Below are 91,156 nucleotides of genomic sequence, written 5' to 3'. Positions count from 1 at the left end.
GACTCACATTGAGACTGCCGGAGTTGTAGTTGCCCGCGCCATTATCCGTTGCCACCACATTGAAGCTGTAGCTGTCTTTGGTTTCGTAATCCGCCGACGCTTTCAGCGTCACCACACCGGTGGTGTCATCAATGTCCAGCAACGCCGCATCATCGCCTGTTAGGCTGTAACGCAGGGTATTATTAGCTGCCGTACCGTCCGCATCGGTCGCGGTCGCAGTGTAGATCACCGTACTGGTATCAGCATTTTCCTCTACAGAGCCTGTCGCACTTGACGTGATCACTGGCGTGTTGTCGTTCAGGTCGTTGACGCTGACCGTCACGGCTTGCGTGCTACTCAAACTACCCGAGTTGAAGTTACCGGCACCGTTATCTGTCGCCACAACATTGAAGCTATAGCTGGACTTGGTTTCGTAATCAGCACTGGCTTTAAGCGTTACCACACCCGTCGTTGAGTTGATATCCAATAGTTCAGCATCCGTACCGGTTAGGCTGTACACCAAAGTATTGTTCGCAGCAGTGCCATCGGCATCGGTACCTATAGCTGTATAGATGACTGTTGATGTCGCAGCGTTTTCATCGACATTGCCCATCGCACCGGAGGTGATCACTGGTACATTGTCGTTGAGGTCTGAAATCGACAAGGCGACAGTTTTTTCGGCACTCCGCTGTCCATCCGAAGCAATCACTGTAAAGCTATAGGATGATTTGGTTTCGTAATCTGCATCTGCCTTAAGCGCAACTTCACCAGTAGTGGAGTTAATAGTAAATGCGCTGTAATCCCCTACCGCTTTTAGCGTATAGGTGACGGTATTAAATGCTGCACTGATATCAGCATCCGTCGCCGTGGCGGTATAAACTTTCGCATTAGTGCCGCTGTTTTCATCTAATGTAGCCGTCGCAGCTGAGGTGAACACAGGCGCATTGTCATTGACATCGTTAATAGAAATAGTGACTGCCGCTGCACTGGAAATTTGCCCTACTGCATCGGTCGCCACGATATTCAGTGTATAAGAGGTCGCAGTTTCATAATCAATCGCTGCAGCACCCGCGCTGGTAAACGTCACGACACCATTATGGTCAATCGCAAAGTAGCCATTATCATTACCCGATTGAATCGAGAACTGACTTACTCCATTCGTATCTGTGGCTTTAACTTGGCCGATAACGGTATCAGCCACCATGCCTTCATCAAGATTAAAAGCTTGAGAGGCCGTCACAACAGGGGCAGTATTATCAATCGTTACTGTATCACCAGAGGTAAATCCAGCCCCGATGGCGTTATTCACTGTATCAGTAATGCCCGTGCCAGAAGCGTTAAGGTCAAGACGAAGGCTACCATCACCACTGATGTTATTCACGGTGACCTGATAAGTACGACCTGAGCCTGTTATTGAAGCAACCGTACCCGTTGCACCACCAGACAAGCTAAAGTCGCTAACATCGACACCGGTTACGGCCTCATCAAAAGTCACTGTAAAGGTCGTACTGTCTGCGGTGGTTAACACAGCACCATCTCGGTTAATCGCAACAACACTTGGACCTGTATTATCTATAGTGATTTGTTGCCCAGTCACACCGGCACTTATCGCATTACCCGCCGTATCAGTGATCCCTGTTCCAGAATCTTTTAAATTCACCCCCAAAGTACCATCACCACTAACGCCATTCACTGTAATGGTATAAACCGAATCAGAGACTTGCGTCACACTCGTGATAGAGCCACCAGCGGCGGTGCCAGTCAATACAAAATCAGCGGCATCCACTCCACTCACGGCTTCATTGAATACCGCAGTAAAGGTGGCCGCACTGCCGTTTTGATTTTCGGCGCCCGTGCGAACAATCGCCACACCCGCTGGTGCAGTGGTATCAATAATAAAGGTTTCGCTGTCACCAGCGGACAAGGCATTACCAGAGGTGTCGGTAATATCCGATGTGTTTAATGTGAGAACATACATTCCTTCAGTCGAAGTGACCGATGACAAATCAAGTGTATAAGCACTGCCTGATCCAGACACCGTTAGCCCAGTTAGATCCACATTGGCTCCGCCACGGGTTAGGGTAAAGTCACTAATATCAATATTGGTCACTTGCTCACTGAAGTTGATCGAAACCGTACCCGCATTCGGCTGAGTTGGATCCGCTACATCCACAATGGCGACCGTTGGTGCAGTATTATCTACAGTACCGGTGGTAAAGTTGTAAGTAGTACCATCGCTCACCGCCGCAATGCTATTGCTGGCACTATCGACTAACGCGCCTGCGGATAACTGCACGGCATACTGATTGGTTGCGGTTAGATTCGCGGATGGATTAATGGTTAGCTTATTACCTGCAATCGAAAGTTGACTTGAATGATTGCTTACATCAATCGTTACTGAGTTCGCACCGTTGCCAGTAATGTCATACAGCGTAATGGTACCAGAGGTCCCCAGCGACACATTTTCATCAAAGGTTATCTCAACAGAATCCGCTACCGATACGCCAGTGCTGCCATCCGCTGGCACCACAGTAGAAATTGTCGGAGCTTGATCATCGGTTACTGTGATAGTGAAGGCTTTTTCATAGGTGGCATCGCCATCGTTCACCTGTACACGGATGCTATAAGTGCCAGCAGGCACATCCGCACGGTCCGTCACACGCAGATTGGCGCCATCAATATTGAACTTAGCGTTATCCGTATCGTTCACGCCAGACACTAACGAATAAGTGAAGCTTTCACCGGTATCCGCATCCGTCGCAGAGAAACTACCTACCACAACATTAGTCGAACCTTCTGAGTGGCTATAAGTCGCATCCGACAAAGCGATATCCGTCGGTGTATCGTTAACCGAGGTACTCACAACCGTGGTTGTATTGTTGCTGCTGTTCACCGTGCCATCGTTTACCGTGATGGTAAAGGTAGTCGTTTCGGTTGAGTTTACTGCCACTCGATTATCTGTCGCATCAAACACCAATGCGCGCAGCGCTGCCTGTGCTGACGCTAACGACGTAGACGACAGTGTATAAGAACCGCTACCCGCATTGGTAAAACCTGAGCTGGTCAAAGACGCCGCAGTGAATGCCCCTTTCGCAGCGGTATCCAGTGCCACGGTGACAGAGACATTGTCACCATCTGCGTCCGCTAATGTAATCGCATTAAACGGAGAAACTGTTGCGTTATCATTGACTGCTTGGTTGGCCGCAGCATCGGAAATGATTGGCGCTTGGTTTGCCGGAGCAATGGTTGTAACATCGACTTTGGTAACTGCGGATTGCAAGTTGGGCGTGCCTTCATCGTCTTCCGCAACCACGTAAATATCGTACGAGGTGCTAGCAGTTAAACCTGTGACATTAAAGGTATTAGAGAAATCGCCGCTAGAGACCGTGGCATTACCTGACGTAACCACCGCTGCCCCACGCCCATTGTTATCACCGTACGATACGCCCGCTTTGACTTGTGCTGCGGTCGGAGCCTGAGCCCCATCGGCAACCACAATATAGTAAACCTTACCGGCTTCATTGATGTCTGTAGTTAGATCCAGCGTCGTGCTCGCAATATTACTGGCCGCAGGAGTGGTATCAAACGTTGGGACAGTCGTGTCGGATGCGGACTCTTCAAACTGTATCGAGTCAATCACAAAGTCATGCCCAGTCGTTACACTTGATGTAATGGTTAACTGAGTGACTTCACCTAAGCTGCTAAGGTCAAAATCTGTAACTTGTAGAGAAGCTGTTACAGCTGCTTGGACATTTTGACTTCCGTTAGATATGGTCCAAGTAAATGGCCCAGATCCACCGCCTCCTTCAACACCACCAAAAGCTCCAGATAGAGACGTAACTGTCACAGCCTTACTAAATGTTAAAATGACTTCTTGAACATTTAGTGAGTATGTCCAATAAAAATCCCCGGATATCCCCCCACTGTTGAAACCGCTCTCTATAACATTATAAGTTGATCCATCACCGGCATTAGAAGATATCGTTAATGTAACATCATCGACTGTCTGTTGAACTTTGTATTGGCTACCATCTTGAATCTGCGTTGCACTACTCAAATCAAACACATTCGAAGGTATCAAAGCGCCATCGTAAGTTTCTAATTCAATGCTATCACCCTCTACAACCCCACTATTCACTTCCAAATCCCAATCCCCACCAAGCACCGCAGAACCAGTCAAATCATCAGAAGCCGCGATATCAGCCCCTGTTACTTGGGAAAATTGATTGATAAAAGCCATACCCGTGCCGCCTTGGGCGACGTTACAGCCGTAGAGCAAGATGTCGCCACTATCGCTTAGAGCCTTGCCCCAAGCGGCGTAAGTAGCCGAATTTTGTGTGATAGCATCCGCTGAAACCGTTTCTGCGCCGAGGTAGATTTCGCCTACACCGCCGTGAGACAGAATGTGTAACGCATCCAAGTCACTGTAGTTGGCAAGGATTTCGGTGATTTGCTCGGTGGCGGAACGTGAACCATCCAATAACCAAATATCCGCTTCTGGATTCGCTTGCTTGGTCAGCTCGACTAAACCCGGCACACGGGAGTCAATAATAATAACTTGCTTGGCATCGGCAACGGATTGCTCAAGCAAGGTGCCTTCGCGGTTCAGATCCACAATGGCATTAAGCTGTGCTTGGGTCAGCGCCCCTTCATTAAGCAATGTACCTGCAATAGTATAATTGTCGCCAGAGGTAAATTGGGCCGTGGACGCCTGACTAAGCGCATCATCAGCAGAACCCGTGAAGCTCAAGCCGACCGTTTGGCCTATCGTACCATTTACACCACTAACCGTGACCTTGAACACCTTACCATCGGAACTAGAAACATTGCTCACACCAGTATTACTTGCGTTACCTGTGACAGCAAAATCACTGGTTTCAATTCCAGTAACGGTTTCACTCATAACAACAGTGAAAACGACATCGGTGGCGGTATTTGCTTCAACCTGATTCACCATGCCACGACTTATAGACGTTACAGTCGGCAAGGTATTGTCGATAGTATAAGATTCGTCCGTTGCCAGTTCTGTCCCAGCCAAAGCATTACCAGCTATGTCTGTAATGTTTTGGCCAGAATTGAAGTTCAAGCCAAGGGCACCATCACCGACAATATTACTAACAGTAACGGTATAAGAAGAACCCGAACCCGATACGGCTGAAATAGCGCCGGTTACATCACCAGAAATTTCAAAATCATCCATGCTGACATTGGTAACGGCTTCACTAAAGGTCACATCAAAGGTCACCGAATCTGCCGTACTTAAAGCGGTATTCGTCGTGATAATCGCGGTAGCAGTCGGTGCGGTGTTTTCAATAGTGTAGGTTTCTAATAACGCACTAGGTGTCGTTGCAGTTAACGCATTGCCCGCAATATCATTTACTGTCGCCGCAGACTTAAGCTGTACGCCCAAAGTGCCATCACCATCGACGCCAGAAATAGTAATCACAAAGCCATTGCCGGTACCCGTTACGCTGCTAATATTTGCACCGTTGGTCGCCGTTCCGGTTAATTCGAAATCATCAATACCCAAACCTGTTACGGTTTCGCTAAACACCGCGATAAACTGTACAGAGTCGGCATTAGTCGTGGCACTGTCTACGCGGTTTATTGAGATTAACGTCGGTGCTACCGTATCAACGGTATATACCTCATCATCCGCTGGTTCTGCGGTAGCGAGGGCATTACCCGCCGCATCCGTCACAGCATGACCGGACTTCAAGTTAAGCCCTAGCGTGCCAACACCAGAAATGCCGGTGACATTGACGGTAATCGTATTAGTGCCTGAGCCAGTAATGCTGCCAATTGTGCCCGCTACTGAACCGCCGACATTCAGCTCAAAATCTCCAGCCACCGCAGTAACCGCTTCATTAAAGGTCAAGGTAAAGCTAGTTGTATCACTGTTGACCACATCGTCATCGGCGCGCTGAATCGATAAGAACGTCGGCGCAGTAGAGTCGGTAACACCTGTAGTAAAGTTCAACGTCGTGTTATCACTGATGCCTGCATAGGTATTCCCTGCCGTATCGCGTACGGCGTTACCATCTATACGAATCGCATAAGTAGTGGCTTCATCTAGGTCAGACACTGGATTCAAGGTAACTGTATTGCCAGAATACGTTAAATTACCGCCGTTCAATACATCAAAAGTCTCTACCGTAGTACCGGTCGTGACATTGATTAGGGTAATCTCATCATAACCTTTGGCAATGTCTTCACTAAACGTCAGAGTGATGTCGCCACTTGGGGCAACTGAAACAGCCCCATCAGCAGGGTTACTAGAAGACAAAGTCGGAGCGGTATCATCGACAGTAATGGTTAAGCCAGAGGATGCCACACTGACATTGCCGGCCGTATCGGTAGCTTTTGTCGTTAAGGTATGACTACCAGTAGAAAGCTCTGAGCTGGTAATGCTCCAATTACCTGAACCATCCGCCGTTGCTGAACCAAGTGATGTGGTTCCGTCGGTATCATAAAGAACCACGGTCGCGCCAGCTTCAGCGGTTCCTGTCACGGTTGGCGTTGTATCATTTGTTATGTCATCGGTGGAAGAAGTACCACTGTCCGTCCCCGCTGTCATATCTGGCGTAGTCGGAGAACTAGGCGCTGTGGTGTCAATCACGATCGCTTTATTAGCCCCAAGAGAGTCAGATGCGCCAGGAGTCGCTAAGGTTAAAGTAGCGTCATAACCACCCGCATCTTTAATACTACCTCCGTTTAAGGTTAATGCAGATGTACTGATGTAATCTAAATCAGCACTGGTATCACCTGCTTGTACCGTATAATTAAACGTCAGCGTATTGCTGCCAGAACCAAATACATAATCGACAACACGGTCTTCGGAGCCTGTTTCTAATATTAATTGTGGCGTGCCTGTCACAGTAACAGCATCATCAAAGGTCACTGTTATTGCAATAACATCGCCTTCATTATAACTACCATTACTTGTAGTCGCAGCCACACTGGCCACCACTGCAGGTACTTGAACCACAGCCACCGTTGACGCAATAGATAAGTCCGCTACATTATCATTAGCACCAGTATTACTTCCAGAATCAGTAATAGAGGTCAATGTGACTACTCGGTTTCCTTCTGTTGGTGCTTCAGACGTGTTTTTATATTTTAAAAATGGTACATAGTTCTGCCAAACCGCTGCAGTATCTGAGGCATTGATCGTCACAGTCGCTGTGGTGCCAGTCAAGCTCACCGTATAGCTAAACACTGCCGGGCTAGTATGTGAGGCACTTTGATTATCTTGCAAAGCAATATTAACACTACCAAAGGTTAAAAATTCATTGCCTAGATCACTGATGTTACTGACAGTAAGCGTCAGCTGTTCAATGGTTTGACCTGCTTCAACCGTGCTCGCATTGGGATTATTGAATAAGGTGACATCAGCACCTCCTTCAGTAAAGGTAGGATTCAAAGGAGTAGCGGTTAACGTCGGCTCATCGTTGACCTCAGTAATATTAATATTTACCGTTGAGATTGTAGAATCCGTGGTACTGTCATTAGCCTTGATACTAATCGTTGCGGCATTATCACCACTGGTGTTGCTAGCGCCTATGTATTGAATGTTGGTGGTAGTGTCCAAATAAGTATTAATATTCGCGGCAGTACCTGAAAGTGTCAACGTTCCCGTACCGGAGTTACTCACTGTCACATTGCCACCAGAAGAAGCGGCTAACGTGCCAGCCGATGTGGTCAGGGTGACCGTAAGATTATCGCCATCGCTGTCAACAAAAGTCACGCCAGACAGGTCAACATTGGAAGCGGTATCTTCAGTGACAGTAATATCAGTAGGTGCGCCAGTGATGGTGGGGGCGTTGTTTGCAGGAGCAGCCGTATCAGTAGCACTTACAACAGAGAAACCAAATATGCTAAATATATCTGGTTTATCCCCTACGGTTACATCATACGATACTCTGTATTCATCAATAGTTACGCCATTAAAAGGACTGAAATCAGGATTATTATAATCCGTGGTGTAAGTATTAGAGGTTGGAGTAAATGCCGTTGTTTGGGTAACCAATACATTGTTGAGATAACCTGATACTTGAATGTTCTCAAAGTTACTATTATTTTTAGCACTGTTTGACTCGTACTCACCTAACTCAATATCTGATAGCTCGAACGTGCCACTGTTTGCCTTAACGGAGATATAAGATGTATATGATGAAGTTGATATTGAATTATCTGATATATAGGCGCCGTATTGGTCTGCTTTGAGTTTTTTATCATTACCAGAACCATCTACTGCCGTTGTAGTAAAATAACCGTCAGCGGAGACTGCTACACCGTCGGTCACTAATGCCCCTGCGAACGTTTGATCGCCATCGGGTACGTCTGCTGCTGCGGTTGTTGTTAATTCCACTAGGACTGGAACGGTGTCATTAGAGCCGTTATTTGGATCATTTTCATCCCAACCAGTCACGTAAACATCGTAGCTTGTAGAAGGACTTAGACCACTTATATCTATAGTGATTTCAGTGCCAGCAGAAACAACCCCACTACTAACGCCGTTAAAAAGCGCATTATTACCATCACCATCCTTACCTGCCGCTACCTGAGTCTTTGTAGGCGCGGTAGCCCCATCTGCAAGTACCACATATGCTATCCCACCATTTTGATTGTGGGTAGCGGTTAGGGTCGCTTGAGTAGCCTGAATATTAGTAACAGCTGGTTGTTCGCTAAATGTTGGCGTTGTTAATGTATTGTCAAAATCGTCGCCAAAATCTAAAATATTACTGCCTTCTATACTTCCTTTTATTGTCTCCAACGTCCAGTCCCCACCAAGCATAGAGGAGCCCGTTAGGTCATCCGACGCCGCTACATCCGCTTGCGTGGCTTGGGCTAAGGCGCTAATAAAGTCTTGCCCTTCACCACTGGCAACATTACAGCCATACAGTAACAAGTCGCCCTGTTCCGTCATTGCTGCGCCCAGTTGTGCCAAATCGGCGGAACGAGTGTTAATGGTGGTGGTATCCAAACTCAAGCCACCTAGATTCAATTGCCCCTCAGAACCATGAGAGATCAAATGAATAGCATCGTAATCGCTATGGGTCTTTGCCCACAATGCCATTTGCGCTAAGCCGTCTTGGGTAGAATCCAACAAAACAACTTCTACGCCAGCCTTGACCCCGTCTATCAAGGTTTGATAATCAGCGACGTTGCCTTCAATAAACACCACTTCTTTTTTGCCATTGTTCAAGCTTGGGTCTACCGCTCGCACTTCGGTTGGCGCAACAACAAAAGAGGTATCTGAACCCTGATGGCTATTATCTGTTTGCGAAGCATCATGAAGCTGCGAATCTGTCAGCACATCTATCGCGGTGGCAACCGCAGCACCATCCAACAATAAACGCGGCTCTAAAGCAGTAATCAGCGGCTTACGCGCCTGTTTTTTATTGCCTAGAGAGTAATGACCTGACGCTTTTTTGCCTGATTTGTTGGAATATTGCTTTTTCATGATCACCACCTCTATGGGTATATTTTTAGCAACTCATGTATTGTTGCTAAAATTCATTCAATCTGTTGTAAACGCTGCTTTATTGTTTTTAGCAACATTTGTTACTGTTCTTTTAAAAATACTGCTCTTTAAAAAAGTACTAGTATTAAAATTCTATTTTTTTACTGAAACATCGCCACCACGCTCATACCAGGTAAAACCTTGACGGGTACTTTTTTAATCGTAGCTCGTATTTGAATAGTTTGGCTCGTTGGGTCGACACTTGGCCCAATATGGCTAACCACCGCCTGCAATGTTTGTTGTGTCTCTTCGACCTGTAATGTGATTGCTTTATTTATTGTCAGCCACGCCATCCATTGTGCTGGAACAATTATGTCGGCTTCTAATCGATTCAATCCGACGATTTTCATCAAGGCTTGTTGCTGTTGCACGACTTCAAATGTATGACTATCGAGTTGTTCAACCACACCATCAAAAGGCGCTTTAATATCACAACGCTCTACGTTTAGTTGTGCAATAGTGCGCTCTGCCTGAACCTTTTGTAGCTCAGCTTGTGCAATAGTGACTTCCAATGTTCCAATAGAATTCAGCCGATTAAGCTGCTGAGTGTTATCTAATCTTGCTTTCGCGACTTTCGTTTCGGCATCTACTTTTTCTAACTGAGCTTCAAACAACCGACAATCTAAGCGAATAAGAGAATCCCCTTGCTTAAAAGATTCCCCCATTCTTTTGGGCACTGCAATCACTCTGGCAGATAACTCAGTGGAGAGCGTCGCCTTATTGGTTGCGACCAATATACCTCGCGCTTTAAAGGTCTCTTGTGCGATAACTGGCATCGTTATTACACAAAAGAGCAGGCACACCACAACTTTCAGTTTGAACATCATCAAAACTTACTTCTCAGCCACACTTTTTGCCGCTAATGCAGATTGCATTTCTTCCGCTGAAATCACTTCAATGTCACCTTGCTCCCAACGAGCAAACATGTTGTTAAAAGCCGTAGATAGCTCTTCTAGACTCATATTGCCAAAACCTTCTGGCAATGGGTCCAGCCCCATAGAAACTAACACTCTACCGAAGTTATTTTGCAGATCAGCATAAGCCACATCACGACGTAACTCTGCCAACAAAGCATTTAGATCCTCTCGAATAACGGTTAAATCCCCAATACTTTGCGCTGTTCGGCTAGAATCTACTTGGGCTTTAATACGCTGTGCCACATCATAATATTGCGTAGCCAGTGCATAAGTATCATTCGATTCTTTGAATTGAATATCAGCAATGTGAACCTGAGAGATAACCGCCATAGAGGTTGCTAGAGATCGCTGTTTGCCCGCGGCAATTTTCAAGTCATTCAACCTATCTAACTTGCCATATCGAAACACGTTCATAAGGTTCCAATTCAAACCCACACCAGCGGACGTCCAGTCGTTATAACGAAGGTAATCAGAATCGTTGTAATTCAGGCCTGCACTAAGGCTTAAGCTTGGAAAAAGAGACAAAAAGGCAGAATGCACTTCTTCTTGAGTAATACGCTCTTGGTATTGCGCTTCTCGTAGTTCTGGTCGAAGCACTAAAGCAGTGCGCTCCATAGAGCTCATGTCGACATTAAGAACAGGGATATCGCTATTAGGATTATTAACATCAGCCAATTCAAAATTAACAGCAGGATTTAGGCCCATTAAAATTGCCAACTCAGTTTTGGCCGGCATCAAATCCTTACGAATGTCTTGAAGGGTACGCAAGGTTTCCAATAGAGACCGCTGATAGGTTAATGCTTCCATTGGGGACTGAGCACGAAGCTTTTCTATCTTAGCTGAGTCAACTAGTGCTGCACGAGCCTTAACGATTAAAGGGTTGATTTTAGATAACAAACGTTCCGCAGAAACCGCCCGATAATAAGCATTACGAGACTGCTCCATAATAGAATGAACCACTTTACGTTCGCGCTCTTTGGAAATCAGAAAACGATCTGCTTGCTGTTTTGCACGATAGTACGATAAGCCAAAATCGAGAATATCCCAAGTCGCGCCAATACTCGCATTTACCGTACTTTTATCAGATGAAACCGAGTAGCTCGGATTGCTACCTAAGCTCGATGGCTCATCACCGGAGAAAGTAACCGATGCAGAAGCCGCGTAATTATTACGATGATTATAACCTGCCTTGGCAGCTAATTCTGGCAACATATCAAACTTATCGACTGCCAATTGCCCCTGCGAAACTACAGCTTCAAAGGCTTTTAAACGCGCATCGCGGTTATACTTAATAGTACGAGCAAAAGCTTCGTTTAAATCGATTGGACCAGTAATAGGGGCAACATCTTTATTAATCTCATCGGCATTTTCAGCAGCCTGAGACAAGATTTCTTGATTGGTAAATTGTTTAGGGGTTACCGAACAACCAGCAACCGACAAAGACACAAAAACAGCCAAAGCAGTTCGACCAAATAGTAGACGAGAAGTCATAAAAACCCCTTATAAATAATAAAAAAGAAATTGTCGATAAGTAAATTGAATAGAAAGGAAAAATAATTAGCATGTCAGAAAAACAAGAAGACATTTAAAGCTATTTATGAAGTCACATTCCATGTAAGTGCAATTTACTGTCATCCATTTCAAAGGCTTTGATTGCGATCAAATAGGTTAATATCGTATAAAAATTACAAAAAAAGTGCAATAAAAACGCAAGAAAATTCTGACTAAACTACCAAAATTACAATACTTGTAGCTAGAATTTAGACCAAACCAACACTTAAAATACGACATTAAAAGCAACTTAATCCAAATCAATCACTTCCTTATTTTATACACATATTGGCAAACTGGATGTTATAAAGCCTGAGTATAATACTCGGCTATTATTAGGGATCGATCTATGTACTCCCTTCAAACCACCTTTTTCTTTGGATAAAAAATGGAAAATGCTCACAACGATACTTCTTCCTCCGGTATGGGAACGAAGGAATTCACACTTTTAGTGGCTTTATTAATGTCGATCACGGCGATTTCGATTGATGCCTTGCTTCCAGCGCTTGGCATTATCGGAAAGGAGCTGGGTGCGGTTACTGCAAACCAACCCCAACTGCTGATCAGTATGTTATTTCTTGGTCTGGCAATGGGTCAGTTAATTTGCGGCCCATTATCTGATTCCCTAGGCCGTCGCCCTATTTTGTTTTGTGGCTTCGCAATCTATTTGCTCGGCACCGTGGTGTGCTATAAGGCAGACAGTTTAGAAATGCTCATGCTAGGTCGCTTTATCCAAGGATTGGGCGTTGCTGGACCTTATATCTCAGCCATCTCGTTAGTACGTGATTTGTATCACGGTGCACAAATGGCTCGGGTTATGTCTTTGGTGATGATGATTTTTGTCCTAGTTCCTGCTATTGCACCAACACTCGGTCAGGCCATGATGTTCATTTCCGACTGGCGCGGTATATTTGAGCTATACCTAGTTTATGCGGTGATATTAATCGCTTGGATTGGCTTACGCCTGAAAGAAACCTTACCAAAATCCAATCGAATTGCGTTTTCCAAGAAAGGCTTTGCAGAAGGCTTTAAAGAAGTTGTCACAAACCGCATAACCGCGAGTTATACCATTTGTATGGGTCTGTTTTTCGGTAGCTTCATTGGCTACTTGAATTCTTCACAACAAATTTTCCAGGTGCAATTTAAGACGGGGAATTTATTCGCACTTTACTTTGGTTTGTTGGCTTTGGTACTTGGCTTTTCTTCACTAATTAATTCGCGCATCGTAGAAAAACACGGAGCCAAATATATTGCCTTCCGTGCTATTTGCGTCGTTGTTATCGCCTCCATTGCATTCTTTGCCCTGCATGCCTTTGTAACTATTAGCTTATGGATGTTCTTGGTATATGCGTCGATTTTGTTCTTCTGCTTTGGTTTATTGTTCGGTAACGTCAACTCCCTTGCGATGGAGCCTATGGGACATGTTGCAGGTATTGCCTCTGCGGTTATTGGCTCGGTATCGGCAATCATGTCAATGGGGATTGGTACCATCATAGGTCAAATGTACAACAATACTTTAATGCCTATTTCAGGCGGCTTCGTGATCATGGGATCACTAGCAATATGCATCATGTATTGGGCTGAAAAAGGCCGTGTTGAGGAAGCAACAGAAGAAAGCGCGGTTGCCTAACAACGAAACTCGACGTTAGTGAGTCCGAAACAAAAAAGCCAAATAGTTTTGCTATTTGGCTTTTTTTGTATTGCTAGAATCAACTAACAGATCATCAAGCTGACACTCAAGTTCAGATTTATCCATCATCGCTTGATTCATCAAAGCTGGCGTTAAAAGCGCCTCTTTGCTAACCGCTTTCAACGCAAAAAAATTCATTTGCGATACTGAAAACTCAGCAATCCACGCTAACAAAATAGATTCTAAAACCGCTTCAAACTCAGTAAACAACACAAATGTCGATGGCAACATTTTATGTTGTTCGCCAAGCAAAATACGGTATACAGCAAGGTGTTCCTCTTTATTAACCCAAGCTTCCCAAAGCAAGATCCAACCAGCAATCAGCGAGAGGTTTTTCTTACTTTGCAACCGCAGCAAAACCTTTTGCATTTCATCCTGTGCCTGTTCTGTTAACGAGGTTAACACCATTTCCCACAGCACAAGCTTGGTCGGAAAATTACTGTAAACAGTCGGCTTAGACACGCCTGCAGTCACCACGACTTGGTCAATACTAGTGCTTTGATAACCTTGCTTCGCGAATAAACCACCCGCAGCCTCTACTATGTGGGCTTTTTTACTGGGTCTTCCTCTTGCCATTACTACCTCTTAACAAGCATTATTTCATCTAATGGAATGTTAACCCATTGATGTGCCATTACTTTATACATCTGAAAAAGTAACATTGGTAGATAATAACAAATTAAGATTCTGAAAGGGACACTACCTTTTTTTCTTCTGCTGATACATGGCGGCATCGGCGCATTGAATCATTTCTTCTATCGACTTATCTGTATCATGCGAGAAACTTGTAACACCAACGCTATATTGGATCCTATACGGTTTATTCAAATTCTCATTCACTTCATCGACACACACCGCAAAGCGCTCTAAAAACACAGTGATTTCTTCAACTGTACGGCCACTCAACATAGCAACAAATTCATCACCTCCCAATCTACCAATAACATCGTATTCGCTAAATGACTCAAGCATTATCTGAGCAAATTTAGCTAATACAAAATCACCTTCATGATGGCCATGCTCATCATTAATCATCTTAAATTTATTGAGATCAAAGACGACAAAAGACATTGTTTTTTTATCGCGCTGACACACTTTGAGCATATGATTGACCATGGTCATAAAACCACGCCTATTAGATATCAGTGTCAGCTCATCTAAAGTCGCAAGTTGAATTGATTGAATCTCTTGCTCAATGATCGTACCTAAGTCTTTCAGTAATAACTGATCCTCTTCATCAAATGCTCTTGGCTGGCTATCGATAATACATAACGTACCTATATTAATTCCCTGCCGAAGCTTTAAAGGGCAACCCGCATAAAAGCGAATATTCGGGGCATCGGTAACAAGCGGGTTGTCAGAAAATCGTTCATCGGTTGATGCATCAGCGATGATAAATAAACCATCATGATTAATAGCATGGCCACAAAACGAAACATCTCGTGGTGTTTCACTCGCCTCAATCCCTTGTCGTGATTTAAACCATTGACGGCTTTCATCGATCAGACTAATAAGTGAAATTGACACATTAAACATTCGCTTTGCCACACGCGTTATACGATCAAATCGTTCTTCGTGAGATGTATCAAGAATTCGAAGCGCTCTTAATGCATGCAATCGCTCGGCTTCATTTTTTGGGATATCAGGTTTAATCATAGAGTCCTGCTACAAAGAAATTAGCTTACTCAAATTGTAGCAGTAAATTCAACATTAACCCGTTACTAGACGATGAGGTTATTAATTGATCTTGCGATCGCTCTTAATAGACTAAATAGACCAGTATCGAACAACACCCTATCAAAAAAATAAGGTGTTGTTCTGTAGGGAATGACATATTAACTCAGGGAATTAGCTCATCATCTTTTCAATTGGCATCACTAATATCGAGCTACAACCTAACGCCTTTAGCTTCTCCATGGTTTCCCAAAACAAGTTCTCAGGGCTCACCACATGAATAGCAATAATATTGTCATTACCAGCCAGTGGTAACATGGTTGGATTTTCTGCCCCTGGTAACAGTGCTTTAACTTTTTCTAGGCAAGCTTTTGGTGCGTGAAGCATAATGTATTTACTTTCTTTGGCTTGAACAACCCCATCAATTCGTGGCAACAACTTATTGATTAACGCTTTCTTCGCTTCTGATAACTCACCACAACGCTGAATAAAGATTGCCTTAGAACGAAATACCACATCCTCTTCATGCAAACCATTCGCTTCTAACGTCGCTCCTGTTGATACCAAATCACAAATAGCATCTGCTACTCCTGCCCTTGGTGCTACTTCCACTGAGCCAGTTAGCATTACCACTTGTGCTGCCACATTATTTTCTTTGAAGAAACGCTCCAAAAGATATGGATAAGTTGTGGCAACTTTTTTGCCTGATAAAGACTGTATTCCACGGTAATCCAGCTCATTTGGTACAGCAATGGATAAGCGGCAATCACCATAATCTAGACGTCGTAACTCTTGATACTCATAGGACTTATTTGACGCTTTACGTTCCAGCATTTTTTCTTCTAATTCGTTTTCGCCTATCAAGCCAAGATCAACCACACCGTCCATTACCAACCCAGGAATATCATCGTCGCGCACCAGCAAAAGATCGATTGGTTGATTGGTTGAATGTGCGATCAGCAGACGGTCTCGAATTTGCAATTTGATACCAATAGCTTTTAGTAAAGCAATACTGTCATCACTAAGACGGCCAGATTTCTGTACAGCTATACGAAGTCGATTATTGTCACTCATAGTTTCCCCATTTCATTTTCATATTGGTGTTAGCAAAGTTGCCTATAAATTTTTCATGGGGCTTTAAATGAAAAACCCCCGAAAGTTACCTTCCGGAGGTTGATAGAAAAATTCTGCACCACTGGAAGGTAAATAAAACCTTCCAGCCTAAACCTGAAAGGTTAAGCTTTATGGTGGTGATGGATAGATTGCAGAGAATTTTTCAAAATACTAAATCCTAATAACTAAATAATAAAAATTCAGCCGTTTTCAACGACTAAATGTAAAACTCGTTAAGTACCATAAGTAATTGATCTTAAAAATGCAAGTCAGTCGAAACAGGGGCCACTACAACACGGATAAATTCGCAAAATTCAAAATGCTTGACCTGCAATCGATATCGCATTAAATTAACTAAACGGTATAGTTAATTTAATCGAGAAAAAATAGCAATTTTAGGAGCAAGTCATGCAAAGCGAGAACGGTTTCTACGGGCAATACGGCGGTAGCTATATTCCTGAAATTCTTTATTCGAGCCAACAGCAAATTTTACATGCGTTCGAAGAAGCCAAAAACGATCCTGAGTTTCTCGCTGAGCTAAACCAACAATGGCAGCAGTTTTCTGGCCGCCCTACTCCTCTTACGTTTTGTGCGAACTTGACCGAACACTTTGGTGGCGCACAAATTTATCTGAAGCGCGAAGACTTAAATCACAGTGGCGCACACAAGATGAACAACGTAATTGGCCAAGGGTTATTGGTCAAACGTATGGGCAAAAAGCGCGTTATTGCCGAAACAGGTGCGGGTCAGCATGGTATTGCTACGGCGCTTGTTGCAGCGCGTTTAGGACTGGAATGTACCATTTACATGGGCGCGAAAGACATTGAACGCCAATACCCGAACGTATTCTGGATGAAACAGCTTGGCGCAACCGTTGTGCCTGTTACCACTGGCGCACAAACTTTACGTGATGCCTTAGACGAGGCCCTTCGTGACTGGTCTTCTAGCCACGAAGAAAGCCACTACCTAATTGGCACCTCTTGTGGTTGCGCGCCTTTTCCTGAAATGGTGGCCTACTTTCAATCTGTTATTGGCAATGAAGTACGAGAACAAAGCGTTGCACAATTCGGTCAATTTCCAGATCGCTTATACGCTTGTGTTGGTGGTGGTTCGAACGCTTGCGGTTTATTCCTACCTTTCCTTGATGACAAAGAAGTGGAAATGGTCGGCGTTGAAGCTGGCGGCAAAGGTTTAGAGCTTGGCGAGCACTCTATTCGCTTATCTCATAATCTTGGACAGCCAGGTATCGCCCAAGGCTTTGCAACTATGTTCCTGCAAGATGATGCAGGACAACTACAAGAAACTCACTCTATCGCAGCCGGTTTAGACTATGTTGGCGTTTCGCCTATCATTGCCCATTTGGCGGAAACGGGTCGCATCAAAATGACCTATGCCATGGACGATGATGTGATTGCCGCTTGTACGTTATTACTGAAAAAAGAAGGCATAATCCCTGCGCTAGAATCTTCCCATGCTTTAGCGGGTGCCTTTAAAGACGCGCCAAACTTGCCGAAAGATTCAAAGATCGTCATCAACCTTTCTGGTCGTGGCGACAAAGACATCTTTAACGTAGCGAAAGCCGTGCAGGACGAAACCTTCCCACAGTTTTTAACCGATTACCTTGCGGCTTATCCAACTAATCACGCCGACAATGAGGAGCAAAACGCATGAGCCAGTTAGCCACCTTTATTGCAGAAAAACGCCAGCAAAAGCCGATTTTGTCCATGACCCATGTAGTTTATGGCTACCCAAGTGTAGAAGAAAGCTTGAGCTGGATGGAAAGGTTAATGCAGGAAGGCGTCGATTTTATCGAGGTGCAATTTCCTTTTTCCGACCCTGTCGCCGATGGCCCAAGTATCGTTGCGGCTTGTCATAAAGCATTAGAGCAAGATTTAAATGTAGAAACCTGCTTATCTCAACTAGGCAAACTAGCGAAAGATTTCCCTGAAAGCCGCATCGTGTTAATGAGTTATCTCAACCCAATGTATCGCTTTGGTTTAGATAAGCTGGCTAAGCGCGCGGCAGAAGAGAACATTCTAGGATTAATCCTACCAGATCTGCCAATTGAGCAATCAGCAACTTACCAAGCGGCCTGCAAAGCCAACAACATTGATCCAGTGTGGCTGGTTACACCAGTAACTCCACCAGATCGTTTAGCCATGCTAGCAAACCAAGCCAGTGGTTTCTTATATTGTGTGGCGCGTTCTGGTGTTACAGGGCATTCTGTCCATGAGACAAAAAGCAACGCAGGCAAAGCCAAACAGAACTCTCTGGATGAGTATTTGGCACAAATAAAACAACACGCCAGCGCACCAATGGGCGTCGGTTTTGGTTTACGCGAACGCGCTCAGATAGAGCAACTGATTGGCAAAGCTGACATCGCTATTCTTGGTTCTGCATTATTGGATGCATACAACAAAGGTGGTCAAGAAGCTGGTATTAAGCTAATCCGAGACTTGTTTTAAAATTAGATAAAAAACTCAATTACCAAAAATTGCTCCCTCTTATCTTATAAAAAGGGGGGGCGCTTTTGTTGTCTCGAAGGCTTGGCTATCTAATCTCAGCAATCGTTTGTAATGCGCTGATAACCTCTCTTATTTCAGGTCGGTTCTCTACTGACTGATGATAAATAATGTACCAAGTACAAGGGGCTGAATAAGCTGCATTTTTTAAGGTTGTGATATTTTCGAAAGCTGAGTTTTTGGCTGCCCAAGCGGATAAAAACGTTACATATTGTTGATTCATAGATAGAATTTTTAATATTAATGAAACAGAGTCTGCTTCCCTGATAGTCTTAGGACTGCAATTATTTGGTCTGAAGATTATGTCAAACTCCATATCCGGCTGATGGGCTCGACTGTAGGTAAGGTATGGGTATTCTGCAATTTTTTCGATACTGAAATGTTTAGTAGTATTTAGAGGATGCTTATGATTAATCGTAAGCAACAGCTCATCATCAAAGATTTTTTCGCAATGAAAGTCTTTCGTATTGACTGGAGTCGTATCGATAATAAAATCCACTTCTCTTTCGAAAAGCGCATTCACAAGATTGGATGTGCTGTATCTGTTGATATCCAACTTATCAAAAGAGGTCTCAGGAAGGTATTGTAGAATGGTGTCAAAGGTGTCGTAGGCACTAACACCCCACCTAATATAGCTATCTGACCGTCCTAACATTACCGCTTCTGTTTCTACTTTACGGACAAAAGGTAACAACAACTTAGCGGCTTTCAACAGTCTCTCGCCTGATGGCAAAAGTACGAGTTTTCTCCCTCTTTTATCATAAATATTTACTGTTAATCGCTTTTCTATTTCCTGTAAACGATAAGTAGCTGCCGGTTGCGTCAACCCAAGCGCCGAGGCTGCATCTTTTAACGAACTGTGCTCATCAATCGCACATATCAGCTCATAGTGTTTTATATCTAGCATAAAAAATCTCAATAAAATGATGAAAATAAAACAGTGCACCATACTTTTTCATGATGTTTTCTTTAGCATCAAGACCGTTATGACACACTTATTCTCTCCATAAAAACCTTATTTTAAAATATATACAATCTAATCACGACATAAAAAAAGCAAAAAAAATCATTAAAAAAACTTCACCTCGAAAACAAAATTAAACATAAGCAATTGAAAATCAATAGATTTTATACCATTACAAAAAACACAGCCAATTTAAATATAAAAAAATGATGACTTATTCAATCACAACTTTATTTTTTTTTCCTCTAAATATTATTTAGGCTAATAGGACACACTAAATAGCAGAGACGATTGAGATGAACAGAAACTTACGAATTAGGCCTTATACATTTTACCCCTCACTTACTATTTTAGGAGTTCTAAGTTACTTAGCGCTTTTTGACAATGAAAACTTCCTAGCAATAACCTCAGTAATACATCATTGGTTGTTAGATAACTTTGGCTGGATGTACCTTCTTTCCGCTTTTTCATTGGTCATAACTTGCTTCGTGGTTTTCTTCTCTCCAATAGGCGATATGAGAATCGGAGGAAAAGAAGCAAAACCACTTTTGACAAAGTGGCAATGGGCTTCAATTACGTTATGTAGCTCTGTTGCTATAGGGTTACTCTTTTTTGCCTCATCCGAACCTATTATCGATATGACTTACCCCCCTAAATTTTTAGGGGCAGAACCACTTTCAAGAGAGTCTGCCGTCTTTGGTTTGGCCGCCGTATTTATGCATTGGTCGCTAACCACATACGCTCTCTATAGCATCCCTGCATTAGCATTCGCACTTGCTTATTATAATTTTAAACGCGATTTCAGCATTTCTTCAGCCATGTTTGTTGGCAGTAATGTTGAATTAAAAACAACAACAAAACAGTTGATTGACGCCTTTGCTCTCATTGCGTTAGTAGCAGGGATGATCACATCTTTAGGGTCTAGTATTTTAATGCTTGAAGGTGGGATCAACGCGCTTTTTGACACTAACATAGGTACCACAGCACTCGCTCTGATTGCCGCCTTAGTGATGGTGGCTTCCGCTTTGTCTGCTGCATCCGGCCTACACAAAGGAATTGCCTTCTTATCCAGCTGGAATGCGAAAGCATTTATCGTTTTCTCACTGCTCGTTTTAGTTTTTGGCCCTACTAGCTTCATCGCTCATGCAGGGCTCGACAGCCTTTCCATGTACCTTTCAAACTTTGTGAGCTGGAGCCTAGATACAGGTGTTGTTGTAGAAGATTCTTGGCCAAAAGATTGGACTGTCTTTTTCTGGGCAGCTTGGTATGCATGGGCACCAATAGTCGCAATTTTTCTTGGTAAAATCTCACGCGGCTACACTGTCAAAGAGTTCCTAATTTTCAATGTGGCAATGCCTTCCATTTTTGTACTGTTCTGGTGTTCTATTTTTGGAGGCTACTCTATTTACCTTGAGCTAACAGCCAATAATGTCTTATCTGATACGCTAAACCAAAAAGGTCCAGGTGCAATAATTTGGGAGCTAATGCAAGATCTCCCTGGTTCTATTTTCTTCATTGCATTTTTCCTAATTATGTCCTTCGTGTCTTATGTAACCGCATCAGATTCGGCTATTGATGCCATAGCTGGAACATGTGTTGAGTCCTCTAATGAACAGGGTGAGGAACCAAAATCACCACTATTTATTAAATTAGTATGGGGCGGAATCATTGCTCTATTGGCCTGCATTATGACAATCAATAGCGGTTTGGATGGTCTGAAATTGGTATCAACCATCGGTGGTTTCTTGGGAATGATTATTGCGGTATGTGCGCAAATTTTCTTATTACGTTTGTGTTTTTCTAAGACTGGGAAAAATAAAGCGAAGACTTGAAGGAAGGTACAAACAAGTTCTTTCCTTAATAAAATGGCAACTATTTAACTAAGGCCACGTAAAAAGATGCCATTTAAAAAAAATGACACCTATATGAAATTAAAGGATTTTTTTATTATGAACCCTACAAACAATCAAGATCAAAATACGCAACATGAATTAGACAGCCTTGTCCAGATGATAAATATGTCTGACTACCCGCTAAATGACAAAGAGTCGGCGGCCTATAGACAAGCTGTACTTGCTTGCCAGCAACAGCTTGAAAGTGATGGCTGTGCTCACTTACCCAACTTCATTCGTGAAGATAAAATCGAGTTAATTAGAAAGCAGAGTGAAGATGTCTCCCATTTAGCCCACTATCACGAAAATAAAGTGACGCCTTATGCCACTGAAGGCAATCCAGAATTAGGCGGAAGCCATCCGGTTAACCGATACCAACAGTTTAGCAATGGTTTTGTTGCAAAAGATCTTCTACCAGAAGAAATGATCATTAAACAACTTTATCAGAATACTATTTTCCAAGAGTTTATTGCTGAATGTTTGGGTAAAGACAAGATTTATGAATATGCAGATCCCATCGCGGGCCTAGTGATTAATGCAATGCCAGAAAATACATCATTGCCTTGGCATTATGATACGAATGAATTCATTGTCAGCTTGATGACTCGTCGCCCAGAAGAAGGCGGCGAATTTCAGTATTCTCCTGGGCTTCGTCAGCCAGGTAACGAAAACTACCCAGAAGTGCAAAACATTCTCGATGGTGATCTTACTAAAGTGAAATCACTAACACTGAACACAGGCGACCTACAAATGTTTAAAGGCCGCTTCTCTATGCACCGTGTTGCATCATGCAAAGGCACTAGATTATGCGCCCTGTTTGGCTATGCCGAGAAACCAGGCATGATCGGCAAAATCAAACGTACGAAAGACGTTTATGGGCGGGTAACTGAGGCTCACATCAAGGCAGAGCAAGAAACAAGGGAAGACGGTTTAGCTGGCTAAATTCAGTCAAGTGCAAAACTTTTAATACTTTAAAACCATTACAATTCAAAAGGCATATCTCAAAAATGAGCTACTCAACTTTCGATTTTTTCAATCAAGTAATCGATAAAGACTTAGAAGACCGTGTCGCTATGTACCGACTAAATCGACTAAGAGAACAAATAATTAACTTCAAACTTGATGCCGTGGTGCTATTTGAACCAATTAATATTCGCTACGCTTGTGGTGTTCGTAACATGCAGGTGTATTCTCAACGCAATCCTGCTCGTTACTTAATTGTGCCCGCAGAAGGCCCAGTGGCTTTGTTTGAGTATCGCTCATGTGCCCATTTAACAGAAGGTGTCGTGACACTGGATGAGGTGCATCCAGCCAGTCCTATCATGCCACTACACAGCGGAGATCATTCTCATCGCCATGTACAAAGCTTTATTACTTCTCTGAAAGATATTCTGAGCCGATCTACACAAAACTTCGGACGTATTGGTATTGAATCAGCACCAACAGAATTATTAGCTGATACGATTAAAGCGGGATTTGACGTAATAGATGCTTCTCGCCCTATTGAAGTAGCTAAGTCTATTAAAAGCCTGGATGAGCTTACACTTATCGCTCGTTCAGTGACTTTAACAGAGAGAGCCATGTCTGTTCTCGAGGGTTACCTTAAGCCTGGCATTACAGAAAACGAAGCATGGGCCGTATTTAACAAAGAAGTACTCGCTACAGGTGGCGAGTATGCAGAAACTCGATTATTTTCCTCTGGTGACCGCACTAATCCATGGTTCCAAGAGTGTTCAGATAAAATAATGAACGCGGGTGAACTGGTTGCTTTTGATACCGATACAGTTGGTATTTTTGGCTACTACACTGACTTTTCGCGGACATTCGTCATTCCTGGTAAAGAAGCCACGCCGACTCAAAAGGCACTGTATCAGTTATCTAGTGAAGAACTAGAAACTAATATTGCGCTAATGAAACCAGGAATGAGTTTTAAAGAATACTCACAAAAAGCATGGAAAATTCCAAAAGAATATCAAAAGAACCGATATCTGGCGGTGGTGCATGGCTGTGGAATGACAGGAGAATGGCCAATAATTTCCCACAATATGGACTGGGATGAAGTAGGTTATGACGGCATCATTCAACCCGGCATGACACTATGCGTTGAATCATACATTGGCCGTGAGTACGGTGAAGAAGGTGTGAAGCTAGAAGAGCAAGTTCTGGTTACAGAAACCGGAGTTAGAAGAATGTCATCCTATGGCTACTCAAATGAACTTTTGAACTAACCCTATACTGCCTTTTTTACTTATTCAGAAGACCTACTTTGCTATAGATCATTCTATAAATAGCACTTGAAAAGCTCAAACCATGAATATATGATCCGTATATAAATCATATATGGATCATATCTCATGGGTATTATTAAAATCTCCGACGAACTTCACGACGACATTCGCAAAAGCTGCCATGTCATGTCGCGCTCTATCAATGCACAAGCCGAATTCTGGATAAAAATGGGACGCTTAGCCGAGCTCAACCCCAGTCTCACCTTTTCCGAGTTGATTGCCATCGAACTGGCCAGTGCAAATGCTGAAACACCACTAAAAGCGGTGAAGTAGCATGCAAGTTCATATTAAGACACCAACAGAAATCGAACTCATGCGTGAGTCTGGCAAATTACTGGCCAGCGTATTTCATATGCTCGATGACTTCGTTAAAGAAGGCGTATCGACTTTAGAAATCAACGATAAAGTAGAAGACTTCATTCGCAATGAACTGAACGCCAGGCCGGCAAGCCTTGGGCAATACGATTATGGCTTTTCCTTAAACTCTTCAATAAATGAAGTCGTTTGTCATGGCGTGCCAAACGACAGCCATAAACTCAAAGCAAAAGACATCATCAATCTAGACATCACCTTAGAGAAAAACGGTTTTATCGCCGATTCCAGTAAAATGTATGTCATGAGTGACGCCAACCCTATTGCCAAACGTCTGGTCAAAACAACGTATGACGCCATGTGGGCTGGAATCAAAAAAGTAAAACCCGGAGCTACCCTAGGCGACATTGGCGCAGCCATCCAAACCCTAGCGGAAAGCAAAGGTTATTCTGTCGTAAAAGAATACTGCGGCCATGGTATTGGTCGAGAAATGCACGAAGAACCACAAGTACTGGATTACGGTAAAGCAGGAACAGGAATGGCATTGGAAGCAGGCATGACCTTCACTATCGAGCCAATGATCAACCAAGGAAAACCAAAAACTAAGACCAAAAAAGATGGCTGGACGGTTGTGACGTCAGACAAAAAATTATCGGCGCAATGGGAGCACACCATCTTGGTCACAGAAACGGGTTATGAAGTACTAACCTTAAGAAACGAAGAAGCCAGTATCTAAAGGGGTAAGATACTGGCTTCTTCGTTTAGCCTGCCAACCTTATTAGTTAAATACAGGTTTTTGGGCTAGATCTGTATTTTAGTACTCGCTTATTGCTTAGGCAAAAGCACAGTATCGATTACATGGATCACACCGTTAGATTGCTTAACATCAGCAATAGTTACGTGGGCAACACGACCGTTTTCATCTTCAAGCATGATTTTATCGCCCATATAAGTAGCCATTAATGTACAGCCGCCAATGGTAGGCACTGGGTGTTTGCCCATATCATCATCGATCATGGTTTTAATCGCGCCAGACAAGGCATCGGCTTTTACCACGTGACAAGCTAACACTTTAGTTAGAGCGGCTTTGTTTTCTGGTTTCAACAAACCGGCTACAGCACCCTCTGGTAATTTATCAAACGCCGCATTGGTTGGCGCAAAGACAGTAAAAGGACCTGGGCCTTGAAGAGTTTCAACCAAACCTGCAGCTTTAACGGCAGCCACTAATGTCGTGTGGTCTTTAGAGTTAACCGCATTTTCAATGATGTTTTTGCTCGCATACATTGGAGCGCCACCCACCATTGGATTAGCATTGTCATCAGTTGTTTTCATGCCGCTAGCAGAACAGCCAGCAAGCGTTACAATTGTCGCAGCAGAAACAAGACTTAGTAATTTCATTGTTATTCTCCAGTTTGTTTTTCCATAACAATTCGCCATGGTTATTAAGAGATACGCAGCGAATTTAAAAAGGTTTCAATTTTTAAAAAATAATTTAAAAATCGTAATTAAACAGGCTTAAATACTAAAGAAATACCATTTAAACAATGGCGCAATCCTGTTGGCTGCGGACCATCATCAAAAATATGCCCCAAGTGACTGCCACATCGACGACAATGAGCTTCTGTGCGTTTCATAAAGAAACCATTATCTTCTTTCGTACCAACAGCATTAGGTAAGCTGTCATAAAAACTTGGCCAACCTGTTCCACTTTCATATTTCGTATTACTAGGATACAGGGGAAGATCGCAACCTTTACAGAGATAAGTGCCCTCTCGCTTTTCATTAAGCAAAGGACTACTACCTGCACGCTCTGTTTTCTCCTCTCTCATTACTTGGTATTCAAAATCACTTAACTTTGCTTGCCATTGTTTCTTACTTCGAACCACCTCAAAATTTTCACCAGAAGTGGAAGAGGCAGCCATAACAGGTGTACTAAACGAATGAGCACCACCAATAACACACGCGCTTGTTACGAGAAAATTCCGACGATTCATAGTATTTCTCCTTATTAGAATTAGGCTTTTGCTTTATAGCTAAAACGCAATAGATACTAATAAGTACGCAAAAACCTAAAAGAAAGTTTCAATTTTCTAGGTTAAGAGCGTAATGAGAAGCCCAACTAGGCGGTACTGGCCCTTCTGTAAAAAGATATGCTTTTTTAAAACGCAAAAAAAAAGGGTAAGTTCCGAAGAACTTACCCTTTCTTAAATATTCTTAGTAGCTAATTAAAGTACTGTAATATTTTCTGCTTGAGGACCTTTTTGGCCAGCAGTCACAACGAACTCTACTTGTTGGCCTTCAGCCAATGTTTTGAATCCTGAGCTAGCGATAGCGCTGAAATGTGCGAACACATCTGGGCCAGACTCTTGCTCAATAAAACCAAAACCTTTAATTTCGTTGAACCACTTAACGGTTCCTTTCACTGTATTAGACATAAATAATCACCTGAGTTTTAAATAGCCCTTTAGGGGCCGGTTTTGCAAAAAAAATAGACTTGTACTTAGAAACTTTCAGGACGAGGATTTTATGAATAAAACAACGTATTGCAGAGTTAATAATTTTAGACTTCTTTCTAGCTTGTGCCGCCATACTATAGAGATTAACTTTGGATAGATAGCTTTTTACAACTTATTTTAAATTACCCCCACACCTTCTGCCCATCAATCCATGTTGATGTGACAAAATAATCTTCGCTTAAACCGACAATACTCGCTCGGTATCCCGCTTTAATACGGCCAAAAGATTGTTCTATTCCTAAAAATTCAGCAGGCCTTAAAGACGCCATTTGCAACGCCTCCGTAGGCGTTCGCCCGATTAAGTGAATAGTATTACGTACGGCCGTTGCCATGTCTAAATCAGAACCTGCAAGTGTGCCGTCTTCGGTGGTCACTTTACCTTCGCTACGCAGGACTTTTTTTCCTAAAAATGGCATTTCTTGCTCATCAGATCCTACACTCTGAATCGCGTCAGTCACCAAAAGCATGTGATCGCAACCTTTCGCGGCAATCGCGACTCTCATACTCGCAGGATGAACATGATGGCCATCGGCGATTAATCCGCACCAGGTAGGCTTATCCGTTTGCAATGCTGCACCAACTACACCCGGCTCACGGCTAATTAAAGGCGTCATAGCATTAAACAAATGGGTGAAACCACGAGCACCATCTATCACGGCTTGCCTTGCTTGATCATAATTCGCAGCAGAATGGCCAATACAAACAATAACACCTTCAGCAACAAGCCATTCAATAAAGCCTTCTGGAACCTGCTCTGGCGCTAATGTCAGCATAAGTTTTCCGCTGCGGCTCACTTCTAGCAGTGTCGCTAATTTGCCTTCTGTGGGTTTACGCAACTTAGATTCGTTATGAACGCCTTTACGAATGGGATTAAGATAAGGACCTTCATAATGCATGCCTAAAATCCCTGCCATGCTCTGTTTGAGTGCTTGGCAAACCGTTTGGTGAGCTTGCGACATAATTTCGTAATCATCCGATATTAATGTCGGCATCATCGCAACCGTGCCGAATTGAGCATGCACAGCCACCATACGCTCTAATGCCTCAAGAGTCGGCGTATGGTTAAACAAGGCGCCACCGCCACCATTGACATGCACATCAATAAACCCTGGCGCCAGAATATCAACCACGTCTGTATTTTCAGGGCATTCCTCTGCAGTAAAGTCACCAATAGAATCTATTAGGTGATCTTTGAAGGTGACTTTTTGATTCATGAGCCAGTTATCACCATCGAACAAACGCTTGGCAAACAAGGTTGTTAACTTATGTTCCATCATATTGCTTTCCTTCCTATTTGAGCTTTAGCCATCAAAATGGCACCCGCCATAGCGTCACCCTTTGGCTGACAAAAGTAAGGCGAGAAACGCTCTGGCAAATATTCTAAAATGGCCTCTGAGACGCCGCCAACTAAAACGACCTTCCGAGCACCTTTAGCTATCAAAGCGTCTAGGTATTGACTCACCCACTCCACTTGTTGCTGGATAATTTTCAGGGCAATTGGGTCTTTTTGCTGGGCAAACTGAAATACCTGAACTGCAAACGCACCGTACTCTTTTGGCAAGGGAGCTCTGTTTTGATACAAGACATATTCCTCTGCCGATAAAGAGAACTCAGCATTAATGCTGTCGGTAAAAGGTGTCGATGGAGAAATGCCATCCAAGGCTGCTAGTGAATACTCTAAAGCAGCAAGACCAATACGCGCCCCACTACCTTGGTCCGATAAGGGAAAACCCCAGCCACCAACAATATTGAATCGTTCATTTTGATAAACAACCCCACAGCTGCCTGTGCCCAATATCAATAACGCGCCATCTTCGCCATTAAAGGCCCCCAAACAAGCCGCATGCGCATCGGTCAATAAGTAACGCTGCCCAAACGGTGATTTTTGAGCAATCACCAACTCTTGCTCCAATGGCTGATTGGCACCCGCTAAGCCTAAACCTAAGGTAATTTTTGCATAAACTTCGGGAGAAATGTTGCCTTGATGGCACGCTTCAAGACAGGCGTTGATAATATTCTGCCAAGCCGCCTCAATACCGATTCTTGGATTACCAGAGCCACCGACGGCTTCACCTAATACATTACCATCGCCATCAACCAAGCGGGCGCGGCAAAAAGTACCGCCACCGTCCACACCAATATATAAACCGCTCATGCCAAACTTCCCTCGTGCAATTGTTGACGTTTTTGTTCACACCATTGGTAATATTCTTTTAACGTTAACAAGCTAGCGGCTTCTTCATCTAATACTATGGTTGCCGCTTCATGCAGTTGCAGTGCTGATGCTGGACACATGGCAGAAAGTGGGCCTTCAATCATGGCTTTAACCGCCTCTGCTTTCGCTTTACCAGTGGCCATTAACAGCACTGACTTGCTTTCTAAAATAGTACCAATTCCCATGGTTAGCGCTAAATGCGGCTGATACTCGTCTTCTTCAAAAAAACGTTTATTCGCAACAACGGTAGACTCTGACAAGGTTTTAATACGTGTTCGTGAAGCAAAACTGGAAGTAGGTTCATTAAAACCAATATGACCATTTAAACCAATGCCTAAAATCTGCAAATCAATACCACCCGCTTGCTGAATACTCACTTCATAATCTTGCGCACTTTTCTTTAAGGTGTCTGCATTTTGGCTCTCGGCCAATGGAACATATGTGTTCGTTGCGACAATATCAATCGATTCAAACAGGTGTTGATTCATAAAGGTGCGATAGCTCTGCTGATGAGAATCGGCAATACCAATATATTCATCCAAATTAAAGCTGATGGTTTGACGGAACGATACTTGCTTGGATTGATAACGTGCCACCAACTCTTTGTACAAAGCAATGGGCGTAGACCCAGTCGCCAACCCTAAAACAGGATTCGTTTTGGTATTAATCACATCAACGACACGATCAGCCGCGAACAAGGCCACATCATGAGCGGATGGGAGAATGATGACTTGCATAAGAACCCTCTTTTTCAGCCATGAAAACAAACCAATATAAGACCAATTAAAACGCAAGATCAAATTATTTTCCACAATTCTGTCATATTTATTTGCCTGAACGAATAATTGGTGCTAATTTTTAAAAAAATAAATACCTAAAAGATACCAATAAGACTTTAGAGACTAATAAAAAAGCAACCACATCACAATTGGAAAACACAATCGGAGAGTACTCATGTTAAATGTTCGTTCCGCTTTACTTCACAAAAAACCGGAAGCAAAAACGGTTACAAAGCTCACTTGCCTAGCGGCGATACTGCTTAGCAGTACTGGTATCGCGCAAGCGGCAGATGGTTTATCTATTGAAAGTTGGCGTAGTGACGATGCTAACATCTGGTCAGATGTTATTATTCCAGCCTTCAACAAAAGTCACCCAGACACAAAAGTAAACTTCGCACCAACCCCTCCAACTGAATACAACTCGGCACTGCAGGCAAAGTTAAAAGCGGGTTCCGCTGGTGATTTAATCACTTGCCGTCCATTCGATACCGCTCTCGACCTTTATAAAGATGGTTACCTAGCCAACTTAAATGATCTAAAAGGCCTCAAACAATTCTCCGATGTAGCGAAAAGTGCTTGGGTAACAGATGATGGTAAAGATCAATTCTGTATGCCTGTTGCGTCTGTTATTCACGGCTTTATTTATAATAAAGAAATATTTAAAGAGCTGAATTTATCTATTCCTAAAACACGCGATGAATTTTTTAATACTCTGGATACCATCAAATCAGAAAGCCGTTACATACCTCTAGCCATGGGGACTGCAGACCAATGGGAAGCCGCCACAATGGGATTCCAGAACATTGGCCCGAACTATTGGGAAGGCGAAAAAGGTCGTAAGGCACTATTAACTGGCGAAGAAAAGTTAACTGACAAAGCCTATGTGGACACTTGGAAAGAACTTGCCGAGTGGAAACCGTATCTGGGCAGAGGTTTTGAAGCACAAAAATATTCTGATTCACAAAACCTATTTACTTTAGGTCGGGCAGCCATTTACCCAGCGGGCTCTTGGGACATTCAGACATTTAACAATCAGGCGGATTTTGAATTTGGCGCCTTCCCACCACCTGTGGCGAAATCAGGAGACACTTGTTACATAAGTGATCATACCGATATGGGGATTGGCATTAATGCGAAATCGACTAATAAAGAAGCCGCTAAAGTCTTCTTAAATTGGATGGCTAGCAAAGAATTCGCCACGCTTTATGCCAATGCGGTTCCAGGCTTCTTCCCATTGTCTAATCACCAAATCGACATCAAAGATCCTGTTGCACAAGAGTTTATGAGCTGGCGTCAGCAGTGCAAATCGACCATTCGTAACTCTTATCAAATCCTATCTCGTGGTACGCCAAACTTAGAGAACCAACTATGGAACGTTAGTGCTCAGGTTATCAATGGCACCATGACACCAGAAGAAGCCGCCAAAGAAACACAGGACGGTTTGGAGCAATGGTACAAACCTCAGCAATAAGTTAAACCCAACCCTGATCCTCTCCCATTGAAAATAAGGGGAGAGGATCATAACTCGCCTGCTCCTCCCCCTGCTAAGGGGGAGGCTGGGAGGGGGTTAAGATTAATAACAATTTGAGATGAACTATGACGCCATCCAACCAACATGATGAAAAGAAGCCTTTCCCATGGCACTTGGTGTTTTTCCTTGGGCCAGGATTACTGATTTACGTTGTTTTCAGTGTTTACCCCTTACTCGATACACTCGTATTAAGCCTATACAACGAGCAACAAGGACAAAATAACTTTGTCGGCCTGCAAAACTTTATCACCTTGATAACGGACGACACTTGGTCACAAGCTTTCTGGAATGCACTCGGCAATAACTTTAAATTTTTTGCGATTCATATGCTTGTACAAAACCCGATCGGTCTGCTTCTGGCAGTGCTATTAAGCGCTCCAAAATTACGTCTCTCTGGCACTTATCGAACGCTCATTTTTATGCCAACTATGTTATCTGTGGTTATCATTGGGTTTGTTTGGCAGTTGTTATTAAGCCCTATCTGGGGAATTTCAGAAGACTTTCTTTATAACATTGGCCTTGGCCAATACTTCGATGCCTGGCTTGGCAAAGAAGGCAGTGCGCTAATTACTTTGGCCTTTATCTCCGTCTGGCAGTTTGTCGGTATTCCGATGATGTTGATCTACGCCACCTTGTTGAATATTCCTGACGATATTGTCGATGCCAGCGTGGTAGATGGTGCTAATTCATTCCAGACTTTTTGGCACATTAAATTGCCATTGATTTTACCGACCATCGCTATGGTGTCGATTTTGACGTTTGTGGCGAACTTTAATGCTTTTGAATTGATATACGCCGTGAAAGGCGCTCTTGCTGGCCCTAACTTCTCAACCGATTTAATGGGGACCTTCTTCTACCGAACCTTCTTTGGCTTCCAGCTACAACAAGGCAGCGCTTCCATGGGTGCCGCGGTGGCTACTCTGATGTTCTTAATCATTTTGGTGGGCGTTATGTTTTTCCTATTCTTTATTCAACGTCGCATTCAGCGATTCCAATTTTAAGGAGGCTATGATGAAACTATTAGATCGGCTTATGCCCTCCTCTGGAATAAGACAAGTCCCAAAAAGCGTCACGATACATGCCGTGTTATTGGCCTACACCGTAATTGCCCTTTTCCCAATTATTGTTGTTGTGATCAATGCCTTCAAAGAGCGTCGTACTATTTTCCGCGACCCACTCGGCTTGCCAGACAGTGACTCCTTTACCTTGGTGGGCTTCCAGCAAGTACTTCTGAGATCTGACTTCGGTTTGTATTCGTGGAACAGCTTAGTCGTCACAATTTTGGCGGTTGGCTTAGTACTTTTACTGGGTGCTATGGCGGCTTGGGCACTGACGGAATACAAATTCAAAGGCAACTTGCTGATTACCTTTTTGTTTGCCATGGGCATCATGATTCCCATTCGTTTGGGCACGGTAAGTATCTTAAGCCTGATGGTTAGCTTGGACCTTGTGAATACGCTTACTGCTCTGGTGTTGGTTTACATAGCCCAAGGCTTGCCGCTTGCTGTGTACATTTTGTCAGAGTTTGTACGCACTATTCCGAAGGAACTTACCGAAGCTGCCCGTTGCGATTCCGTTAGCGAATATAAGATTTTCTTTTGTGTCATTTTGCCGCTACTAAAGCCCGCGATGGCAACCGTGGCTGTATTTACCATGATTCCGATTTGGAACGATTTATGGTTCCCGCTGATACTCGCTCCAGGTGAAGAAACTCGCACTATTACACTTGGCGTACAGCAATTTGTGGGGCAATACGTCACGGACTGGAACTCCGTATTATCCGCCTTAACCTTGGCGATCGTTCCTGTACTGATTCTATACACCATTTTTTCAAGACAATTGATCCGCGGCTTAACCAGCGGAGCGGTCAAATAATAGTTTATATCTTTGACCGTTGGAGGTTTATTTCATGGCTAGTGTAAAACTGAACAATATTAAAAAACGCTTTGGGGATGTGGATGTACTGCATGGCATTGACCTCGATATCAAAGACGGTGAATTTGTCGTTTTGATCGGCGAGTCTGGTTGCGGAAAATCTACCTTATTACGTTTACTGTCTGGATTAGAAGACATCACCGAAGGCGACTTATATATCGATGAAGAACGCGTTAATGGGCGCTCGCCAGCCAAACGTGGTATTGCAATGGTGTTCCAATCTTATGCCTTGTATCCACATATGAATGTGTTCAAAAACATGGCGTTTGGCTTAAAAATCTCAGGGAAAGACAAACACTTTGTAAACAACAAGGTAATGGAAGCCGCAAAAAAGCTAAAGATTGATCATCTACTGGAACGATTACCTCGAGAGCTGTCAGGTGGCCAGCGCCAGCGTGTCGCCATAGGCCGCGCCATTGTACGAGACCCGAAAGTCTTCTTATTTGATGAACCTTTATCTAACTTAGACGCTTCCTTACGGGTTCAAACACGTGTCGAACTTGGCAAACTTCATCAGGAACTAAAAGCCACCGTAGTGTATGTGACTCATGACCAAGTAGAAGCCATGACATTAGGTGATAAAATCGTCGTCATGAACAAGGGTCGTGTAGAACAAGTCGGAGCACCTTTGGACTTATATCACCACCCAAAAACACAATTTGTTGCCGCTTTTATTGGTTCGCCAAAGATGAACTTTTTAACCGCAAAAATCAGTCAACCTGACCCAGAGAACACGCAACTTGTGCTAGAATCCGGCCGCGCCATTCAGGCTGGCATTGATACGTCATCGCTAAACAAAGGCGACATAGTGCAACTTGGATTACGACCAGAACATATTGCGCTCGAATGCGAACACAATACCGTTGAAGGCACAGTTACTTTGATAGAACACCTTGGCGAACTGTCCTATTTGTATGTCGATATCGGTCAGGAAGGCGAAATGGTGCTTAAAGTAGATGGCGATAATCAACACCAAGCAGGCGACAAAATCACCTTTGGCATTCAACCTAATCGACTGTATTTATTTGATCACCAAGGTAACGCCTTAACGAGGGTCAACGCCCATACGTCTGCGGCTATCCCCTTTTAACGCTGGAATACTTAGCCCTTAGCAATAACAAGTACGGGAACCCCTTCCCGTTCAGGACACTGACTATGAACCAAAATCGCGTTAATGAGTTATTTGGTGCTGCCGATGCATTGAGAGAAAAAGGCATTCCTCTCTATATGCAGGTAAAAAAAGCTATTTTAGCGTCTATTTCTGCAGGTCGAGTGCTTGGCGGTGATACCCTTCCGCCTGAGCGTGATCTGGCTAAGTATCTTGACGTTTCACGCGTCACAGTGCGCCGCGCTATCGACGAGCTGGTAAAGGAAGACGTATTGACGCAACGCCAAGGCGCAGGAACCTTTGTCAGCGAGCGGGTTGAACAACCACTCAACCACTTGCGTAGTTTTACCGAAGTCATGAAAGCTCGCGGCAAAGCCATTACATCAAAATGGCTGGATCGTTCTTTAGGAATGCCCCATGAAGATGAATGCAAAGCTCTAAAATTATCTGCAGAACAAGAGGTAGTGCGTTTTTATCGTTTGCGTTACGCCGACGGCAAGCCCATGGCACTTGAGCTAGCAACGATCCCAAGCAATTACATTCTTAACCCTTTTGCGATGGAAGGCTCTCTGTACGATTTATTAGAGCAACAAGGCTGCCGCCCAGTTCGCGCATTCCAGCGCCTTCGTGCCATTAGCATTGACGAACAGCGAGCCCAGTTGCTCGATATCCCAGAACTTAGCGCTGTGCTTTACATTGAACGTACCGCCGTCACACAAAATGGCACACCCATTGAGTTTACGCGCTCATGGTTCCCTGGGGATTCCTATGATTTCGTGGCAGAAATTCATAACACAATATAATCAATATTTATCCATTAGAACGCAGAAAGGCTTCCTACGCTAAAGTAGAAAGCCTTTTTCTAGGGTTTGGTTTATCAAAAAGCCTGCTATTTTTCTTCTTTTGCTTTAGCTAACAACAAAAACCGCTTATGGATTTTTCGTGTCGCAAACCACACACTGCCAACCACAAGAGGTACTGACAAACCTATCACTAGGCTTTTATCAAAATTCACACCTTTGTCGTATACCGCCTCGATCAAGAACTTCAGCAGACCCACACTGTAGTAACTTATTGCAGCGACTGACAGACCTTCAACCGTATGTTGCATAGCAAGCTGAATCTTTGAGCGACGATCCATAGAGGTAAGCAGTTGTTGATTCTGCGATTGAATCGACATTTCTACTTGGGTGCGCATCATATCTGACACTCGGTCGATACGAGTCGAAAGACTTTCCAAGTGATTACCAGCCGTATTACAAGTCCTCACGGCAGGTGTTAAACGACGAGTCATAAATTCGGTAATGGTTAAATGACCAGATACTTCGTCTTCTTTTAACTCATTCAAACGCTTTAGAACCAATTCGTGATATGCCCTTGTGGCACTGAATCGAAAAGACGTTTTAGAGCGAGTCGCTTCAACCCAAGCAGCCATATCGATGAGCTCACTCAACAGGGCTTGTTCATCAAGTGCTTCTGTGGCATCGGACAAACTAGCGGTGGTTTGTGCCAATTCTTCGTCCATCTCAACCAGTTCTGCGTTGTACTTACGTGCCATGGGCAATGCCAATAACGCCATTAAACGATAGGTTTCTATTTCGACTACGCGCTGAACCATGCGACCTAACTGACTATCACTCATGCGTTTGTTATAAATCAAAAACCGCCCACAACCATCGCTGTGTAGTTGAAAGCTAGTCCACACCTGAGCATCGCCATTATGAGGACGACTACCAACCAGACGCATGCCTTCAAAATGACTTTTAACGAGCGCCAAATCTGGTTCAGGAATGGTTCTAGCATCTTCAACAGCCACGTGAAAGGCAGCAATAGTCGTGCCTGGCATACTTGATAACCATTCAATGGGCAAATTAGCCAAGGCATTTTGGTCAAAAATGCCGAACCCTGAATCAACATTGGTACAAATAATCATGTAAGAAATAAACTCAAGGTGCTTATCACGGCGAACCGTGAAAGGACCAAAATCCACCTCAAAACACACACTGTCTTTTTCTGGTGGTGCACCATTAAAATGATTATACAGTGAACAAAAATGTTCGAACTCTGCTTGCTTTTGGTCTGGCCTAACGATAACCGCGAGGTAACTTATGCGGGCTGGGCTGGGCAAAACCTGAAATGGGCGCGAATGCAACTCCGCATACAAAACATCTCTCAACGGGTGCATTTCTAACCCATATGAGTTATTAACCTTGTTCATTACAAACCTTCTATAAGAGTGAATTAAACAACATCACTCAACAACTTCATTTAGGTTACTCGGTAAACTCCATAATATTTTATTTTTACCGCTTTTTTTAGCCAATCCAAGCATATCATCAGCCGCATTAAAAAAGTCTTCACTATGGCAGTTTTCACTGGGTAATTGAGTAGTGCCACCCACACTAACCGTTACTCTACCGTTAAAGTCTTCATGGCTGTAAGCTAAATTTAAAGCCTCGACGCCCTGCATACAACGCTTAGCAATCTCAAAAGACTCTTCTTTTGAATGGCCAGGTAGCAAGATAACAAATTCTTCACCGCCATATCTTGCCACCAGTCCTTGATCTAAAACTTGGTTAGCCAGCACTGAAGCGACTTGCTGAAGTACCTTGTCGCCTGTGGCATGTCCGTAACAATCATTATATTGTTTGAAATTATCGATATCGATGACTAATAAAGATATACATGATTGATTCTCAATAGCGTTTTGCCATTCTTGTTGAATGACTTCCTGGTATTTACGACGATTAGCCAGTGATGTTAATGGATCAATATTCGCGAGTTTTTCTAGCATCTTACGCTGTTTCACAAGCTGTAAATGAAGACGCACTCGAGCCAGTACAATATTGGTATGTAGTGGTTTCTGAATGTAGTCATTGGCCCCCATTAACAAGGCTTTTTCTTCATTGCTTGAGTCATTTAAAGCCGTAATGAAGATAACGGGGATAGCACTGGTTCGAACATCATGGCGAAGACGACTCATGGTTTCAAAGCCATCCATTTCAGGCATCATGACATCAAGTAAAATCAGATCTGGCTGGTACTCTATGGCTTTTCTAACACCCTGCTCACCGCTTTTCGCAAGCATGACGATGACATCATCACTCAGCATATCGCTGATTATTTTCAGGTTTATTTTTTCGTCATCAATGACTAAAACACGTTGTACTTCTGTCATAGTCTAATCGCCTTGAAGCTCTAAAATAAGCCGAGATGCTTTAGCAAAAGCAATCTCAAACTCAATGTTTTTCACATCATAAATTAAGTTTTCAATATCTAGAGCATACTTGGTTCCTCTAACCATTTTACGTAGCAAGCTGAAATGATTTTCTACAAAAAAATCTGATTTTTCTAACAAAGGGACAATCGTTTTTAATTTATCAACGAGAACTCCTTCTTCAAAATTAATTTCCACTTCACTTGCATTAATTAATGAGGAATAAGAGGTTAAAATTACTTCTAATTTTCTAACGAGAGTCTTCACTTCTTCTACTAGTGAACTAATATTTTCAATACTAGGAGAACTACAATTAATATTCTCTTCTAATTTTGAACAATAACTTGATAGCTCAAAAGCACCTATATAAGCAGAATTAGACTTTAATGAATGAATGGCTCCGACTAGATTGTCCGCCTCCAATTCGTAAAAAGAAAAGTCCCTATAGCGATTATAAAAAGACAATACCAAATCGAGATAAAGGCTCTTTTTAGCATCCAAGTTCGAGATCGCTTTACTCGTGTCTAACATATCTATTGAAGTCAGTTTAAACAACACCTCAGAAAGTAATGAGCCTTGCTCTTGAGCTAAGAAACCATTCATTTCTAAGGGATTATGATGATTATTTGGGCCTAGGTGTTTTTGTAAAATTTTGTATAAACCGGTTTTGTTTATTGGCTTATCTAAATGCGCATTCATTCCAGCTTTTGCAGACTGCTTTTTTGCCTCTTCAGAGACATGTGCCGTCATGGCAATAATTGGGACATCGCCATAAACAGAAGACTGCCTGATATTTCGTGAAGCCGTTAATCCATCCATTATTGGCATTTGAATATCCATCAAAACCAAGTCGTACTTTTTACTTTCTAATCGACTTATCGCTTCTTTACCGTTTTCAACAACATCAACATTGATCAAAGTATCCGCTAAATACCCTAAAACAACCTTTTGATTAATCAGATTATCTTCTGCCAACAGCACGTAATATTTTGATAAATCAGGAGTACGTTCAATCTTTTCATTTTTTTCTATTTGCTCTGTACTATATTGTAAGTTTTCATTTGAAATACTAGGTTCCAATGCAACATTAAGAGGAAGAGCAAAACTAAAAGTAGAACCCTGCCCTAGCTCACTATTCACCCAAATATCTCCGCCCATCAGTTCACATAACTGACGAGATATCGTTAGACCTAATCCCGTTCCTCCGAACTGGCGAGTAACACTGTCATCGGCTTGCTGAAAAGATTGAAATAGCTGGCCTAAATGCGCCTTTGATATACCTATTCCAGTATCAATAACATCACACCTAAGCACGACATCGCAGCCTGCCTTTTCTTCTGTATACAGACGAACACAAATCCCACCGCGCTCGGTAAATTTGACGGCATTGGTTACCAGATTAACCAATATTTGCTGTATACGCAGAGGGTCTCCTAAAAGTATATGTGGTAAAGAAGGAGAAATATCGACCGTCACCGTCAATTTTTTTTCTTCTGCTTTGATAGCATTCATATTAATGGCGTGCTGAACAACCACTTTTGGGGAAAAAGACACCTCTTCTATGCCCATTTTTCCTGCTTCAATCTTCGAAAAATCCAATACATCATTAACGAGGCTAAGTAGGCTTTCCGCAGACGTTAAAATAGTATTGATATAGTCTTTTTGCTCATGACTTAATGACGTTTTTAAACTTAGGTGGCTTAATCCAATGACAGCATTAATTGGGGTACGTATTTCATGACTCATACGAGCCACAAAAGAAGATTTAGCGTCCAGAGCATCTTCTACTGTTCGTTTCGCATCTTCTAGTTCTTTCGTTCGTTCTTGGACCTTACGATCTAGATCTTGATTGATAGATTCTAATGCGGCGCTGTATTCAAGAAGCTTTTCATTAGCTTGCAAGGCCATATTTTCAGCGTCTTTAATTTTAGTGATATCACGACTGACGCCACAAACAAAAATCGGCTCTCCAGCGGAGTTAAATATAGGCACAAACAATGTATCAAAATAGATACGACTGCCATCACCCCGAACACCAGACTGTTCAATAGAGATTGGCTTACGACCTTTTATAACGTTTTCATAAGTCTCGAAAACCTGCTCTGCCATCTCATCGCCAAACTGCACCCTCAAATTAAGACGGTGAATTTCAGCGCCCTTTTCAAGCCCCATAACAGTCTTAGATGCTGGATTATTATCATATAAGGAAAACTCACCGTCTTTTTCCACCGCCATAATAAACATTAAGTCAGCAGAGTAACGCCACATTTCGAGAAAACAATCAATGATGGTTTGGTCATGTTCTTGTTGATTAAAAGCGTTACTGATGTTCATTTGTTTTCCCTCACAATATGCCACACCCAACTAGGGCTGTTTGGATAGTCGCCAATTCATCGAGCTCGCCTGAAAAAAAGAATCATCTGTGGTGGTAGAATTAGCAAGCCACCTAGATAGCACTAGAGCACGAGTATCTTGACTAATACGGCCAACAAGTGAAATAGGTTGACCATGAACCATCATATATCCACTTAAACTGACACTTTGTAATGTATTGTTATGCTGCATAGGCAAAGTGTCAGTAAAGCCATAAATTTTAACTCGCTCATTGCTATAACTTAGCCAGCCTTCAACAAAGCCATATCGCTGATTCTGCAAGGACACAGTTAACTGGATTTTTTGTTCCGCATCCTGCCAAATCCCATTAATAGGATTCGCCACCTCGACTTTTTGCTGTGTAATGCTTTTCACCTTATCGACAGCAAATGTAGAGGAGGAAGAAGACCGCTTAGTGAAAATCAGCTTATCTATGTAATCACCAGGTTCAAAACCTTGGTATTGAGTTGTCGTAACCAAGGAATTCATCACGGTCATGTGACCGTTGAAGTCTAGCTGGCCACAGTAGGTCGATACCCAATGCGAACCATCATCGGGCTCTTCATCACCAGTTGAACGCCAATAAATAGACAGCACTAATGGTTGCGAAGCATCTTGAACTGGATTGATCGGTCGACAATAGCCAACAACGATATAGGTCCCAGTTGATCCAGTATGTGAACCATATTCCCCTAAAATAAAGCCATCGTTACTCACATCTAGTGTCATAGTAGATCCGTAACTATTTTCCCAAGTACCATTTAAAATTAAAGACATACTTTTACTTCCTAAGCGGTTAGAAAAATCAGTTTGCAGCAAAAATTCCTGCTGGCTGCTTTTGAAGGGTTGTGATGATCTTTGGGCCCGAGGTTTTATTAAAAATCCACATTCCCACAGGTAAAAGGTTTGGTTTTCCGTCAATATATTCGATCGAATATTCATACAGGGTATACAGATAATCCATCATAACAGCCCCCACTAGAGCGATATAATCTCCGCCTTCAAGCGGCTGAAACTGAGTAACAAGCTTACCTTTATCTTCTCCTTCTTCGATCAGCACATTGTACATATCTGAAGTGACGACCAATTTCCCCACGCCTCCAGAATCGGTACTGCCAATCTCAATCACAAGATCCTCTTCTGTTTGAGAGGCAATGCTATAAAGGGCATTCATCAAAGCAACATCCCCCTTAAATGCTGACGAGCCAGAATCTAAAGCAAAAAAATAAGTCGTTTCAGGAAGAATTTCTGAAGGAATCAACTGTTTCTGCCCAATAGAAAGGGAGCCAATCTTACTGGTCCACAGATACGGAGCAGCGTATTTATCCCAAGGCAAAAACAAATACTCTCTACTATTGCGATAATCCTCATTAAGCTGGCCAAATTGGACTTGACCTTTTTTGCTGTCGATATCCGTCAGAAATCCTACATAGGGGCACTGGGGACTGACAACACCTTGCTCAATCAAGCTTTGAAAAAAGTGAAAAGAGGCGGCTTCTTCTTGATTCGGAAAAGACTGATATCGATAAGGTGAATAGACCGCTGTCTCAGTTACGTCCGTCATACTTGGAACACCAATTCCACCGTCCCAATCCAATTCACTAAATTGTGGGCCTGCATAAGATCTCGCAAGATAAATATCCGATAATACAGGCACTGCCACATTGGCAGATTGGTTTAAATGAGGCGTTAAGGTAAATACATCACGACCCGTTTGAACTTCCATGCTTCCCCAAGGACCGAAGCTAACCGTCATTACCTGCTCATCAACCCAAGTAAAGCTTGACGATAGCTGATAGACGAACTGTTTATCACCGTAGTGTTCACAAGTATTTGGTTGGCATAAACTGGAAGTAACCCAAATAAAGTTACTGCCAGTATCAAACGAAAATTTTAGTGGCTGAGGTGAGGTTCCCAAACCAACGCAAGCATACCAAGGCGACGCGCCATTATTTTGATAAGGCCCTCTATCAAGAGAAACCCTAATACCTTTCCCTTTACTATTTACTGTTGACAATTTATCCATACATTCTCCAGAAAAACACAGTGTATACTTAGGCGTAATGACGATTAACATACACAACATATGTGACGAATAACAAACAGGATTAGCAATCTCATGTACATTTTGACCATTAGATACAGCGTGCTTTTATTACTATTCCCTTTTGTAAACCTAGCTCATGGCAATGACTTAATAGCCTTTGGTAAAGAGTGTTTGGTTAAAGAAGAGCGTTTAGGTAAAGCTCAAAATAGATTAGACGCGCTGTCTCTTCGATCAGAAAGAACGCAGAGAAAAAATAGCCAAGCGACACATTACCTAGACCGCTATCAAATGCAGAAGGAACAACTCGAAACATCAATGACAGAGTGCGCAGAAACCACGCCAAATAGCGCATACTGTCATCAAGTTAGGCAAAGATATAATGAATTAACTTACCTGATTCAGCGAGAGAAAGCAGACTCAATAGAGAATGATTTTGGTGGTAACGACGCAACCATTAACTACGAAATAACAAGAAACAATTTCAATCAACGCCATGATGATTTCCTAGCTTTATGTCGCGACTCGGATATGCACTATGCGCTTATTCAAAACCCTGCAGCTTACGCTGAAGTTTGCTCAACCCAACAAGCAAAAGAATCCATCACATGCTCTCTTTTCTAAAAAGAGAGCATGTGAGCAAAGGATTAGCTGGCTGGAATAGAGCCACCCTGCACCACATTGACTAACTTATCCATCGGGAAGCCCAAAGCTTCCGCTTTGGCTAGCAATCGACGCTTAACAGCTTCCGGCATAGTTGGCGTACGTGACAACAACCAGAAATAATCACGGCTTGGGCCAGAAATCATGGCGTATTGATAATTATCTTTATCTAATTCGAAAATCACATAGGCACCATAAAATGGCCCAAAGAAAGAGACTTTTAAATGACCAACATTAGATGAATTGACAAAATAAGCACGACCTTCCGCTTCACGCCATTTTTTTTCTTCCGCTGAATAGCCACGATTCAATACAGATACACCACCATCGTCCCGCATAGAATAGGTCGCCGTAACTTCTGATAAACCTTCTTCAAAAGCATGATCTTGGCGGACAATTTCATACCAAGTTCCCAAATAGCGCTTAACTTGGAACTCAGTCACTGGATCAATATTTTTAGGCGCACTAGTACAACCCATTAATAAAGCGCAGCCAGCAAGCAAAATCGTCTTTATTCCATTCGTTATTTTCATCGAAGTATCCTTTATAAAAAACGGTACATGTAAAGCATCATAAAAATGTCACACTTTTATCGCAGTCTAGTAAAACCTTTTATGAGGGATATGAACTCTTGTTTTATTCTAGATTGCAAAGACGGCACAATATTCATCAAAATAAATCGCTGCTCGTTAATCTTAACAGCACGACGCCCATTACCACTATAGACCCAAGATACTTATCTTTCTCGATTGATATTTCCGTATTGGCTGGTGGTTTCTGGTGGGAAGGCAGTGAAGGCACTCAAAGAGGACTTGGCACACAACGAGTTCCCCCTTTGGATTTAAACCAAGAAAAACTGAATTTATTAGTCAAAGGTCTTGGTAGTGCCTACGTACGTGTCGGTGGATCAGAAGCAGATAACGTCACTTATTTCACCAATAAAAATGTAGATGATAAAGTCTCTCCAAACCCCCTGCTTCTTACTCGAGATATGTGGCACCAGCTTCATAATTTCTGCCAGCGAAATACATTAGCCCTCATGTTTACCATGAAATATGGTCTATTCGAGCGGCGCCAACAAGGTAACTGGCAAGCAGGCGAAGTCAAAGCCCTGTTAGAATATAGCCAAGAGAACGGACAAAACATCGACATTTGTGAACTGGGCAATGAACTCAATGCCTATTGGGCGTTTCATGGATTAACGTCTCAACCCAGTGCGCGAAATCTTGCCAAAGACTACGATACATTTATCCGTTGTGTACGCCGCTATAGTCCGGATAGCAAAGTTGCAGGACCAGGCAGCGCTTTTTGGCCAAGAATCGGCGAAGCTATCAAACCCTTGAGTAATATTTCCGCACCATTCCTAGGCTACCTAGAAGAACCTCTCGACATTGTTGATTGGCATTATTACCCATTCCAAAGCAGCCGATCTCCTGTTAAAACGCGAGCAGCTAGCATCAAAAATATTCTCTCGCCAAGCTCTCTTATGGATTACGAAAGATATTCAAGGCAATTAGAAAAGCTCCGTGATCAGTTTCAGCCTGGAGCTCAACTTTGGACAGGAGAGACTGGCTCCGCTCAGTGCGGTGGACAAGCCAAGTTATCAGACCGTTTTGTATCCTGCTTTTGGTGGGCAGATCAATTAGGAAGGGGCGCGAAAATCGGCCAAAAAGTAATGATACGCCAGAGCCTTATTGGTGGCGACTATGCTCTTATTAACCGCCAAACGTTAAAACCAAACCCAGATTATTGGGTCAGCTGGCTATGGGGCAAACTCATGGGAGAGCAAGTTTTTGATGTTCAAAGCAACGACCCTTTTGTACAAATTTACTGCCATAGTGCCAAAAAAGTAGGCAAATGCACCCTTCTTATCATCAATATGTCAGCCAACCCCAAAATTTTACACTGCAACGGTTTTGGCTCTAAAAAGCGCCGTTTTGAAATCACTGCAGATTCTCTTACATCAAAAAAGGTTCGCATCAACGGCCTCAAACCCAAATTTAAAAATGGCAAAGTCAAACTCAGTGATTTTCCTAAGCTTTCTAAGCTCAACCTTGTCAGTCCTTATAGCATTAACTTCTGGTGTTTTACTGTGTAACAACTAGAGACATCCAAAAAACAAATAGAAATGATTATCAATAGTATAAATATTCTATTCTCATCTATATAATGACGCGTTCTTCTCGGTCTACAGGATTTTAGACATGGTTCGCTTTATGACACGCTTCACACCAGTTTTAGCTCTTCTTTTTTTAAGTCTTACTTTAGCAAGCTGTGATCAATCACCCACAGCCGCGCCAGACAAAACACAGTTAAAAATAGATCAAGTAGAAAAAAGCACATCGGGTTGGCCAAGAAAAATCATGACCCCAGAAGGTCTGCTCACTCTTAATAAAAAACCAACCAGAATTGTGTCCACCAGCGTCACCTTGACGGGGACGTTACTTGCTATCAAGGCACCCCTTGTCGCTTCTGGCGCTACTATGGCGAATACCAGCGTAGCATCTGAACAAGGCTTTATGCGCCAATGGGCAGATATCGCAGAAACTAGAGGTGTCACTCCCCTCTATCAAACCGAACCCAATGCCGAAGCGATTATCAAGGCCAACCCAGATCTAATCATCATTTCTGCAACTGGTGGAGATTCCGCCCTCAAGCTCTATGAGCAACTTAAAGATATCGCACCAACATTGGTTATTGCGTATGACGACAAAAGCTGGATGCAACTTGCGAGCATTTTTGGCGATATTCTAGGTTTAGAAGAACAAGCAAAAACCATGATCCAACGCTTTGAACAAGAAGTGAAACACACCAAAACTACGATTAACCTACCACCTCAACCGACCACGGCCATGGTCTACTACCAAGACGACACTGGAGCCAATATTTGGACCTCAGAATCTGCACAGGGTCGATTATTACAAGAACTTGGTTTTACTCTAGCTGACGTCCCTGAGAGCGTAAAAGGCAATATCAGCATGGGGATTCGTCATGACATAATCATCGCTACTGGGGAACGCTTTCCTGATGCGGTAACTGGCAATACCACACTGCTGTTTTCAGCCAGCACTGATAGAGAACAAGCATTTATAGATAACCCTTATCTACATGAAACAAGTTCTGTACAAAACCATCAGGTATTCGCCGTTGGCGAAGACACTTTTCGCCTAGACTATTACAGCGCCACCAATTTATTGAAGCGATTGCAAGCACTGTTTGGACGTGAAAAGTCATGACCCATAACACAATGTCTGCGTCAAAGAGCAAGCGATACGCTTGGTTGTTCGCATTGCTACTATTTTTGCTCATTATTATGGTCGCCAGTTTATGCATTGGGGCTAAGCCGATTTCCATGGGCATTCTGTGGAATATATTCATGGGCGAAGAGCATGGACTGGCTAAAACCATTGTTATTGAAGGTCGCTTACCACGCACTTTAAACGGGCTTTTTGTTGGTATGGCGCTTGGAACGTCTGGCGCACTGATTCAGGCAATAACCCGAAACCCTTTGGCGGACCCCGGTATTCTTGGCGTTAACTTAGGTGCCAGTTTAGCCATCGCGATCGCCATCGTCTTTTTAGGCGCAACTCAGCTGACCGAATTTTTTGGTTATGCGGCTCTAGGGGCTTTTTTAGCCAGCTTATTAGTATATTTCGTTGGTAGCATCGGCGGTGGTAGAGCCGACCCACTGAAACTGACGCTAGCTGGGGTTGCCATTGGCGCCGTATTTGGCGGTATTAGCTCTGGCCTTACCCTTTTCAATCCTAGTGCATTCGATCAGATGCGTTTTTGGGCGGTTGGCAGCCTAGATATTCGCGCGATATCTGTCCCATTATTTATCGCTCCTATTGTCATCGGCGGCTGCTTGTTAGCCGTATCGATTACCCCAGCCCTTAATGCATTTGGATTAGGCGACTCTTTGGCATCAGCACTGGGCAGCAAACCCGCTCGTATTCAGTTATTGGGACTAATAGCAGTTACATTACTTTGTGGCGCTGCCACTGCGGCGGCCGGACCCATTGGCTTTGTCAGTCTAATGATGCCACACATTGCTCGCTGGATGGTGGGCCCAGATCAACGCTGGATCATTCCCTTTTGCTTTATTCTAACGCCCATATTGCTATTAATTGCTGACATCATCGGACGTGTATTAATTGTTGGGGAATTACGAGTTTCTATTGTGACAGCGTTTATCGGTGCACCTATTCTGATTTATTTAGTGCGCAGAAAAGGAGCTTCTGGACTATGAAGGTCGATCGTCACCACTCACTGACAATAACTAACTTTGTCAGTCACTACCCAAAGCAAATCATTTGTCTTTTTACTATTGCGTTGGTCATTGCCACACTTTTTTTTGGCCAACACATTGCCGAAAATGCTCAAGATATTTGGCAACTTGTCACAGGCCAAGCAGACCCTTATCAATCCATTGTTGTGTGGCAATGGCGGGCATCAAGATTGTTTGCCGCCTTAGTGCTCGGTGCGGCGCTCGGAATCAGCGGTGCGGTATTCCAATCATTGGTTCGTAACCCTTTAGGTAGTCCTGATATAACGGGTTTTAATGTGGGTGCCTTTACCGGAGTTTTGCTGTCTATTGCTTTATTTGGCAATCTCTACTGGTTCAGTGTGTTGGGCGCGATTCTTGGCGGTCTTTTTTCTGCCTTACTCGTCTACCTATTCGCCTATCGAGATGGCCACTCCGGTTTTCGATTAATCATTGTCGGCATCGCGATTAGCGCAACGCTCTCTGCATTTAACCAATGGCTGATTCTTAGCGTTTCACTAGAGACTGCAATGACCGCCGCGCTTTGGGGTGCGGGCACACTGAATGGTATGACCTGGGTACGCATATTGCCCGCCGCGGTGCTCATTGCGGCCTTTATCCTCTGTGCTTTTTTGCTTAATACTCGTATGAAGTTGCTCGAAATGGGCGACGATACCGCAGCGGCACTGGGCGTCTCAGTGAATAAAACCCGTCTCGCCCTAATGTTTGTTGGTGTTGCTTTAACCGCTGTAGCCACTGCCATCACAGGGCCTATAGCCTTCATTGCTCTGGCCGCGCCTCAGATAGCAAAACGGCTTGAAAACAGCGCAAGTATCTCATTGGGATCATCTGCTCTAGTAGGCGGTTTGTTATTACTTAGCGCAGATTTTATCGCGCAACATAGCTGGGAAGGCTCGACATTACCGGTAGGACTCATCACCGTGAGCTTGGGTGGTATTTATCTAGTGTTTTTAATTATTCGTGAGGGAAGAAAATGACGGCGACAGTCACAGAAATTCATCAGAACAAACCGAACAACAGCACCTCTAAAGCGCTGCCTGAACTTTCTTTGTCGACCCATTCAGTGACCCTCGGTTACGATCAAACCATCATCACCAACAATCTATCGATTGATATTCCTGAAGGAAAATTCAGTATTATTGTTGGCCCAAATGGCTGTGGAAAATCCACTTTGCTAAGAGCGCTGAGTAGATTGCTGCCACCAAAATCTGGCCAAGTACGACTAAATAGCCAAGACATTCATGCCTTACCAACCCGTGAGGTAGCAAAAATACTGGGACTCTTGCCACAAACCGCCATTGCTCCAGATGGTATAAAAGTGGTCGATCTAGTCGCTCGTGGCCGTTTTCCCCATCAAAAGTGGTTTCAACCTTGGCGCGAACAAGACCAGATAGCTATCGAGTCAGCAATGAAAGCGACTGGCATCATGGAGTTCGCTCAGCATCATGTTGATCAACTGTCTGGCGGGCAAAAACAACGTGTGTGGGTAGCTATGGCCTTGGCTCAAGAAACACCATTACTATTATTAGATGAGCCAACGACGTACTTAGATATCGCCCATCAAATTGAGCTAATGGATTTATTTCAAGACTTAAACCGCCTACAAGGTCATACCATGGTGGCGGTTCTGCATGACCTTAATCACGCTTGCCGATACGCTGACAATCTTATTGCTATGAAAGAAGGGAAAATCATTACTTCTGGCGCGCCCAAAGACGTTGTCACTGAAGCGCTTATTGAAGACGTATTTGGCTTACCCTGTATGATTCTGGAAGATCCTGTTTCAGGGACACCATTAATCATTCCAAAAGGTCGACAAGTGTCGTTGAGCGACAAGCTATAAATAAAAAATGGCGATGTCCTGCGACATCGCCATTTTTAAGATTGCACCCTCTAAAAAGTCATTACGCCGTCGCCTCTTTTGCCTCAACTTCTTTTTCATTAGATCCTTCTTTAGCAACACCCTCATCAGGAAAGAGCGTGGTATCAATCAAGCTGACATTTCGTAATGAGCGATTTCCGGCACTTAATAATACCGTTGCTGCGGCACAACCAAAGCCAAGGGCGACTAAACCCATAATCGGCGACAACACCTTTACAAGTGCACCAATGCCTAATGCACCAGCAGAATCCCCTACTACATCTTGCGCAGTCCAGAAGCTACCAATTCGACCTAACATGTGATCTGGCGTGTGGCCCTGTACAATTGTGTATTGCAGCAAGCCGCCAATAGAACCGAGATAACCGAATACAGCCAAGGCCAGCAACATAACCACTATATGCCCCATAAAACCCAATGCAGCGACACATAAGAAGGATAAAAATGCGGTGAACAACATCACCACACCTGGCCGTTTCGCATGACGAACCCAACCGCTAGTAAGCGCCCCTAACGTCGACCCAACAGGTACTGCGGCGTACATGAGCCCAACTTCAAACGCTCCGCCACCAAATGCGGTTGCCGCTAAAGCAGGGAATAAAATACGAATAGATTTGGTGACCGCTTCTAGTGTGCCCAATGCAACAACGGCACGAATAACTTTGTGCGTAAACACAAAGCTAAATCCGTCTATTAATGAGCGGATTGGGTGCTCTTGAGGCCCACCTTCTTGCGGCTTCATGTTTGGCAAAGTAACCAAGGTAATTAACGTACAAAGCGTACCTATCGCTGCCAAGGTATAGTTCCATGTCACCCCAAATGACACTATCACCACACCGGCAACTGCGGGTGAAATGACGGAACCAATACGGACAATCAACATGCTCAATGCACCCGCTGTTGGCAAATTTTCTCGTCCAACTAAATGAGGAATAGACGCCATTAGCGCTGTCATACCAATGGCACTGAAAAAACCATCCCAGAGAGAAATGGCATAAACGGCCCACAGACTTGGCTCTGACAAATACGCATTGGCTGCAAGCAAGACAAAGCCAACACCGCAAATAAAGCGCGAAAATAGAATCAGCCATTTACGGTCCATTCTGTCCGCTAGGACACCACCTAGCATCAGACCGACAAACATCCCCATTCCATCTAACGCCACGGCAAAACCAACCTGTAAACTGGACCCCGTTAACTCATATATCTGTACCGGCACGGCGACATTTAGCATGCCAATACCCAACACAGACATCAGCCGAGCAATGAAAATAGCGCGAAAGTTTCTGTTGGTTTTTAGCAAACTAAAATCCAACATAATATTTGATTTTGACATAAACACTCTTTAAATCTGGCGCGACATTTCGCCGCGCTCTAATACGATTGAAGTTGTTGTTTTGAAGCTATAATTCTGAGACTAGTTGGTTAAAAACAGGTCCCAGCGCGGTAAGCGCTTCAGGCGATAAAATATCTTCATGAGCAAACTCAAAATGATACTCTTCAAGACTGTCGACATAAGGCGCCCAAGTCGATTGGATATCCATGCCTTCTGGCAGGGTTTTATCTGCCACAAACAGCACAGCCTTACCTCTGTAGCGCTCAGTTTTTGCCTTTGACAATAAAGCAACCGAGTCAGCATAGTTCTGCACAATATCGGCAAACATGGCATCTTGGGCTTCTTCAACCTGCTCATCTAAAATATCTTCCGATGTATCCATAAAGTGCGCCTTTTCACGCTCCACTTCATCTTGCGCTTCTTCATCTACAGATCCAGACCAATCTTGTTCATCTGGCGGATAAGTATCCAACAACCCAAGGAAACTTACCTCCTCGCCTATTGCTTGTAATCGAACGGCCAGAGCGTGAGCAATGACACCGCCTAAGGAGTAACCAATCAAGCGATAAGGTCCTGTTGGCTGGCGCTCTTTCAATACTTTAAAGTGCTGTTCAATCACACCATCCATATTGGTTTGTGCAGCAATGGGCCCATCCGGCCGCGGAGACTGCAAACCAATCATTGGAAAAGTGTGCGATAGATAACGAGCAAAGCCCGCATATTGCCAAGCAAAACCAGACGCAGGATGAATGCAAAAGATCGGTAAGCCAGTACCATCTTTTATCGGTAGCACAGCGCCAAAGCCAGACAACTCTAGGCTATTCGCAAAATCTTGATGACTTAACACATGTGCCAGTTTTTCAATGCTTGGGGAAACCATCACTTGTCCCACAGTTACATTAAGTTTTAAGGCTTTACGTAATTCAGCAACAAGACGTACTGCGAGAATCGAATGCCCGCCCAAGGTAAAGAAATCATCACTCGCATTAAGATCAGTCACACCCAATACCTTAGAAAAAGCATTGGCGATTTCTGTTTCGATACCTAACTTAACCGCCCTGCCTTTTGTTGAACCCAAAACATCAGAGGGTAAAGGTAAGGCTTTGCGGTCAAGCTTTCCATTCGCACTTAAGGGCATAGTGTCCAATTGCAATACCGCAACAGGCACCATATGAGCAGGCAATAACTCACTCATCAAGGAGCGAATTTGTACAGTGTCCAACTCACCTGAACGACTAGTGACATAGGCCACCAATTGACGAGCATCAGCCCCCATAACGCTAATGTCTTGACCTAATGTTTTCACCACAACAACGGATTGATCAACACCTATTTGTGCTGCGAGCACTTGCTCTATCTCGCCCAACTCAATACGTTGACCACGAATTTTCAGCTGATCATCACTCCGACCCAGGTATTCAATCGCTCCATTGTCTAACCAACGAACCACATCACCAGTACGATACATGCGCTCACCATTGGCTTCTGGGTCAGCAACAAAGCGAGTGGCACATAACTCTGGTCGACGCCAATAGCCATCCGCTAGCTGCACACCACAAAGATACAATTCTCCCGCAACACCAATAGGTACTGGACGTAGGAAATTATCCAGTATCCGCAGTTGAGTATTCCAAACAGGATAACCAATAGGCACACCAACGCCTTTTAGCTGAGCTAAATCGTGACCAAAAGCAGGGTAATAAGAGACATCCACTGCTGCTTCTGTTGGCCCATATAAATTATGAAGCTCACAACCAACCCTAGTTTCAAACTGCGTAGACAATTCAACAGGCAAGGCCTCGCCACTGCAGAAGACCCGTTTCAAACTATGACAAGTATCTGAGTTTTCTCCCTCTAAGGAAGACACAAACGCCGCCAACATGGAGGGAACAAAATGCAGAGTCGTTATCTTATTGTCTGCGATCAGTTGTTGTAATTGAATTGGGTCACGATGAGAATCTGGTGGCGCCATATGAAGCTTAGCTCCCACCATAGCACTCCAAAAAAATTCCCAAACCGACACATCAAAGCTGCAAGGTGTTTTTTGTAGCACAACATCGTCCGACGTCAGTGGATATTGGTTTTGCATCCACAAGATACGATTCACAATGGCTTGATGAGAAACTAGCACCCCTTTCGGTCGACCCGTTGAGCCCGAGGTATAAAGCAAATATGCGGCTTCATTTACTCTTAAAAGAGGTGCATGCCAGTCATCTAGTACTCGCTGTAATTCAACACTTTCAGCTGACCTAATCGGTGAATCATAGAAGTACTGTTTGCTAGTCGTCACAAAGCGGCTAGCTTCGCTTGCTAACGTAATCAATGCCGCTGGTTTGGCATCCTCCAGCATGTAATTTAGTCGATCATCAGGGTAGCCAGTATCTAGCGGAAGATAAGCAGCACCCACTTCAATCGTCGCCCACAAGGCAAGACTTAACTTAACGGAACGAGGCAGCGCAACCGCCACAACATCACCAGATTGAACTCCTAAGGATTGTAATTCTTTGGCCAGCGTAACAACTTGGTAGCGAGCCTCTAAATACGTTAATTGATACTCATCATCAGAGATACAAATCTGATGTGGAGTCAGGCAAGCCTGCTTTATTAAACCATCACGGAGGGTCATGTTAGGCAAAGCATGAAAAGTGTCATTCACGCTTTTTGTTATGGCTTTTTCGGTAGGCAACCTAAGATCTAATGCTTGCTGTGGCGAATTATCATCGCTTAACAATGAGGTTACCAAGCTATCGAAACGTGCGATTATATCGTTAATTTCAGCGCCACCTCGGTACTCAAACAGTAAATTTAACTGCTCACCAGGCAATGCTAATACCGTCAATGGGTAATGAGTGAAACCTCGGCTATACACTTCGTTGAGCTGTAAACCGTGATGAGTCTGACTAAATAAGTCCGCCTGTTCAGGGAAGTTTTCCACCACCAGCAAGGTATCAAATAAATTAGCATGGCCTCCTAATCGTTGGATTTCTGCCAATCCCAATCCATCATTTTCTAGCAAACCAACTTGTTCATATTGAACTTGTTGCATTTGCTCCCATAAGGTCAATTCAGGCTGTAATTGCACACGGACAGGAACCGTATTACTGAATAGGCCTATATGTTCTTCTATTCCCGCCACATCAGAAAAGCGACCAGAAACGGGTGTACCAAAAATCACATCAGAGCGACCTGTTAAACACGAAAGTAAGTTAGCCCACAAGGTTTGCAATACGCTATTTAAGGTAATTCCTCGCTGCTGATAAAAACGTTTGAGCTTGGCAAACTTATCCTCGGAAAGTGTCAATGTATAAGTTGTGACTTGCGATGAAGGCGGTTGATCCGCAAATAGCAGCGTCGGGGCGGAACCCGCTAACGCCTCTTTCCAGGCATCTCGCATCACCGTTTTATCCCTAGACATCAATTGCTCAACAACCTGAGAATACGGAACTGGAATAGCAGGTAATTCAATAGCACTACTGCCATAAGCAGTAAGCAAATCACGAATTAAGATAGGCGTTGACCAGCCATCAACAACTAGATGATGAGCATTTACAAACAAGCAATGTTGATTATCTGACATGTGAACTAAGACAGTATTCAGCAATGGAATGCCTGCCGACTGAAACGCCATAAAGTCTCGACTTAGCTCTTCGTGCTCAATGCCCTGCAATGCTTTTTGTTGGGTAAGAATATCTTGATCCGTTAAATCAACGACCTGTAGCGGCACCCACGTTTTCCGCTCGCCACGCCGCCAAGGTAGAATTTGTAACGCTGTATTGCCTTGTGAAAAATCAAATAAGGCGCCGAGTTGAGGATGCCTTTCCATCACAACCCCTAACGATGCTTTAAGACGCTCAGTGTCAACAACACCGGAAAATGTCAGGCGTACTAAAGAGCTATAACTTGCATCCTTAGCATTACTCTCCTTTTCTAGCTGCGCATGAAAAAGTAGTCCTTCTTGCAAAGGCAAAGCGGGCAAAATGGCTTGTAAGGAGCCATATTGGCTTCTTAATCTATGAATATTTTGGTCGCTAAGATCCAAATTTTTCAAATCTTCTGGCACCAAGGTGTCCGCCGCTATAGCTTGGTGCGTTAGAGCGAATTTACTCATAGCCAACGAGGCAGCAGACAACTGATTAATCAGCTCTTGGGATTCTGTAGGCGCTATTTGTTGAATATCATGATCCACGTAAATAGCTAATTGCGGAGCCCCCTGACTGTCATCCACAAAAATATTTAATTCCAACGCATAAGATGATTTCAGCTGATCGGATTGATGTACTTCAAAGGTATCTTGAAAATAACGCCCGCCTTGCAGCAGAGAAAGATCATCCCGCTGAAAACGGCCAAGGTAGTTAAATAAAATTTGTGGCGCTACTGTGTTGCTACTCTCAGCAAGTGAAGTCTGATCACCCAAATAGCGCAACACGCCATATCCCACACCATCATTGGGCACTCTAAGCAAACTACTACGCACCAACTGTACAACTTCTTCATAAGGCGCTTCAGGATGATTAAGATCAAATAATAGAGCGTCTTTTCCGGCCAAACGTATCGGGTATTCAGCGGTAAACCAGCCCAAGGTTCGAGTCAAATCTAGCTCACCAACCTCAGCACGACCATGGGATTCCAGCATCATTGAGATGTCTGTCTTCTTATATTGCATAGCGAGAGCAATATATAAAACACTCAAAATAGCCTCTTGCGGCTGACACTGATATTGCTTGGGTATAACGTCTAATAAGAGTTTAGAGACGTTCTCATCTAATAAAATCCGTTGATGCGCACGCTCATTAGAAGCTTCGCGCGCTATCAGTGGCTTACCTTTTCGTTGCTCCAACCAATATGCTTGCTGGGACAACCAGCGAGGCATCTCATCTGCCAGAACCTTTTGCCAATCTATTAAACTATTGGGTGAATTTGATAAGCTTCTCTCTGGGTCTTTCAATAAACCCGCTATATCAGAAAAAAGAATTCGCCATGACATCCCATCTATTATCGAATGATGCATAACAAACACAGCCGCTTTTTTATTGTTATTACGCAAATAAGCCACTCGCATAGCAGCAAAAGGCTCATTTGATTCAATGCGAACAAGCTGCTCGAAAGCATCGTCAGCCAAATTCGATAAAGCGCCTTGTTTCTCAAATACTTTTACAAAAAAAGCATTTTCAGAAGAGCCGATCTCAAGGTGAGAAGCATTAACCTGAGCCGCAAGAATGCTATGAGCTGCAATCAGTTTGACAATAACCTGTTCAAACTGCTGATGTGACATAGAATCTGGTAAAGCAAAACATACGGCCTGAAAATAAGGCTGATTAAGACCTCCAGCTTCCTGCATCCATTGATAAATAGGTAAATTCGATAGCTGACCAGATTGAACACTTGGCCGCTTTTTAACAGCATCTACTCGTGATAATCGCGTTGCTATTGAACGGATTATGCGGCTTTCAAAAACATCTTTTGCGCGTAAAGAATAACCCTCTTTTCGCGCCAAACCGCCTAAAGACATAGCGACAATACTATCACCACCCAACGCAAAAAAGTCGTCATCAATAAAGACACAATCTAGATTCAAAACCTTCTGAACCCATTCGCACACCAACGCTTCTTTATCGTTCTTTGGCAAAATTCCACGGCTACGAATAATAATAGGGTCAGGTAGCGCGTTTCGATCTATCTTACCGTTTGTGTTTAATGGAAATTGCTCCAATAACGTCACAGTAGCCGGAACCATATACGAAGGAAGTTGACGAGACAAAACATCTAACAGTGCTCGAGCTTCATTTTGTGTTGCTTGCTCATCAGTAGTCATTTTTTGATAGTGATCAAGTACGACATAAGCATCTAAACGATGCGTACTGCCCAGTTTATTGGCGACAACAAGACTGCTTTTCACGTTTTCAATTGCATTCAGAACCGTCTCAATTTCACCAGGCTCAACACGATGACCGCGAATTTGGACCTGATGATCTATCCGACCAATAAACTCAACTTGCCCATCCTCTAGCCATCTCGCTAAATCACCCGTTCGGTACATCCTCTCACCCAATTTGAATGGATTAGCAATAAAACGAGCTGCGGTTAATGAACTTTGATTTAGATATCCATGCGCCAAGCCAGGACCTGAAACATAGAGCTCTCCGGTGGTTCCAATGGCAACTGGCGATAGGCTGGAGTCGAGAATATAGGATTCCGTATTGGCGATAGGACGACCTATCACGACTTGGTCCGAGTCTTTTATATCGGCTCCTAGGCTGTCTACCGTATTCTCCGTAGGGCCATAGTAATTTCTAACATTCAATGCTGGGTAACGTCGTGCTTGTTGCCATAAACGAGAAGATGGTGCTTCGCCACCAATGTAAATTAACTCAGGAAAGCACTTGGCTGACTCTATCGCCTCAAGATCAAAAAGCTGAGCCAGTACCGTTGGAGGCAGATCGGCGGCATGAACATGATGCTTATTAAAATACTGCTTAATAAGCTCAGAATCCTTACATATTTCATCGTCAACAATATGAAGGGTGTGTCCAAAGCACAGCCAATATAGCGAGTCCCAACTGGTATCAAATGAAAAAGAAGCGGTCAGCATGGCATTCACATTCAAATGCTTTTCTGCCAACGTCTTGCCATCGCGTAACCAATGAGAAAACGCTAAATTAACTAAACCTTTGTGAGCTATCACCACCCCCTTTGCTTTTCCAGTCGAACCAGATGTGTACATGATATAAGCCAAGTCATCTGACGAAGGAAAATCATACACGGCTTTTAAGGGATCTTTTTGATTTACTGATTGTATAAAACTGTCATCATCAACTGACATAACAAGTGTCGTATCAGACACATTAAAGCCATAAGCATCACAGATAATCAACAACTGAGGCACGGAATCTTCTAGCATCCAATTAATGCGCTCTTCAGGGTAAGTCGGATCAATCGGCAAATAATGTGCACCAAGTCCCATGGTCGCAAACATGGCGTAAACCATGCGCTCGTCTCGCGGTAAAGCCAGTCCAACACAAGCGCCCTTTTTTACCCCAAACTCACTCAACACTTGCGCCCATTTTGCGACATTGTCATGTAATTGTTCGAAGCTAATTGACTGCTCTTTCACTACGAGCGCGGGCCTAGTTGCCAAAGAATTATCTAACCCATGAAACTGTTCAATCAAACTCACATATTGACTGCTAGATGCGACTACCCCTTTCTGCCAACGTTGAATCTGCAATTGCTCAGAGGTTAGTAACGTTGAAACATCGGCAATACGAGTATCAGAATCATCTAAAAGTCTTTCAGCAAATATTTCAAAACGCCGCAGATGCGTATTTAACGATTCGACATCGTATTTTTGATCATTACCCACCCACTCTATGTGAAGGTCGCCACTGTCAAAGTGCAAGCCGAAATCCAGATCTTCAACAGGTCCAGCAGCAAGATGTTCTATTTTTGCAGCGGCCTCACCAAACGAGAGATCATAATCAAACAGTCGCAAGTTTAATGTTGGACCATATAAGGCTTCTCCCACGCGATTTAAATCACGAGAAATTTGCTCAGCATTGTATTTTTGGTGCTTGCGTATGGCTTTCAAGCTTTGCTTTATACGTCGCGTCAGCTCAAAAATACCGTCTTCCAAATGCCCTTCAATAAAAACGGGCAAGACATTCACCACTGGCCCAAGCGCACTTAAAGAAACACTGCCAACGCGCCCCATAAATGGCAAACCAACCGGAACTCGCCACTGCCCCGTCATTCGAATCAAATACGCTGAGATCAATCCCATTGCCAGATCAGCAACGGTAAGATTAGAAGAAGGGAATCGATCTAGGCAGCTTTGTAAAGTTGAACCACCAATACGGCCATTTACTCTAATTAAACGCTGAGATACCGACGCATTTCCTGCCTCCGTCAATGCATCGCGATTAGATAAACTGACCACATTAGGTAAATCGGAACAGTATTCTGTCCAGAAAGCTTTATCACGTTGGTATTTATCTGATCGTTTATAGGCTTGCTCCTCCTCTACCACCTGAAAAAAAGAGGCATAAGGTGAGTTAGTAATGGTTTTTTGCAGAACAAGCGCCTGATAAATACTCGCCACTCTGGCGGTAAAGGCATTAAAACTGAAACCATCTAGCATGATATGGTGAAAACGCTGATACCAAACGTACTGCAAGTCTGACAGTTTAAAAACAATCTGACGAACCAATGGCATAGTCGAAGACAGCGTCAACTCAGCGTCCAAGTCTTGCTGAATAAGCGAATCCATATAAGCTTGTCCATCACTTTGATTCGAGATGTCCATCCATGCAGGAGTAAACTCGAGATCACTGCAATCCAACTGTTGGGTCGGAACGCCATTATATTCGCGATAAACAGCCTGTACGGTATCGGCTTCTTTCAACCCTAGCTGAATAGCTTCTAGTAAATACTTAGAATCAAGATTCCCTGTGATGTGGACCTTATGCGCAATAGTAAAGGTATTACGTTGTGAAGAAATATGATCGGCTAGCCATATGCCCATCTGCACATCCGTAAGGGGTGCAACCGTACTATCCTCTAAGCCTATCGATTTATTAATGCGCGATGCGATGTTATTTTCCATAATAAACTTCTTTAAGAACCGCTAGAAAGTGAAGGGGAATTTTGTGGGCGAATATCCGTCCAGTTCGTTTCGATATATTCAAGACAATTATCACGAGAGCTCGGCCCAAAAGCCTGTTGCCAACCTGCTGGTATAGTCTTAAAAAGCGGCCATAAACTATGCTGCTGCAGTGCATTTACTAAGACCAAAAACGCCAATGAATCATCGTCAAATGGGTTAATTGCTTCATTACTCATTTTTTTCTCCCTGTCTAATTCAGTAAAGTTAAGATCTAGCTGGTATTAAATGTCGCAAACCATCAACAAGACCTGAGCGCCATGACAACCAATCATGACCACCACAAACTATCTCGTAATGCACCTGTCCGCCTTTTTGCTGAATCGCTTGATAAGTCGCTTCGTTATATAGACACATATCTGCTTCGCCACTCCCTACATTCAAAAAAGCTTGTAAATGAGAAACACTTATTTGATTTTTGAGGATTTGGTCGGCAAGGCTATTTGTAGGTACATTCTTAATCCATTCGTTACTAGAGGTCGTATTATTAGGTGCTCGCATTCGACTATCTTCTGGCCACCAAAACGAGCCAGACAAACTAATCACTTTTGAAAAATACTCTGGAAAGGTAACGCCTGCGTACAAGGCAGAAAGTCCGCCTAAACTCTGGCCTGCGACAAGAAAATCAGACACGGAGCAATCTTCCTGTGCAAGTTCTGATGTTACTGTTGGCAAAAGCTCACCTAACAAAGACTGCCAAAAAGAGCTGTAGCAACCCAGCTCTTTCCAGCGTGTCGGCCCATCTATTGAAGGCACCAAAAGGTAATGAGCAGGTGCTATTTTAAAGGTGTCTGTTAAATACTGGAGAACCGATAGTGTGCCACTTGGCGCTCCCCATTTTTGCCCGTCAAGCAATACAACCAATGGTGCGTCACTCGTTGCGGTCGAGAAAAGCCAAGCAGTTCGCTGGTTATCTAACTCTTTTGAGGGCCAATTGATCGCATGCACACGACTAGCTGAAATAGCATTCAACTCTCCACGATCCCATTCTTGCCAACCCAATTCAGCTGCGGCTTTAGGAAGATGAAGCGGTGAACTTATCCCCCACCCCGAAATCAATTCAGGCAATGGATTCAATGGATCAGAAATCTGATTTACGGCAACAGACATCCACCAAGCACGTTGCGCTTCCCTAGAACCATCGCCCATTTGTCGTACAGAATCTGGCAACTGGTGCTTTTCTATTGGAATAAAGGAATAACTGCCTCGCCAGTTAGAATTGATTTGTAACAAGCCCATCCACACATCCGTACCACTTATTCGATGTAGGCAGACTGGCTCCCAACTATGATGGTCTGTCAACGAATTAACATCAAGCAACACACTTGCAATGCTTGATTCATATTCATTTCCTTGTGGATCTTGCCAAACAAACAACACGGAGCTGGTTTGCTCGCTTTCCTCATGTATAAAAGGCGCTCCTGCAGAACTGACGCTTTGCCACCAGACGTTGCTGCCAACATGCTCTTGGCAAACACCAAAATATTCCAGCCATGCTGGCAACGTAGATTCCTTATTCAACACATTCATCCTTTATTTCAAAAATATGAACAAATACTATTGCGAATCATTCTCACTATCAATAACATTAACAAAATCTTTACTTCATTGATGCAAAAAAGGATAAATATGTATCACTCCAAAAAAACCTCATCCACTCAACTACCAAGCTCCCTATCAGCAATTGCTATTGCGGTCATTAGTATTAATGCAGCTTGCGCCTCTTCCAATGCTTTTGCAGAAGACACCACAGCGCTTCCTGCATTGGTTGTAACGGGTGAGAAAATGGATAAAGACATTAAAGAAACCACAACCGCGGTGACTGTGCTTCATGGTGAAGATATAGCCAGTGGTGAAACAAAGGATGTAAAAGAACTAGCCACACAAGCACCAAACGTTGTTACCTCCTCATTTGGCAATATAGCGATACGAGGAATGAGTGGTAACGGCGCAGCTTCTGGTGGCTATGCCTTAATCACTGGCGCACGCTCTCGCGTCTCAACAGTCATTGACGGTGGTACTCAAGATTGGTCAGGCTACAATTTCACTCCCAGCGGTGTTTGGGACGCTCAACAGGTTGAGGTTCTTCGTGGTCCACAATCCACAACCCAAGGCACTAGCTCAATAGCTGGCGCTGTCGTAATCAAAACGAACGACCCAACCTTTACGGATGAAGCCGCCGTTCGTGCAGGACTCGAACATTATGAAAACGGTAATTTAAAATATAATTTAGGAGCAATGTCATCTGGAGCTTTAATAGATGACGAGCTAGCGTATCGTATTGCACTTGATGGCACCAAAGGCGAAGGTTGGATGAACTACGCTCAATCAGACGATGAGCTAGACACTGGCCCCGATGTCAACGATGCAGAGAACTACAATATGCGTGGAAAGTTACTCTGGGAGCCTGCAAGCAACCCGAATTTAACGGCTAAATTGACCGTAGAACACCATAAATACGAAGGAGAGTATCTAAGCTGGGCAAATGATGAGGAAGATGATTTTTCTGGAGCATTGATGACTCTAGGTAGCGGACGTAATACACGCTTGCAAGACTCTACGACTGACGCCATTGCAGTAGACATCGATTACAATCTAGGTGATGGCATAAGTAATGCTTTATATATTGCTTATAGCAAAAGCAAAATCAGCTTTGATGAATACCCTGGAACCACGCTGCTCGACATAAGCAAAGACACAACAACAATCGAAAACCGCATTATCTTTAATCAGCCTAATGCAGCATTAACAGGTGTCATTGGTTTATTTGCGTCAAAAAAAGACGCCGATACAGACATCACCTATCGTGGACAAAATTGGTACACAGCTAACGATACCTCCACCACTACATTAGCGCTATATGGCGAAGGAAGCTACGCACTCACAGAGAAAACAAATCTAATTGGTGGCGCACGTCTTGAAAGAGAAGAAGCCGATCGCTTTATTGTTAATGATGGTCGAACAGATGTTGATCATGATGATAGCGAAACAAACCTCCTGCCAAAAATTGGTCTTACCCATGCGATATCAAATACCACGACATTAGGCGCCAACATTCGAAAAGGCTACAGCCCAGGTGGTTCTGCTTATCAATGGGACTCTACACGCGAATTTTATACTTATGAAAGCGAGGATGTTACTGCTTACGAATTGAGTAGTAAAAGTCAATTTACGAATGGAGCAACTTTAGTCACCTCTTTGTTCTATAACGACTATTCTAATTACCAAGCCATGTATAACGATCGTATTAATAACATAGATTCGGCACACACCTACGGCATAGAACTGGAAGCGACAGCTTGGGCAACCGATGATCTTCAATTACGCAGCTCTATTGGTTTGCTACGAAGCGAAATTGATAACTATCAAACCTCAGAAGGAAATGACCTTCCTAGCGCCCCTGAAATCAACGCAAGCATAGGCTTTACTCAATACATTGGCGAAAGCTGGTCATTTGGTAGCGATGTTACTTATGTCGGCGAATACTATTCTGATTTGGACAATACGGAAGACTACAAAGCAGGCGACTACGTACGCACTGACGCTCGCATACAATATGTTAATGGCAGCCTAACCATAGATGGTTATGTTAAAAACCTAACTGACGAAGACATTATTTACCAAATCAATGGAGGACGATCTGTACGAGCCTCTGTAGGTCAAACTCGCACTATCGGCCTAAGCGCTACCTACCGAATGTAATTTATTAAATATCGTACAATAACCAAAAAAGGCGAATCGTTTTCGATTCGCCTTTTTTGGTTTTTAATCTCTCTAAATTAACGACGTTTAATTAAGCGTTTAACGTAGCACCACCATCCACAACAATATCCTGCATAGTAATATGGTTCGACATATCTGAAGCAAAGAATAATACCACTTGAGCAATATCACTCGGCTGAGCAATTTTACCTAATGGAATACCCAATTTATATTGCTCTGGAAAACCGTTAATCGTATTTTGCTCTGCGTCATCATTGGTCCACAACATTCGCTGCATGGGTGTGTCGGTGGAGCCAGGACACACAAGATTGCAACGTACGCCGTAAGAGGCAAGCTCCAATCCTGCCGTATGGCTCAATGCAGACAAAGCCGCTTTCGATGCACAATAAGCCGCCATATTTTGACGCGGTACTTTGGCTGCATTCGAGCTAATAGTAACGATTACCCCACTCTTCTGGCGTTTAAAAGTAGTAACCGCATGCTTAATCATTAAAAAAGCACCGCCCGCATTGACGTTAAAACAGTGTTTAAAATCATCCAAGCTTGTGTCCTCAAGGCTTCCCAAATGCAATATTCCCGCACCATTCACCAATACATCTAGTTGTGGAAAATCACTCTGTATCTCTGGCACAACACGAGAAACAGCCTCTTCATCGCTAATATCTAGAGTTACACAGTCAAAACCGTAAAAGCCACCATCAAACGCTAGATCAAAGCCGATAACTTTGGCACCAAGAGAAGTAAATTGATTCGCTACCTCCAAACCAATCCCGCTTCCAGCACCCGTTACCCAAATGGTTTTACCTGAAAAATCAAGTGGATTAATCATGCCGCTAGCGCCCTCTTGTTTTGGATTAGCTCCCACCAACCATTTAGTGTGGCAGCACTGGCCAACTCTTGAAAAGAAACCTCAACTCCCAACGCTTTCCATTTGGTGACCAATGACATAATTTGAATCGAATCAAGGCCATAATCAATCAACTCTTCATCGGCATCAAATTCCTGGATATCTTCATCATCAAGGAAGGCAAAAACTTGTGCTTTTAACTGCTCAAAGCGAAAGCCAGTGTCCACAATATCAGTTGCAATCAACACCTCTTTTGTTGAAATCACTCGACCTGTTCTTCCCCCTGTAAAGGTGAGCGCTTGTCGATGCTCATCTTCACTAAAATCTGCCAAGGCATCACCTATCATGAAAGGCTGAATATCACGCATAAACGCATCCGCGGCCGTAATCATGCAGCCAATGTGCGCATAAACACCTCCTATCAATAACTGATCGCGTCCCCAGCTCTGCATAAGTTCCTGAAGGTTCGAACGATGAAATGCGCTATAACGCCACTTAACTAAAACCGTATCACTTTCGTCTGGAGCCAACTCTTTCACAACCTGTTGCAATTCAGGAAAATCATTTAAGCCACTTCCCCACATATCATTTAATAAAGCACGATCTTCCGGTTTCTGATCATTGGGCTGCGCGGTATAAACAACGGGAATATCATTGGCTCGGCAATAGGCTTTGATAGCCGCAAGATTTTGCTTCAAGGTGTTGATCAGTTCCGAATCAGCATCGTAAAAACGCAGAAAGTACGCTTGCATGTCATGAATTAAAAACACGGCACGCTTTGGCTCTAATACCCAGTTTACTTTTTGATTAGGAAAGGTATCAGCGGTTGGCATAGAGTAAGACGGTATCGTTGGAATGCTCATATAAAGTCCTTTTTATAGTGTTCTATCTAATTGAGAAGTAAGTTGTGAGTTATGTTGTAAGCGCTGGCGTATCAACTCCCGTAATGCAACCTTGTTAGGCTTGCCAACAGGAGTAAGGGGAAGAGAGTCAATAAATTCAAACCGATCAGGTACTTTGTAGTCCGCCACACCAAGACCTCTTAGATATTTACGCAAAGAGAGACTTTTCATGCCATGACTAACCACTTTAGGAACAATAAAAGCACAACTCTTTTCTCCCATCATACTGTCTGGCATAGAGACAAGCGCACTGTGCATAATCAACTCATGCTTTAATAAAAGGTTTTCTATTTCTTCTGCCGCAATTTTTTCACCACCGCGATTAATTTGATCTTTATCACGCCCGACTACTGTCAAATACCCTTTATCGTTACGGCATACCAAATCCCCCGAATGATAAAACCCTTCCTCATCAAACACCTTGGCATTATGTTCTGGTGAATTGTAATAACCACGAATGGTGTATGGGCCACGAGTAGCCAACTCGCCTATTTCCCCTGCAGCAACTTCTTCGCCCTCGGCATCAAGTACTTTCACCTCATCAAGCGAACACATGGGACGCCCTTGTGTGGTTACTATTGTCTCAATGTCATCATCCAATCTGGTGTAGTTCACCAAACCTTCCGCCATACCAAGAATCTGTTGCAACTGACAGCCCAATATTTCGGGTACTTGTCGAGCAAGGTTTTCACTCAGTTTTGCACCACCAACCTGCATTAGCTGCAAAGAAGATAAAGACGAATTATTGGACGGTGCCGCTTGTAGCCACAAAGCCAAAGCAGGAGGAACCAAAGCAGTAACAGTCACTTGATGGCGTTCGATTAATTCGAAACACGTACTCGCGTCAGGACTTGGTGACATAACAACGCATCCACCAACATGAAAAACACCAAAGGCACCAGGAGAACTAAGAGGAAAATTATGCGCACAAGGCAACGCGCAAAGATACTTTGTGGTAGCCGTAAAATGACAGATTTCTGCACTGCGGCGTACACTAAAAAAATAATCGTTGTGGGTTCTTGGGATTAGCTTTGGTGTACCTGTACTGCCACCAGAAAGCTGAAAAAATGCCACCTCATCTGCATTACTTGGCACTGCTGTTAATAATGTACTTGTCGATGAAGCAAGTACATTTTCAAGAGTCTCAGTCCATTCTGATTTCCCAACAATCAGGGCGTGCTGCGATTCTTTTGACAATACATTCAATGTGTTGAAAAAAGCACCATCATGAAACAAAGCATGTTCGTCACTGGCGACGATAATCTTTGGTTCAATTTGTGTGACGTAAGCGGTTAACTCCATTTTGTTATGACTAAACAATGCGTTCACAGGAGCAACGCCAAGACGCATAAGCGCAAAAAACACCACATAAAATTCAGCAATATTAGGAAGCTGGACTAATGCAGTATCTCCAGCTCGTAAACCGAGATCCTGAAAATACACAGCTAATCGTTTGGATTGAGAGCACAAATCTTGATAGTTCAACGATCTTTCACCACAAATAACTGCAACATTTTCTTGTGGTGCGATGTCAATTAAATCCAGTAATGGCCGATCAGTCCAATAACCCTTTTCCCGATATTTCTTGGCAAACGATTCTGGCCAAGGCGTAAAAGCAATACTCATATCACATCTTCCTTTATTCCAAATGCATTCAGCATGGTGCGCATTTTAGCGCTGGTTTCTAACCACTCACTCTCTGGATTTGAATCAGGCACAACCCCAGCTCCAGCGAATAAGGTCACTTTGTTACCTAATACTTCGGCACAACGTATGGCAATAGCCCATTCACCGTTACCTTCTGCATCACACCAGCCAACTAAGCCACTGAAAAACCCACGCTGATGGGGCTCTAGCGCTGCAATATGATGCTGCGCGGACACAGTTGGTGTGCCACACATGGCCGGCGTTGGGTGTATTTGTTTAATAAGATCAAACATGGAAGGTGGGTTTACGGTGGGAAGTGTTGCTTCAATGTCCGTTGATAAATGCCACATAGTTGGTGTCGAGATTAAACTGGGCACTTCTTGCGTTTTAAGACTTTCTACTACAGGCAATAGTGCTGCTCGAATTGCATCAACAACAAGGCGGTGCTCATACTGATCTTTTGCTGAATTTGAAAGTGTTTTTGCTGCTTGTCGATCTGCATCAAGGTTAATTAAGCGTTTTGCAGACCCTGCTAATGGGTTTGAGAATATCTTATTACCCTGCTTCCTAATCAGTAATTCAGGGCTCGCGCCAATTAAAACACGATTATTAAGGGGAACACTAAAGTGATAAGCACTTGGGTTTTGCGCCATTATATTGGCTAATAAACGAGGCACATCAACACTTCTATCTAAGGTTAACTTTAGTATTTTAGATAAAACAACTTTCTTCAAAGGACTGTTTTCAAAGGTAGACAGTGCCTGCTCTATCATATCTAAAAAATCTACATAATTTGGAGCAAAGCTTTGCTCACTAGCATGATGAATAAAGTCCTTATCGACAAATGGAGACAAGCTACGATCCAGAGGCTTCACTCTTTCATGCCACTCAGGCACCACCAGTTGAACCGGCTGATTCATATCGAATGGAATAGCCCCTACTAAAATGGGATTACGCCTTCCTCGAGCCTGCTCTCTTTGAAAGACAGCCTGGACTTCTTGATGGAAGGTATTACTCAGCAGAGGGATAGCAATACGTTGGCGAATACCATTAGTACGCACAAGATTGGAATTCGAATTAAATAAAAACACATCATCTTGCGACCGATCCGGTACTAAAGCATTGGCATGTTCAGGGAAGGTAATGTCCATAATATCTCCTGTAATGATAACCATTATCAAAAAGAAATATATCCTTATTGATAATCATTTTCAATTAAAGAGATAATAAACACTTGTAAATTATCCGTAAGCGTACTATTAAAAATAGAGAGCATTTTAAAAGATAATCAATTTTAAAGTGCTCTGGCACTCATACTGAGCATAGGGAAATCGAAAAATCATTCTTAGCTAAAGAGTACTCTATGAATCAACTTCTTAAACTTACACTGATTTTAGTGGTGTTTTTTTTGTCTGGGCTAACCCAAGCGAAAATGACCGTCATTAATGACGTTTTAGGTCGAAAAGTCGCACTGGAATTACCTGCACAAAGAGTCGTTTTAGGAGTTTACGCAGAGGATTACATGGCCATTGGCACTGAAAGTGCTTTTGATAACGTCGTCGGCCTATCACGAGATACCTGGAAAGCTTGGCGGCCGGCCAATTGGAATCTCTATACAAATTATCGCCCTTCGTTAAAAGACATCCCAGACATTGGTGAAGTTGAAAATCAAACATTTTCCATTGACAAAGTGATCCACCTAAAACCAAGTGTTGTTGTGCTAGCTGATTGGCAATATAAAAGCTTAGGAACAAAAATTGCAGACCTTGAAAAAGAGGAAATCTCCATTGTTGTCATTGACTATAACGCCCAAACATTACAGCGACACATCAGCAGCACGCTCATTATTGGCCAGCTAACGGGACAAGAAAAACGCGCAAAAAAAATTGCAGCGGAATATAGAAACACAATTGAGACAACATTAAAACGTATCAAATCAGCCAAATTACCACCGCCTAGAACGTATGTTGAGAATGGAAATAAAGGCCCTAGTCAGTACAGTGTGACGTACGGAAAAAATATGTGGGGGGCCATTGTAACTATGATGGGAGGTGACAATATTGCCACACCGTATATCGAGTGGTGGGGGTTAATGAACCCTGAGCAAGTGTTAGATTCAAAACCCGAAGTCATCTTCCTTTCAGGCACCGAATCGGGGGTAAAAACAGACGCCATGGCGATGGGGCAAGGTATTGAGCGAACACTGGCAGAATCTCGTTTAAAAGGTTTTACCGAACGCGCGGGCTGGGAAAATTTGCCAGCCATTAGAGATAACCGTATCTATGGAGTCTATCATGGCGCGTCCCGAACTATATTAGATGCTGCAATGGTTCAATTTGTGGCAAAGTCTTTATACCCAAGCTTATTTAAGGACATAGACCCAGAACAAGAATACTTAAACTTTTATATAAAATATTTACCCGTCACACCTGAAGGGACGTTTACCGTTCACATAACCAATTAACTTCTAAGATACCTTTTCACGCCATCAACAAAGGTCTTTAAATATAAAACCTTTCTCACTCTATGTTAGCTCATTCACTACACCTCAGTAATGATCCTTAAATGCAGCTTAAATCTTATTAATATACTCAAAAACCTTGCTAATTTTTCGCCTATCCGTAACATCCGAAACAAAAATCATTCTCAACAAAAGGGCATTCATTAATGAATCCACGTGTACTGCTTATTTTAGCTTTAGGTATCTCTATTTTTGCTGGTTCCGTTCAAGCAAAAATGACAGTCATTAACGACGTATTGAGCAGAAAAGTTGAACTAGACTTACCGGCTAAGCGTGTCATCTTAGGTTTTTACGCTGAAGATTACATGGCCATAGGCACTGAAAAAGCACTAGATAATGTAGTTGGCATCTCTCGTGACACCTGGGAAGGATGGCGCCCCTCAAGTTGGAGCCTTTATACTAATTATCGCCCCTCACTAAAGAATATTCCTGATGTTGGTGAAGTAGAAGCTCAAACTTTCTCTATTGAAAAAGTCATAAGCCTTAAACCAAGTGTTATTCTTCTAGCAGATTGGCAATATAAAGGCCTTGGCACTGATGTCGGGCGCTTAGAAGATGCTGGTATTCCAATTGTTGTTGTCGATTACAATGCCCAAACACTAGAGCGTCACATCAAGAGTACACAGATTATTGGTGAATTAACTGGGCAAGAAAAACGTGCTCAAGAAATCGCAGATGACTATCAACATACTATAGAATCTACCTTACAGCGTATAAAAGCCGCTAATTTACCAAAACCACGCACCTATGTTGAGTTTGGCAATAAAGGTCCAAGCCAATATAGCTTTACTTATGGCAAAAATATGTGGGGAGCTGTCATTACCATGATGGGTGGCGATAATATTGCAGCGCCATTTGTGGAATGGTGGGGACCAATGAATCCAGAACAAGTTCTGGCTTCACGACCTGAAGTTGTATTTCTAGCAGGCACTGAATCAGGTATGACAGGCGATGCAATAGCCATGGGGCAAGGTGTCGATAGAAAACTGGCAGAATCTCGTCTCGCGGGCTATAAAACTCGCACGGGATGGGAACAAATGCCAGCAGTAAAAAACAACCGCGTATACGGTATTTACCAAGGCGCTTCTCGTACTATTTTAGATGCCTCTATGGTTCAATTTATCGCTAAATCTATGTACCCAAGCTTATTCAAGGACATAGACCCAGAACAAGAATACTTAAACTTTTATAAAAAGTATTTACCCGTCATGCCAACAGGCACCTTTACCGCCCAAATATCAGAGTAATACGTCTCAACTCAAGCCTATGAAGGAGGAGCATACGCTCTCTCCTTTCTAGCCCTGTTTAGGTCCATTTTTTACTCTATGTTGAAATGACTCTTAAATGCACTTTAAATCGTAACAAAGTTCTTGATTAATTCTCATCTATCCGTAAGATTCCAAACAGAAATAATTCTCAACAAAATAGCTCGTTAATGGATCTGCGTATAATTATGAGATTGGCCATTTCTAGGGCTTGATACAAATGTTAAACGTCTAGAAGCAGCAGATATTTCAAGTGACGCTATTAATTACATAGCCCGACTAGAGCGACACATCAAAAGTACACAAATTCTTGGTAAATAATAATGCAATCAGCCTTAATCTCTGATGCCGTATCAAAGCAACGACGAAGTGAAAAACGTCGTTGGTCAGTCATCAGCATCTTACTCACCGTTCTCGTCTTTTCTTTTGTATTGGATATTGCAACAGGGCCATCTTTACTGAATATAAAAGATGTTGCGAATGCCCTACTCAACCTAATTGGTTTCCCTGTTGAAGTAGATGCAACAACACAAGTCATTGTCTCTAACTTACGCCTTCCAATCGCCATTATGGCTGTCGTAGTCGGTGGTGTGTTAGGTGTTGGTGGCGCAGAAATGCAGACCCTACTTAATAACTCTATGGCAAGCCCATATACATTGGGCATGGCGGCTGCAGCCGGTTTTGGTGCTGCAATGATGTTATATTTCGGCTCATTGGGAATTAACACCAACATTGCAGTTCCACTAGGAGCATTTGTTTGTTGTATGCTAGCTGCTGCGTTTTTGTTTGCTCTGGCCACTATGAGACACATTAGCTCAGGACAGCTTATATTGGCTGGAATCGCTTTATTATTCCTTTTTCAATCTTTGTTGTCGCTTGTGCAATTTATATCCTCACCAGAACTAAGCCAGCAAATTCTATTCTGGCTTTTCGGCAGCTTATCAAAAGCCTCTTGGTCTAATCTTTCTATCATTATTGGTGTCACTGTCGTCTGCATGTTCTTTTTAATTCGCGACGCATGGAAACTAACCGCATTAAGATTAGGTGAAGAAAGAGCAAAAAGTCTTGGTGTTAATATCACTCAGCTCAGGTTACGAACTCTGCTGATCGTTGCTGTCATGACCGCAACCGTCACAAGTTTTGTTGGCATTATCGGTTTTGTAGGCATTGTAGCCCCCAATATCGCAAAGATTTTAGTGGGTGAAGATCAGCGTTTTTTCTTACCACTATCCTTTATTATTGGGGCTTTTTTACTCTCTAGCGCATCAGTACTGTCTAAGGTAATTGTGCCCGGTGCCCTTTTCCCAATTGGTATTGTTACAGCCATCATCGGCGTACCTTTCTTTTTCTGGCTAATTTTAGGCAAAAGGCGCTAATTTATGTTGCAAGTAACTAACCTTAACGTCTCTCTGGATAAACTCGTTCTAGCCAATGATATGTCGTTTGCCTTAGAACCAGGTAAAGTAAACGTAATTATTGGGCCAAACGGCACAGGCAAAAGTACGTTATTAAAAACCTTGTTTGGCGATATTCAGGCTGCATCAGGCCAGATCACTTTTTCCAACCAAACCTTACAACGCAAGCAGTTATCTCAGTGGCGTAAAGAATTTGGCTACATGCCTCAAGACATTCGTCTCGATGTGGAATTAAGTGTTTTAGAGGTCGTATTACTTGGGCAATTAGACACTTTAGGGTTTCGCTTAAACGATAACGTAATTGCTGAAGCCTTGTCGGCTCTAGATAAAATTGGTTTACTTCATCTTGCCGAAAAACAAGTAAATAAACTCAGTGGCGGTCAATGCCAGATGATTTTGTTTGCTCAAGCTTTGATGAGAAAGCCCAAAATACTCATGCTGGATGAGCCTGTTAGTGCATTAGACCTACATTTCCAACATGTTCTTTTAGATCATTTAGATGCTCAAACAAAAGAACAAGGCTGGATTACCTTGATGGTCCTTCACGACCTTAATCTTGCGGCCCAATACGCGGATAATCTATTGGTTCTTAAAGACGGTGAGCTGGTTGCCAGTGGCCATCCAAGTGACATTCTAACACCTAGTCTAGTGCAAAACGTTTACAATGTTCGCGCTGAAGTTACCAAAGATACCTCTGGGATTCCTTTTGTCCGTACCATTCGGAACAGTCGCCCTGTTACCATCAAGAACAAAGAACCAGCAGAACAACTAAAAAAAGTCGCAGACGGTGTGTTCTAAACACTCGAATCAACGCGAAACTTACTTAGACTCCATACTCTTGCTTCACTGTATTTTATTAGGGCATCAATAAATAACATCATGTTTTCTAAACACCTGATAAAAGACTGGGCACTACTCTCTCCAGCGGGAAGAGTATTGGTGATCAATGGTTTCACATTCAATCTTGGCTTTTATATGTTGTTGCCTTATTTAGCTGATCATTTACAGCACAATTTAGGTATCAGCGGCTGGTATGTTGGTGTGATCATCGGGCTTAGAGTATTAAGCCAACAAGGTATGTTTTTGGTAGGTGGCACCTTAGGTGATAGGTTAGGCTACAAACCACTGATTTTAATTGGGTGTGCTGTTCGAATTGTTGGCTTTACCTTGCTAGGTATTGGACAAACCGTCCCCATTTTATTAATAGGGGCATTTTGCTCTGGTTTTGCCGGCGCACTTTTTACTCCGAGCAGTCAAGCCTATTTAGCCTCCGAATACCCCGAACAAAAGGCCAGAGATAAAGTATTCGCACTACAGAATCTAATGTCTGGCGCAGGAATGTTACTTGGTCCATTAGTAGGCTTATCTTTACTATACTTCGACTTCGCTTTAGTTGGCGTCATCTCTTCAGGATTATTTACTTTATTACTCGTTATCCAGTGGCGCTTTTTACCTGAATTGACATCACAAAAAAACACAACACACACGCATTCGCGGTTTTGGAAACAATGGGGACAAATGCTTACGCATAAAACCTTTATGCAATTTGTACTGTGCTCTTCAGTCTACCATTTATTATTCCACCAGCTGTATATCGCCGTCCCTCATGAAATTCGTACCGTTACTCAAAACGTCAGTATCATTACTTGGGTATTTGCAACTTCTTCCATCATGGGAGTGTTAATGCAAATGCCGGTTAGTCGATTTGTAGAATCTCGCTTAGGTACAGCGCGCGGTATTGGATTAGGTATGGCAATTATGGGTTCTAGCTACTTATGGCTCAACCTTAGCCTAGTTTGGCTACCCGCATTGCCCTTTATTATTTGCGCGATCTTTTTTAGTCTCGGCTCTATGCTGGTTTTTCCATTACTAGGCGCTTATATCCCTAAATTTTGTACTGCCAACGAACTAGGCAGCCATTACGGTTTGTATTCTTGTATAGGCGGTATTTACGCATTTATCGGCAACATCAGTACCGGTTGGCTGTTATCTTCAACAAACATAGATCATGCTTGGGTTTGGTCTGGATTAGCTGGATTTGGGATGCTGTCAGGGATACTGCTTTTCCTACAAGTAACAAGTCATACCAAAAACAAACACATGGTTTTCTCGCGCTGATACCACAACCTTTCACATCAAAAAATTATTTTTCAACACTTATATTCATATATATGTAAAGTTTTCTTAATATACTTAATTATAAGATAGAGTTATGTTAAATTAAGTAAATATTACGTATGAAATAATCACGTAATTCACATGGATGATATTTTTGCAGGAGCAAACAAATGATTATAAGTCATGATAATTCCCATGGTTTAAAAAAACCGTTTTCAAAACAATCATTTACGTTACCTCTTTCCACAGCTCAACGTGGACAATGGATCGCCCAAAAATTAGCCCCTAAAAATACTGCCTTTAATATTGCAGAATATGTCGAAATTAAAGGGGGCATTGATGTCATTCACTTTACTTCCGCTATAAAACAACTCATTAGCGAAGCAGATTGCATTCGTAGTCACATTGTTGAAGAAAATGACGAAATTTTTCAAATAATTCAATCTTCAGACGAAGATTATTTTTCTTTACTTGATTTCAGTTCAGCCAGCAATCCTCATCAAGCCGCAGTGGAATGGATGACGGCTGATATGATGCAGCCACTCAACAAACCAGATGATAAGCTATGGCGTAGCGCTTTAGTTCAAATAGATGAAAACCACTATTACTGGTACCACCGCTGCCATCATGTAGCACTTGATGGTTTTGGAGGGAATTTACTCACTCTAAGACTCGTTGAAATATACAATGCGCTGCTGAATAATAATGATATTAGTCCAACTCCTTTTAGCTCTATCGCAGCACTTGTCGAAAGCGAACGTGAATACAAGTCTTCTAAGCGTTACAAAAAAGATCGCCAATACTGGTTAGGAAATCTAATTAACTTACCTGAAACCACATCGCTTTCTCAAAGAATCGATCTTTCTCAGAATCAAAAGCAGTTACGTAAATCACTTACTTTATCTCAAGAATTAAAAGATAAACTGATTACGATTGGCCAACAAGTAAACGCAAGCCTACCGCAAACGCTTATTGCGCTTGTTGCCGCGTATTTTTACCGAATGACAGGTGCCAATGATCTAATTTTTGCAATGCCTGTTACAGCAAGAACGCAACGATTACAACGCAACACACCAGGTATGATGGCCAACGCCGTTCCTATAAGACTAAGCTTATCAACAGAAATCACGCTGGAAGAGTTAATTACCCAAGTATCTAAAGTGGTACTTAGAGCGTTACGTCATCAACAATATCGTTACGAGGACCTAAAACGGGAACTAGGCTTAATGTCTGCTGGACAGCAAATTGCGTCGTTAGGCGTCAATATAGAGCCTTTTGACTATGACTTAACATTCGGCGAGTGCTCAACCTCTCTACATAACTTAAGTAATGCCTTAATCGATGACCTTACTGTTTTCATCTTCGATAGAAATGACAACAATGGACTAAAGGTAGAGTTTGATGCCAACCCCACTCGTTATACCGAACAAGAATTAGAAAATCACTTAACTCAATTCGAACGCCTAGTAGATGGGATGATAGTAGCACCCAGCAATCCTATCAGTAAGGCAACGCTACTAACCCAAAGCGAACGCCATAAAATTCTGTATAAATGGAACGACACGGCGTGCCCTATCCCGCAAAAGTCTGTGGTTGAAGCATTTAATAGTCAATCTGCAAACACTCCGAAAGCTTTGGCAGTATGCTCTGAACAAAGCGCATTAAATTATTCAGAGCTAGACGCATTGTCTAATGCGTGGGCAAATAAACTGATAAAAGAACAAGTTTGCCCCGGTGATTTGGTCGCGATAGCGCTCACTCGTAACACAGACATGCTTGTTGCTTTGCTCGGCACATTAAAAGCTGGAGCGGCTTATTTACCACTGGACCCAGATTTTCCAGAAGAACGCCTTCGCAGCATAGTTGAAGACGCTAAGCCAAAATTAATACTCAGCTGTCATAGTGCCATTAGTCAGCTCCCCAAAGTAAATACGCCAATAATACTCATTGATGAGCCACATTCCGATATTTCCTTAGACAGCCGCGTGACTCACCCTACTGGAATTACAATCCAAGGAAATAGCACTACCTATGTTATCTATACATCTGGTTCAACAGGACGTCCTAAAGGTGTAGAAATTCCTCATAATGCTTTGATGAACTTCTTACACGCCATGCAAGCAGAACTAAATCTTACGAGTAAAGATAAGTTCTTAGCAGTGACAACCATTTCATTCGACATTTCCATTCTTGAATTATTTTTACCATTGACCCTTGGAGCATCCGTCGTCATTGCAGATAGAAAAACCGTCCGCGACCCTAAAGCCTTAACAGAGCTTGCCGTCAAAGAAAACGCAACATTGATTCAAGCTACCCCATCTCTTTGGCAAGCATTATTACCGACATACAACAATGAATTAAATGGCATCCGACCTTTGGTTGGAGGCGAAGCGCTACCAGGTCAACTCGCTCAAACAATGGCAAAACTTGGTCACCCTGTTGTCAACCTATACGGACCAACAGAAACAACGATTTGGTCAAGCATTATGCCCCTTACAGAACAAACGGACCTTCGCAACCCTCCAATCGGTCGACCGCTGCTAAATACTCAAATGTATGTTTTAGACCATGCAATGGAACCTGTTCCAGTCGGCGTGACAGGTGACTTATATATTGCAGGTGATGGTTTAGCACTAGGTTATTACCAACGTCCAGACTTGACAAACGAGCGTTTTTTACCAAACCCCTACGGTGACGAAGAAAGCCGTCTGTATGTCACTGGAGATAAAGCTCGCTGGCGACAAGATGGCATACTGGAGTACCAAGGTCGCGACGACCATCAAATCAAAATCCGTGGTTTCCGTATTGAAATGGGCGATATTGAATCCGCTCTGCTGGCATGCCGTGAGGTTATTCAAGCCATAGTTGTTGCACAAACCTCTCCCAATGGAGACAAGCAGCTGGCGGCTTACGTTATACCAGTAGACAAGAATCTTGACACCAGCGAACTTCGTCGCCAGCTAATTAATGTGCTTCCCGATTATATGGTGCCTGCGCACTTCATGTTGCTAAATGAAATACCATTAACACCGAATGGAAAGGTGGACTGTAAAGCCTTGCCATTGCCGACTTGGCAAGCATCAAATAGCTATGAGCCACCAAGAAATCAATTAGAAGAAATGCTCACGAGCCTTTGGGCGGAAACGCTGGGGCTAACTCTTGTTGGCATCCGCGATAATTTTTTTGAAATTGGCGGTGATTCCATATCTGCAACAAGGATTTTAAATCACATCCAGAAGAACTTATTAATTGAAGTGCCATTAGGCGTTCTGTTTAAAGCTTCCACTATTGCTGATCTTTCTGATTACTTAAGTAAAAGCGAAGATTGGGATCCGATGATTAGCACACTTCCTATCAAATCCAGTGGCACGGATTCTCCACTGTTTTGTATTCATCCAGCTCTCGGCCTTTCTTGGGGATACGCGGGACTCCTGCGCCATCTGTCCAAATCAACCCCAGTATATGGTTTACAAGCAACAGGATTACGTCATGCGGCACGTTTACCTGAATCCATAGAAGAAATGGCTGAAGAGTATTTATTACAAATTAAGCGCGTTCAACCTCAAGGACCATACCGTCTACTAGGCTGGTCATTTGGTGGTTTGGTTGCCCATGCAATTGCTGAAAAACTGCAAGCGCAAAGTGAAACAGTATCTTTTTTGTGCATGCTAGACAGTTACCCATACAAAATTGGTTATCAACAGCCACAAAACGAAGCAGACATTGTTAGAGCCGCCCTACTATTTCTTGGCTATGACCTTAGTACACTAGAAAAGCTACCTATTAACAAAGAAGAGTTAGCATCGCTCCTTTGGCGAGACTACGATGATTCATCCATGTCTGTGGTTCAAGACATTCAGAAAAGCCAAGCCGATATTATGGACCGAGTTCAAGCTATTATCGAAAACAACTTAACGCTCGCTGGTCGCTTCAAACCAGGGAAAGTTAATGCCGACCTATTGTTCTTTGTCGCTGAAGAAAGTGCTAATGGCTCTATGGGGAATATTCTAGAGCATCAATCCAATGCTTGGAGTTCAAGAACCTCTGGCAAGATAGAGACTCATAGCATTTCCTGTCGACATCAAGATATGCTGGATTCTGAACCTCTCAGTATCATTGGCCCAATCATCAAAGAACAATTATTGAAGTTGACAGAAAAAGCCTCAGGCTAAAGCCAAGTAGTCATTCTATGAATAGCCGTCAGCATAATACTGACGGCTATTCATAGCTCCTATCCCCCAATCAATAACGTAATTGCTCTAACCCACAAAACGGATCTATCGCTGTCGTTTCACTAAACGTCAAACGCCCAACGATTCCATCAACTACGGCTTTTTGCACTTCCAATAAAGGACTGTACGCGTTGATGTAGGTTGGTACTTTAGGTGCATCATATAAAAGATAAGGATGCCCAAATGACACCATTACCGTTGGAATATCAACCCAAGGACGATACATGGCGTTACCAAAGCCTTCATGCAAAGCCATCCAATCAATATAGATATGCGACTTCACCAACATAGATTCATCCGCACTGAGATAAAGCACCCAATCATAGTTTTTCGTATCCAATGCCATTCCGGCTTCAAACACAGTGACTTCAAAACCTTCATCTTCCAACATTTTAGGTACATGAAGTGGTATAGCTTCAGGCACAAAAATGTTTTTGATTCCTGTTGATATCACTAAAACGCGTTTGTGTTTCGCTGGACTGATTGGCAAAATATCATGGCGATTTTTCACCAAATGTACAGTACGACGATTTAACTCAGGTATCTTATCGGCGTAGTCAGAAGCCAACAGTGCGTTAAATTTATCAGCGCTGATTTCTTCCTGTTTATGCTGCAACCCCAAAGCGGCTTTCATCGCCAAAATACGCAGCACAGATTGCTCTAAGCGCACTTCAGAAACTCGACCTTCTCGCACCGCTTTGAGCATGTAAGCGTAATCCTCGACAGGGTCTTTGCAAAACAACAGCATGTCGCAACCGTTTTCAATGATCTCAGCAACCACATCTTCACGTTTAGCCCAGCTACTCAAACCCGCCATGACAGTAGCATCTGAGACAATTAAGCCATTAAAGCCCAGCTCTCTACGTAAGAGTTGTTCATTAAGCAATTTACTCACACTGGCTGGTCGCCACCATTCTTCAGGGTTATTTTCATGAGTCTTTACATATTCAGGCAATGCAATATGTGCCGACATGATCGACATCACATTGCTATCAATCGCACTGCGATAAAGCCGCCCATAACGCTCTTCCCATTCCGGCATAGTGAGCGGATTAACGGTTGTTACTAGATGCTGATCACGATCATCAAAACCTTCACCAGGCCAATGTTTCGCCGTTGCCGCTATGCCATTTTTTTGGAATGTATTGATATTAGAACAGCTCATGGTTTCAATAATATCCACGTCACTACCGTAAGATCGAGTGCCTACGACGGCACTGCGAAACTTAGCATTAATATCGACAACCGGTGTGAATGACCAATTAATTCCCAGCAACTTTGCTTCTTGTGCAATCACGTTAGTACAGTATTCCACTGCACTCTCGTCTTTTAATCCAGCAAGACCAAGTTGATTAGGCACTTGGGCACCAAACGGAAAGCTCATACCGCCGCCTTCCAAGTCGCCACTCACCAAAAGCGGTACATTAGAATGGCTACGCAACTGATTCATCATCTTTACTTCAGCATCAAGATCTTGCCCAACAAACTTAGTAATAGCACCAGGTTGAATGGTATCGATAAGAGACAACTCTTCCGCAGAGTTTGCTCTAACAATAAGGTTGAACAGTTGCCCTACTTTTTGCTCTAACGTTAGCTTTGAATAGGTTTCATCCACCCAAGCGAGCTCATTGTCACCTAGAAAAAACGGTGCGTTACGGAATGCTTCATTCATAATAAAATCTCAGTACTCTTTAGTTAGCTCGATTCGCATCGCGAGTCACTCGTAATTCAGATTGCATAGTGTCCTCTATGGCTTGCGTAATCGGATAAAAGTAAGCAATAAAGGCAATACAACCAGCACCAAAGGCAGGAATTAAGCTCATGAAAAGTAAAATCATCTGAGCGGATTCTGCCGTTTGTTCCACCCCTGCCTGATAACCTGCAAGACTTAACCCAATGCCAACCAATGCTCCGCTTAGCCCCATACCAAACTTATGTGAAAAGGTTGCTGAACTGGTCGACAGACCAACCACACGGCGCCCTGATTTCCACTCAACATAATCTGCAGTGTCGGCAACCAACCCCCACAATGATGAAGCGGCTATGCCTTTTGACAGCTGATTCAAAAAGATAATGGCATAAATCACATACACATCTGTTGGATCAACCCAGTATAAATTACTGATCAAACACATACTCAACAGTGCACCTACAATCACTAGGTTTCGCTTTGAATAACGTTTAACTAACTGAGACATCAAAGCGGAACCTACGATCATCCCTAGGCTGGCCATGGTAAAAAACATACCTGCTTTGCTAGCGTCGCCCACGATATAAGTAAAATAATACATACCCACAGCAAATGGCATGATCGTAAAAGTAAACAGAGGAATGCCCATTAAGATGGTGATCCACCAAGCACGGTTTTTAATCACCACGGCGAAATCGTCTTTTAAAGAAGAGTGCTGTTTGATCATTGGAACACGTTCTTTGACGCGCGAAAAACACAACCAGAACATCACAATCATGACGGCACTAAGCAACATCAGAGTGTATTGAAAGCCCTGCTGTTTATTACCGTTACCAAAGAATTCAACCAGAGGCAAAGTACTTGCATTCACCATTAACGCACCAGTAAACGCCAATACCATGCGAAACGATGCCATCTGACCACGCTCAACAGGGCTGTCCGATATGGTAGCAGGCAAAGAAGAATATGGAATATTGATGGCGGTATAGAGTGTCATCAATAGGATATAGGTCACAAACGCCCAGATGATCTTACCGGACTCACCCATATCAGGCGTCGTAAACGTGAGTACAGCGACAATCGCCAGAGGAATAGGAACATAGAGTAAGTAAGGGCGGAATTTGCCAAATCGAGTTTGAGTTCGATCACCTATCATGCCCATAATCGGATCAGATATGGCATCCCACATTCGCGTGACGAAAAACAACGTCCCAACAACTGCAGCAGAAAGGCCATACACATCGGTGTAGAAAAACATCAAATAGGTGCCAACCGCCGTAAACACCACATTACTGGCTAAGTCACCAAAGCCATAACTAACCTTATCGAAAAACGATAACTTCTTCATAATGAAACCTTATTTATATTTATTGTTTTCATTCATTATGGGAATTAATCGCAGGCACGCTATCCTATTTTTGACCTCTTCATTAGCCGTTTTTTGACATGGCAGACACTATTTAAAAAAAGAGACCTTTAAAGGTACAAGAATTGCCTATCTAACCACGGCATAATTCGCTGCTTCAATAAAACCAAATCTACCCCTGCATAAGCCTGCCCAATACTCACTAAATTCACCGGTTCCCGCTTAAGACGAAACTCCGTCGGCGTACAATCGTATTCTCGACGAAAGGCTGTATTAAACGCTTTTACAGAAGGAAAACCGTGGTCTAAAGCGATATCTGATATGGCTTTTTTAGGTTTCTGAGCTAAGTCTGACAAACTTTTTTCTAATCGATAAAGCGTCAAATAGCGTAAAAAAGTCTCACCTACTTTGGCTTTAAAATAGCGGCTTAAATAGGCTTCTGACAGCCCACGCTCCTCGGCAAGCAAGGATAAAGAAATATGTTCTTGGTAGCGCAAGGTTATCTGACGCAAAAGATCATTCATCAATAACGTAGATTCCAGAGAGTCCGTTTTAATTGCATTAATTGAAGGAAAATAACGAACAAACAGCAAACCAAGTTGAGCAAGAAAACTGGCTTGCGCTTGTTGCCAATGTTCCGCTTTATAGTGCTGCTCCCACCACAAATGCGCCATTAGTCGTTTAATTTCAGGCAACATACTCTTCTGAACTAGACTCCAGCTTTTCATTGGGGAAGTATCTAGCGCCACTCCAACAAAGTTATATTGCAAACAAAGAACGAGATTATCTTCCTCGGTCGATTGTGTCGCATGAGGCAACGCTTTATTAATAAACAAAACATCGCCTTCCTGCAAAAGCAGTATTTCATCCATTACCTGAACACGAATACGGCCTTTTACCACCCACAAGCATTCATGTGCATCGTGGTGATGCAAATCACACTGAGTCACAGAATGGGCAAATATGCGGCTTTCTTCTTCTAATATTTCCGCTCTATTCGACAAATACATAGCAAATTAACATCCTTAATCATCTGACTAAAACTTAGCACAGCCGTTTCGACATGGGTTTTAGTGAACAAGAATCATAAAGAAGTAAGAGATCAAAGTCACAAACAAAAAAAGCCCCGCATCCGCGAGGCTCTTTTGCATTCATTCTAATCAGCGTTTAAAACCAAATATCTTAAACAGAGGTATTTTTCACTGGGAACATACCGTAAGCCGCTACAACTAAGAAGCAAACTACAGATACAATACAACATAAGAAAAACCTCGCCGTACTCATCTATAATCGCGCCTTAGATCAATGGCACCCGTCCAACGCGAATCTGTAAATCATTGGGGACGTTGCTTGTCTATTGAAGTCTTGGAAGTCTTGGGGTCAGATCAAGAAACTAGAGATACTGTGGCTCATGATGCCACTGAGTATTTTAAAGAATATACATCACGGAACCACACCAACAGGTTAGTTTTTGATCTGACCCCAAATTCATTATCGCAGCGAGGAAAAATATTGGGTAGGCGATTTACCCAGTGCTTTTTTGAACATAGTGATGAAGGCATTTACAGAATCATACCCCAGATTTCCCGCGACACTTTGCACCGATTTCCCCTCTGCCAACTGACTCAGTGCGATCATCAGATGCAGCTGCTGACGCCAGCGCCCGAAGCTCAATCCGGTAGCATTTTCCACCAGTCTAGCGAGCGATCGCTCACTGGTTGCAAGTCTGGCCGCCCACTGACGTAAAGTGGTACGGTCACTAGGGTCTGCAAAAAGTGCATCGGCAATGTGTCTAATTTTGGGGTGGTCTGATATGGGTAGATGCAGCTCTTTGAGCGGCGCATCAGAAAGCTGTTCGAGAAGCGCTGCAACAAGACGGGCTGTTTTACCCTCTGAAGGGTAAGCGGGATCCTGCTCAGCAAGATGCAGAACCAACTCTCGTACAAGAGGCGTTATGGCAAGGGTGCAGCATGTGTCGGGCATCACTGCCGCACTAGGCTCAATAAACAAAAAGCAGGTGCTGGCGTTTTGGGTGATTCGGCAGCTGTGAGGGGTGCCGCTTGGGATCCAGACCGCGTGCTGAGGAGGCACAAGCCATAGTGCGTCTTGTACTTCACAGCTCACCGCACCATGCAAAGACAAGATCAACTGACCCTTGCGGTGGTGATGCGGTCTAACACCGGAATGCTTCAGGTCAGGTTCGATCTGTAAGGCAACGGCTGCCTGCATGAACTCATCGGAATCGAAGTCTTCCGGTGAGGAAACCGTCTTTTTAAAATCTGGCATAATTTAGATATCACCTGTCATATTGTCTATATTTTACGCTCTTCTGATACTTTATAGTGCTTTTTTTTCTAAAGTAAAGAAGGTTAGAGAATATGTTAGACACTAAAAACAAGTGGAATACCATTGCACTTGTGGCGGGAATTCTTTTTATTGCGGTTAACCTGCGGCTTCCTTTTACCAGTATAGCGCCCGTTCTGCCGCTTATCCAAAGTGATTTCGGCTTAAGCTCCTCGGCCGTCGGTCTGCTTACTTCATTACCATTGCTGGCATTTGCTGCATTCTCACCACTGAGTGCACCTGTTGCCCGAAAGTTCGGACTAGAACGTACACTTTTTGCTGCAATGACAATCATTTCTTTAGGAATCTTGCTGCGTTCTACAGGAAGTGTGTGGGCCTTATATCTAGGTACAATACTAATAGGCACAGGGATTGCCTTGGGTAACGTACTGCTGCCTGGTCTAGTTAAACGCGACCTCTCAGCCAACGTTGCCTCCATGACAGGGGCGTATTCCATTACGATGGGGGCAGCGGGTGCGATAGGGTCTGCCATCATGATTCCTTTAACACAGGTTTGGGGCTGGAACATTGCGCTGACTTTATTAATTGCAGCCCCGCTGTTTGCGCTTATTGTGTGGTTGCCGCAGCTTAAAAAGCATGAGCCAGTGAGCCTGTCCAATCCGAAAAAATCAGCGACAGTAGCCGTCTGGAAATCGCCTCTAGCATGGCAGGTCACACTGTTTATGGGGCTCAATGCGATGCCTTTTTATGTCGCTGTAGGTTGGTTACCGACTATTCTGATGGATAATGGTATATCCGCCACTGAAGCAGGCTCCGTACATGGGACACTTCAACTGGCCACAGCCATTCCGGGGTTAATACTAGCAGCCACGCTGCGCCGCCTAAAAGATCAGAAACTGGCGGCCGTAACAACCAGCCTGTTGGTTGCCTTATCGTTTATCGGGCTTATTTATGCGCCAGAGTTCGCCATCTTGTGGGCTGCGCTTCTGGGCTTTGGCTCTGGTGCCTGCATGATGCTAGGTTTGACTTTCGTTGTACTGCGTACGCAGAATGCTGGCGACGCGGCTGCTCTGTCAGGAATGGCACAGTGTGTCGGGTATCTCATGGCGGCAGCAGGCCCCTTATTGCTAGGTCAAGTGCACGACTGGACGGGCGGCTGGACTGCACCGCTGTTAATTACGGCAGCTATCGCTGTTGCTGGTGCGTGTACTGGCATGATGGCTGGGCGAAACGTCCATCTTGAACCGGCTCCATCGATGCGTTAAACCCATATTTATCAGATACGGGAGATAACTCTCTCCCGTATTAGCGAAATTACGGTTACACAGATAAATATGACACCGTCATCTTAGTACAGAAAAAGTGGTGTTTGCTCTTGTCGATCAGATGGACGAATTATCGTCACTGATAAGCTCGGTTGCCCAATCGGCAAATGCCCGTACGGCTGGCGATAGAAAACGTTGATGCGGATAGAGCAAATTAACCGGTACGGACACAGGTTGCCAGTCCGCCAAAACTTCAACGAGTCGGCCTTCTTCTAGGTGTTCAGATACCACCTTCTCAGCAAGCTGCACCAGCCCTAACCCTTCAAGACACATTTTTATGTATAGCCCCGTCTCATTGGCGGCCACTGCCCCGCTAACCGGGATTGACATTTTTTCAGAGCCGCTAACAAAGCTCATTTCATTCGCTCGCTTAGCATGCCCTGAAAAATAATGAACGGCTCGGTGGTCAGATAAATCTTCTGGCGTCTGTGGAATCCCTTTCTCTTCGAGATAGGCCGGAGAAGCGCATGTCACCCAGCGAAATCGACCAAGCGGTCGTGCAACGAGCGTAGAGTCATTAAGCTCACCAGTTCGAATGACACAATCTACGCCTTCCTGAACAAGATCTACCTGTCGGTCATTAACCCCTATCATTAGATAGATATCCGGATAGCGTCTGTAAAAGTCTTGCAGATTTGGCATGATGACAAAATGGGCAATACCGCCAGGCATATCAACTCGTAAACGCCCTTGAGGCCGTTTAACGGAATCGGTCAGGCTAGACTCTGTATGCTCAATTAATTTAAGTATTTCCAAACACTGAGCCAAATACTGCGCGCCCTCTGTGGTCAAGCTGACGCGCCGTGTTGTTCTGTTCAGCAGGCGCACCTGCAAATATTTTTCAAGACTTTTAACCGTACTACTCACCGTCGAGGCTGGTAAGGACAAGGTTTCCGCTGCATAGATAAAACTCCCAGCTTCCGCCACACGAACAAAAATCTGCATTGCTTGAATACGATCCATATGCTTTTTCCAAGAGCCACAACCGATGGCGCAATTGTTCGTAATTATTGAATAATGAAAACAGTTTAACTGTCTTTTTGCGAATAGTCACTTTGCGTACCCTTGCTTCACGAAATTTCAAAAAGGTGAATTAAAGATGACCGATTACGTAAGAAATATTGTTAATAATCAGACTACAACTCCCCCTAAAACCTTGATTCGTGGGGCAACGATTCTGAGCATGGATGAGAAGGTAGGTAATATTGAGTGTGGTGATATTCTTATTACTGGATCTACCATTACCGCTGTGGGACAGAATCTAGATGCAGAGGGCGCCCATGTCATTGATGCTACCAACATCATTGCCATGCCGGGTATGGTGGACTCTCATCGTCACTCGTGGGAAGGCCAATTACGCCGCATCAACCCTAATGCCACCTGTTTGGAAGACTATAGTAACGCCACGCACTTCTCTTTCGCCAAATACTATCGTCCAGCGGATAATTATATCGGCAACTTGCTGACGGCTCTGGGCTGCATTGACGCGGGTATCACTACTGTCATAGACAATTCTCATAACAGCCGCACCGCTGAACATTCAGATGCCGCCGTTGAGGCCCTACTTGATTCAGGCATTCGCGCCATACATGCCTCGGGTGCGCCCGTTGCTGGTGAATGGGATAAAGCGCACTGGCCAGGTAACTGGCAACGCTTGCAGGAAAAATACTTTACGAATAACCCTGACAGCCTTGTTTCTCTTGGCGTCATGGCTCAGTTGGAGCCAGAGTTATGGGCCGAAGCTCGTCGATTAGGGTTACCTATTGTGACTGAGTTCTTTGGCTCTTTGATGGCGGATGAACTTGAACCACTGCATCAGCAAGGTCTTCTTGGTCCAGATAATATTTTCAATCACTGCACGTCACTGCCTGATGAAGGATGGAAAATCCTGCGTGAAGCGGGTGTTCGAGTAAACGTCTGCCCACGCTCTGATTCACACTATGGCATCGAAGACGGTATGTTCGCTATGCCAGCTGCGCAGCGTCATGGCATTAGCCCAGGACTAAGTGTCGATAATGAAACCTCTTACAGTACTGACATGTTTATGGAAATGCGTGTGGCATTTTATCTACAACGAGTCATGGGCATGCATCAGCAGAAGCACTGTGGTTCTGATCATGATCATATGCAGACAACGCTTCCAGCCGCTCAGCTTCTTAAATCCGCCACCGTTGATGGTGCCGCTTGTGCCGGTTTGCAGGACAAAATTGGCAGTTTGACGCCGGGGAAACAAGCAGACCTGATCTTGATTAACGCCAATGACATCAACCTTTACCCGTCCGGTAATGCTTTTGGCACCGTGGTGCATGCAACGGAACGTAGCAACATTGATACCGTGATAATCGCTGGTCGTATCGTCAAACAGAAGGGTCAAGTTTTGGGTGTCGACAATGAGCGTCTTCGTGCTGCCATTGATGAATCCCTAGAGCATCTGTTTGCTGCGTCTGGCTATCAGTCTGATGTATTTGCTGACGTTTTTCTGCCTTTAGAGCAGGCTAACTAATAGGGGAATACCGATGAGCATGATCTATTACTTAATTGCTTTTGCTGCCGGTCTGGGTATCACGTTGCAGACAACCTTGAACAGTCAGTTAGCAAAAGGGTTGGGTGGTGACTCTGTCACTGCTGCACTATTTTCTTTCTCGGCTGGAGCGTTCTGCCTTGGGATTTATTCACTGCTGCGAGGAGGCTTATTCTCCTCGCTTGCCGCCATTCCGTCGCAACCATTGTGGACTTTAGTGGGTGGTGTTATCGGCGCATGTGCATTATTTAGTTATGTCGTGCTGGCCCCAAAAATTGGTTTTTCAGCTTTGCTCGGGTTGGCTATTGTCGGGCAGCTGCTGTCATCACAGGTCATAGATCACTTTGGTTTGTTGGGTTCCATCCGACGCCCCGTTTCGGGGCTGAAACTTGGCGGAATGCTGGTCATGTTGATCGGACTCGCCATTATGTTGTTCGGCGACAAGTTATCCGAACGTTTTCTACACGGATAGAAGTGAACGGCTTGTGGGTGTCTGCAAGCATCGGTTCACTATAATGTTGCCTCTGGAGAATTAAAATGTTTTCAATCGTTACTGATGTTAATAATGCGTTGGGAGAATGTCCACTCTGGTGTGAAAAAACACGCAGAGTATTCTGGACAGATATTGAGGGTAGTGAGCTGCTCGCCTTTGAAGAAGAAAGCGGTATCGTCAAACGCTGGTCTCTACCCGAACGCGCTGGATCGTTTGCGCTAACTGGGAAAGCGGATGTTTTGCTTATAGGGCTAGCGTCACAGCTCGCTTTTTATGACCTGAATACGGAGGTGTTAACCCCTGTAGCATCATCACCTGGTATGACGGGGACGCGTATCGGTGATGGACGGTGCGATCGCTCTGGCAACTTTGTCTTTAGCTCCATGCTGGACGGTGACTATGTTCAAAAATGCGGACAATTTCATCGACTGAACGCTGCTACTTTGGAAACAGAAACGCTGGCATTACCTGCCGTCGTCATTCCAAACAGTATCTGTTTCAGCCCAGACGGCGGCACCATGTACTACAGCGATTCTATGCAGGGTCAGATTTTCTGCTGTGACTATCCGTCTCTCGATAATCAGCGCATTTTTGTAAAAGTCGAAGACGGTGGTGCGCCAGATGGCTCCTGCATTGATGCGCAAGGCTATTTATGGAATGCCGAATGGGGCGGTAGCCGAGTGGTACGTTACACTGATACCGGAAACGTTGACCGAGTCATCCAGTCTCCCAGTGTTCAAACCACTTGCCCAGTGTTAGCGGGACCAAGTTATGAAACGCTTTATTGTACAAGTGCGAAGGTGGGCCTAGATAAACCGACAGACAGTGATGGCATGCTGATAAAAGCGGAGGAAATGTTCTCTGCAGGACTTCCTGAAGTTAGATTTGCAGGACCACTGAATAACTAGTTCATAAAGCTCTTTTGCAAACGGCTTTTACCTCTGCCTATTTTGCTTAGGTAAACCTAATTTAAAAACGGATATGGATTTTCCATATCCGCTTTTAGCACTTAGCGTCCTAACTTTTAAATCAATACTTGTATGCTGTCTGATGCGAGTGCTAGGGGCCTTAATCTTATAAGACATTCAACTTTTAAGAGCGCTAACCATTTACTCAGTTGCTTACTAGCCAAGTATTCAAAAAAATGCAGGATGAAGTCACTCTATCGATCCTTGGTATCAAATCAGGGTGTGTATCCATGCAAATCCCTCGTTTTTCCAAGCCGAGCGGTGGTTTTGCACAACAATGGACCATAACAAACGAGTTGAAACACAAAGTCAGCAAACAAAAAAAGCCCCGCATCCGCGAGGCTCTTTAGCATTCATTCTAATCAGCGTTTAAAACCAAATATCTTAAACAGAGGTATTTTTCACTGAGAACATACCGTAAGCCGCTACAACCAAGAAGCAAACGGCAGGCACAACATATGAAAAAATCGCGCCGTACTCATCGATAGTCGCGCCTTGGATCAATGGCATCACGGCACCACCCAAGATAGCCATGACCAAACCCGCAGAACCGAATTTAGTATCACTACCAAGACCGTCCAACGCGATGCTGTAAATCGTTGGAAACATCAAAGACAAACAAGCCGAAATAGACACGATAGCCCAAACACCGGTTACACCTGGCACCATCACAGCATAAAGACACAAAGCACTGCCCAATAAAGCCAAGATACTTAACAACACAGCTGGACGGAAAAAGCCCATCAACCAAGTCATCACAAAGCGCGATACCAAGAAAATAATCAAACTGTACTGCAAGTAATCAGACGCACTGGCTTCGGTACCGCCAAGTGTTTCTTGCACATATTGAATGGTAAAGGTCCAAGTACAGGTTTGCGCTGCCACGTTGAAGAACTGTGCAACCACGCCCCAGCGGTATTGCTTTCTAGCAAGCAAGCGTCCCAGTGTCGCTACAAAATCAATCTTCTGCACTTCATCAACATTGACCTTATTAGCCGATTTAGGCACACGCATAAAATAGATAAGCGCCCAGATGATCATCAACACAAACGCCATGCCGACATAAGGTGTCATCACGCTGTTTAATTCATCCGCACGAATGCTAAGCAACATTTCTGGTGCCATGCTGGCTCTTTCTTCAGCCGTTGCTGTGTTTAAGTTGGGAAGAATCAATGTCGCGGCAAGGAATACACCAATATTGGTACCAACTGGGTTAAACGCCTGAGCTAAGTTCAAGCGACGCGCTGCGCTGCCTTCTGGCCCCATGGTCATCACAAAAGGGTTCGCCGAGGTTTCTAAAATAGACAAGCCTGCTGCCAAAATAAACAAGGCAGCTAAAAAGAAACCATACGTCATCGAAACACTGGCAGGATAAAACGCCAAGGCACCTAAAATCGCCAAGCCTAATCCTGTCAACACGCCCGCTTTATAAGAGTAACGGGCATTAATAAACGCAGCAGGAATCGCCAAGCAGAAATACGCGCCATAATAAGCGAACTGTACTAAAGCCGATTCAAAGGTGCTCATGGTAAAAATTTTGCTAAACACTTTTACCAAAGGATCTGTCATGTTGGCGGCAACGCCCCATGCAGCAAAACAGGTAATCAATAAGATAAACGCGATTTTCATGTTCGGATAAACGAACGGAGCAGATAAGGATTTTTCTGGAGCTGTATTTTGATTTTTCATAAAGCAAACAACATCTATTATTTTATAGTTGGATGATAGGATGCGCCCCACAGGCACTTCACTACCATCAGACATTGATATGGGCCAACCGTAGTTAGGGCAGTATTTTGGTAGATTTAAAACCACCAAAAGCGCCCTTTCTACGACCAACATCAAACACAAGGTGCGAAATCCTACCACCAACCTTCTATAAAAATGCGCTTGCAGAACAAAACTTAGCGCTTTGTAAACGAATTGATATTTTCTTACCCATTTCATTAACATAAATGAAATATTGATGACTGGCGGTTCATTTTTTCAGTCAAAACAAGATACTAAACATAGCCTATTCACTTACTGGCATTCTCTCTGAGCAACCTTAATGCATTCGCAGTAACCAAGGCCGTTGCGCCAGAATCCGCCAACACGGCAAGCCAAAGCCCAGTTAAACCCAACAAGGTTGTCACCAAAAACACCGCCTTTAATCCTAAGGCAATGGTGATATTTTGACGAATATTGGCATTGGTCGCACGGGATAAGCGAATCATCTCAGCCAAGCCTTGCAAACGATTATGCGTCAGTGCTGCATCCGCCGTTTCTAACGCCACGTCTGTGCCGCTCCCCATCGCAATGCCTATGGTAGATGCCTTCATCGCTGGTGCGTCATTAATACCATCACCCAACATGGCGGTGGCTTGTTGTTGATTCAATTCAGTCACCGCGGTGACTTTATCTTCCGGCAACAAACTCGCGCGGTAATCTATGTTCAGCTCCGCGGCAATCGCCGCTGCGGCACGGGCATTATCACCGGTTAGCATTACACCATTAATACCCAGATCAGCTAAGTCTTTAAGCGCGGCTTTAGCGTCATCGCGCAATCTATCCCGCAACGCGATCAAGCCAGAAAGTTCGCCATCTTCAAGTACAACAACGACCGTTTTACCTTCTTCCTCAAGGCCAATAACTTGCTGTTGAATAGCACCGTCTAATGCCTGTTCTAACTTACTTGGCGCGCTTATGCTGATTTTCTTACCAGCAAGGTATCCTTCTACACCAACACCCGCCAAGGTTTTGCGATTGTCTGCATGAACTAGAGCAACACCCTGCTGCTCGGTGTAATCCACAATAGCCTTCGCCAATGGATGATGGGACCCCATTTCAACCGACGCTGCTGCCGCCAAGACAT

The 91,156-nt window shown here is 43.5% G+C and carries 64 protein-coding genes and 1 other annotated feature (1 of these 65 cut by a window edge); of the genes, 30 read left to right on the top strand and 34 right to left on the bottom strand.

Going from position 1 to position 91,156, the window contains the following annotated elements; genetic code table 11:
- The 3 genes from AC2A4J_RS08055 to AC2A4J_RS08045 form a co-directional block, all read right to left on the bottom strand.
- The coding region (locus AC2A4J_RS08055) for a DUF4347 domain-containing protein (protein ID WP_484175603.1) at positions 1–9,445 on the bottom strand (9,445 nt) is incomplete at its 3' end.
- Between the two features lie 161 nt (positions 9,446–9,606).
- Complete coding sequence (locus AC2A4J_RS08050) at positions 9,607–10,281, bottom strand: efflux RND transporter periplasmic adaptor subunit (protein WP_484175602.1); 675 nt, start codon at positions 10,279–10,281, stop codon at positions 9,607–9,609.
- A gap of 57 nt (positions 10,282–10,338) precedes the next feature.
- Complete coding sequence (locus AC2A4J_RS08045) at positions 10,339–11,913, bottom strand: TolC family protein (RefSeq protein WP_169459909.1); 1,575 nt, start codon at positions 11,911–11,913, stop codon at positions 10,339–10,341.
- 448 nt (positions 11,914–12,361) lie between these two features.
- Here AC2A4J_RS08045 and AC2A4J_RS08040 point away from each other — a divergent pair, with 448 nt between their 5' ends.
- A complete protein-coding gene (locus AC2A4J_RS08040; protein WP_484175601.1) occupies positions 12,362–13,603 on the top strand; it encodes a multidrug effflux MFS transporter in 1,242 nt (413 codons plus the stop codon).
- Positions 13,604–13,654: 51 nt separating this feature from the next.
- On the opposite strand, the gene AC2A4J_RS08035 is transcribed toward AC2A4J_RS08040, so the two are convergent.
- The 3 genes from AC2A4J_RS08035 to hisG all read right to left on the bottom strand — a co-directional run bounded on the left by AC2A4J_RS08035 (position 13,655) and on the right by hisG (position 16,411).
- Positions 13,655–14,239 carry a TetR/AcrR family transcriptional regulator gene (locus AC2A4J_RS08035; RefSeq protein ID WP_484175600.1) on the bottom strand — a complete coding sequence of 195 codons (585 nt, stop codon included), beginning with the start codon at positions 14,237–14,239 and terminating at the stop codon, positions 13,655–13,657.
- 123 nt (positions 14,240–14,362) lie between these two features.
- Positions 14,363–15,319, bottom strand: a complete 957-nt coding sequence (locus tag AC2A4J_RS08030; RefSeq protein ID WP_484175599.1) for a GGDEF domain-containing protein — start codon at positions 15,317–15,319, stop codon at positions 14,363–14,365.
- 192 nt (positions 15,320–15,511) lie between these two features.
- Entirely contained in the window at positions 15,512–16,411 is a 900-nt protein-coding gene (hisG, locus tag AC2A4J_RS08025) for an ATP phosphoribosyltransferase (protein WP_484175598.1), read from the bottom strand.
- Between the two features lie 67 nt (positions 16,412–16,478).
- Positions 16,479–16,594: a sequence feature (His leader region), on the bottom strand.
- 264 nt (positions 16,595–16,858) lie between these two features.
- Here hisG and trpB point away from each other — a divergent pair.
- On the top strand, positions 16,859–18,121 hold the full coding sequence (gene trpB / locus AC2A4J_RS08020; RefSeq protein WP_484175597.1) for a tryptophan synthase subunit beta: 1,263 nt from the start codon (positions 16,859–16,861) through the stop codon (positions 18,119–18,121).
- Positions 18,118–18,915, top strand: a complete 798-nt coding sequence (gene trpA, locus AC2A4J_RS08015; protein ID WP_484175596.1) for a tryptophan synthase subunit alpha — start codon at positions 18,118–18,120, stop codon at positions 18,913–18,915. Before trpB ends, trpA begins: the two co-directional genes overlap by 4 nt.
- A gap of 85 nt (positions 18,916–19,000) precedes the next feature.
- Here trpA and AC2A4J_RS08010 read toward each other — a convergent pair whose 3' ends face one another.
- On the bottom strand, positions 19,001–19,879 hold the full coding sequence (locus tag AC2A4J_RS08010) for a LysR family transcriptional regulator (protein ID WP_181858491.1): 879 nt from the start codon (positions 19,877–19,879) through the stop codon (positions 19,001–19,003).
- Positions 19,880–20,232: 353 nt separating this feature from the next.
- Between AC2A4J_RS08010 and AC2A4J_RS08005 the strand changes: the two genes are divergently transcribed.
- The 5 genes from AC2A4J_RS08005 to map all read left to right on the top strand — a co-directional run bounded on the left by AC2A4J_RS08005 (position 20,233) and on the right by map (position 25,164).
- Positions 20,233–21,768, top strand: coding sequence for a BCCT family transporter (locus AC2A4J_RS08005; RefSeq protein ID WP_205115169.1), 1,536 nt, complete (start codon positions 20,233–20,235; stop codon positions 21,766–21,768).
- 117 nt (positions 21,769–21,885) lie between these two features.
- Positions 21,886–22,770, top strand: coding sequence for a HalD/BesD family halogenase (locus AC2A4J_RS08000; protein WP_484175595.1), 885 nt, complete (start codon positions 21,886–21,888; stop codon positions 22,768–22,770).
- 65 nt (positions 22,771–22,835) lie between these two features.
- Entirely contained in the window at positions 22,836–24,056 is a 1,221-nt protein-coding gene (locus AC2A4J_RS07995; protein WP_205115170.1) for a M24 family metallopeptidase, read from the top strand.
- A gap of 126 nt (positions 24,057–24,182) precedes the next feature.
- Entirely contained in the window at positions 24,183–24,389 is a 207-nt protein-coding gene (locus AC2A4J_RS07990) for a ParD-like family protein (protein ID WP_484175594.1), read from the top strand.
- A 1-nt stretch (position 24,390) separates the two neighbouring features.
- Positions 24,391–25,164 (top strand): type I methionyl aminopeptidase, encoded by a 774-nt coding sequence (gene map / locus AC2A4J_RS07985; RefSeq protein ID WP_484175593.1) that lies wholly within the window; start codon positions 24,391–24,393, stop codon positions 25,162–25,164.
- An 89-nt stretch (positions 25,165–25,253) separates the two neighbouring features.
- On the opposite strand, the gene AC2A4J_RS07980 is transcribed toward map, so the two are convergent.
- The 6 genes from AC2A4J_RS07980 to nagB all read right to left on the bottom strand — a co-directional run bounded on the left by AC2A4J_RS07980 (position 25,254) and on the right by nagB (position 29,896).
- The gene (locus tag AC2A4J_RS07980) at positions 25,254–25,826 is read right to left on the bottom strand and encodes a fasciclin domain-containing protein (protein WP_255825299.1); all 573 of its coding nucleotides are present in this window, start codon (positions 25,824–25,826) and stop codon (positions 25,254–25,256) included.
- A gap of 107 nt (positions 25,827–25,933) precedes the next feature.
- Positions 25,934–26,422 (bottom strand): peptide-methionine (R)-S-oxide reductase MsrB, encoded by a 489-nt coding sequence (msrB, locus tag AC2A4J_RS07975; RefSeq protein WP_484175592.1) that lies wholly within the window; start codon positions 26,420–26,422, stop codon positions 25,934–25,936.
- Positions 26,423–26,653: 231 nt separating this feature from the next.
- The gene (locus tag AC2A4J_RS07970) at positions 26,654–26,863 is read right to left on the bottom strand and encodes a cold-shock protein (protein WP_012069364.1); all 210 of its coding nucleotides are present in this window, start codon (positions 26,861–26,863) and stop codon (positions 26,654–26,656) included.
- Between the two features lie 203 nt (positions 26,864–27,066).
- The gene (nagA, locus tag AC2A4J_RS07965) at positions 27,067–28,221 is read right to left on the bottom strand and encodes an N-acetylglucosamine-6-phosphate deacetylase (protein WP_484175591.1); all 1,155 of its coding nucleotides are present in this window, start codon (positions 28,219–28,221) and stop codon (positions 27,067–27,069) included.
- The gene (locus AC2A4J_RS07960; RefSeq protein WP_255825303.1) at positions 28,218–29,099 is read right to left on the bottom strand and encodes a glucosamine kinase nucleotide-binding domain-containing protein; all 882 of its coding nucleotides are present in this window, start codon (positions 29,097–29,099) and stop codon (positions 28,218–28,220) included. The genes nagA and AC2A4J_RS07960 overlap by 4 nt, the downstream gene beginning before the upstream one ends.
- Complete coding sequence (nagB, locus tag AC2A4J_RS07955) at positions 29,096–29,896, bottom strand: glucosamine-6-phosphate deaminase (RefSeq protein ID WP_484175590.1); 801 nt, start codon at positions 29,894–29,896, stop codon at positions 29,096–29,098. The genes AC2A4J_RS07960 and nagB overlap by 4 nt, the downstream gene beginning before the upstream one ends.
- A gap of 217 nt (positions 29,897–30,113) precedes the next feature.
- Between nagB and AC2A4J_RS07950 the strand changes: the two genes are divergently transcribed.
- The 5 genes from AC2A4J_RS07950 (at position 30,114) to AC2A4J_RS07930 (ending at position 35,315) form a co-directional block, all read left to right on the top strand.
- Complete coding sequence (locus AC2A4J_RS07950; RefSeq protein ID WP_484175589.1) at positions 30,114–31,409, top strand: ABC transporter substrate-binding protein; 1,296 nt, start codon at positions 30,114–30,116, stop codon at positions 31,407–31,409.
- A 125-nt stretch (positions 31,410–31,534) separates the two neighbouring features.
- Positions 31,535–32,470: a carbohydrate ABC transporter permease gene (locus AC2A4J_RS07945; protein ID WP_484175588.1), complete on the top strand. Its 936-nt coding sequence runs from the start codon at positions 31,535–31,537 to the stop codon at positions 32,468–32,470.
- 10 nt (positions 32,471–32,480) lie between these two features.
- Positions 32,481–33,344, top strand: a complete 864-nt coding sequence (locus tag AC2A4J_RS07940; RefSeq protein WP_484175587.1) for a carbohydrate ABC transporter permease — start codon at positions 32,481–32,483, stop codon at positions 33,342–33,344.
- A 34-nt stretch (positions 33,345–33,378) separates the two neighbouring features.
- A complete protein-coding gene (locus AC2A4J_RS07935; protein ID WP_255825307.1) occupies positions 33,379–34,494 on the top strand; it encodes an ABC transporter ATP-binding protein in 1,116 nt (371 codons plus the stop codon).
- A gap of 65 nt (positions 34,495–34,559) precedes the next feature.
- Positions 34,560–35,315: a GntR family transcriptional regulator gene (locus AC2A4J_RS07930; protein WP_255825308.1), complete on the top strand. Its 756-nt coding sequence runs from the start codon at positions 34,560–34,562 to the stop codon at positions 35,313–35,315.
- An 86-nt stretch (positions 35,316–35,401) separates the two neighbouring features.
- Here the strand turns inward: AC2A4J_RS07930 and AC2A4J_RS07925 are convergent, their stop codons facing one another.
- From AC2A4J_RS07925 to AC2A4J_RS07905, 5 genes are read right to left on the bottom strand one after another with little or no spacing between them, the layout of a single operon-like run.
- Complete coding sequence (locus AC2A4J_RS07925; protein WP_484175586.1) at positions 35,402–36,730, bottom strand: DUF3422 family protein; 1,329 nt, start codon at positions 36,728–36,730, stop codon at positions 35,402–35,404.
- Positions 36,731–36,763: 33 nt separating this feature from the next.
- Entirely contained in the window at positions 36,764–37,690 is a 927-nt protein-coding gene (locus AC2A4J_RS07920) for a GGDEF domain-containing response regulator (RefSeq protein ID WP_484175585.1), read from the bottom strand.
- A gap of 3 nt (positions 37,691–37,693) precedes the next feature.
- Complete coding sequence (locus AC2A4J_RS07915; protein ID WP_484175584.1) at positions 37,694–40,063, bottom strand: ATP-binding protein; 2,370 nt, start codon at positions 40,061–40,063, stop codon at positions 37,694–37,696.
- Between the two features lie 30 nt (positions 40,064–40,093).
- Entirely contained in the window at positions 40,094–40,879 is a 786-nt protein-coding gene (locus AC2A4J_RS07910) for an avidin/streptavidin family protein (protein ID WP_484175583.1), read from the bottom strand.
- A gap of 28 nt (positions 40,880–40,907) precedes the next feature.
- Positions 40,908–42,128 carry a pepsin-like aspartic protease gene (locus tag AC2A4J_RS07905; RefSeq protein ID WP_484175582.1) on the bottom strand — a complete coding sequence of 407 codons (1,221 nt, stop codon included), beginning with the start codon at positions 42,126–42,128 and terminating at the stop codon, positions 40,908–40,910.
- A 93-nt stretch (positions 42,129–42,221) separates the two neighbouring features.
- Here AC2A4J_RS07905 and AC2A4J_RS07900 point away from each other — a divergent pair, with 93 nt between their 5' ends.
- A complete protein-coding gene (locus AC2A4J_RS07900) occupies positions 42,222–42,770 on the top strand; it encodes a hypothetical protein (protein ID WP_484175581.1) in 549 nt (182 codons plus the stop codon).
- A gap of 23 nt (positions 42,771–42,793) precedes the next feature.
- On the opposite strand, the gene AC2A4J_RS07895 is transcribed toward AC2A4J_RS07900, so the two are convergent.
- A complete protein-coding gene (locus AC2A4J_RS07895) occupies positions 42,794–43,342 on the bottom strand; it encodes a lipocalin family protein (RefSeq protein WP_484175580.1) in 549 nt (182 codons plus the stop codon).
- Positions 43,343–43,440: 98 nt separating this feature from the next.
- Here AC2A4J_RS07895 and AC2A4J_RS07890 point away from each other — a divergent pair, with 98 nt between their 5' ends.
- The 5 genes from AC2A4J_RS07890 to AC2A4J_RS07870 all read left to right on the top strand — a co-directional run bounded on the left by AC2A4J_RS07890 (position 43,441) and on the right by AC2A4J_RS07870 (position 48,937).
- On the top strand, positions 43,441–44,907 hold the full coding sequence (locus AC2A4J_RS07890; protein ID WP_484175579.1) for a glycosyl hydrolase family 79 N-terminal domain-containing protein: 1,467 nt from the start codon (positions 43,441–43,443) through the stop codon (positions 44,905–44,907).
- Positions 44,908–45,013: 106 nt separating this feature from the next.
- Positions 45,014–46,045, top strand: a complete 1,032-nt coding sequence (fepB, locus tag AC2A4J_RS07885; protein WP_484175578.1) for a Fe2+-enterobactin ABC transporter substrate-binding protein — start codon at positions 45,014–45,016, stop codon at positions 46,043–46,045.
- Entirely contained in the window at positions 46,042–47,058 is a 1,017-nt protein-coding gene (fepD, locus tag AC2A4J_RS07880) for a Fe(3+)-siderophore ABC transporter permease (protein ID WP_484175577.1), read from the top strand. The genes fepB and fepD overlap by 4 nt, the downstream gene beginning before the upstream one ends.
- A complete protein-coding gene (locus AC2A4J_RS07875) occupies positions 47,055–48,071 on the top strand; it encodes a FecCD family ABC transporter permease (protein ID WP_484175576.1) in 1,017 nt (338 codons plus the stop codon). The genes fepD and AC2A4J_RS07875 overlap by 4 nt, the downstream gene beginning before the upstream one ends.
- A complete protein-coding gene (locus tag AC2A4J_RS07870; RefSeq protein ID WP_484175575.1) occupies positions 48,068–48,937 on the top strand; it encodes an ABC transporter ATP-binding protein in 870 nt (289 codons plus the stop codon). Before AC2A4J_RS07875 ends, AC2A4J_RS07870 begins: the two co-directional genes overlap by 4 nt.
- A 61-nt stretch (positions 48,938–48,998) precedes the next feature.
- On the opposite strand, the gene entS is transcribed toward AC2A4J_RS07870, so the two are convergent.
- The 4 genes from entS to fes form a co-directional block, all read right to left on the bottom strand.
- Entirely contained in the window at positions 48,999–50,309 is a 1,311-nt protein-coding gene (entS, locus tag AC2A4J_RS07865) for an enterobactin transporter EntS (RefSeq protein ID WP_205115195.1), read from the bottom strand.
- A 67-nt stretch (positions 50,310–50,376) separates the two neighbouring features.
- A complete protein-coding gene (locus AC2A4J_RS07860; protein WP_484175574.1) occupies positions 50,377–58,908 on the bottom strand; it encodes an amino acid adenylation domain-containing protein in 8,532 nt (2,843 codons plus the stop codon).
- 11 nt (positions 58,909–58,919) lie between these two features.
- Complete coding sequence (locus tag AC2A4J_RS07855) at positions 58,920–59,144, bottom strand: MbtH family protein (RefSeq protein ID WP_114412456.1); 225 nt, start codon at positions 59,142–59,144, stop codon at positions 58,920–58,922.
- Positions 59,145–59,172: 28 nt separating this feature from the next.
- The gene (gene fes, locus AC2A4J_RS07850) at positions 59,173–60,486 is read right to left on the bottom strand and encodes an enterochelin esterase (protein ID WP_484175573.1); all 1,314 of its coding nucleotides are present in this window, start codon (positions 60,484–60,486) and stop codon (positions 59,173–59,175) included.
- Between the two features lie 108 nt (positions 60,487–60,594).
- Between fes and AC2A4J_RS07845 the strand changes: the two genes are divergently transcribed.
- Positions 60,595–62,667: a TonB-dependent receptor gene (locus AC2A4J_RS07845; RefSeq protein WP_484175572.1), complete on the top strand. Its 2,073-nt coding sequence runs from the start codon at positions 60,595–60,597 to the stop codon at positions 62,665–62,667.
- A gap of 91 nt (positions 62,668–62,758) precedes the next feature.
- Here AC2A4J_RS07845 and dhbA read toward each other — a convergent pair whose 3' ends face one another.
- The 4 genes from dhbA to AC2A4J_RS07825 are packed head-to-tail and all read right to left on the bottom strand — an operon-like array spanning position 62,759 to position 67,235.
- Positions 62,759–63,517, bottom strand: coding sequence for a 2,3-dihydro-2,3-dihydroxybenzoate dehydrogenase (gene dhbA, locus AC2A4J_RS07840; protein ID WP_275586985.1), 759 nt, complete (start codon positions 63,515–63,517; stop codon positions 62,759–62,761).
- A complete protein-coding gene (locus AC2A4J_RS07835) occupies positions 63,514–64,398 on the bottom strand; it encodes an isochorismatase (RefSeq protein ID WP_205115202.1) in 885 nt (294 codons plus the stop codon). The genes dhbA and AC2A4J_RS07835 overlap by 4 nt, the downstream gene beginning before the upstream one ends.
- A gap of 12 nt (positions 64,399–64,410) precedes the next feature.
- Complete coding sequence (locus tag AC2A4J_RS07830; protein ID WP_484175571.1) at positions 64,411–66,063, bottom strand: (2,3-dihydroxybenzoyl)adenylate synthase; 1,653 nt, start codon at positions 66,061–66,063, stop codon at positions 64,411–64,413.
- A complete protein-coding gene (locus tag AC2A4J_RS07825; protein WP_484175570.1) occupies positions 66,060–67,235 on the bottom strand; it encodes an isochorismate synthase in 1,176 nt (391 codons plus the stop codon). Before AC2A4J_RS07825 ends, AC2A4J_RS07830 begins: the two co-directional genes overlap by 4 nt.
- A 212-nt stretch (positions 67,236–67,447) precedes the next feature.
- Between AC2A4J_RS07825 and AC2A4J_RS07820 the strand changes: the two genes are divergently transcribed.
- The 6 genes from AC2A4J_RS07820 to AC2A4J_RS07795 all read left to right on the top strand — a co-directional run bounded on the left by AC2A4J_RS07820 (position 67,448) and on the right by AC2A4J_RS07795 (position 77,575).
- The gene (locus tag AC2A4J_RS07820) at positions 67,448–68,548 is read left to right on the top strand and encodes an ABC transporter substrate-binding protein (RefSeq protein WP_484175569.1); all 1,101 of its coding nucleotides are present in this window, start codon (positions 67,448–67,450) and stop codon (positions 68,546–68,548) included.
- A 203-nt stretch (positions 68,549–68,751) separates the two neighbouring features.
- Complete coding sequence (locus AC2A4J_RS07815) at positions 68,752–69,852, top strand: ABC transporter substrate-binding protein (RefSeq protein ID WP_484175568.1); 1,101 nt, start codon at positions 68,752–68,754, stop codon at positions 69,850–69,852.
- 341 nt (positions 69,853–70,193) lie between these two features.
- On the top strand, positions 70,194–71,246 hold the full coding sequence (locus AC2A4J_RS07810) for a FecCD family ABC transporter permease (RefSeq protein WP_255825334.1): 1,053 nt from the start codon (positions 70,194–70,196) through the stop codon (positions 71,244–71,246).
- A gap of 3 nt (positions 71,247–71,249) precedes the next feature.
- Entirely contained in the window at positions 71,250–72,083 is an 834-nt protein-coding gene (locus AC2A4J_RS07805) for an ABC transporter ATP-binding protein (RefSeq protein ID WP_484175567.1), read from the top strand.
- Positions 72,084–72,164: 81 nt separating this feature from the next.
- The gene (locus AC2A4J_RS07800) at positions 72,165–73,403 is read left to right on the top strand and encodes an MDR family MFS transporter (RefSeq protein WP_484175566.1); all 1,239 of its coding nucleotides are present in this window, start codon (positions 72,165–72,167) and stop codon (positions 73,401–73,403) included.
- Positions 73,404–73,573: 170 nt separating this feature from the next.
- Entirely contained in the window at positions 73,574–77,575 is a 4,002-nt protein-coding gene (locus AC2A4J_RS07795; protein ID WP_484175565.1) for an amino acid adenylation domain-containing protein, read from the top strand.
- Between the two features lie 70 nt (positions 77,576–77,645).
- Here the strand turns inward: AC2A4J_RS07795 and AC2A4J_RS07790 are convergent, their stop codons facing one another.
- From AC2A4J_RS07790 to AC2A4J_RS07775, 4 genes are all read right to left on the bottom strand, one after another.
- Positions 77,646–79,307: a glycoside hydrolase family 3 protein gene (locus tag AC2A4J_RS07790; RefSeq protein ID WP_484175564.1), complete on the bottom strand. Its 1,662-nt coding sequence runs from the start codon at positions 79,305–79,307 to the stop codon at positions 77,646–77,648.
- Between the two features lie 19 nt (positions 79,308–79,326).
- Positions 79,327–80,673: an MFS transporter gene (locus tag AC2A4J_RS07785; protein WP_484175563.1), complete on the bottom strand. Its 1,347-nt coding sequence runs from the start codon at positions 80,671–80,673 to the stop codon at positions 79,327–79,329.
- Between the two features lie 128 nt (positions 80,674–80,801).
- Positions 80,802–81,701, bottom strand: coding sequence for a helix-turn-helix transcriptional regulator (locus AC2A4J_RS07780; protein WP_484175562.1), 900 nt, complete (start codon positions 81,699–81,701; stop codon positions 80,802–80,804).
- 481 nt (positions 81,702–82,182) lie between these two features.
- Entirely contained in the window at positions 82,183–82,977 is a 795-nt protein-coding gene (locus tag AC2A4J_RS07775; protein ID WP_484175561.1) for an AraC family transcriptional regulator, read from the bottom strand.
- A 131-nt stretch (positions 82,978–83,108) separates the two neighbouring features.
- Between AC2A4J_RS07775 and AC2A4J_RS07770 the strand changes: the two genes are divergently transcribed.
- Positions 83,109–84,260, top strand: a complete 1,152-nt coding sequence (locus AC2A4J_RS07770; protein WP_484175560.1) for a CynX/NimT family MFS transporter — start codon at positions 83,109–83,111, stop codon at positions 84,258–84,260.
- A gap of 117 nt (positions 84,261–84,377) precedes the next feature.
- On the opposite strand, the gene AC2A4J_RS07765 is transcribed toward AC2A4J_RS07770, so the two are convergent.
- Complete coding sequence (locus tag AC2A4J_RS07765; RefSeq protein ID WP_205115209.1) at positions 84,378–85,283, bottom strand: LysR family transcriptional regulator; 906 nt, start codon at positions 85,281–85,283, stop codon at positions 84,378–84,380.
- Between the two features lie 136 nt (positions 85,284–85,419).
- Between AC2A4J_RS07765 and AC2A4J_RS07760 the strand changes: the two genes are divergently transcribed.
- The 3 genes from AC2A4J_RS07760 to AC2A4J_RS07750 all read left to right on the top strand — a co-directional run bounded on the left by AC2A4J_RS07760 (position 85,420) and on the right by AC2A4J_RS07750 (position 88,242).
- Positions 85,420–86,823 carry an amidohydrolase family protein gene (locus AC2A4J_RS07760; RefSeq protein ID WP_484175559.1) on the top strand — a complete coding sequence of 468 codons (1,404 nt, stop codon included), beginning with the start codon at positions 85,420–85,422 and terminating at the stop codon, positions 86,821–86,823.
- 13 nt (positions 86,824–86,836) lie between these two features.
- Positions 86,837–87,313 (top strand): DMT family transporter, encoded by a 477-nt coding sequence (locus AC2A4J_RS07755; RefSeq protein ID WP_255825341.1) that lies wholly within the window; start codon positions 86,837–86,839, stop codon positions 87,311–87,313.
- Positions 87,314–87,378: 65 nt separating this feature from the next.
- A complete protein-coding gene (locus AC2A4J_RS07750; RefSeq protein WP_205115212.1) occupies positions 87,379–88,242 on the top strand; it encodes an SMP-30/gluconolactonase/LRE family protein in 864 nt (287 codons plus the stop codon).
- Positions 88,243–88,686: 444 nt separating this feature from the next.
- Here AC2A4J_RS07750 and fucP read toward each other — a convergent pair whose 3' ends face one another.
- Positions 88,687–90,171 (bottom strand): L-fucose:H+ symporter permease, encoded by a 1,485-nt coding sequence (fucP, locus tag AC2A4J_RS07745; RefSeq protein WP_484175558.1) that lies wholly within the window; start codon positions 90,169–90,171, stop codon positions 88,687–88,689.
- A gap of 149 nt (positions 90,172–90,320) precedes the next feature.
- A protein-coding gene (locus tag AC2A4J_RS07740; protein ID WP_484175557.1) for a zinc/cadmium/mercury/lead-transporting ATPase crosses the window boundary here: on the bottom strand, positions 90,321–91,156 show its 3' portion. The gene runs 1,558 nt beyond the window's last position; the window shows 836 of its 2,394 coding nt (coding positions 1,559–2,394); the start codon falls outside the window, past its right edge — the gene reads right to left on this strand; the stop codon is at positions 90,321–90,323.

The organism is Marinomonas sp. ATLA20 (assembly GCF_057180105.1).
This window is presented reverse-complemented; position numbering and strand designations above follow the sequence as displayed.

What these genes read in the sequence shown, in the direction of transcription:
- AC2A4J_RS08050 (WP_484175602.1), bottom strand. Translation starts at nt 10,281, where the DNA reads ATGCCAGTTATCGCACAAGAGACCTTTAAAGCGCGAGGTATATTGGTC.
- AC2A4J_RS08045 (WP_169459909.1), bottom strand. Translation starts at nt 11,913, where the DNA reads ATGACTTCTCGTCTACTATTTGGTCGAACTGCTTTGGCTGTTTTTGTG.
- AC2A4J_RS08040 (WP_484175601.1), top strand. Translation starts at nt 12,362, where the DNA reads ATGGAAAATGCTCACAACGATACTTCTTCCTCCGGTATGGGAACGAAG.
- AC2A4J_RS08035 (WP_484175600.1), bottom strand. Translation starts at nt 14,239, where the DNA reads ATGGCAAGAGGAAGACCCAGTAAAAAAGCCCACATAGTAGAGGCTGCG.
- AC2A4J_RS08030 (WP_484175599.1), bottom strand. Translation starts at nt 15,319, where the DNA reads ATGATTAAACCTGATATCCCAAAAAATGAAGCCGAGCGATTGCATGCA.
- hisG (WP_484175598.1), bottom strand. Translation starts at nt 16,411, where the DNA reads ATGAGTGACAATAATCGACTTCGTATAGCTGTACAGAAATCTGGCCGT.
- trpB (WP_484175597.1), top strand. Translation starts at nt 16,859, where the DNA reads ATGCAAAGCGAGAACGGTTTCTACGGGCAATACGGCGGTAGCTATATT.
- trpA (WP_484175596.1), top strand. Translation starts at nt 18,118, where the DNA reads ATGAGCCAGTTAGCCACCTTTATTGCAGAAAAACGCCAGCAAAAGCCG.
- AC2A4J_RS08010 (WP_181858491.1), bottom strand. Translation starts at nt 19,879, where the DNA reads ATGCTAGATATAAAACACTATGAGCTGATATGTGCGATTGATGAGCAC.
- AC2A4J_RS08005 (WP_205115169.1), top strand. Translation starts at nt 20,233, where the DNA reads ATGAACAGAAACTTACGAATTAGGCCTTATACATTTTACCCCTCACTT.
- AC2A4J_RS08000 (WP_484175595.1), top strand. Translation starts at nt 21,886, where the DNA reads ATGAACCCTACAAACAATCAAGATCAAAATACGCAACATGAATTAGAC.
- AC2A4J_RS07995 (WP_205115170.1), top strand. Translation starts at nt 22,836, where the DNA reads ATGAGCTACTCAACTTTCGATTTTTTCAATCAAGTAATCGATAAAGAC.
- AC2A4J_RS07990 (WP_484175594.1), top strand. Translation starts at nt 24,183, where the DNA reads ATGGGTATTATTAAAATCTCCGACGAACTTCACGACGACATTCGCAAA.
- map (WP_484175593.1), top strand. Translation starts at nt 24,391, where the DNA reads ATGCAAGTTCATATTAAGACACCAACAGAAATCGAACTCATGCGTGAG.
- AC2A4J_RS07980 (WP_255825299.1), bottom strand. Translation starts at nt 25,826, where the DNA reads ATGAAATTACTAAGTCTTGTTTCTGCTGCGACAATTGTAACGCTTGCT.
- msrB (WP_484175592.1), bottom strand. Translation starts at nt 26,422, where the DNA reads ATGAATCGTCGGAATTTTCTCGTAACAAGCGCGTGTGTTATTGGTGGT.
- AC2A4J_RS07970 (WP_012069364.1), bottom strand. Translation starts at nt 26,863, where the DNA reads ATGTCTAATACAGTGAAAGGAACCGTTAAGTGGTTCAACGAAATTAAA.
- nagA (WP_484175591.1), bottom strand. Translation starts at nt 28,221, where the DNA reads ATGATGGAACATAAGTTAACAACCTTGTTTGCCAAGCGTTTGTTCGAT.
- AC2A4J_RS07960 (WP_255825303.1), bottom strand. Translation starts at nt 29,099, where the DNA reads ATGAGCGGTTTATATATTGGTGTGGACGGTGGCGGTACTTTTTGCCGC.
- nagB (WP_484175590.1), bottom strand. Translation starts at nt 29,896, where the DNA reads ATGCAAGTCATCATTCTCCCATCCGCTCATGATGTGGCCTTGTTCGCG.
- AC2A4J_RS07950 (WP_484175589.1), top strand. Translation starts at nt 30,114, where the DNA reads ATGTTAAATGTTCGTTCCGCTTTACTTCACAAAAAACCGGAAGCAAAA.
- AC2A4J_RS07945 (WP_484175588.1), top strand. Translation starts at nt 31,535, where the DNA reads ATGACGCCATCCAACCAACATGATGAAAAGAAGCCTTTCCCATGGCAC.
- AC2A4J_RS07940 (WP_484175587.1), top strand. Translation starts at nt 32,481, where the DNA reads ATGAAACTATTAGATCGGCTTATGCCCTCCTCTGGAATAAGACAAGTC.
- AC2A4J_RS07935 (WP_255825307.1), top strand. Translation starts at nt 33,379, where the DNA reads ATGGCTAGTGTAAAACTGAACAATATTAAAAAACGCTTTGGGGATGTG.
- AC2A4J_RS07930 (WP_255825308.1), top strand. Translation starts at nt 34,560, where the DNA reads ATGAACCAAAATCGCGTTAATGAGTTATTTGGTGCTGCCGATGCATTG.
- AC2A4J_RS07925 (WP_484175586.1), bottom strand. Translation starts at nt 36,730, where the DNA reads ATGAACAAGGTTAATAACTCATATGGGTTAGAAATGCACCCGTTGAGA.
- AC2A4J_RS07920 (WP_484175585.1), bottom strand. Translation starts at nt 37,690, where the DNA reads ATGACAGAAGTACAACGTGTTTTAGTCATTGATGACGAAAAAATAAAC.
- AC2A4J_RS07915 (WP_484175584.1), bottom strand. Translation starts at nt 40,063, where the DNA reads ATGAACATCAGTAACGCTTTTAATCAACAAGAACATGACCAAACCATC.
- AC2A4J_RS07910 (WP_484175583.1), bottom strand. Translation starts at nt 40,879, where the DNA reads ATGTCTTTAATTTTAAATGGTACTTGGGAAAATAGTTACGGATCTACT.
- AC2A4J_RS07905 (WP_484175582.1), bottom strand. Translation starts at nt 42,128, where the DNA reads ATGGATAAATTGTCAACAGTAAATAGTAAAGGGAAAGGTATTAGGGTT.
- AC2A4J_RS07900 (WP_484175581.1), top strand. Translation starts at nt 42,222, where the DNA reads ATGTACATTTTGACCATTAGATACAGCGTGCTTTTATTACTATTCCCT.
- AC2A4J_RS07895 (WP_484175580.1), bottom strand. Translation starts at nt 43,342, where the DNA reads ATGAAAATAACGAATGGAATAAAGACGATTTTGCTTGCTGGCTGCGCT.
- fepB (WP_484175578.1), top strand. Translation starts at nt 45,014, where the DNA reads ATGGTTCGCTTTATGACACGCTTCACACCAGTTTTAGCTCTTCTTTTT.
- fepD (WP_484175577.1), top strand. Translation starts at nt 46,042, where the DNA reads ATGACCCATAACACAATGTCTGCGTCAAAGAGCAAGCGATACGCTTGG.
- AC2A4J_RS07875 (WP_484175576.1), top strand. Translation starts at nt 47,055, where the DNA reads ATGAAGGTCGATCGTCACCACTCACTGACAATAACTAACTTTGTCAGT.
- AC2A4J_RS07870 (WP_484175575.1), top strand. Translation starts at nt 48,068, where the DNA reads ATGACGGCGACAGTCACAGAAATTCATCAGAACAAACCGAACAACAGC.
- entS (WP_205115195.1), bottom strand. Translation starts at nt 50,309, where the DNA reads ATGTCAAAATCAAATATTATGTTGGATTTTAGTTTGCTAAAAACCAAC.
- AC2A4J_RS07860 (WP_484175574.1), bottom strand. Translation starts at nt 58,908, where the DNA reads ATGGAAAATAACATCGCATCGCGCATTAATAAATCGATAGGCTTAGAG.
- AC2A4J_RS07855 (WP_114412456.1), bottom strand. Translation starts at nt 59,144, where the DNA reads ATGAGTAATGAAGCAATTAACCCATTTGACGATGATTCATTGGCGTTT.
- AC2A4J_RS07845 (WP_484175572.1), top strand. Translation starts at nt 60,595, where the DNA reads ATGTATCACTCCAAAAAAACCTCATCCACTCAACTACCAAGCTCCCTA.
- dhbA (WP_275586985.1), bottom strand. Translation starts at nt 63,517, where the DNA reads ATGATTAATCCACTTGATTTTTCAGGTAAAACCATTTGGGTAACGGGT.
- AC2A4J_RS07835 (WP_205115202.1), bottom strand. Translation starts at nt 64,398, where the DNA reads ATGAGCATTCCAACGATACCGTCTTACTCTATGCCAACCGCTGATACC.
- AC2A4J_RS07830 (WP_484175571.1), bottom strand. Translation starts at nt 66,063, where the DNA reads ATGAGTATTGCTTTTACGCCTTGGCCAGAATCGTTTGCCAAGAAATAT.
- AC2A4J_RS07825 (WP_484175570.1), bottom strand. Translation starts at nt 67,235, where the DNA reads ATGGACATTACCTTCCCTGAACATGCCAATGCTTTAGTACCGGATCGG.
- AC2A4J_RS07820 (WP_484175569.1), top strand. Translation starts at nt 67,448, where the DNA reads ATGAATCAACTTCTTAAACTTACACTGATTTTAGTGGTGTTTTTTTTG.
- AC2A4J_RS07815 (WP_484175568.1), top strand. Translation starts at nt 68,752, where the DNA reads ATGAATCCACGTGTACTGCTTATTTTAGCTTTAGGTATCTCTATTTTT.
- AC2A4J_RS07810 (WP_255825334.1), top strand. Translation starts at nt 70,194, where the DNA reads ATGCAATCAGCCTTAATCTCTGATGCCGTATCAAAGCAACGACGAAGT.
- AC2A4J_RS07805 (WP_484175567.1), top strand. Translation starts at nt 71,250, where the DNA reads ATGTTGCAAGTAACTAACCTTAACGTCTCTCTGGATAAACTCGTTCTA.
- AC2A4J_RS07800 (WP_484175566.1), top strand. Translation starts at nt 72,165, where the DNA reads ATGTTTTCTAAACACCTGATAAAAGACTGGGCACTACTCTCTCCAGCG.
- AC2A4J_RS07795 (WP_484175565.1), top strand. Translation starts at nt 73,574, where the DNA reads ATGATTATAAGTCATGATAATTCCCATGGTTTAAAAAAACCGTTTTCA.
- AC2A4J_RS07790 (WP_484175564.1), bottom strand. Translation starts at nt 79,307, where the DNA reads ATGAATGAAGCATTCCGTAACGCACCGTTTTTTCTAGGTGACAATGAG.
- AC2A4J_RS07785 (WP_484175563.1), bottom strand. Translation starts at nt 80,673, where the DNA reads ATGAAGAAGTTATCGTTTTTCGATAAGGTTAGTTATGGCTTTGGTGAC.
- AC2A4J_RS07780 (WP_484175562.1), bottom strand. Translation starts at nt 81,701, where the DNA reads ATGTATTTGTCGAATAGAGCGGAAATATTAGAAGAAGAAAGCCGCATA.
- AC2A4J_RS07775 (WP_484175561.1), bottom strand. Translation starts at nt 82,977, where the DNA reads ATGCCAGATTTTAAAAAGACGGTTTCCTCACCGGAAGACTTCGATTCC.
- AC2A4J_RS07765 (WP_205115209.1), bottom strand. Translation starts at nt 85,283, where the DNA reads ATGGATCGTATTCAAGCAATGCAGATTTTTGTTCGTGTGGCGGAAGCT.
- AC2A4J_RS07760 (WP_484175559.1), top strand. Translation starts at nt 85,420, where the DNA reads ATGACCGATTACGTAAGAAATATTGTTAATAATCAGACTACAACTCCC.
- AC2A4J_RS07755 (WP_255825341.1), top strand. Translation starts at nt 86,837, where the DNA reads ATGAGCATGATCTATTACTTAATTGCTTTTGCTGCCGGTCTGGGTATC.
- AC2A4J_RS07750 (WP_205115212.1), top strand. Translation starts at nt 87,379, where the DNA reads ATGTTTTCAATCGTTACTGATGTTAATAATGCGTTGGGAGAATGTCCA.